This window comes from Pseudoalteromonas rubra, from assembly GCF_001482385.1.
Classification (GTDB): Bacteria; Pseudomonadota; Gammaproteobacteria; order Enterobacterales; family Alteromonadaceae; genus Pseudoalteromonas; species Pseudoalteromonas ardens.
Genome location: NZ_CP013611.1, coordinates 173,014 through 288,356 on the forward strand (window position 1 = coordinate 173,014; position 115,343 = coordinate 288,356).

General features: G+C 47.2%; 97 protein-coding genes (2 of these 97 only partly in view). 40 read left to right on the forward strand and 57 right to left on the reverse strand.

From position 1 onward, the window contains the following. The 3 genes from AT705_RS00790 to AT705_RS00800 all read left to right on the forward strand — a co-directional run. Positions 1–632, forward strand: partial view of a 4-hydroxyproline epimerase gene (locus AT705_RS00790; RefSeq protein ID WP_058795081.1) — the 3' portion only. It extends 370 nt beyond the left edge of the window; 632 of the gene's 1,002 nt are visible here — the last part of the coding sequence; its start codon lies beyond the left edge, outside the window; the stop codon is at positions 630–632. A 55-nt stretch (positions 633–687) separates the two neighbouring features. After that, entirely contained in the window at positions 688–2,181 is a 1,494-nt protein-coding gene (locus tag AT705_RS00795) for an aldehyde dehydrogenase (NADP(+)) (protein WP_058795082.1), read from the forward strand. A 186-nt stretch (positions 2,182–2,367) separates the two neighbouring features. Further along, positions 2,368–3,036, forward strand: coding sequence for a GntR family transcriptional regulator (locus tag AT705_RS00800; RefSeq protein ID WP_058795083.1), 669 nt, complete (start codon positions 2,368–2,370; stop codon positions 3,034–3,036). A 160-nt stretch (positions 3,037–3,196) separates the two neighbouring features. Here AT705_RS00800 and AT705_RS00805 read toward each other — a convergent pair whose 3' ends face one another. The 3 genes from AT705_RS00805 to AT705_RS00820 form a co-directional block, all read right to left on the reverse strand. Further along, positions 3,197–4,765: a tetratricopeptide repeat-containing sulfotransferase family protein gene (locus tag AT705_RS00805; protein WP_058795084.1), complete on the reverse strand. Its 1,569-nt coding sequence runs from the start codon at positions 4,763–4,765 to the stop codon at positions 3,197–3,199. Positions 4,766–4,836: 71 nt separating this feature from the next. Further along, the gene (locus AT705_RS00810; RefSeq protein WP_058795085.1) at positions 4,837–7,248 is read right to left on the reverse strand and encodes a TonB-dependent receptor; all 2,412 of its coding nucleotides are present in this window, start codon (positions 7,246–7,248) and stop codon (positions 4,837–4,839) included. A gap of 577 nt (positions 7,249–7,825) precedes the next feature. After that, positions 7,826–8,164 (reverse strand): hypothetical protein, encoded by a 339-nt coding sequence (locus tag AT705_RS00820; protein ID WP_058795087.1) that lies wholly within the window; start codon positions 8,162–8,164, stop codon positions 7,826–7,828. A gap of 278 nt (positions 8,165–8,442) precedes the next feature. Here AT705_RS00820 and AT705_RS00825 point away from each other — a divergent pair, with 278 nt between their 5' ends. The 4 genes from AT705_RS00825 (at position 8,443) to AT705_RS00840 (ending at position 11,674) form a co-directional block, all read left to right on the forward strand. Then, positions 8,443–8,982 carry a hypothetical protein gene (locus AT705_RS00825; protein WP_058795088.1) on the forward strand — a complete coding sequence of 180 codons (540 nt, stop codon included), beginning with the start codon at positions 8,443–8,445 and terminating at the stop codon, positions 8,980–8,982. 606 nt (positions 8,983–9,588) lie between these two features. Next, positions 9,589–10,080 carry a hypothetical protein gene (locus tag AT705_RS00830; protein WP_157576624.1) on the forward strand — a complete coding sequence of 164 codons (492 nt, stop codon included), beginning with the start codon at positions 9,589–9,591 and terminating at the stop codon, positions 10,078–10,080. A gap of 53 nt (positions 10,081–10,133) precedes the next feature. Continuing rightward, positions 10,134–10,661 (forward strand): hypothetical protein, encoded by a 528-nt coding sequence (locus AT705_RS00835; RefSeq protein ID WP_157576625.1) that lies wholly within the window; start codon positions 10,134–10,136, stop codon positions 10,659–10,661. 248 nt (positions 10,662–10,909) lie between these two features. Further along, complete coding sequence (locus AT705_RS00840; RefSeq protein WP_058795091.1) at positions 10,910–11,674, forward strand: class II glutamine amidotransferase; 765 nt, start codon at positions 10,910–10,912, stop codon at positions 11,672–11,674. Between the two features lie 76 nt (positions 11,675–11,750). On the opposite strand, the gene AT705_RS00845 is transcribed toward AT705_RS00840, so the two are convergent. The 3 genes from AT705_RS00845 to purM are packed head-to-tail and all read right to left on the reverse strand — an operon-like array spanning position 11,751 to position 14,177. Continuing rightward, positions 11,751–12,512, reverse strand: coding sequence for a DUF3108 domain-containing protein (locus tag AT705_RS00845; RefSeq protein WP_082669049.1), 762 nt, complete (start codon positions 12,510–12,512; stop codon positions 11,751–11,753). Continuing rightward, entirely contained in the window at positions 12,463–13,125 is a 663-nt protein-coding gene (purN, locus tag AT705_RS00850; RefSeq protein ID WP_058795092.1) for a phosphoribosylglycinamide formyltransferase, read from the reverse strand. Before purN ends, AT705_RS00845 begins: the two co-directional genes overlap by 50 nt. After that, a complete protein-coding gene (purM, locus tag AT705_RS00855; protein ID WP_010385511.1) occupies positions 13,125–14,177 on the reverse strand; it encodes a phosphoribosylformylglycinamidine cyclo-ligase in 1,053 nt (350 codons plus the stop codon). Before purM ends, purN begins: the two co-directional genes overlap by 1 nt. 127 nt (positions 14,178–14,304) lie before the next feature. On the opposite strand from purM, the gene AT705_RS00860 reads away from it, so the two are divergent. Both AT705_RS00860 and AT705_RS00865 read left to right on the forward strand, forming a co-directional pair. Beyond that, positions 14,305–16,005 carry a putative bifunctional diguanylate cyclase/phosphodiesterase gene (locus AT705_RS00860; protein WP_237113760.1) on the forward strand — a complete coding sequence of 567 codons (1,701 nt, stop codon included), beginning with the start codon at positions 14,305–14,307 and terminating at the stop codon, positions 16,003–16,005. 205 nt (positions 16,006–16,210) lie between these two features. Continuing rightward, positions 16,211–16,798, forward strand: a complete 588-nt coding sequence (locus AT705_RS00865) for an MlaC/ttg2D family ABC transporter substrate-binding protein (RefSeq protein WP_058795093.1) — start codon at positions 16,211–16,213, stop codon at positions 16,796–16,798. A gap of 39 nt (positions 16,799–16,837) precedes the next feature. Here AT705_RS00865 and AT705_RS00870 read toward each other — a convergent pair whose 3' ends face one another. Continuing rightward, positions 16,838–17,644 carry a DUF2989 domain-containing protein gene (locus tag AT705_RS00870; protein ID WP_058795094.1) on the reverse strand — a complete coding sequence of 269 codons (807 nt, stop codon included), beginning with the start codon at positions 17,642–17,644 and terminating at the stop codon, positions 16,838–16,840. A 333-nt stretch (positions 17,645–17,977) separates the two neighbouring features. Here AT705_RS00870 and AT705_RS00875 point away from each other — a divergent pair, with 333 nt between their 5' ends. The 6 genes from AT705_RS00875 (at position 17,978) to AT705_RS00900 (ending at position 26,048) form a co-directional block, all read left to right on the forward strand. Further along, complete coding sequence (locus tag AT705_RS00875; RefSeq protein ID WP_058795095.1) at positions 17,978–19,423, forward strand: glyceraldehyde-3-phosphate dehydrogenase; 1,446 nt, start codon at positions 17,978–17,980, stop codon at positions 19,421–19,423. A 212-nt stretch (positions 19,424–19,635) separates the two neighbouring features. Next, entirely contained in the window at positions 19,636–20,763 is a 1,128-nt protein-coding gene (locus AT705_RS00880) for a M14 family metallopeptidase (protein ID WP_058795096.1), read from the forward strand. Between the two features lie 66 nt (positions 20,764–20,829). Then, the gene (locus tag AT705_RS00885) at positions 20,830–22,560 is read left to right on the forward strand and encodes an alanine/glycine:cation symporter family protein (RefSeq protein WP_237113761.1); all 1,731 of its coding nucleotides are present in this window, start codon (positions 20,830–20,832) and stop codon (positions 22,558–22,560) included. A gap of 203 nt (positions 22,561–22,763) precedes the next feature. After that, positions 22,764–23,090, forward strand: a complete 327-nt coding sequence (locus AT705_RS00890; RefSeq protein ID WP_058795097.1) for a hypothetical protein — start codon at positions 22,764–22,766, stop codon at positions 23,088–23,090. A gap of 2 nt (positions 23,091–23,092) precedes the next feature. Then, positions 23,093–23,374, forward strand: a complete 282-nt coding sequence (locus tag AT705_RS00895; RefSeq protein WP_049862984.1) for a YeaC family protein — start codon at positions 23,093–23,095, stop codon at positions 23,372–23,374. Continuing rightward, complete coding sequence (locus AT705_RS00900; protein WP_058795098.1) at positions 23,364–26,048, forward strand: DUF349 domain-containing protein; 2,685 nt, start codon at positions 23,364–23,366, stop codon at positions 26,046–26,048. Before AT705_RS00895 ends, AT705_RS00900 begins: the two co-directional genes overlap by 11 nt. 45 nt (positions 26,049–26,093) lie before the next feature. Here AT705_RS00900 and AT705_RS00905 read toward each other — a convergent pair whose 3' ends face one another. Beyond that, positions 26,094–26,990: a TIGR01777 family oxidoreductase gene (locus tag AT705_RS00905; protein ID WP_058795099.1), complete on the reverse strand. Its 897-nt coding sequence runs from the start codon at positions 26,988–26,990 to the stop codon at positions 26,094–26,096. Positions 26,991–27,191: 201 nt separating this feature from the next. On the opposite strand from AT705_RS00905, the gene AT705_RS00910 reads away from it, so the two are divergent. Continuing rightward, positions 27,192–28,226, forward strand: a complete 1,035-nt coding sequence (locus AT705_RS00910; RefSeq protein WP_058795100.1) for an AI-2E family transporter — start codon at positions 27,192–27,194, stop codon at positions 28,224–28,226. 29 nt (positions 28,227–28,255) lie between these two features. Here AT705_RS00910 and AT705_RS00915 read toward each other — a convergent pair whose 3' ends face one another. The 5 genes from AT705_RS00915 to AT705_RS00935 form a co-directional block, all read right to left on the reverse strand. Next, positions 28,256–28,681 (reverse strand): hypothetical protein, encoded by a 426-nt coding sequence (locus tag AT705_RS00915; RefSeq protein WP_058795101.1) that lies wholly within the window; start codon positions 28,679–28,681, stop codon positions 28,256–28,258. Further along, positions 28,665–30,002 (reverse strand): ATP-binding protein, encoded by a 1,338-nt coding sequence (locus AT705_RS00920; RefSeq protein ID WP_058795102.1) that lies wholly within the window; start codon positions 30,000–30,002, stop codon positions 28,665–28,667. The genes AT705_RS00915 and AT705_RS00920 overlap by 17 nt, the downstream gene beginning before the upstream one ends. Beyond that, entirely contained in the window at positions 29,996–30,670 is a 675-nt protein-coding gene (locus AT705_RS00925) for a response regulator transcription factor (RefSeq protein ID WP_010385495.1), read from the reverse strand. The genes AT705_RS00920 and AT705_RS00925 overlap by 7 nt, the downstream gene beginning before the upstream one ends. 3 nt (positions 30,671–30,673) lie before the next feature. Next, entirely contained in the window at positions 30,674–30,925 is a 252-nt protein-coding gene (locus AT705_RS00930; RefSeq protein WP_058795103.1) for a PepSY domain-containing protein, read from the reverse strand. Between the two features lie 79 nt (positions 30,926–31,004). Next, entirely contained in the window at positions 31,005–31,304 is a 300-nt protein-coding gene (locus AT705_RS00935; RefSeq protein ID WP_058795104.1) for a YciI family protein, read from the reverse strand. A gap of 259 nt (positions 31,305–31,563) precedes the next feature. Here AT705_RS00935 and AT705_RS00940 point away from each other — a divergent pair, with 259 nt between their 5' ends. Continuing rightward, complete coding sequence (locus AT705_RS00940; RefSeq protein ID WP_058795105.1) at positions 31,564–32,988, forward strand: sodium-dependent transporter; 1,425 nt, start codon at positions 31,564–31,566, stop codon at positions 32,986–32,988. Positions 32,989–33,037: 49 nt separating this feature from the next. Here the strand turns inward: AT705_RS00940 and AT705_RS00945 are convergent, their stop codons facing one another. Further along, on the reverse strand, positions 33,038–33,679 hold the full coding sequence (locus tag AT705_RS00945; RefSeq protein WP_058795106.1) for a CPBP family intramembrane glutamic endopeptidase: 642 nt from the start codon (positions 33,677–33,679) through the stop codon (positions 33,038–33,040). 325 nt (positions 33,680–34,004) lie between these two features. Here AT705_RS00945 and AT705_RS00950 point away from each other — a divergent pair, with 325 nt between their 5' ends. Continuing rightward, a complete protein-coding gene (locus AT705_RS00950; protein WP_049862994.1) occupies positions 34,005–34,283 on the forward strand; it encodes an HU family DNA-binding protein in 279 nt (92 codons plus the stop codon). 8 nt (positions 34,284–34,291) lie between these two features. Here AT705_RS00950 and trpA read toward each other — a convergent pair whose 3' ends face one another. Genes trpA through AT705_RS00980 form a run of 6 tightly spaced genes read right to left on the reverse strand, consistent with a single transcriptional unit; the run spans position 34,292 to position 40,812 of the window. Further along, on the reverse strand, positions 34,292–35,098 hold the full coding sequence (gene trpA, locus AT705_RS00955; protein WP_058795107.1) for a tryptophan synthase subunit alpha: 807 nt from the start codon (positions 35,096–35,098) through the stop codon (positions 34,292–34,294). After that, a complete protein-coding gene (gene trpB, locus AT705_RS00960) occupies positions 35,095–36,276 on the reverse strand; it encodes a tryptophan synthase subunit beta (protein WP_010385487.1) in 1,182 nt (393 codons plus the stop codon). The genes trpA and trpB overlap by 4 nt, the downstream gene beginning before the upstream one ends. A 10-nt stretch (positions 36,277–36,286) precedes the next feature. Further along, a complete protein-coding gene (gene trpCF / locus AT705_RS00965; RefSeq protein ID WP_058795108.1) occupies positions 36,287–37,651 on the reverse strand; it encodes a bifunctional indole-3-glycerol-phosphate synthase TrpC/phosphoribosylanthranilate isomerase TrpF in 1,365 nt (454 codons plus the stop codon). Next, a complete protein-coding gene (gene trpD / locus AT705_RS00970) occupies positions 37,644–38,648 on the reverse strand; it encodes an anthranilate phosphoribosyltransferase (RefSeq protein WP_058795109.1) in 1,005 nt (334 codons plus the stop codon). Before trpD ends, trpCF begins: the two co-directional genes overlap by 8 nt. 2 nt (positions 38,649–38,650) lie before the next feature. After that, a complete protein-coding gene (locus AT705_RS00975; protein ID WP_058795110.1) occupies positions 38,651–39,241 on the reverse strand; it encodes an aminodeoxychorismate/anthranilate synthase component II in 591 nt (196 codons plus the stop codon). Then, a complete protein-coding gene (locus AT705_RS00980) occupies positions 39,238–40,812 on the reverse strand; it encodes an anthranilate synthase component 1 (protein ID WP_058795111.1) in 1,575 nt (524 codons plus the stop codon). The genes AT705_RS00975 and AT705_RS00980 overlap by 4 nt, the downstream gene beginning before the upstream one ends. 518 nt (positions 40,813–41,330) lie before the next feature. Between AT705_RS00980 and rnm the strand changes: the two genes are divergently transcribed. Genes rnm through rluB form a run of 5 tightly spaced genes read left to right on the forward strand, consistent with a single transcriptional unit; the run spans position 41,331 to position 45,114 of the window. Then, positions 41,331–42,176, forward strand: a complete 846-nt coding sequence (gene rnm / locus AT705_RS00985; RefSeq protein WP_058795112.1) for an RNase RNM — start codon at positions 41,331–41,333, stop codon at positions 42,174–42,176. A gap of 4 nt (positions 42,177–42,180) precedes the next feature. After that, on the forward strand, positions 42,181–42,801 hold the full coding sequence (locus AT705_RS00990; RefSeq protein WP_010385480.1) for an L-threonylcarbamoyladenylate synthase: 621 nt from the start codon (positions 42,181–42,183) through the stop codon (positions 42,799–42,801). Between the two features lie 2 nt (positions 42,802–42,803). Further along, entirely contained in the window at positions 42,804–43,619 is an 816-nt protein-coding gene (locus tag AT705_RS00995) for a segregation and condensation protein A (protein WP_058795113.1), read from the forward strand. Between the two features lie 50 nt (positions 43,620–43,669). Continuing rightward, complete coding sequence (scpB, locus tag AT705_RS01000; RefSeq protein ID WP_058795114.1) at positions 43,670–44,257, forward strand: SMC-Scp complex subunit ScpB; 588 nt, start codon at positions 43,670–43,672, stop codon at positions 44,255–44,257. Continuing rightward, positions 44,254–45,114 carry a 23S rRNA pseudouridine(2605) synthase RluB gene (gene rluB, locus AT705_RS01005; protein WP_010385476.1) on the forward strand — a complete coding sequence of 287 codons (861 nt, stop codon included), beginning with the start codon at positions 44,254–44,256 and terminating at the stop codon, positions 45,112–45,114. The genes scpB and rluB overlap by 4 nt, the downstream gene beginning before the upstream one ends. 41 nt (positions 45,115–45,155) lie before the next feature. On the opposite strand, the gene AT705_RS01010 is transcribed toward rluB, so the two are convergent. Beyond that, positions 45,156–45,899, reverse strand: a complete 744-nt coding sequence (locus tag AT705_RS01010) for a YciK family oxidoreductase (RefSeq protein ID WP_058795115.1) — start codon at positions 45,897–45,899, stop codon at positions 45,156–45,158. Between the two features lie 269 nt (positions 45,900–46,168). Here AT705_RS01010 and AT705_RS01015 point away from each other — a divergent pair, with 269 nt between their 5' ends. Next, positions 46,169–48,589, forward strand: coding sequence for a VolA/Pla-1 family phospholipase (locus AT705_RS01015; RefSeq protein ID WP_058795116.1), 2,421 nt, complete (start codon positions 46,169–46,171; stop codon positions 48,587–48,589). 72 nt (positions 48,590–48,661) lie between these two features. Next, positions 48,662–49,675 carry a protease SohB gene (sohB, locus tag AT705_RS01020; protein ID WP_058797876.1) on the forward strand — a complete coding sequence of 338 codons (1,014 nt, stop codon included), beginning with the start codon at positions 48,662–48,664 and terminating at the stop codon, positions 49,673–49,675. A 30-nt stretch (positions 49,676–49,705) separates the two neighbouring features. Here the strand turns inward: sohB and AT705_RS01025 are convergent, their stop codons facing one another. The 4 genes from AT705_RS01025 to AT705_RS01040 form a co-directional block, all read right to left on the reverse strand. Beyond that, positions 49,706–50,206, reverse strand: a complete 501-nt coding sequence (locus tag AT705_RS01025) for a SixA phosphatase family protein (RefSeq protein ID WP_058795117.1) — start codon at positions 50,204–50,206, stop codon at positions 49,706–49,708. 36 nt (positions 50,207–50,242) lie between these two features. Beyond that, a complete protein-coding gene (locus tag AT705_RS01030; RefSeq protein WP_058795118.1) occupies positions 50,243–51,160 on the reverse strand; it encodes an ABC transporter ATP-binding protein in 918 nt (305 codons plus the stop codon). After that, positions 51,157–51,966: an ABC transporter permease subunit gene (locus tag AT705_RS01035; protein WP_058795119.1), complete on the reverse strand. Its 810-nt coding sequence runs from the start codon at positions 51,964–51,966 to the stop codon at positions 51,157–51,159. The genes AT705_RS01030 and AT705_RS01035 overlap by 4 nt, the downstream gene beginning before the upstream one ends. Before the next feature lie 117 nt (positions 51,967–52,083). Continuing rightward, positions 52,084–53,895: a M2 family metallopeptidase gene (locus tag AT705_RS01040; RefSeq protein ID WP_049863018.1), complete on the reverse strand. Its 1,812-nt coding sequence runs from the start codon at positions 53,893–53,895 to the stop codon at positions 52,084–52,086. Positions 53,896–54,043: 148 nt separating this feature from the next. Between AT705_RS01040 and AT705_RS01045 the strand changes: the two genes are divergently transcribed. Continuing rightward, entirely contained in the window at positions 54,044–56,308 is a 2,265-nt protein-coding gene (locus AT705_RS01045; protein ID WP_058795120.1) for an acyl-CoA dehydrogenase, read from the forward strand. Positions 56,309–56,425: 117 nt separating this feature from the next. On the opposite strand, the gene AT705_RS01050 is transcribed toward AT705_RS01045, so the two are convergent. The 4 genes from AT705_RS01050 to AT705_RS01065 all read right to left on the reverse strand — a co-directional run bounded on the left by AT705_RS01050 (position 56,426) and on the right by AT705_RS01065 (position 63,892). Beyond that, positions 56,426–56,863, reverse strand: a complete 438-nt coding sequence (locus AT705_RS01050) for a hypothetical protein (RefSeq protein WP_049863006.1) — start codon at positions 56,861–56,863, stop codon at positions 56,426–56,428. 162 nt (positions 56,864–57,025) lie between these two features. After that, on the reverse strand, positions 57,026–59,371 hold the full coding sequence (locus AT705_RS01055) for a PKD domain-containing protein (protein ID WP_058795121.1): 2,346 nt from the start codon (positions 59,369–59,371) through the stop codon (positions 57,026–57,028). Positions 59,372–59,569: 198 nt separating this feature from the next. Further along, positions 59,570–62,713 (reverse strand): efflux RND transporter permease subunit, encoded by a 3,144-nt coding sequence (locus AT705_RS01060; RefSeq protein WP_058795122.1) that lies wholly within the window; start codon positions 62,711–62,713, stop codon positions 59,570–59,572. A gap of 3 nt (positions 62,714–62,716) precedes the next feature. Further along, on the reverse strand, positions 62,717–63,892 hold the full coding sequence (locus AT705_RS01065; protein WP_058795123.1) for an efflux RND transporter periplasmic adaptor subunit: 1,176 nt from the start codon (positions 63,890–63,892) through the stop codon (positions 62,717–62,719). Between the two features lie 221 nt (positions 63,893–64,113). On the opposite strand from AT705_RS01065, the gene AT705_RS24750 reads away from it, so the two are divergent. Next, positions 64,114–64,362 carry a YkgJ family cysteine cluster protein gene (locus tag AT705_RS24750; RefSeq protein WP_082669053.1) on the forward strand — a complete coding sequence of 83 codons (249 nt, stop codon included), beginning with the start codon at positions 64,114–64,116 and terminating at the stop codon, positions 64,360–64,362. 135 nt (positions 64,363–64,497) lie between these two features. Here AT705_RS24750 and map read toward each other — a convergent pair whose 3' ends face one another. Together map and AT705_RS01075 are read right to left on the reverse strand one after the other, a co-directional pair. Further along, a complete protein-coding gene (gene map, locus AT705_RS01070) occupies positions 64,498–65,304 on the reverse strand; it encodes a type I methionyl aminopeptidase (RefSeq protein WP_058795124.1) in 807 nt (268 codons plus the stop codon). Further along, on the reverse strand, positions 65,279–65,491 hold the full coding sequence (locus AT705_RS01075; RefSeq protein ID WP_049863010.1) for a ParD-like family protein: 213 nt from the start codon (positions 65,489–65,491) through the stop codon (positions 65,279–65,281). Before AT705_RS01075 ends, map begins: the two co-directional genes overlap by 26 nt. 252 nt (positions 65,492–65,743) lie before the next feature. Between AT705_RS01075 and AT705_RS01080 the strand changes: the two genes are divergently transcribed. Further along, positions 65,744–69,586, forward strand: coding sequence for a hypothetical protein (locus AT705_RS01080; RefSeq protein WP_058795125.1), 3,843 nt, complete (start codon positions 65,744–65,746; stop codon positions 69,584–69,586). 367 nt (positions 69,587–69,953) lie between these two features. On the opposite strand, the gene rsmF is transcribed toward AT705_RS01080, so the two are convergent. Continuing rightward, complete coding sequence (gene rsmF / locus AT705_RS01085) at positions 69,954–71,393, reverse strand: 16S rRNA (cytosine(1407)-C(5))-methyltransferase RsmF (protein ID WP_058795126.1); 1,440 nt, start codon at positions 71,391–71,393, stop codon at positions 69,954–69,956. A gap of 228 nt (positions 71,394–71,621) precedes the next feature. Here rsmF and AT705_RS01090 point away from each other — a divergent pair, with 228 nt between their 5' ends. After that, positions 71,622–72,635, forward strand: a complete 1,014-nt coding sequence (locus tag AT705_RS01090; protein ID WP_058795127.1) for an ArsJ-associated glyceraldehyde-3-phosphate dehydrogenase — start codon at positions 71,622–71,624, stop codon at positions 72,633–72,635. A 4-nt stretch (positions 72,636–72,639) separates the two neighbouring features. Next, complete coding sequence (arsJ, locus tag AT705_RS01095) at positions 72,640–73,839, forward strand: organoarsenical effux MFS transporter ArsJ (RefSeq protein ID WP_058795128.1); 1,200 nt, start codon at positions 72,640–72,642, stop codon at positions 73,837–73,839. Between the two features lie 72 nt (positions 73,840–73,911). Here arsJ and AT705_RS01100 read toward each other — a convergent pair whose 3' ends face one another. From AT705_RS01100 to ccoN, 12 genes are all read right to left on the reverse strand, one after another. Then, positions 73,912–75,891: a methyl-accepting chemotaxis protein gene (locus AT705_RS01100; RefSeq protein WP_058795129.1), complete on the reverse strand. Its 1,980-nt coding sequence runs from the start codon at positions 75,889–75,891 to the stop codon at positions 73,912–73,914. Positions 75,892–76,295: 404 nt separating this feature from the next. Beyond that, positions 76,296–77,213: a tRNA 2-thiocytidine(32) synthetase TtcA gene (gene ttcA, locus AT705_RS01105; protein WP_058795130.1), complete on the reverse strand. Its 918-nt coding sequence runs from the start codon at positions 77,211–77,213 to the stop codon at positions 76,296–76,298. 150 nt (positions 77,214–77,363) lie between these two features. Beyond that, entirely contained in the window at positions 77,364–78,287 is a 924-nt protein-coding gene (gene uspE, locus AT705_RS01110; protein ID WP_058795131.1) for a universal stress protein UspE, read from the reverse strand. Between the two features lie 100 nt (positions 78,288–78,387). Continuing rightward, entirely contained in the window at positions 78,388–79,116 is a 729-nt protein-coding gene (locus AT705_RS01115) for an FNR family transcription factor (RefSeq protein WP_010385451.1), read from the reverse strand. A gap of 227 nt (positions 79,117–79,343) precedes the next feature. Beyond that, positions 79,344–80,015, reverse strand: coding sequence for a sulfite exporter TauE/SafE family protein (locus tag AT705_RS01120; RefSeq protein ID WP_058795132.1), 672 nt, complete (start codon positions 80,013–80,015; stop codon positions 79,344–79,346). Further along, positions 79,993–80,175: a cbb3-type cytochrome oxidase assembly protein CcoS gene (gene ccoS / locus AT705_RS01125; protein ID WP_049865783.1), complete on the reverse strand. Its 183-nt coding sequence runs from the start codon at positions 80,173–80,175 to the stop codon at positions 79,993–79,995. The genes AT705_RS01120 and ccoS overlap by 23 nt, the downstream gene beginning before the upstream one ends. After that, positions 80,172–82,547 (reverse strand): heavy metal translocating P-type ATPase, encoded by a 2,376-nt coding sequence (locus tag AT705_RS01130; protein WP_058795133.1) that lies wholly within the window; start codon positions 82,545–82,547, stop codon positions 80,172–80,174. The genes ccoS and AT705_RS01130 overlap by 4 nt, the downstream gene beginning before the upstream one ends. Before the next feature lie 5 nt (positions 82,548–82,552). Then, a complete protein-coding gene (locus AT705_RS01135; protein WP_040645005.1) occupies positions 82,553–83,044 on the reverse strand; it encodes a FixH family protein in 492 nt (163 codons plus the stop codon). A 118-nt stretch (positions 83,045–83,162) separates the two neighbouring features. Next, positions 83,163–84,128, reverse strand: coding sequence for a cytochrome-c oxidase, cbb3-type subunit III (ccoP, locus tag AT705_RS01140; RefSeq protein WP_058795134.1), 966 nt, complete (start codon positions 84,126–84,128; stop codon positions 83,163–83,165). Continuing rightward, positions 84,125–84,310, reverse strand: coding sequence for a cbb3-type cytochrome oxidase subunit 3 (locus AT705_RS01145; protein ID WP_010385443.1), 186 nt, complete (start codon positions 84,308–84,310; stop codon positions 84,125–84,127). Before AT705_RS01145 ends, ccoP begins: the two co-directional genes overlap by 4 nt. Before the next feature lie 6 nt (positions 84,311–84,316). Then, positions 84,317–84,937, reverse strand: coding sequence for a cytochrome-c oxidase, cbb3-type subunit II (ccoO, locus tag AT705_RS01150; protein ID WP_058795135.1), 621 nt, complete (start codon positions 84,935–84,937; stop codon positions 84,317–84,319). Between the two features lie 12 nt (positions 84,938–84,949). Beyond that, positions 84,950–86,383: a cytochrome-c oxidase, cbb3-type subunit I gene (ccoN, locus tag AT705_RS01155; RefSeq protein WP_058795136.1), complete on the reverse strand. Its 1,434-nt coding sequence runs from the start codon at positions 86,381–86,383 to the stop codon at positions 84,950–84,952. Between the two features lie 97 nt (positions 86,384–86,480). On the opposite strand from ccoN, the gene AT705_RS01160 reads away from it, so the two are divergent. The 5 genes from AT705_RS01160 (at position 86,481) to AT705_RS01180 (ending at position 95,041) form a co-directional block, all read left to right on the forward strand. Beyond that, positions 86,481–87,191, forward strand: coding sequence for a hypothetical protein (locus tag AT705_RS01160; protein WP_058795137.1), 711 nt, complete (start codon positions 86,481–86,483; stop codon positions 87,189–87,191). 215 nt (positions 87,192–87,406) lie between these two features. After that, entirely contained in the window at positions 87,407–91,405 is a 3,999-nt protein-coding gene (locus AT705_RS01165) for a hypothetical protein (RefSeq protein WP_058795138.1), read from the forward strand. A 62-nt stretch (positions 91,406–91,467) separates the two neighbouring features. After that, positions 91,468–92,562: a hypothetical protein gene (locus AT705_RS01170; protein ID WP_058795139.1), complete on the forward strand. Its 1,095-nt coding sequence runs from the start codon at positions 91,468–91,470 to the stop codon at positions 92,560–92,562. 10 nt (positions 92,563–92,572) lie between these two features. Further along, positions 92,573–94,486, forward strand: coding sequence for a hypothetical protein (locus tag AT705_RS01175; protein WP_058795140.1), 1,914 nt, complete (start codon positions 92,573–92,575; stop codon positions 94,484–94,486). A gap of 117 nt (positions 94,487–94,603) precedes the next feature. Beyond that, on the forward strand, positions 94,604–95,041 hold the full coding sequence (locus AT705_RS01180; RefSeq protein ID WP_237113763.1) for a GreA/GreB family elongation factor: 438 nt from the start codon (positions 94,604–94,606) through the stop codon (positions 95,039–95,041). Here AT705_RS01180 and AT705_RS01185 read toward each other — a convergent pair whose 3' ends face one another. Next, positions 95,042–96,037, reverse strand: a complete 996-nt coding sequence (locus tag AT705_RS01185; RefSeq protein ID WP_058795141.1) for a GlxA family transcriptional regulator — start codon at positions 96,035–96,037, stop codon at positions 95,042–95,044. A 117-nt stretch (positions 96,038–96,154) separates the two neighbouring features. Between AT705_RS01185 and AT705_RS01190 the strand changes: the two genes are divergently transcribed. Next, positions 96,155–98,056 (forward strand): beta-ketoacyl synthase, encoded by a 1,902-nt coding sequence (locus AT705_RS01190; RefSeq protein WP_058795142.1) that lies wholly within the window; start codon positions 96,155–96,157, stop codon positions 98,054–98,056. Positions 98,057–98,107: 51 nt separating this feature from the next. Here AT705_RS01190 and fghA read toward each other — a convergent pair whose 3' ends face one another. Beyond that, the gene (fghA, locus tag AT705_RS01195; protein WP_058795143.1) at positions 98,108–98,950 is read right to left on the reverse strand and encodes an S-formylglutathione hydrolase; all 843 of its coding nucleotides are present in this window, start codon (positions 98,948–98,950) and stop codon (positions 98,108–98,110) included. Positions 98,951–98,961: 11 nt separating this feature from the next. After that, the gene (locus AT705_RS01200) at positions 98,962–100,083 is read right to left on the reverse strand and encodes an S-(hydroxymethyl)glutathione dehydrogenase/class III alcohol dehydrogenase (RefSeq protein WP_269465266.1); all 1,122 of its coding nucleotides are present in this window, start codon (positions 100,081–100,083) and stop codon (positions 98,962–98,964) included. Between the two features lie 97 nt (positions 100,084–100,180). Between AT705_RS01200 and AT705_RS01205 the strand changes: the two genes are divergently transcribed. Then, positions 100,181–101,047, forward strand: a complete 867-nt coding sequence (locus tag AT705_RS01205; protein ID WP_049865177.1) for a LysR family transcriptional regulator — start codon at positions 100,181–100,183, stop codon at positions 101,045–101,047. On the opposite strand, the gene AT705_RS01210 is transcribed toward AT705_RS01205, so the two are convergent. Continuing rightward, on the reverse strand, positions 101,044–102,711 hold the full coding sequence (locus tag AT705_RS01210) for a SulP family inorganic anion transporter (protein ID WP_058795145.1): 1,668 nt from the start codon (positions 102,709–102,711) through the stop codon (positions 101,044–101,046). The two genes, AT705_RS01205 and AT705_RS01210, sit on opposite strands and share 4 nt — an antisense overlap. Before the next feature lie 168 nt (positions 102,712–102,879). Between AT705_RS01210 and AT705_RS01215 the strand changes: the two genes are divergently transcribed. Genes AT705_RS01215 through AT705_RS01225 form a run of 3 tightly spaced genes read left to right on the forward strand, consistent with a single transcriptional unit; the run spans position 102,880 to position 106,013 of the window. After that, positions 102,880–104,091 carry a lipoprotein-releasing ABC transporter permease subunit gene (locus AT705_RS01215; RefSeq protein WP_058795146.1) on the forward strand — a complete coding sequence of 404 codons (1,212 nt, stop codon included), beginning with the start codon at positions 102,880–102,882 and terminating at the stop codon, positions 104,089–104,091. Then, entirely contained in the window at positions 104,084–104,782 is a 699-nt protein-coding gene (lolD, locus tag AT705_RS01220) for a lipoprotein-releasing ABC transporter ATP-binding protein LolD (protein WP_058795147.1), read from the forward strand. Before AT705_RS01215 ends, lolD begins: the two co-directional genes overlap by 8 nt. A gap of 4 nt (positions 104,783–104,786) precedes the next feature. Next, positions 104,787–106,013, forward strand: coding sequence for a lipoprotein-releasing ABC transporter permease subunit (locus AT705_RS01225; protein ID WP_058795148.1), 1,227 nt, complete (start codon positions 104,787–104,789; stop codon positions 106,011–106,013). A 28-nt stretch (positions 106,014–106,041) separates the two neighbouring features. Here AT705_RS01225 and AT705_RS01230 read toward each other — a convergent pair whose 3' ends face one another. From AT705_RS01230 to AT705_RS01270, 9 genes are all read right to left on the reverse strand, one after another. Next, entirely contained in the window at positions 106,042–107,661 is a 1,620-nt protein-coding gene (locus AT705_RS01230) for a bifunctional diguanylate cyclase/phosphodiesterase (protein ID WP_058797877.1), read from the reverse strand. A gap of 5 nt (positions 107,662–107,666) precedes the next feature. Further along, entirely contained in the window at positions 107,667–108,731 is a 1,065-nt protein-coding gene (locus AT705_RS01235) for a protein-glutamate methylesterase/protein-glutamine glutaminase (RefSeq protein WP_058795149.1), read from the reverse strand. Then, on the reverse strand, positions 108,728–109,531 hold the full coding sequence (locus tag AT705_RS01240; RefSeq protein ID WP_058795150.1) for a CheR family methyltransferase: 804 nt from the start codon (positions 109,529–109,531) through the stop codon (positions 108,728–108,730). The genes AT705_RS01235 and AT705_RS01240 overlap by 4 nt, the downstream gene beginning before the upstream one ends. 6 nt (positions 109,532–109,537) lie before the next feature. Next, positions 109,538–110,083 carry a chemotaxis protein CheW gene (locus tag AT705_RS01245; protein WP_058795151.1) on the reverse strand — a complete coding sequence of 182 codons (546 nt, stop codon included), beginning with the start codon at positions 110,081–110,083 and terminating at the stop codon, positions 109,538–109,540. A 1-nt stretch (position 110,084) separates the two neighbouring features. Then, on the reverse strand, positions 110,085–110,654 hold the full coding sequence (locus AT705_RS01250) for a chemotaxis protein CheW (RefSeq protein ID WP_058795152.1): 570 nt from the start codon (positions 110,652–110,654) through the stop codon (positions 110,085–110,087). 6 nt (positions 110,655–110,660) lie between these two features. Beyond that, positions 110,661–112,562: a methyl-accepting chemotaxis protein gene (locus AT705_RS01255; protein ID WP_237113764.1), complete on the reverse strand. Its 1,902-nt coding sequence runs from the start codon at positions 112,560–112,562 to the stop codon at positions 110,661–110,663. Between the two features lie 99 nt (positions 112,563–112,661). Continuing rightward, positions 112,662–114,752: a chemotaxis protein CheA gene (locus tag AT705_RS01260; RefSeq protein ID WP_058795153.1), complete on the reverse strand. Its 2,091-nt coding sequence runs from the start codon at positions 114,750–114,752 to the stop codon at positions 112,662–112,664. A gap of 2 nt (positions 114,753–114,754) precedes the next feature. Further along, positions 114,755–115,036, reverse strand: a complete 282-nt coding sequence (locus AT705_RS01265) for an STAS domain-containing protein (protein WP_058795154.1) — start codon at positions 115,034–115,036, stop codon at positions 114,755–114,757. Between the two features lie 5 nt (positions 115,037–115,041). Next, positions 115,042–115,343: the 3' portion of a response regulator gene (locus AT705_RS01270; protein ID WP_010385407.1), read on the reverse strand. It continues 67 nt past the right edge of the window; the window shows 302 of its 369 coding nt (coding positions 68–369); its start codon lies beyond the right edge, outside the window — the gene reads right to left on this strand; it ends in the stop codon at positions 115,042–115,044.

The window sequence follows — 115,343 nt, forward strand, 5'->3', positions numbered from 1 at the left end:
TTGATGCTTATTATTCAATGCGCGATGGCCGGGTGGAGTGGGTCAAGCTGTTTAATGTTCCCGCATTTTTGGCACATCGGAATGAGGTGATCTCAGTCCCCGATATTGGGGAACTGCTGGTCGATATTGCCTATGGGGGTAACTTTTACATTATTGTTGAACCCCAGGGGAATTTTAAAGGCACACAGGCGACGAGCGCAGCCGAGTTACTGGCAATGAGCCCTAAAGTACGTGATGCCGTAAATGCACAGATTGCTTGTGTACACCCTTTAGACCCGACTGTATGTGGCGCCTCTCACGTGCTCTGGACCGGCGACCCAAAACAACCCGATTCCAGCGCTGCCAATGCGGTATTTTATGGGGATAAAGCAATAGACCGCTCACCCTGTGGAACCGGTACCAGCGCGCGTATGGCGCAGCTGTTTGCGAAAGGCGAATTGCAAAGTGGTCAGGACTTTGTCCATGAAAGCTACATCGGCAGCCAATTTATTGGTCGAATCGAGGGCACGACAGAAATAGCGGGTCACAGTGCCATCTTACCCAGCATACAGGGTTGGGCCCGTATCACAGGCCATAACTGTATCACTGTGGATGACGACGATCCGTACGCATTTGGGTTTCAGGTGCTTTAACTAAGGTGAGGCGGCCAGGTTGCCTCATCATCTTATTTGTCTTAAGGAGACAGCCATGACTTTGACAGGACAGAGTTTTATTGCCGGGCAATGGCGCGGTAACACAGACAATGGGCAATTTTTTGCGTTTTGCCCGCAAACCAATGAGAGACATCATCAGCCATTTTTCAATGCAGATCCTGGCGACCTGAATGCCAGTATTTTGGCCGCACAACGTGCATTTAAGACGTACCGGCGCGTGTCTTATTCGCAGCGCGCGGTTTTTTTACGCAAAATTGGGGAACAAATCCTGGCGCTGGGTGATGGCCTGATTGAAACCACCATGCTGGAAACCGGCCTGCCAAGAGCGCGTCTGGAAGGTGAGCGAATGCGTACGGTAAATCAGTTGAATGCTTTCGCAGCTGTGCTGGAAGCGGATCTTGCGCCATTGGCACTGACGCGTCAGGATGCCGCTGATCCGGATCGTGCTCCAATGCCCAAGCCAGCAACCGAACTACGCTACCTGCCTGTTGGCGTGGTGGCCGTATTTGGTGCATCTAACTTCCCTTATGCTTTTTCAACCTTAGGTGGTGATACCGCAGCCGCACTGGCTGCAGGTTGCCCTGTTATTGTGAAAAGCCACACTGCACATCCAGGTACCAGTGAGTTGATGACACGGGCTATCGAGCAGGCGATCCGCGACTGTCAGATGCCAGATGGGGTGTTTTCGATGATCCAGGGCACGGATTATGCGTTGTCTCACCAGCTGGTAGGGGCTGCGGACGTGAAAGCGGTGGGTTTCACGGGCTCTTTGAATGTGGCAAAAGCTTTGCTTGAGACCATTCACCAGCGCGAAGAAGTGATCCCGTTGTACGGCGAACTGGGCAGTGTAAACCCGCAGATCATCTTGCCCGACTATGCTGACGAGCAGGGCAGTGTGCTTGCAAAGTCTCTGGCGCAATCACTGTTGATGGGCAACGGTCAGTTTTGCACCAGTCCGGGCCTTTGGTTGATACCCCACGGGCATACTGAGCTTGAGTCAAGCGCGATGAGCGCAATCAATGCAGCACCCTCAGATACTTTGCTTACACCGCGCATTCTTGACAGCTTTAACAAGGCCATGGTTGCGCTGAAGCACAATGCCCATGTTGAGTTACTGGCAAGTGGTGAGCAGAGCCAGGCGTTTCATGCCAATGCACATCTATTTGCTTGTGAGGCTGAGGATTTCATTCAGGATGCCAGTTTGCATGAAGAAGTCTTTGGCCCCAGTGCCCTGATTGTGCGTTATCGAGATGAAGCTCAATTGCTGCGCGTGGTGGAACAATTAGAAGGCCAGCTGACTGCCAGCGTTCACGCCACCAAAGCGGAAATGGCGGTTCAGGAAACATTGCTGGATGAGTTGAGCTACAAAGTGGGCCGCCTCATCTTCGGCCAGATGCCAACCGGTGTGGAAGTGTGTTGTTCGATGAATCATGGCGGACCCTATCCATCGTCGACAGATGTGCGTTCGACGTCGGTCGGGACACAGGCCATGACGCGATTCTTACGCCCGTTATGTGTACAGAGTTAGGCAACCTCAGAAGATAGAACTTCTGTAACCCCGTGGAGTGCGGTTGCACAGGCTTGTTCCTTAGCATGTGCAACCGCCTATTTGATCATGATATGATTTCATAGACAGTGAACCTTCTCTCTCACAGCGTGCAATTTATGGCAATGCACGTATAATGTATCCCAATGATAATAATTAACTAACCCTATGGCGATTGTACATAAAACTCGAACCCAACTGGTTGCGGAAGCGATCCGAGAAAAAATTCTGTGTGGCGAAATAAAAGCCGGTGAACCGCTGCGTCAGGCTGCGCTGGCTGATGAATTGAACGTTAGCCGTATCCCTGTCAGAGAAGCGTTACTGCAACTCGAAGCCGAAGGCCTGGTGAATTTTGAAGCTCACAAAGGGGCCACAGTCACCCGGTTGAGTGCCGAACAGATTGATGAGATCTTTGATTTACGCGCCATACTGGAAGCTGAGCTGTTGGGCCATTCGATTGATAATCTGACCAAACGCGACTTACTGGAAGCCGAAGCCATTTTGGCCGACCTTGAAGACGCGACCGATGCGGGTGATACCCAGCTTGCAACCGGTAAACTGAACGCCGAATTCCACAGTAAGTTGTACAGTCGTGCTGAGCGTCCTCAGACCCGAGAACTGGTCGACGTTTACAGTAAGAACTCAGAGCGTTACGTTCGTATGCATATATTGCTTGCCGGTGGCCTGAAAACGGCACCAGAAGAGCACCGCACTTTACTTAAGTTGTGTCACGAAAAAGACAAAGCCGGTGCCTGCGAATTTCTCAAAAAGCACATTATAGGCGCAAAAGACGACATTAAAGCTTTGCTCCTGCGCCTTGAGCAAGAAGCACAATAAGCCATATTTATTATAATGCGTTGTAACTAACGTGTTATTTCGCTACGCACACCGGACCCGTCTTTTTCATCCGGTGTGTAGTGTCTGAACTTGCTGTCAGTCTCCTGCCTGGCTCTCAATATACTTGGTCTCTGAACTTGCTTCGGCAATGACTGGCTACTTATGTCAATACACCGTGCTGTCGCAAATACTGCTGTGCAGCATCTGTATGTGGCGCAAAGCGTTTCCAACGCCCGATAGCACGACGGTTCAGCGGCTCGCGTACCTGTACTTTACTGGCCGTTGACACAGGCGCATCGTTAAGGTGGAAGTGCATACAGCTGTCCTGCCAGGATAGATCACAATAATCCAGCAGTTTTGCGATTTCCTGCTGCGGATCATCAACCAGAGATTCGTACTGCATCATATAAAACTGCTCACCGTGAAGCTGTTTCCAGTGCTGCATCAGATCATAAAAGCGGCTGTAAAAGCGTGCGGTATCCATCAGATCCAGTGAATAAGCGTAGTAGGGGTTGTTGATGGTAAACAACTGGCGGAAGTTACCAATGCAGGTATCCATCGGGTCACGCATCAGGCAGATGATTTTGGCATTGGGTAACGCCCGGCGGATCAGATCAACATAGAAAAAGTTAAATGGCAGCTTATCGACAAAGTGTGCATGACTGCCGGTAACCACCCGGGTTGCATTCAGATAGGTCAGCCCAAGTTGGTGTGGGTCGCACTGATAAGCCTGCTCGAGTGTGAGCGGGTCGAGTACGGTCTGGCTGGTGGTCTGAGCCAGGCGTTTTACGCTGATCCCAAAATCCTGTAGTTCCCCGGCCGACATCACATCGCTGTGACTGGATAAGATCCTTTCTACCAGCGTGGTGCCGGAGCGCGGCATCCCGAGCACAAAAATGGGCTCGCGGCTGCTGTGGCCAGCCTTTGGGTCGACTGTGCTGGTGGTACTGAGTGCCTGAATGCGCTCGAACAAGGCATCGTTACTTGGATGATCAAAGGGACGTGCACTGTGTAATGCTGCTTTACCCTGTTTGAGTGCATGGTACGCGGAATCAAACTCACCCAGATCCTGATATTCTTTTGCCAAAGCATGACCCAGATGAAGCTGAGACTCGGGTGTGTTTGCCCGCGTAAAGGCGCTTTGTAAGCGGGTCAGGTGGTTGTGCTCTGTGCTGGCTTTTTTTAGATCAGACAAAGCAAAGTGTGCTCTGTGATGATCTTTGTCTAATGCCAGCGCCTGTTCAAAGGCTTGCTCAGCATCATCAAATAGGCCAACGAATTTAGCACTGACCCCAAAGTTATAATAATATTGCGCGTTGCTCTGAGTGAGCTTGAGCGCCTGGCGGAAAAATGCCAGGGCGTCATCGTGCAGGCCAACATGGCTCAGTGCTACCCCAAACGTGTCTGCGTCAAGTGCACGAGTCAACGCAGCAGGACTTGCCTGCTCAGCGGTTTGTCTGGCCAGTGTTAGCTCACCCTGCAAGGCATAACACTTAGTCAGCTGAGCCCGGTATTCATCACTGCTATGCAGTCCCAGCGCCTTTTCGAGCAATTTGATTGCTTTTTTTAACTGCCCAACCTGAAGGTTGATCACACCGAGCAAAAAGTAGCCGTCGGCATAGTCTGGTGATGCATTGAGCAGTTTGACCAGGTATTGATGGGCGGTTTCTAGCTGGCCCTGATTGAGTGCGCTAATGGCGCTTCTGTGTAATTGCTGGATAGACGTCATTGTGGGGTGTCACTTCAAATTACATAAAGGCCCATCACAATGGATGGGCCTCAGCGGGAGAGTTCAATTTACTAAAGTTCGAACTGATAGTCGAACTTAATGCCGACCGTCAGTGGTTTGTTCAGGTAGTGACCATAGTTACGCTGGATCTCAGCGCCGTTGGCGGTTGTAATATCCCGCACATCGCGACGCACTGAGGTAAAGGCGTATTTGTTGAACAGGTTGTTGACATACAAAGTGGCGGACCACATATCGCCGGTCAGTTTGGCAGACAAGTTGCTGATCCCATAACCCGAGAGGGTTTCACCACTGTCGCGCAGACCCACCTTGGAAATGATATCGCTCTGGGCTGTCAGGCCATAATTGATATCCAGGGTTTTATCGCCCAGCACTTCAGTTTCGTAATTTATACCCAGGGAGAACTGATGCTCGGGAGAGCCGGGCAGTCTGTCACCATCTTTACCCCCATCAGTGCCATCTGCATTAAACAGGTAAGGGGCATCCGAGGTTAACTCAGCCTTAGTGTAGGCATAGGTTGCATATGTGCTGATAGAGTCACTGAGGATGGCACGTGTTGAGATCTCAACCCCTTTGGCGTTGGCTGTTCCGGCATTAGAGGTATACGGAAGCTGGCCAACCACAGTGGCACCGGCAATTTGCGCATCATCCCAGTCAACATTGAAAATGGCCGCGTTGAAATGCAGGCGGTTCTTTAACCAGGTGCTCTTCAGACCCAATTCATAGTTGGTGGTGGTGTCCGCGGTGTACAACATTTCGTCGGGCATACCACAACCGATCTGTTTGTCAGGCAGGGGATCCGGACACGGCGCCAGACCGTTAGAACCACCAATACGGAAACCTTCACTGGCCGTGATGTACGCCATGACTGAGTCAGTAAACTGATAATTGGCGTTGAACTTAAACAGGTTTCCATCGTCCTCCGCATTGTTTTGCTTAAAGTCCAGGGTAATGTCGCTTGGACCTGCGCCGCTGTAAAGCGTATTGGCCAGTGGGAAGTCAACGGCAGACTCGGCTTTTACTTCATACTCGTAAAATCGTGCTCCCAGGGTAATGGTTAGCTTGTCATTAACCTGATAACCCACTTCCCCGAATAGAGCCTGCTCTTTGATTTCACTACGGTCGACCGAAAAATACTCGAGGTTGTCCGGGCGGGTTTGCTCGCCACCAAAATTAGCTACGGCAAATTCACCAAAGCCCGGAGTGAACTCTTTACTGCTGGCATCACTTTCGAATTTGTTGTAGAACCCACCCACTATCCAGTTCCAGGCTGAGTCGCCCTGCGACACCAGGCGGATCTCCTGCGTGAAGGTGTCTTCTTCTTCCTCTTCACGGGTAAACGCCGAGAAGGACGGGAATTCTTCATAGCCATAATCGAGGCGGATCAGCAGATCGGTCTGGTCGCGCTGACCATCGGCTTCAAAGCTGGACCAGCCCGAGGCAGAAACCAGTTCTGCAAATCCCAGATCGGCTTTTAATTCCAGGCTCAGCAGATCATCTTCTTTGTCTCTGGGCTCTTCATAGCGATAGGCAGATTCATATTTGCCGATGCGATCATTGAGTCCGTTTGCCGGGTTGAGTGCCTGATAATGTACTATCGAACGGCCCTCACTTTCTTGTTTCTGGTAAAAGTAGTTCAGCGTGCCATCGAACCAGTCATTTGGCTTCCAGCGCACAGAAACGCGGCCTGTGGTGGTGGTTTCGCCATTGGCATCGGCCACGCGTTTTAGGTTGTTATCAACGTCACTTTGACTGCTCCAGTTTGGATCTGCCAAAGAAGCCCCGCCTTCGCGGACCACATAGTTGTAATCAATAAATCCGGGATCTTCATACTGGTTCAGGCTGGCACGCAGCGCCAGTTCATCTTCGATGATGGGGGTGTTGAAAATAAAGCCGCCTTCACCCCCAACCGAGTCACTCTCTGAGTTTTGAAATAAGTCGCCATACAGCTGCACTGTGGTGATGTCTAACTCTGGCGCTTTAAGCATATAGCGAATAGCGCCGCCTAAGGTACCCGCGCCGTACAGGGTACCTTGTGGGCCGATTAATACCTCTACGCGTTCTACGTCAGTCAGGCGCATATCCAGTGAAACGGGGATTTCATTCACGTAGGTTGCAACGGTGCCGCCATCCTGATCCGGGCCTGATGAGTTGGTGTTAAGGCCACGAACGATAATCGGTGAGCCAGAGCGACCACCCTGATCGGTCACTGTCAGACCTGGCACCCAACGTGCCACATCGGCCAGTTCACCAATGTTTTGATCTTTCATTATATCCGCATCGAGTGCGGTGATGTTTAAAGGGGCTTCCTGAACTGAGCCACTGCGGCGAGTGGCAGTGATCTGGATAACTTCCAGAGACTTTTCTTCGGCACCTGATTCATCGGCCTGCGCTGTTGCACTGAGCATAATTGAGCCTGGCAAAGCCGTCGCTATGGCCAGAGATATGAGTTTTGGTTTTAGCATTATTTTACATCCCGGATGTGTTCTGGTTGTTGTTTTTATGCAAACTAAGAAAGCATAAAGTGAATCTCGTAACAAGATTATCAAAAAAGGTACGAATATAATTATTTATTATATTTGCAAAAATATTCACTATCAACGGGTTTTTAGTCAGAATCGTGCATGAAATTGCAGTAAAAATTTTTTTTTGCGTGATTTTAGTTTCTTTGGGTTTTTTAGTTGGTTTTTGGGGTTCTATATGCAGTATTTTGAATTGAATATGCATTTTTAGTTATCATTGTACCGCCTTACAGCGTTAGAAAGGTGAAAGTTTATGCGTTAAATAGCCGGGGTTAGCCAATTCTAAAGGTGCTGAACTATCGGTTATGCTGCTGTTTTTCGGACTGATGGCGAATTTTGTTTGGATTGGGGGGATTGAATAAGTATGCGGTGTTGTCAGAGAGAGACGGTTTGGGGTTTATTTGTACAGTGAATAGGTGTGCAGAATTGTTCATTCCGTGACGGTTTTTTCAGCTGATGGCCGTGTGCCTTATTTGAGACACACGGTTCCGCTTAATTGCGGTTTTTGAGTGAGGGCGGATTACCTTTTGACATCGACAGCGTAGAGTTTGCAGTAGTGTGTGCCCGGAGAGCCATTCCACTTATTGGCACTGTCATCCAGCCCGACGATACTGACGACTCTTTTGCTATGAAATGCTCCCAGCAAGGCTGAAAGTGCGGCATCATGACCTTTTGATCCCGTTTCAATCCAGTAACCGTAACAGGTATTACCCCGGTTGCTTAGTTCAACAATGGTGTTTCCGCTGCCAAAATCAGGGTAGGTAACCATTCTGTCGATATAACCCGACGTGGTTTCACGCGCAGCAAGGCTCTGAGTTGATGCCAAAGCCAAAAGTGTAAGGATTAGTGCTTTTTTCATATTGTTAGTTCCTTTTATTGAGGTGTTTCTATTATATGGCTTATTCAAAAAGTAACACCCTGTTTTTTATGAAATATAAAAGAATGTTATGCGCTGAGTTTTACCTGTATATACCCTGTGAGGCGCATCAATGCGTGATTTTCCGGACACTGGTGGGTGTAAAAGTGTGTGCAGGGTGAATCTGACCGTTTTCGCTTTATGAATATTGCAGCCAATACTTTGCCATCGCCATATTTGGCGGCATACTGAGTCTGGTTGTTTCTACTTGTGAGCCCATTATGCGACTCTTATCTTTGTGTTTTTTCAGTGCCTGTTCTTTTGCTTCTGATAGTACCGACCTCTATCCCGGCGCACCTGCGGCGGCCAGCGATTATGCTTTTTTGATTGGCCACTGGCAGTGCCAATATGAGCAGCTTGACCTGCAAGGGAAAACGCTGTTCTCAGCTCCATGCCGCTGGCAAGCCGACTACGCCTTTGACAATAAAATGGTAGTGGACGACTTCAGCCTGCTGGATGCGCAGGGCAAGGTAACCTACGCCGGCAGAACACTCAGAACCTACTCATTGCAGGACAAGCGCTGGCATCAGGTATTTTTGCCCGTACAAATGAACGCAACGCTCAACCCGTTTACCGCACAGCGGGATAAGGACGGCGTGCACCTCAAGGTTGAACAGCGCCTGCCTGGCGGCGAGCTACAACCCGCACGCTTTCGCTTCAGCCAGATCAGCGACAAGGGCTTTGTCTGGGAAAGCAGCAAGCAACTTGATGGGAGCGACAACTGGTATGTTGATATGCGGATCAGGGCTGCGCGGACATGACCAAAAAAATTAATTAAACTATAGCAATGTATAAGCCTTTGGAATACGAGGCAGAGCTTGAAAATCGCCTTTTATCGCTAAAGTTTGATACTCATAAAATGGACTTCATTACTGCCAGCACAAGCCAAAACCAACACTAATTGAAATTGAATTTAGAACCTCAAAGTCAGGCACTTTTATACCTTATCAGCCTATACCTATTGACCCTAAAAAAATAAGAAAGTTATAGTGCGTGTTGACTCTCATATAGATCTTGAGACAAAAAACTGCAAATTGTTTCTTGAAAAAGAACTTGGTACTGAGGCTCCTGAAGTAACTAAAAGTATTGCTACGCTAAAAACATCTTTGTAACGAAGCCCAGTAAGTCTCTGGAGGCTTTTGTCTTTTTGAGCGCGGGGGTTGTCTGTCTCGTAGCATATTGAAATAAAGGAATAATAATGAAAAACACTCTACCTGAAATTGAAGGCACATATTTCATGATTGACGCTGATGGAAATAAAAGGAAAGTCTGAATAGAAAACATGGCCTCAACTGTAAGCCACCCTAGAAATCTCCATGTATTTGAAAGTAGAACTGATTTTTACGCTCTGTCTATTGAGAACGGTTATGATCAATATACATGGGAAAAGTTATAAGAAATGTTGGGATAAAGGAAAAATCAAAATGTTAGGGTTTAACTTTGCGGATCTTCCAAAACACATTTTAACATTGATCTCTGTCCTTCAGAAAGATAAGGAAATGGAGTATGCACTTAGGAATGATGAGTATCTTAGAAGGGTCGAGTGCGTTAGAGCTATTCAAAAGGCCATCTCAGAAACCAAGAAATATCAAGAGTTTTGTGCTCAAAACCCGGATCGCGAATTTGAATTCCAACTCTCTGAAATATGGAGTGAGGCGTGCGAAAAGTGCTTGAATGCGAAATTAGCCATTGGGCTTACCGTGAATGGCAAAGTTGAATTCTGGAGAGATAGGGATAAATTGCCGAGTGATTTTATTAAAGATAAGGGTCTTAGTTTAGAACACATGGAAGAGATGCTAAATGTACTATTACTCGATATTGAAAAAAGAATGAGCCAGCTAAATTCAAACGAGCGTTAGTGTAGCTGATAAAATTTTGAGACCACGTTGGAATATGAATAAATGGAACCATAATGAAGGAAAAACAGAGTATTCTTAGATCACTTTGCTCATTTGGAGATATGACAGAACTTTTCGCATTGCTTGATAAAAAAATTTCTGAAATAGAGAATGCAATTGCGCACACCAATGATCCAGATTCTGAAGGGTTGTTTGACCAAGCTGAATATTATATTGGGTTAGGGTTTGTTGCAGCTCAGAGGTTTATGGTTGAGGCCATCAGCTTTTCAAAGCTAGAAAAGGGAAGTGCATTTGTTATTGGGGCTCGGCATCACCCATCTGTGACAGATGTATCTGCAATTAATGCAGCTGCAAATTATTGGAAGCACGAAGTCGAATGGTGGCAAGAGTTAGATAAACTGAGCAAACGTAGCGAGCGCACTTTGGAGCAGATAAGTTTGGTCTCAGGCAGCGATCATTATCGCTTGTCTAATTTGCTCTATGCGCTTTCTGAAAGGCAAGGGGTAAGAGTTGCTTATTTACTACCAATCCTAAGAAAATGGTTCGATATCATTGAGACAAAATCTAGGGCGTTGGAATAGAACTTCGAATCACATGTAAAGCAAATACCCGATTGTCTGGAGACACTTCTTCTCGACAGTCGCTTTACAAGGCCAACATAAAACAAAACCCCGGATTACACATTGGTACCCTCCGCCACTTGGTGATAAAATTTAGCTCACAAGCAATGTGGTCACGGCTTATCTAAATTGTGACCAACACTGAGACCAGAAAGTAAGAAAGAGAATGTCTCAGTTTAATATTATGATATTTAAAGGCTTTTTATTCTATGTGTGAACTTTTGGGCATGTCTGCCAATGTACCCACGGATATTTGTTTTAGTTTTTCCGGGTTGCTGGAGCGTGGAGGGAATACCGGGCCGCATAAAGATGGCTGGGGGATCACTTTTTATGAGGGTAAAGGGTGTCGGACGTTTAAGGACCCAGAGCCAAGCTGTCAGTCGGAAATTGCCAAACTGGTAAAAGCCTATCCGATTAAAAGTGTGTCGGTGATCAGCCACATTCGCCAGGGCAACCGGGGCAGAACGTGTCTTGAGAATACCCATCCTTTTACCCGTGAGCTGTGGGGCAGGGAGATCACTTATGCACACAATGGTCAGCTGTCTAACTACAAAGACCTGACCACTGAGTTTTATAAGCCAGTGGGAAATACCGACAGTGAACTGGCATTTTGTTGGATTTTGGACAAGATCCGTGAAAAATACCCGAAAAGACCCAAAAACATGGCCTCTGTGTTCCGCTATGCAGCTAAGCTGGCAAAAACCCTGATGGACAAAGGGGTGTTTAACATGCTGCTGACGGATGGGGTGTTTGTGTTGGCGTATTGCTCTAATAATCTGCACTGGATCACGCGTCGTGCGCCGTTTGGAAAAGCGACGTTAATCGATGCGGATATGGTGGTGGACTTTCAAAAAGAAACGACCCCGAATGACGTGGTGACTGTGATTGCAACCCGGCCGCTGACGAATGATGAGCAGTGGAATAAGATGGAACCCGGTGAATCTGTGTTGTTTAAGCTGGGTGAGAAAATCTAGCGCTCATCCCGAAAAGCCAGTTCGCGAAATGAATGACATAAAAAAGCCCTGATGATCAGGGCTTTTTTATCTTATATTACTCAGCCGATTTTTCTGCATCAAAGCTCTTCAGCTGGATCATAAACTGCTCCACGCCATCTTTGCCTTTAAACATTTGCACTACAGAGTAGTGGTATGCCGGTGCCAGCCAGGCCATAGCCTGACGCTTATCGCTGTCGTACAGGCGCTTCACTTTAATGGTTTCGACATTGCCTATGGGCAGGGTGATGGTTTCGGTGCCAACCACTTCAAAGTCATAGCTACGCACATTGCCTTTTTTATCGACAATGGGGTAACTCATTTTGGTTTTACCGGCTTTGACATCGTTGCGCAGCGCTATCTGATAAGACAGAACATCATGACGCTGCTCATTCCAGTCGGCATTGATGGGGTATTTCTCATTGTCTTTAAACAGCTGTTTGTTGTCTCGGTCAAAGCGGATTTTGTAGTTTTTGTCTGGCCCGGTGCCTTCGCGCTTGAGTGTGTAAAGTAAAGGTTTGGGGTGCTTATCATGGTAAGTGAACAGTGAGTTTTCTGTGCGTTCGTCGGAGAAAATCATCCATTCGATGTTACTTTCGTAATTCAGGGAGTAAGTGTCGTTTGAGACTTTTGACAGCTCTCTGATGGCGTTGCCGTGCACTGAGCCTTTACGCAGTACATCATATTCTGCGCGGTAGGGAACCAGATCACTGGCCAATAAGGAAGAAGAGAAAACAGCGCTTAAACCAAATAGTAAAGCGCTGTATTTTTTATTCTTCTGGGTAGGGTGCGCCTTGAGCTGGAAGGGGTTGATTGTCAAAAACGGCATAGTCTGCTTCCATCGTTAGTCTGTGTTCGCTGAACCACTTGACCACCAAAGGATAGATTATATGTTCTTGTTCATGAACCCGCTGTGACAGCGTGTGCGCAGTATCATCAGCCAGGATTGGTACCTTGGCTTGTACGATGACCGGTCCACCATCTAGTTCTTCTGTCACAAAGTGAACACTGGCGCCATGAAACGTTTCTTTTGCATCAATCGCTCTTTGGTGGGTATTCAGCCCTTGGTACTTAGGCAACAAAGAAGGATGAATGTTCAACATTTTTCCTTTAAATTTTTGCACTAAGTCAGCAGTTAGAATACGCATAAATCCAGCTAATACAACTAAATCTGGATTATAAGAGTCAATTAATTGTGCTAAACGTTGGTCATAGGCTTCACGGCTGTCAAAGTCCTTATGACTTAATACTTGCGTGTCAATGTTCACTTGCTGGGCACGTTGCAGCCCGTAAGCATTTGCTTTATTACTGATGACGGCACAGATCTCGCCATTGATTTCGTTGCGCTGACAACTGTCCATAATGGCCTGTAAATTAGAACCACTACCTGAGATCAGCACAACAATCCGAATTGGAGATCGTTCGGGTGCCATTACTCGGCACCGCCCAGGATTTCAACTTGTTCTTCACCTGCGTTTGCAGCTTGAATTTCACCAATGTGCCAGGCATTTTCGCCCTGTGCTTTCAGGATTTCCAGGCTTTGTGCAAGTTTATCAGCAGGAACAACCAGGATCATGCCCACACCACAGTTGAAAGTACGGTACATTTCGTGGGTGCTGATGTTGCCGTTTTCCTGTAACCAGTTGAATACAGCAGGCCATTCCCAGCTGTCGCCTTTTACAACGGCTTTTGCTGATTCAGGTAATACGCGCGGGATGTTTTCCCAGAAACCACCACCTGTGATGTGAGACAGTGCATGCACATCGACTTCTTTAAGCAGTTCCAGAATAGGCTTAACGTAGATACGGGTTGGTTCAAGCAGGTGTTCGGCCAAAGGCTTACCTGCGAACTCTTCGCTGGTATCAGCACCAGAAACTTCCAGCACTTTACGGATCAGCGAGTAGCCGTTTGAGTGTGGGCCGCTTGAAGCCAGTGCGATCAGCTGATCACCTTCGGCGACTTTGGTGCCGTCAATGATCTTAGACTTTTCAACCACACCAGTACAGAAACCGGCCATGTCGTAGTCTTCGCCTTCGTACATGCCAGGCATTTCGGCCGTTTCACCACCGATCAGGGCGCAGCCAGCTTGCTCACAACCAGTGCCAATACCTGTCACTACATCAGCAGCAGTATCAACATCCAGTTTACCAGTCGCGTAATAGTCAAGGAAAAATAGGGGTTCAGCACCTTGAACTATTAAGTCGTTTACACACATGGCAACCAGATCGATGCCCACTGTATCATGTTTTTTCAAATCGATGGCCAGACGCAGCTTTGTGCCTACGCCATCTGTGCCAGCAACTAAGACAGGCTCTTTATATCCGGTTGGTAGTTCGCATAATGCGCCAAAGCCGCCAATACCGCCCATCACTTCAGGGCGACGCGTCTTTTTAACTACCCCTTTAATGCGCTCAACCAATGCATTGCCCGCATCGATATCAACGCCTGCGTCTTTATAGCTCAGAGACTGTTTTTGTTCGCTCACAGGTTTTCCTCAAAAATAACATAATGGATTTGCTTAGAAACGCGCGTATTTTACATCAAATGCACGAGTGCGGCTAGTCGATTTGGTTCGCATACACGCAGATATCGCGTGTCAGAAGTGGCTACAAATGCATCATCGGCGTTTGACTGTACCTGTTATCAATCGCGCAGGGTGGGGGATTCTTCACTATACTCTTTACATTTTAGTCTGTGTGCATGTGGTCTATGTGGAAAGCCTGAGCTTAAGTTTCATAATAGTTGGGTTCTTGCTGCTGGTGGTGGCACTGCTGCCGGCACTACAAATCTGCCAGATCACTCAAAATCGCGGCTGGCGCGTTTTGCTGGCATTGATTCTTTTCTTTGTATGTGGATATCTCGCCTTTGCTTATCATGTGTATCGCACAGCTGATGCTTCTCCCATGGTGTTCGGTTTGTCGGTGATCCTGATGCTGGGTGCGGTATTTGTGATTGTGGTCGTACGGTTAAGCCGCTCCAGTTTGTTACTGTTGCAGGAGATTGCACAAAGCGAGCGCCACCTTGCCCGGCATGATTCTTTAACTGAGCTGGAGAACCGCCAGCAGTGCACTAAGTTTGTGGAGCAGTGCATACAGCAAGGCAAAGCGTTTAGCCTCTTACTCCTGGACATCAATAACTTCAAGCAAGTGAATGATGCGCTGGGCCATTTTTTTGGTGACAAGCTGTTGGTTGCCTTTGCTAGCAAATTGCGTTCATTAGCCACACAGGGCAGCAAGGTATATCGAATGGGTGGCGACGAATTCGTTATTGTTACGGACGCGGCGAGCGAAACTAAGTTGTTTTCACTCAACAATGGACTGCTGAAGGCCTTTAATGATGGTCTGGTGATCGATGAGGTTCACGTGGATGTATTTTACAGTGCGGGTGCGCGTATCTTTGATGCCGAAGAAAAGTCCTCTGTCACAGAGTTGATGAAGCAAGCGGATATTGCTATGTATGCGGCTAAAAACAGTCGGCAAAGCCTGGTGATATTTGATCAGGCGCTGCACGACGGCGTGTCAGCAGAGTTCGAACTGTTTAATGCCTTAAAAGTGGCTTTAAGCGAGAGAAAACTCAAGGTGTTTTATCAGCCACTGGTGTGTGGACACAATAACGAAGTGCATGGGCTGGAAGCCTTATTGCGCTGGACTGACGGGCCAGGATCATACATTAGCCCGATGCGGTTTATCCCCATTGCTGAGAAAAACAATTATATTAAGCAGATCACCAGTTTCGTCATTGAGCAGGTATTTAAAGATCTGGATAACTTTTTGACCATAGAGCCGGGAGTCACGATACACATAAATCTGTCTTGCCAGGACTTTCATGGCCGTTACCTCATCAATCAGCTGGTTGAGCTGCAATCCAAATATCAAATCCAGCCAAGTTGTATTGTGTTCGAATTAACAGAGAGTATGGTGATGGTTGACGTTGAGCAGGCCAGGTATATGATAGGTGTGTTAATTGATATGGGGTTTGCGGTGAGCATAGATGATTTTGGCACCGGATTTTCGTCTTTTTCAATGCTCAGAGAGCTGCCTATTTCCCAGATCAAAATTGACCGTTCATTTGTGAGTGGTTGCCTGGATAGTGACAAAGATCAGGCTATAGTTGAAACAACCATTTACCTTGCGAATCGCCTGGGGTGCTCGGTGGTTGCTGAAGGGGTGGAGGACAGTAAAACAGCGGCCTATCTCAACTGTAAAGGATGTCACTACTTGCAAGGCTACTATATAAGTGAAGCACTGGAGAAAAATAGCGCAAAACAGTGGTTACACTCTCATCGTATGGTGAAAAAAGTACTTAAGCGTTAACCTTCCCGGTTACTCTTTGCAGCAAAGCCAAAAAAGGGTCCGCAGAGGTAAGCTGACTGGCTACTGAATCTGATATATTTTCATACATTTTCTCACACATTCAGACGCGTTTTAGCGTTACATTATCAATCTCGCACCATCCGACCCTCATTAATCTGGCGGGGCTGGACCAGGACGTCATTTTTTCAAGTATCGAGGAACGAACGTGAACAAATTAATTGCTGGACTTTTTCTGTTGCTGTTTTCATCACTGACTCTGGCATCAAAACCACCGTTAGAGTTAATCCATGAAGTAGGCGACTCCCTATTTTCTGACATTAAAGCCGTTAATCAGGATGGCAATGCCAGCCCTCTGGAAATGCGTCAGATCGTTAAGGCACATCTGATGTCACACATTGATATTCGCTTTGTGTCTTATAAGTTACTGGGTAAGCATATTAAAGGGTTGTCTAAACCACAGGCGCTGGCGTTTATTTCTGCTGTTGAGCATTATCTTGAAGTGAGCTACGCCAGTGCACTGATGCAATATAAAGGACAGCAAGTGACGTTCGAAGCCCTGCCTACAGACAGTAAAAGTAAATACGCCACGGTCAAAGCTGTGGTGAGACAGCCTTCAGGTCCGGACATCGACATCCACTTTAAATTTCGCAAAAGTAGCAAAGGTGAATGGCGGGTATACGACCTGGTCGCAGAAGGGATCTCCCTGTTAAGTGCTAAGCAAAAAGAAATTTCGGTGCGGATCTCTGAGGTGGGGTTAGCGCAGGTAACGGCGGAGCTTAATGCTAAAAGCTAATCAAAGTGGCCCGTAAAGGCCACTTTGTTAAGAAACAAATTAAAAGTTTCTTGGGGAGAGGAATTCTCCATTACTGATCTCTTCCCAGGTTTTTGCAGCCAGCGTATCCAGTGCGCCTAAGTCTTTCCCGCTGGCAGAGAGTTTATGTTCCACGGGCAGAATATCAATATTCTCAGAGCCAGATAGCTGCGCTACCCGGGCAAATGTATAAGCGTGCTTATATTTTTGTTGTTTGTAAAAAATACTGACCAGACTGGCGAATACTTCCGGGTCTGGGGTTTCGCCCGCTTTATTCAGTTCCAGCACGCGATAAAGAATGTCTATTGTCTTGTCGTCATCAATCTTGGCATAGAAGGTTGCCAGAAAGAGTTGTATCTCGCTGTTGCTCTTGACATGCTCCTGGTCCTGCATATTAAGCAGCTTGTTTAATGCCATGCGGTTGTTACGTCGGGACCAGTGATAGTAAAGTAACCCCGGATGCTCAGTATTAATAGTGTCCTGATAGATGCGCGTCATTTCTTTCAGGCTGGTGAGATGCCCTTCAACCCGTGATGTGGTTTTTTCTTTTAGTTTGATATGTTCAATTTGTGCTGCGAGCGAAACACACTCGTTATACTGTTCAAAATCTTTTAGCAGTGTGTATTTATTCTCGTCAGTTGGGGCTTTGTATTCGCGGTAACGTGAGAATATGACTGATGCGCGTTCTTCTTTGCAATGACTGTCTTTGTTAAGGTCTTCGCAAAACCCCGGTGTATCCGAGCAAATTTTGCTCAGTGTTATCGTGTCATCGCAGCCACTGAGCAGCGCTGTTGTAATACACAGGCTTGATATTAGCCACCACCTCATTGTTATCCGTACTCCAAGTCTTTGTTGTTGCTTACGTATAGTACCAATTTCGACAATTCTGGACACCCTTTATTTAGGTCAAGTGTAGCAAGGGATCACAAGCCCGGCAGATTAGCGCAGAATTTCTTGTGTTATGTGCGTTCTTAGCCTGAAAATCTGCGTTGAGATTAACTGTGCAGTTAATTTTACAGCAACAATTGTCAGTAAATGGTGGAGAATCCGAGCCAATTAAATTAAAATGTCACTGCCTTGGGGCCTGTTGACTCTCAAATTATGCAATACATCAGGCTCGGTTAGGCTATCCGTTCAAAAATTGTTTATTAGGCAGAAAAAATGACCTTATCTCACGAGCAAGAATATCAAAACAGCTGGCAAGAACGTCAAGACTACGCAGAAAGCATGCAACCGATCATCGGTCGTTTGTATCGTAATCTGGGTGTAGAAATTGCGGTTTATGGCCGTCCTCTTGTTAACACCAGCACTATCGATGTTATTAAAGCCCATAAAACAGTCGCACGTTTTGAAGACACTAAACTGCGTCTGCGCGAGAGCTTCCCATTCTTAGAAGCAATCAGCAAGATGGAACTGGCTCCAGGCCGTGTTGACTTAGGTAAACTAGCCTATGCATATATTTACAAGAACGCAGGCGAAGGCCGCTCAATCGAGGAATATCTCAATGCTGAGCTGTCTGCACTGCTAAATACAGGCAACCGTCCGGCCCCTCGCGACGTGGTACTGTATGGTTTTGGTCGTATTGGTCGTCTACTTGCTCGTCTATTGATTGAGCGCGGTGGCTCTCACGCTGACCTGCGTTTACGTGCAATTGTTGTGCGTGGTGGTCGCGATGGCGACCTTGAGAAGCGTGCTAGCTTGTTGCGTCGTGATTCAATTCATGGTCCTTTCAACGGTTCAATTACTGTTGATCACGAAAAAGGCGCTATCAAAGCAAACGGTAACTACATTCAGATCATCTATGCTAACTCTCCGGAAGAAGTGGATTACACCCAGTACGGCATTGAGAACGCGCTGGTTGTAGATAACACGGGCGTGTGGAAAGACGAAGATGGCTTAGGTAAACACCTACAATCTAAAGGTGCGTCTAAAGTACTTCTGACTGCCCCTGCGAAAGGCGACATCAAGAACGTTGTATACGGTGTTAACAATGCTGACATTCTGTCTGAAGACAAAATTGTTTCTGCAGCAAGCTGTACAACAAACGCCATTACACCAGTACTGAAAGCGTTGAATGACAAGTTCGGTATCAAGAACGGTCACGTTGAAACGGTTCACTCATACACCAATGATCAGAACCTGATCGACAACTACCACAAAGCTGAGCGTCGTGGTCGCAGTGCTGCACTGAACATGGTTATTACCTCTACCGGTGCTGCAAAAGCAGTTGCAAAAGCGTTGCCAGAGCTGGCGGGTAAACTAACGGGTAACGCAATCCGTGTTCCTACGCCAAATGTTTCTATGGCTATTCTGAACCTGAATCTGAAAGCAGAAACGACCGCAGAAGAGCTGAACGAGTTCCTGCGTGAGACTTCTCTGCATTCAGAATTGCGTGACCAAATTGATTACACAGCGTCAACTGAAATCGTATCAACTGACTTGGTTGGTAGCCGCTACGCTGGTGTGGTTGATTCACAAGCAACCATCGTTGACGGTGATCGTGTGGTACTTTACGTATGGTACGATAACGAGTTTGGCTATAGCTGTCAGGTTGTACGTGTAATGCGTGACATGGCTGAGGTAGAATTCCCAAGCCTGCCGCGTTAATTATCGGTTTATCTAAAAAAGCCAGCGATTGCTGGCTTTTTTTGTTTTTGTCTCGCACCAGGTGTGTTAGGCTTGCAGCTGATTTATTGCTACAAATCACTAACAAAAATCATCAAGGTTAAAATAAAGTTCCTTGACTTTGTACTGCGCTGTTGAGTGCTTTGTACATAACACCTGGCACAATGAGATGGTTTTTTTATTTAGGGTATATGATGAAGATCACCAGTAATTTTGACAGCGGAAATATCAAAGTGATTTCTGCTGAGGCTCCACTCGACATTCAGCTGGAAATTAACCATGATAACGAATCTGAATTCTTTCAATGGTTCCACTTTCGTCTCGAATCAACACCATTTGTAGAACATAAACTTCATATTAATAATCTGCAAAACTCAGCGTACCCAGAAGGGTGGGATGATTACCAGGCTGTTGCTTCCTATGACAGACAAACCTGGTTCCGGGTGCCGAGTACTTATCAGGATGGCCAGCTGGTTATCGACTTTGAACCTGAATGTCATCACACTTATTTTGCTTACTTTGCTCCGTATAGCTACGAACGCCATTTGGATCTGGTTTACTGGGCTCAAAGTCATGATGCGTGCCGGGTTGAAACTTTGGGTGAAACTCTGGACGGTCGTGACATTAGTTTATTGTGTGTCGGTGAGCCGGGCGATGAAAAGAAAAAAATCTGGATCACTGCGCGCCAGCACCCTGGTGAAACCATGGCGGAGTGGTTTGTAGAAGGTCTGTTACACAAACTACTGGACGACGAAGACCCGCATGCAGCAGCGCTGTTATCAAAAGCGGTGTTTTATATCGTACCGAACATGAACCCCGATGGCAGTGTGCGCGGTCATTTACGCACCAATGCGAAAGGCGTGAACCTGAACCGTGAATGGCAAACGCCTTCACTGGAAAACTCGCCTGAAGTGTATCATGTCCTGAATAAGATGCATGAAACAGGTCTGGATTTGTATCTTGATATCCATGGTGATGAAGCACTGCCATACAACTTCGTTGCAGGTAGTGAAGGGATCCCAAGCTATGATGCTCGTCTTGAGTCTTTGGAAGAACAGTTTAAGCAGGCCTTACTGACGATTACACCTGAGTTTCAGGATGAGTTTGGCTATCCTAAAGATGAGCCGGGTCAGGCTAATCTGACGGTTGCTTCTTGTGCGGTAGGTGAAGCCTTTAAAGCGCTTGCATACACCATTGAGATGCCATTTAAGGACAATGCCAATTTACCTGATCCGCATTATGGCTGGTCTGACCGCCGCTCATATCAATTTGGTCAGGATACCTTAGCCGCCATCGTGAACGTGGTGGACAATCTGAGATAAACATCATCGCAGGCAACCTCATTGGTTGCCTGTCGCATATAATAACAACGAGAAAGAGGAAGAGTCGTGGACGCGTTAGGAAGTTTTCTGGATAGTCTGGATGCCTTGTTGGGGGGCTCCTGGTGGTTCCCTTATGTATTACTTGGGGTGGGTCTGTTTTTTACACTGTACTTAAAATTCCCACAGATCCGATATTTCAAGCATGCGTGCAAAATTGTTACGGGTAAATACGACAAGAAAGGACAGGAGGGGGATACCACGCATTTTCAGGCATTGTCCACAGCCCTCTCAGGCACGGTAGGTACTGGCAATATAGGTGGTGTTGCACTGGCCATTTCAATTGGTGGTCCGGCTGCCTTATTCTGGATGTGGATGACGGCATTTTTCGGTATGACGACTAAGTTCGTTGAGGTAACTTTATCTCATAAATACCGTACTAAAGCAGAAGATGGCTCAATGGCAGGTGGTCCTATGTACTATATGGATCGCCGCCTCAATATGAAGTGGCTTGCTGTATTGTTTGCCATTGCAACGGTTATCAGCTCATTCGGCACGGGTAGTTTGCCGCAGATCAACAACATCGCGCAGGGTATGGAGGCAACTTTTAACATCCAGCCTATGGTCACCGGTGCGGTGCTGTCAATCCTACTTGCCCTGGTAATCCTGGGTGGTATTAAGCGTATTGCTGCAATTACATCTCGGGTTGTCCCTTTGATGGCTGCGGTGTACATCATCGGAGCGCTGGCGGTGATTCTTTATAATGCTGAAAACATCATCCCCTCTTTTTCTGCTGTGTTTGTTAATGCATTTAGTGGCTCGGCTGCGGTTGGTGGCTTCCTGGGGGCGTCTTTTGCCTATGCCTTTAACCGGGGCGTAAACCGTGGTTTATTCTCCAACGAAGCCGGTCAGGGTTCGGCACCGATTGCGCACGCCTCAGCCAAAGCAGATGAGCCGGTATCAGAGGGTATGGTGTCTATTCTGGAACCTTTCATTGATACCATAGTGATCTGTACGCTGACAGGCTTAGTGATCTTGTCATCCGGTGTGTGGACAGAAAAATTCGAAACCACTTTTGAGCGTTCGTCAATGACGATAGTTCAGGGTAACTATGTTGAGTCAAACGACAGTGACAGGGAAGAGTTGTACAAATACCTTAATGGTATTGATGGCCACAGTGTTGAGACCTACAACGGAAATATCCGGGTAGTCGAAGGGGTGGCAGTGAATAAAGACTTCACCGTGATTCATTCGCGCTCGATCGGTGAGGACATTCGTTTTGGTATCACTGATAAGCATCGCTACACAGGTACCGTCGAAGTAAGCAAAGGTATGCTTGTCGATACCAGTATCAGCATCAAAGGTAAATCTCTGGTGCACTCTGCTGAACTGACAACGAAAGCGTTCACCCGTGGTTTCTTTGGTGACAGCGGCCAGTATATTGTATCAATCGGCCTGTTACTGTTTGCGTTCTCTACAGCGATAGCCTGGTCATATTATGGTGACCGTGCCATGACGTATTTGTTTGGCTCACGTTCTGTGATGCCGTATCGGGTATTCTATGTTGCCGGCTTTTTCTGGGCATCATTTGCAGACACCACATTGATCTGGAAGCTCGCAGCTGTGGGGATAGTGGTCATGACACTGCCAAATTTATTCGGGATCATGTTACTGCGTAAAGAGATGAAAGAGTCTATTGACGAGTACTGGGATAAGTTTGATACAGAGCAGCGTAGCTCGGAAGGAAATGCTGAGGTACAAAAAGACAATTCTATGCATTTCCAAAAAGACAAACCTTAATAAACCAAGTAGAATAGGGCGCCATATGGCGCCTTATTTTTTGGTCTTACTCTTTAAGTAGCAGTCATACCTTTTTGCACTTATTTGTTGCTTGATTTGCCAGCTGGCCTTTTTCAATCAAGATTACATTAAGCACTTTGGTATCAATACTCTAAAGGTGGCCGGCGTGTAAATGCTAGTTTTTCGTTAGGAGTCACTCGAGTATGGCGATTGCCCAATGCCCCAGTTGTAACAAGCCCATATCTTCTATGCACAAAACCTGCCCACACTGTGAATTTAATCTTGCGAATATGGACGAGGAATCTTTGCACAGAGAAACGGTTCGCAGGCGAATTAAGAAACAGCAGACCATCATGAATTATTCATTTCTGGCACTGATCTTGTTTTTGGGCGGATTCTTATACTTATATTGGCAGCAGCCGGTAGAGGGAACATTAGAGATGCTGGCAGCTAAGAGTGCAATTGGTGTTGGCCTGGTTTGGTATCTGGTTAATCGGGTGATTTTAGTCGTACTGAAAAAGAAAAAGTGAACATGAATATAGACAGTTTAGTTAAAAATATTACACCGGAACTCTACGAGCGATTGCAGTATGGCGCTTCAACCGGACGCTGGCCGGATGGTACACCGCTGAGCGAGGCACAAAAAGAACAAACCGTTCAGCTGGTCATGTTATATCAGGCAAAAGTCGCGAAAAGCACCGAGCAGTTCACCATCAACGAAGAAGGTGAAATGGTGCAAAAATCAAAGCGTGAGTTGCAACAAGAATTTAAAGCAGAAAATGAAATAGCCAGGTTTAGTGAAAATGATCTTTAAAAACCTTTTTACCCCTAAATGGAAGCACCCGAAAACACAGGTGCGATTAGCCGCAATCGATAAGCTGGACATGAGCAAAGATGCCGAGGTATTGCAGACTTTGGCATTGGAAGATGACTCTAGCCAGATCAGAAAAAAAGTGCTGGATAAAATTAATGACTTGAGTTTGTGGTGGAAGGTATATAAGCAAGACCAGGAGTTGAAAGAACTGGCCGAGCAGCATATCTCGCAGGCAGTTTTATCTGGTTCACAGTCGCTGAGCCAGGCCATTCGGGATGAGTATATTGACCGATACGCACCGGCTAAAACACTGGAAAAAGTGGCTTTTAGTGATATTGCGAACGAGCAAAAAGCCAAATTATTAAAACGTCTTGCCAATGCCAAGCTGATTGAAAAGGCATTTAAACAAGGTAATGAGGCACTCCAGAACCAACTGTTGCCTTTGATCGCACAGTATCAGCTAGAAAAAACCGTGCTCAAAGCCGCCAATGGCGAGGCACGTACCGCGCTGGAGCAAACCCTGGAACAACAGCGACTGAGCCAGGTTATGCCTGCACAGATTGCTCAGGAAGCAAAATTGGTTTTGGCCAAGCTGAATGCCCTACGTGACAAACAAGATTACCAGGTGGTTGCAAGTCAGTCTGATGCATTGGTAGCGCAATGGCAGGCACTGGAAGTACAGTGGCTGAGTGAAGAAGCCCAACAGGTTAATCAGGAAAAGTTCATCACTATCTCTGAAAAACTGGGTAAGCACCGTGATGTGTTAAAGTTGGCCTTTGATCAAGCGCTGCAACAGGCTGAACAAGCTGCGAACAAAGCCAAAGCTATCGGTGAATTCGAGTCTGATTACCAGGCACTGGAGCAGGCCCTGTCAAGCGCTGTTGACGCTTTGAACCTGTCTGCACAGGAAGCTTTAGAGACCCAGTTATCGCAACTTCAGAGCCGCTTGGAGGCCTCACCTTATCAAACAGAGGCGTCACTTCAGACTTTATCTGGAAAGCTACGTGATAGTGCGACACAACTTAAGAACTTGCCTGAACTTGTCAGTGCGAAAGAGCAATTCGATGAAGCTCTGAAAGCGCTGGCTGAGATTGCTCCGAGTGAAGCGCTTGAGCAGTTGGATACTGTCATGGCACAGCAAAAACAAGCCTATCAGCATGCTCAGTCGCAGTTGCGGCAGTTACCAGGTGAGCTTAAAAAGCAGGCTTCCGAGCAACTTAAAGCTGTCAGTGGCCAATTTAATCAGGGTATGAAACCTTTGGTTGATGGCCAGGAAAAGCACCTCAAGGAAGCGCGTAAGAAGGCAAGAGATGTACAGCGGCTGTTGGATCAGGGCCGTTTTAATGTGGCATTCGGCGTATTTAATGGCTTTATTGAGAGCTATGAATTGCTCAGTGAAGGATATCAACAGCAGCTGGCAAAACAGCATACGACATTGAGTGAAGCGCTTAAGGAGCTTAAAGACTGGCAAAAATATGCATCTCAGCCGAAGCGCGCTGAGTTGTTGCAACAGCTTGATGACATGCTCACTGAGCAAGAGGTTGACCCCAAGACCCGTGCAGCGCAGGTAAAACTATTACGCGTACGCTGGAATGAACTGGGCCGTGTGGAAAGCGATGAAGAAAAAGCACAGGCAACTCAGTTTGATGAGAAAATCGAGCAGCTATTTGCCCCGTGTCGAGCATACTTTGCAGAGCAAGACGCACAGCGCAAAAAGATCATTGAGCAGCGCGAGGCGTTGGTTGGCCAAATGACTGAGCTGATGGAGCAGGCGCAAGCCGCTGAACCCGATTGGCGTCAGGTTGAAAGCATGTTTAACCGTATCAACAAGCAGTGGCGTGGTGCTGGTAGCCTGGATGCTTCTACATATCAGGCACTTAATACACGTTATCGCCAGGCCTATACTCAGGTTAATGAGCAATTAAAATCTCGCCACCAGGCCAATGCGCAGCTGAAGCAACAATTAGTGACAGAAGCACAGGCGCAGCTTGAGTTAGAAGATGTGATGCAAGCGTGTGATACATTGAAAAACTTACAAAAGCGCTGGCAGGAAATTGGCTTTGCTGGTACCAAGCAGGAGCACACATTGTGGCAGGAGTTCAGAAAGCATAATGATGCTGTGTTTGAAAAACGTCAGGTGCAACAAAATGCTGAACGTGAACAAGCACAGGCACAGGAAGCACAGCAGCGTCAGTTGCTGGCTGAATTGGACAGTCAAATGATCGATGCTAAAACACAATCAGAACTGTTGAGCGTTAAAGAGGCTGTTATTGAAACAGATGTGCTTAGTTCACTGAGAAAAACCAAACAACAGTTATTGGAGCAGGTAGAGGCCAAGTTAAATGAACTCTTCTCAGCCCAGAGCCGTGAAAAGTTTAATGACCTGGTAGAAGCTGTTCGTGCGGGACAGACGCCATCGGATAACTGGTTAAGGGGCAATGACTCAGGACTTGCTGCAGAGCAGTTATTGCTGCGTCTCGAAATCATGACCAATAATGAGTCCCCGGATTCTTGTGCAAAGGCACGAATGACAGAGCAGGTTGCTTTGTTAGAAGCCAAGCTGCAAGGTGGTGCTCAGTCGCTTGAGTATTATCTGACTTGTTATCTGTCACAGGTGGTCAGTGATAACGAGCAGGTTGAACAGGCGCGCTTAATCAAGGTGTTAACCGCCTAACCGAACCGATAAAAAGCGCCGCAAGGCGCTTTTTTTATACCTTCATCAATGAAACAATTGCTGAAGCGCCTCGTCCAGGTTAGGGTAACGAAAGCGGTAATTTGCTTTGAGTGCTCGCCGGGGTAACACACGCTGGCCGTAAATCAGCAATTCAGACATTTCACCAAACAACGCCTTGAGTACGAATTCTGGCATAGTAAACATGGCAGGGCGTCTTAAAGTGATAGCCAGACGCTCAGCAAACTCCTTGTTGGATACCGGGGCTGGTGCCGTCGCGTTGAATACACCGGCAAGTTCCTGATGTTTAATCAGAAATAAAATGAGTTGCACCATATCGTCAATATGGATCCAGGACATCACCTGCTCACCGCTGGCCATGGGTCCACCCATACCGAACTGAAAGGCTGGCAACATTTTCTTCAGTGCACCGCCGTGTCTGGATAACACCACACCGGTTCTGATTATACAGACCCGTGTGGCTTCATTCTGGGCTGAATTCGCCTTTGCTTCCCAGTCTTTACAGAGTTGATGACTAAACTCCGGGTAGGGGTCGTCAAAATCCTCGCCCACCTTAACTGTTGCAGGCTGTCTGCCGTAATAGCCAATGGCACTGCCTGAAATAAAGGTATGTGGTGGCGTGTCGCAATTGCGGATCCGTGCGCTGAGCGCTTCGGTCAGTAAAATGCGGCTGTCCATGATCCGGGCTTTTTGTTTTTCAGTCCAGCGTTTGTCAGCAATGGGTTCGCCTGCAAGATTGATAACCACATCCAGTTCATTAAAGTTGACCTGATCCAGATCGTCGACGAGCTCAATTTTACTGTCCAGCAAGCGCCGGGCTTTGGCAATATTGCGTGTCAATGCAATGATTTTGTGTTTGTTGAATAGGAATTTGCACAACTCTGACCCGATGAGCCCGGTGGCGCCTGTCATTAATACCTTCATGTATAATCCATTTAATAATTTAGTGTTTATACTCAGCGTATTGCATTGTCGATCAATTTTTTAGTTCTGCGTGCTTTGATGCAAATTTCCGTTACAATGAAGCCGCCGGGCAATAATTAATTTAATGCGCTAATGGCAGCTACCCGGTGCCATCCCCTCGTGTTGTAGTGGGGTTTTGCAAAGTTAATGTAAGGAAAAGTCGTGTCTTCATTGTCTGGGATCACTAAAAGCTTAGTCGTTATTGCGTCATTGTTCATTGTTTTGGCCGGAATTAAACTGGCGAACGACATCGTTGTCCCTTTTGTTTTAGCAGCCTTTATTGCCATTATATGTAACCCACTTCTGAAGTTTTTTGCGAACTATCGCATTCCAAAAGGACTGGCAATTGTCCTGATCATCATGATGGTCATGCTGATGGGGATGAGTCTGACAGGCCTGGTTGGCCAGTCGTTAAATGACTTTTCGAGCCAGTTACCTCAATACAGAGAAGCCCTGCGCAGCAAGTTTATCTGGTTTGTTGATATGGCAGCCCAATATAATATTTTAGTTGATAAACAACAGCTTATAGCGTTATTTGATCCAGGTAAGATGATTGATGTGGCAACCAACATGCTAGCCGGCTTTGGCGGTGTGATGGCCAACATCTTTCTGATCCTGCTAACAGTGGTCTTTATGCTTTTTGAAGCGCCGATGATCAGTACCAAGGTACACCTTGCACTGGATGACCCGGATATGAAAATGAAGCAGATTGACCGCTTTTTGGACTCGATAAACAGTTACCTGGCCATTAAGACGTTAGTGTCATTGGCAACGGGGGTGCTGGCGGCAGTGTTTCTTTGGGTGCTGGATGTTGATTATTTTGTGCTTTGGGGTGTGTTTGCCTTTTTGCTCAATTATATTCCCAATATAGGCTCGATTATTGCGGCGGTGCCACCGGTGTTACTGGCGCTGGTGACACACAGTCCTATGGTCAGCGCAATTGTGGCTGTGGGATACATTAGTATCAATACCATTATGGGAAATATTGTCGAGCCGCGTTTTATGGGCCGGGGGCTTGGCCTGAGCACTTTGGTGGTGTTCTTGTCTTTAATCTTCTGGGGCTGGTTGTTGGGCACTGTGGGTATGCTGCTGTCTGTGCCTTTGACTATGGTGGTTAAAATTGCCCTTGAAAACAGCGAAGATGGCCGTTGGTTGGCAACAATGTTAGGCGGTGAAGAACAGCACAATGCTAGATAATCATCGCTATCTGGCATTCAGTTGCAGGCTTACTGGATCGTAAAGTCGGCCTGCAATTCCTGCGTGTGTTGCTTGATAAACTCTATTTTACAGCGTTTGTATATCTTGGCTGCCATAGTGGCGTTAGGCATTTGCTTTAGGTAGCGCCAGCGACAGGCGTCTTCCATGTATCTTTCCTGATTGATAAAGCTGCGCTGGATAATAGGCAGTAGTTGAGAATTGCCGGTTTCTTTTTGCAGGTTTTCAGTATCCATCACCAATTTAGTTACCCAGGTTTTTCTTTCACGTTCCAGCAATTCAATATTTCCATCCAGGCACATCAAGTAGCGCTTGGCTTTTTCAGGGTGATCTGATTCGAGGTGCTCGCATTGCTGTAAAGTCAGCCTGGCTGCTTGTGCAGACAGGCTGAGCGTTAACAATGATATGAAACACAGTGTTTTATTGGGTCTGTTCATAACTAAATTCTATTGTAAACTGGGCACCGCCCAGCTGGCTGTAATTTATGTCTATGCTTCCGTGATAGGAAGAGACGAGGTCGGACACAATGGCCATGCCAACTCCGTGGCCATTTTCATAGGTATCCAGGCGCGCCCCACGTTGCAACAGGGTGCTTCTGTTCTGCTCAGGGATGCCTGGGCCATCGTCACTGATGATAAAACGCACGCCTTTGCTTTGATTATATTTCACGTCGATATCAACCTGCGACTGGCAGGCTTTACATGCATTGTCGATCAAATTACCCAAAATTTCCATCAGATCGGTTTTATCGCCCAGAAATGCCGCGTCTTCTGGGCACGCAGAACTAAAGTTGATCTGCTTATCGTGATAGACCTTGTTCATGGCATTGAGGATAGCACTGACTACAGGCTGCACCTGAGTTTGTTTTTTCCAGGTGTCAGATGCGCCCGATGCGGCACGTTTCAGCTGATGCTCAATCATGGCATTAATGCGATCAAGCTGCTCCTGAGCGTCGGCGTTTTCTGCCAGTGGACTGGATTTGAGCACCGCCAGAGGAGTTTTAAGTGCGTGAGCAAGATCGCTCAGTGAGGCTCGGTAGCGCTCTTTCTGCCTTCTTTGCGAGTCCAGTAGTAAATTTAGGTCGGCTTTGATGGTATTGAGTTCAACAGGGTAGAGGCCACTGATTTTGTCAATCTCGCCTGCTTCGACGGCTTTTATTTCTTTGTCCAGCCGTTGCAGGGGCCTGGCACTCCAGATAAACCCAAGCGCCATAAGTACAGCTATCATAATGCCCATTACCAACATCCAGTTGACCAGTGTATTACGAAACTGAGCCATTTGTGCGACCAGGGCTGAGTTTTTCTTCAGCAGTATAAAATTGGCCTGCTGCGAGTGACTGGCATTGCCCAGAATGACCGTCATGCCGAGTTGCCAGTAAAGCTCCTGATTGTACTCAACCCGCTCGAACTCTTTCGCGCCGGCTTTGCTTTGCGATATATCCGGCGTGACGGTCAGATCCATTGCCGACTCAGAGTGCCAGACCAGCGTGTTCTGTTGATAAATAAGCGCGTAGGTATCTGAGTTAAGTCGGTTCAATTCAGGCGCTAAAATGCTGTTGGGCATCTCCATGGTCACGAAATCGACCTCTGAGATAAGCGAGTAAAGATGGGCTTCAAGGGTTTTGTGTGTTGCTTCGACTAAGGTCGCGTGATAAGCACGGCTGATTGAGAAAAACAGTGCGGGCAGTGCAACAATAAGAACAAAGACAAGGATAAATCCTTGCCTTATTTTAAGGGAAATTTGAGCGCGATTTACCACTGGTTTTTAAACCTATAGCCTCGGCCTCTGAGCGTTTCAACGGGGTTAAGTGTGCCGTCTGGATCCAGTTTCTTTCTCAGTCTGAGTACAAACACTTCAATGACATTTGAGTCAAGATCAAAATCCTGATCGTAAATATGTTCGGTCAACTCGGATTTTGAAATTACCTTGAGTGGATTGACCATCAGGTATTCCAGTACTTTGTATTCGTAAGCGGTGAGTGTGAGCTCTCTGTCTTCTACCCACACCTGCTGAGAGCGCGTATGTATTTTTACCGGACCAATGCTGATCTCCGGGTTCGCTTGTCCTGCACTTCTTCGGATCAGGGCGTTACAGCGGGCAATCAACTCTTCTGTATGGAAGGGTTTGGTCAGATAGTCATCGGCACCAGCATCCAGCCCCTCGACTTTTTCCTGCCAGCGATCACGTGCAGTGAGGATCAAAATAGGTAATTTGATGCCTTTGGCGCGTGCCTGGCGAATGAGCTCTATGCCATCCAGTTTAGGTAAACCAAGGTCGACCACAGCCAAATCCAATGGGTACTCAGTTAAGTGAAAAAGACCATTTTCTCCGTCGTGGCACAGATCAACACTGTACTTCTCTTTTTCCAGCGCTGTACGCAGGTTTTCTGCCAGTTGTATATCATCTTCTATTACAAGAATTCGCATTGCTTAGTCCTTCTTCACTTCGCCCGTTACCTGATGAACCTTTAAATCTATGATCCGGCCATCATCGAGCAAAATTCTCACTACGTAATAGTCTCCTTGCTTGGAGATCTTGAGTGTTTTACCTGAGTACTGGTCGGTTGCAAGTTTAACAGCTTGCTTTTTGCTTATCGTATCTTGCTTTTCAGAAGCTTCAGTGGGCTGGGAACCCAGCAAACAGAAGGCTAACGTAACTGCAAGACATCTTGGCAACTGCATTTAAAAGCTCCACGGTTAGGGTTGCTTAACATCTTGTCGCACAGGCTATTGGAAAACGACTTAACCCATGCTGAACTTGTTAAGGCAGTACTTTCTTGTATGGCTTGACTATGCTGCTGGCATAAACACCCGCTGCGATATAGGGGTCTTCCGCAGCCCATGCTTCGGCCTGCGCCAGGGAATCGAATTCTGCGATAACTAAAGAACCGGTAAACCCAGCTTCGCCCGGATCTGGACTGTCGATAGCGGGCAGAGGGCCGGCGGCGAACAAGCGCTGTTGCTGATCAAGCTCATTCAGTCTGGCCAGGTGTGCCGGGCGTGCTGCTAAGCGCTTCTGCAAAGAGTTTTCAACATCAGTTGAGTAGATCATATAAAGCATAGGATGTAACAATTATTGTGTTATTTGCGCTTATCATAGACTGAACCGACCCTGTGTGTAAATGCCGGAACCACTGACGAATGAAGACAAATCGAGGAGTCATGTATGTCTAACATGTTATAAGTGCGTTGTATAAGCGTGTGAAGGTGTGAGGTTTACATCAATGCACACCGGATTAGACGTTTATACTTGAAATTCCGTGTGGATGGCTGGTAGAGTCCTTCGACTATTCTTACAAAATAATAATAAGGTTGTTCTTGTGAGCGCAAATCGTGAGCACTTTAGCTCGCGGCTGGGTTTTATCCTTGCCGCAGCAGGTTCCGCAGTCGGGATTGGTAACCTCGTTGGGTTTCCCGTATCTGCAACAAAAAATGGGGGCGGTGCGTTTCTGCTTACTTATGCCCTGTTTGTTATCTTTATTTGTCTGCCGGTGATGATGGCAGAAATGGCGATGGGGCGTAAGGCGCAAAAAGACCCTTATGGTTCCTATAAGTCGCTAACGCAGGGGGATAAAAAGTGGTCCCTGGCAGGGGCTATCGCCGTTTTAACCCCGTTTATGATTGCCGTGTTTTACATGGTCATCACAGTGTGGATCTTCGGCTATCTGGTGCAAACTGTGCTGGGGAACCTGGATATGCTGGCAAATCCGGGTCACTTCGATGCCTTTGTAAATGAATACACTATGTTTATCTACATGGTGTTTGTTGGCCTGTTCGTTAACCTTATTCTGGTTGGTGGCGTAAAAGAAGGCATTGAAAAAGCCGCTAAGTTTATGATGCCGGCGCTTTTTGTGTTACTACTTGGCCTGGTGGTCTATGTATTAACGCTGGACAATGCCATGGCAGGTGTGCGTTATTATCTGGTGCCAGATTTCTCTAAAATGAACGCCAGTGTGCTTAACGGTGCTTTATCACAATCGTTTTTCTCCCTGTCTCTGGGAATGGGTATCCTGATAACTTATGCCTCCTATATCTCCAGGAAAGATGACATTGTTGGCAGTTCTAAAATGGTGGCAATTACAGACTCTTTAGTCGCGTTTATCGCAGGTTTGATGGTGCTGCCAGCCATTTTCAGCTTCAACCCGGATACCGATCCGGCGAAGCTAAGTGATTCGTCAGTGTCCATGATTTTTGTCTATCTGCCAAAGTTGTTGCTGGCATTGCAATCTGACATCGGCTACTTTGGCGCTTCTGCGGTAGCGGCGTTGTTCTTCCTGCTGGTCTTTTTTGCTGCAATCACCTCACTGGTGTCGATCATCGAAGTACCAACTGCTGCGTTAATGGAAGAAAAGAACATCAGCCGTAAAAAGGCGTTGGGCCTGTTGGCATTGACAACGGGCGGACTGACTGTGCTGTGTACCATGTCTTTTGGTATGGTTGGTTGGCTGACTGATTTTGTTAACTATGGCGGTGCCAGTCAGAGCATGTTTGCGCTGATCTCGGATGTATTCTACGAAACCATTTTACCTTTTAACGGTTTACTGGTTTGCTTGTTTGTGATGTATCGCTGGAAAAAGCATAATTTGTCAGAAGAGCTGGCACAGGGGTCACCAAACTATAAAGGCAGCCTGATGGAAAAGTACGTGAACTTCTCATTATCTACTTTCATCCCAGTGATCCTGACCGTCATCTTCGTTAATACAGTAACGACGAAGTTTTTTGCATTTAGTTTGTTTGGCTTCTAGTCTTTCTTAGTATGCCACAGGGGCACCTCAGGAATGTGGTGCCCCGTAGCTAAAACGTCAGGCCTGAATCCAGATACTGACCCAGCCCCAGGGTAAAAACCCATAATCCCCAAAGACTATGTTCGAGTACACAGACGGCTAAAGAGCGACTGTGTGCGTAGGTATAGGCAAATAACAATCCGCCGGCAAAAGAAAGTGCAATGGCCACCCAGTTGTCATATACACAGTGAGCTAGCGCGAATACAGCAGCACTCAACACAACCCGAATTGTCTTCCTCGGTAAAATACGCTTGTAGCGATGAAAAAAGTAGCTGCGAAACACCAGCTCTTGCGGTACTACCGATAATATTGGATAGGCTATTAGCAGGATCAACCAGTCATTGGTGGATTTGAGCGGCATATCAAACCAGCTTTCCTGATTCACCAGGCCATAAAACATGGCGGAAAACAGGGCACCGATAAAGAAGGTTGAAAACAGCCGCCGCTTCACTGTAGAAAAGGTCCCCAGACTGGTCAGGCGAAATCGTTTGAAATGTGGATCGGTGAGTAACAAATATGTACACACAGCTGTGAGTATAATCAAAGCCGGAAACAACCAATTGGCGAGTTGATGGCGAAATGCATAGGCAATAACAGGTAGCAGGAAAAACACCAGGAATAGTTCGCACCAGCGATATTGGTTTGCGTTCAATGTGGCCTCTGGTATGTCTGTCAGCGTTAGCCTAACTATAGTCAAGGCATTTCAACTCGGGTATAGCAGAACAAGGAAAACTTTGTCTATACCAATTTGCTTAATGACGTGTTCTATTTTGATGCAGGAAAATGTTGTTGATAACCAGCTAAGAATTTTGCTATTTAGTTGTTTTAAATGAGAAGATTCTAATGCCGTTAAGGTGATATTTGCTCCTTCAAATTGAACAGGTATTGAGTAAAGTTGGTATTCATCCGCTCAGGATTGACTTTTATGACAGAACTCCTTAGCCTGCCGGGCTTTGTTGTATAAAGACGGATGCATGATGAATAAAAGTGAACTGGTTACAGCCATGGCGGCGCACAGTGAATTGACCAAGAAAGACACACAGGCTGCACTGGGTAGTCTTATAAAACTTATCACCAAACGTCTCTCTGAAGGAGATCAGGTTCAACTTAATGGTATGGGCACCTTTACGCTGAGCTATCATCCGGCCAAGCCGGGCAGAAACCCCAGAACAGGGGAAGAGATCATGATCGAAGGGCAGAATAAAGTGCTGTTTAAGCCAGCCAAAGCGCTCAAGGACGCTCTGGCTGACAAATAGTCTAGGTGTTAGCGCGCGGTAGCGGCTTTCATGTCGCGTACAAAAGCGTTCAGGGCCTGATACATCGCAGGCTTGTCATCCAGATGCTGCTCAATAATTTTGACCACAGCAGAACCTGAGATGGCACCTGCGGCACCTGAGTCAAGTGCTGCTTTGACCTGCTCCGGCGTGGAGATACCGAAGCCCAGCAAGGCTGGGGCGGCATGGTACTCGGTGAGCTTAGTGATGATCTCACCGGTTGGCATTTGCACCTGGCTTTCTGTACCGGTCACACCAGCGCGCGAGAGCAAATAAGTATAGCCTCTGCCGTAACTGGCACATTCGCGTAAGGTATCATCACTGGCATTAGGCGTTGCGATGAAGATCGGCTCAATGCCTGCCTCTACCGCTGCTCGGCGGAACATTTTTGACTCGTGCAGCGGCACATCTGCAACCAATACCGAATCGACGCCAGCCGCTTTGGCTTGCTGGTAAAATGCATCCAGACCACGAGCGAAAATCAGGTTTGAATATAGTAGCAACCCAATTGGGATATGAGGATATTGCTCGCGCACTGCACGGATCACGTCAAAGCAATCTTCTGTGTCAATGTTCTGTTCTAGAGCACGAATATTTGCGGCCTGGATAACCGGACCGTCTGCGATGGGATCGGAAAACGGGATCCCCAGCTCCAGTGCATCCGCACCACCTTCAATCAGGCTTTTGATGATTGCGAGGCTGGTTTCTTTGTCCGGGTCGCCAATGGTGACGAACGGGACAAACGCGCCTTGCTGCTTGTCGTTTAGCTGCTGGAACATCTCATTGTAACGGCTCATAGCTCACCTCGCGCTTCTAATACCTGGTGGACATGGGCTAAGTCTTTGTCACCACGACCACTTAAATTGATCACTATTACTGTGTCTTGTTCTTGTGCCTCAGCATATTTCAATGCGTAGGCTAACGCATGACTGGATTCCAGCGCCGGAATGATCCCTTCATGTTTTGCCAATGACTGGAAAGCGGCCAGCGCTTCATCATCGGTTACAGCGACATACTGGGCCCGGCCGGTCTCGTGCAGGTAGGCGTGTTGCGGTCCAACAGCTGGGTAATCCAGACCCGCAGAGACCGAGTATGACTCCTCTATCTGGCCGTCCTGATTTTGCATGATATAAGTATAAGCACCATGTAAAATGCCTTTAGTCCCCTTACACAATGCTGCGCCATGTTCTTCGGTATCCAGACCTTTACCTGCGGGCTCCACGCCAATTAGTTTGACGTCTTTTTCGTCAATAAAGTCTGCAAACATCCCAATCGCATTGGAGCCTCCACCCACACAGGCCATGACTACATCCGGCAGTTTACCTTCAGCTTCCAGTACCTGTTGTTTTGCTTCTTCACCGATCATTTTTTGGAACTCACGTACCAGAGTCGGGAAAGGATGAGGGCCCGCTGCGGTACCAAGCAGGTAGTGGGCGGTTTTGTAATTGGCTGACCAGTCGCGCATCGCTTCATTTACGGCGTCTTTAAGTGTGCCTGAGCCTGCTGTAACCGGGATAACTTCTGCACCCATCAGGCGCATACGGAACACGTTGGGTTGCTGACGTTCAACGTCTTTGGCACCCATGTAAACGCGGCATTTCAGACCCAGCAGGGCACAGGCCAGTGCTGTTGCAACACCATGTTGCCCGGCGCCGGTCTCTGCGATGACTTCTGATTTACCCATACGTTTAGTGAGCAGCGCCTGGCCAAGCACCTGGTTGGTTTTGTGTGCGCCACCGTGGAGCAGATCTTCTCGTTTCAGATACAGCTTTACTTTTGGGTTTTTAACCAGGTTTCTGGTGAGCGTCAGTGGCGTCGGGCGCCCTGCAAACTCATTGAGTAATTGATAAAATTCCTGCTGAAATGCCGGGTCTTGTTGTGCTTTATTAAATTCCTGCTCAAGCTGCTTGAGCGCAGGAACTAGTAATTCAGGGACAAACATGCCACCAAAATCACCGTAATATCCTGTATTCATTTTTTCCACCTCAGTATTTACGAATTGTGTTAAAAGCTGTATTGAGTTTGTCGGCACACTTTTTACCCGGGCTGATCTCGACACCAGAGTTCAGATCGAATCCTGCTGCGCCCAGGTATGAGGCCTGTGTCAGGTTGTCAGCGCTCAGTCCGCCTGCCAGCATAAAGCTGCCCGGAGTCTGGCTAAGCAACTGCCAGTCAAATGCTTGCCCTGTTCCACCAAGCTGACCCTTGACTTTGGTGTCGTATAAATGTTTGTCGACGCCCTGTAATGGAGCAGGCAGATGGTCGCTGATCCCTTGGGCTTTCCAGATCTGGCAGTTAACAGGTAACAGTTTGCGCAGCTCATCAATGTAGTCTTGCGTTTCATTGCCATGTAATTGCACTGCGCTGAGCTTGAGGATGCGTACGTTTTCAATCACTTGTGTAAGTGGTGCATCGACAAATACGCCCACATAGTTGAGGGGCGCGCTGTCTACGACGGCTTTTGCACAGTCAATGTCAACATAACGGGGTGATTTGGGATAAAAAATCAATCCTCCGTATACTGCACCGGCCTCATAAGCGGCAATGGCGTCCTGACTGCGAGTTAAGCCACAGACCTTGTTTTCACCCAAGATCAGTTTGCGACAAGCGGTCTCCAGGTCTTGTTCAGCCATTAAAGAGCTGCCGACCAGGAAGCCATCGCAAATGGGGGCAAGACGTTTAACGTCTGCATGGGTATAGATACCCGATTCCGAGATTACAGTTCTATCGTCCGGGATTAATTTGCGTAAACGTTCGCTGGTCGCCAGATCTGTACTTAAATCTCTGAGATTGCGGTTATTGATACCAATGAGCCTGGCGTTCAGCGCAAGTGCGCGATGGACTTCTTCTTCATTGCTGACTTCAGTCAGGACTGCCATGTTCAGGCTGTGTGCAAGCTCGGCCAAAGCTGTGTAACGCGCATCATCGAGTACTGATAGCATTAACAAAATGGCATCGCCACCACTTAAACGGGCCAGGTACACCTGGTATTCATCGATAAAGAAGTCTTTACAGATGAGGGGTTGCGAGACCTGGGTTCTGACATAGCTAAGATACTCAAAATTACCCTGAAAATACTTTTCGTCAGTGAGCACACTGATGCAGCTGGCGTAACGACCGTAAACTGCGGTAATTTCATCCAGGTCGAAGTGTTGGCGGATCAGACCTTTCGACGGTGAGGCTTTTTTACACTCCAGAATAAACTGAGTTCCCGGGCGGCTCAGCGCCGCGTAAAAATCCCGATCACTGGGCGTAATTTGATCAACAAAGCGCTCCAGCGGGCGATCTTGTTTTCTTTGCGCGACTTCGACTTCTTTGTCAGCAACAATTTTTTCTAACACATTAGCCATTGCTCACCTCTACAATTTCAGCAAGTTTCTGCGCGCAGCGTCCGGACGCCAGTATTTCTGAAACCTGGCTACTGGCTGATTTCAGGTCCGTTGCTTTGTCTGTCATGACCAGCAGCGCGGCGACGTTGGCGATGATGGCAGCGTTATGTGCTTCTTTGCCTTTGCCATCGAGAATGTCGCGGGTTGCCTGGGCATTAAATTCCGGAGTATCACCAAAAATGGCTTCAAGCGGATAGCGTTGCAGCCCAAAATCTTCAGGCGTTATTGTGTAGTCTGTCAGAACGCCCTGATTGAGCTCGGTTACCTGAGTTTCGCCATGCAGTGCAATTTCATCGCAACCTGAACCATGAACGACCATGGCACGCTGAGTACCGAGTTTTTGTAAAGTCTCAGCCATGGGACGACAAAGTTTAGGGTCATAGACGCCAAGTAATTGCACCTGGGGCCTAGCTGGATTCGCAAGTGGACCAAGGATATTGAACAAGGTGCGGGTTTTGAGTTTAGTGCGCACCGGCATCGCATGTTTGACGCCAGCATGATAGTGCGGCGCAAACAAAAAGGTAAAGTTAGTTTGTTGCAAGCAGCGTGCACCCTGTAGGGGGTCCATATTCAGGTTTATGCCAAGTGTTTTTAGCAGATCAGCAGAACCGGATTTGCTGGATACGCTGCGGTTGCCATGTTTCACCATCGGGATGCCACAAGCGGCCGCAACGATTGCTGCTGTAGTACTGACATTGATGGTGTTAGTGCCATCACCCCCTGTGCCACAACTGTCTGCGCAAAGCAGGCCGTGGGTGTCAAATGCAGTGGCGTGATCGCGCATCGCTTTTGCTGCTCCGGCGATTTCTTCGGCGGTTTCCCCTTTTATTTTCAGGGCGACCAAGGCGGCGGTTAGCTGTACTTCATCCAGCTGGCCCTGCATGACTGCACTGAACAACTCTGTAGCCTCGGCAAAGTCCAGTGATTTTTGTTCTAGTAATAAATTTAAACTGTCCATGTCTACTCCTCAGATGTGAGATAGGCGATGCTTTGCTGTAACAGTTGAGCGCCGCATGGGGTTAAAATTGATTCCGGGTGAAACTGATACCCGATCACCTTATCGTCCGGGTGATAAATCGCCATTGGGATTTCTTCATAGTTGGCAATGACTTCCAGGCATTCAGGTACCTGAGTTGCCATAAGAGAGTGATAGCGAGCTACAGGAAAAGACTTACCCAGTCCGTCAAAAACGGGATGAGGTTTGACACTAATATGGGAAGATTTACCGTGCACTGTCTCACCGGCATGGCCAATGGCGCCACCATAGCTTTGTGTCAGTGCCTGTTGGCCAAGGCAGATCCCAAGCATGGGATAGTGACCTTTGCACAGTTCAATCAGCTCAAGTAAACACCCTGCATCTTTAGGTGCACCTGGACCCGGAGACAAAACCAGGATCACCGGATCGGTTTCTTGCTGCATCTTGGCAAAAATGGTGCGGGCATCGAGGTGATTACGATACACCACGAGCTCGGCCCCAAGTAGCGACAGCTCATCGACCAGATTGTAAGAGAAGGAATCAAAGTTATCGAGAAAATATATCTTAGGGATCATGCCGGTGCTCCTGCATAGGTCGATTGAATGGCTTTGATCACGGCACTGGCTTTCGCCCGGGTCTCATCGGCCTCGGCTTGTGGGTCAGAGTCATGAACAACGCCGGCACCGGCCTGAACCAGGGCCTGGCCATTTTTGACAAATGCTGAGCGGATCACGATACAGGAGTCCATTGCGCCATCGCCGGTCAGATAGCCCACAGCACCGCCGTAGCTACCACGTCGTTGTTGTTCTGTGTGCCTGACCAGCTCAGCCGCTTTGACTTTAGGCGCGCCTACCAGGGTGCCCATATTCATGCTGGCCTGGTATGCATGCAGGGCATCCAGATCTGGTTTCAGCTGACCGACTACGCGTGAAACCAAATGCATTACCTGAGAGTACCTGTCAACTTTCAGCAGCTCTTTGGCGTGGCGGGTACCCGGTATGCTGATCCGTGCCACATCGTTGCGGGCCAGATCAACCAGCATCAGGTGCTCTGCGCGTTCTTTTTGATCGTCTCTGAGTTCCAGTTCGATGCGGCTGTCGAGATCCGGGTTGATACTTCCATCGGCGAACTTGCCTCGAGGCCGGGTTCCCGCAATCGGGTATACTTCGACCTGATTACTCTGCTCACAATATTTCAATGCCGATTCAGGAGAGGCACCAAATAAAACAAACTCCTCATCACGCATGTAGAACATGTAAGGACTTGGGTTTTGTTGTTTAAGCGCTTTATAGGCCGAGAGGGGATCGGCACAGGGTAAAGAGAAGGTGCGAGAGGGCACAACCTGAAAAATGTCGCCATCTACGATGTGCTGCTTCAGTTTTACCACCTGCTCTATATAAGCTTCGTCACTGATATCAACACTGACCTCACAATTACCTTTAAGCGGGCTTGGTGAGAATGACTCCAAAGCATCACACTGATGATTAAGGACTTCAAGCTGTCGGCCTATTTCAAAACAGTTAGCATGAACGTCGGGGCCGTTGAATACATTACCTATCAACTCAGTCGTCTGAGCCTGATGATCTATGATCAGCAGGGTCTCCGCCAGGTAAAATACGTAGTCTGGGCAGCTATTTGCACCGTCCTGAACGTCAGGGAGTTGCTCAAAATTAGCAACCATATCATACGCAAATACGCCGCCCAGAAACAGCGAGAATGGTGTGTCTGAGTTGCACTTGATACGGTTGATACAGGTTCTGAGCGCGCTAAACGCGTTATCGGCCTTCAGCTTGGCATACTCATCGAGATCGGTCGATGTATCCCGATAAGTAATGGTCAGCACAGAGTTATCGAGCGTTACGCCACAGTGTTCTACTTCCTGCGCCAGATATGGCAGAAGTTGCTCGCCGTTGTTGGACAGCGCTCGTACTATGACATTCTTGCCCTTGCATTCAAAGCGCAGTGCTGTATCGACCAGGATAATGCTTTTTACATTGTCTTTGGAGTCTATTTCTGCAGATTCCAGCAACAATGAATTGGGCTTATCCAGCGCTGCGAACAGAGACAAGGGGCTGGCGATATATTCGCGCCGTAACCGAATACTGGTTACTTCCCCGGGCTGTGTCGTTATATGACTAAAAATCACACCTCATTCCTCGTAATTTTTTTAAATTAATCTAAAAAAAACCCCCGAAAGCGATTTGCTTGCGGGGGTCTATGTATTAGGTACAAAGATGCCGTCCCGCTAACTCAGGCACCACCACCAAGATTTCACTAGTAAAATAGTTGTTATATTATTGATCACTGTACAATATCTTTTAGAAAATTTAGCTATAAAAAAACCCGCGTGTTTAGCGCGGGTTTCGAAAATCTTGCATGCACAACGACTCACCCGCTAATTACGAGTGCCACCACCAAATGTTGAAAGTTGTTTGCGTTTTCATTTGTTAAGTCGTCGTTATGTAAATTTAGTAACCACAGTAAACCGCACTATGGGACAAAGTGTCAAGGTCAAATTGGAAAAAAAGCGGCCAGCCCCCGAAAATGGTTATTTTGGCCTAGCTATTTGCTGCATTATCACTGTTTGGTTCGTCAGATAACCGCCCGTAGAAGTAAACAACATGGTATACTAAAATCTGCATTTTTTTAGAAGGTTATGAGAGTTTGATAAAATACGACTTACACAGTCACAGTACTTTTTCGGATGGTCGTTTGGCGGTCGGTGCCTTGCTTGAACGAGCAACCGAAAGAGGTGTGGACGTACTTGCCATTACAGATCACGACACCACCGCTGGTCTTGCTCCTGCTCGGGCGTACATCACAGATCAGCAGTTGCCGCTGTCGCTTATCTCGGGGGTTGAGATTTCAACCAAGTGGGAGAGCTTTGAAATACACATTGTGGGTCTGAATATAGATGAGTCGAACAATGCACTGAGCACCTTGCTTGCCAGTCAACAGCAAAAACGTCGTGAGCGCGCTAAAGAGATTGGCGCACGATTGGCGAAGAGGGGTTATGAGGGTATCTATGAGCAGGCACAAATACTGGCTGAGGACGCTGAAATAACCCGCGCACATTTTGCCAAAGCACTGGTAGACAGAGGGGTCGCTAAGAATATTCAGGGTGTGTTTAAAAAGTTTCTGGGGCGTAACAAAATCGGGTATGTGCCCAGCAGCTGGTGCAGCATGGGTGAGGCAATAGACGCGATCCATCAGGCTAGTGGTGTGAGCGTGCTGGCGCATCCGGGCCGTTATCAGATGTCGAATAAGTGGCTCAGAAAACTACTAAGTGAATATAGTGCAGCGGGCGGCAAGGCAATGGAGGTCGCACAGCCACAACAGGCACCTTCGGAGCGACAATTTCTGGGTCAGCTGAGTCGTGAGTTTGACTTACTGGCCAGCCAGGGATCTGACTTTCATTATCCAACGAACTGGTTGGATCTTGGAAAAAATCTATACTTACCAAAAGATTGCCAAGGTGTTTGGCAGTTCTGGGGCGCGACAGAGGAGTGACAGCGTGAGCCAATTTTTCCATATCCATCCTGATAATCCACAAGGTCGTCTGATCCGTCAGGCCGTTGACATCATTCAGCAAGGTGGCGTAATCGTATATCCAACCGATTCAGGATACGCCATTGGGTGTAGCTTGGGTAACAAACAGGCTAAGGAGCGTATTGAGCGTATTCGCGGTATTGAGAAACATCATAACTTTACGCTGATGTGCCGTGATTTATCTGAGCTTTCGACTTATGCGCGTGTAGACAACCAAATGTTCCGGATGATCAAAAACAATACGCCAGGCCCTTATACGTTTATTCTCAAAGGGACCAAAGAAGTCCCCAGGCGATTGCTTAATGAGAAGAAAAAAACCATCGGGATCCGGGTAACAGAACATCCGATTACGGCTGCTTTACTGACCGAATTAGGTGAGCCTCTGATGTCTTGCTCGTTAATTTTGCCGGATGAGCAATTTACCGAATCGGACCCGGACGACATTCGCCTGCGTCTGGAAAAGCACGTTGACCTAATCATTCACGGTGGGTATCTGGTAGAGCAGGCGACGACTGTGATTGATATGTCCGACGATGAAGTGGTGATCCTGCGCCGTGGTTGCGGCGACACGACCCAGTTCGAATAATCATGTCTGATCAGAACGCCCAGCAAAAATTACCACTGGCATTTTTACATGGTGAGGCCGTGTTAGAAAAACCGGAGGATCTGTACATTCCTCCGGATGCACTGGAAGTCATACTGGAGACCTTTGAGGGGCCGCTCGATCTGTTGTTGTATCTCATTAAACGCCACAAGCTGGATATCCTTGAGCTACCGATACTGAGTATCACACAGCAATACGTTCAGTATGTGGAGATGATGCAGGACATGCAGCTGGAGCTGGCCGGTGAATATTTGGTTATGGCGGCTTTACTGGCACAGATTAAATCGCGGTTATTGTTGCCGGTTCACGAAGAACTGGAGGATGAGGAAGATCCGCGTGCAGAGTTGGTCAGACGGCTTCAGGAGTATGAGCAATTTAAAAAAGCGGCTGAAAATCTTGACCAAATCCCCCGTGTCGATCGGGAGATTTTTGTTGCCCGCGCGCTGATGGAAGAATCAGAAGAACCACAAGCCCGACTACCAGACATCGAAATGGCTGAGCTGCTTTTGGCCCTGAGTGATGTGATGGCACGGGCAAAAACCTTTGAACATCATCAGATCAGTGCCGAAGTGTTATCTACTCGTGAGCGCATGGCCGCAATCCTTCAGTTTTTGTCTGAACATACCGAGCCGGTTGAGTTTACACGTTTATTTACTTTGTCAGAGGGGCGCAGTGGTGTAGTGGTCACATTTATCGCTATGCTTGAGTTATTGAAAGAGCAATTGATTAACTGCTTGCAGGTGACTCCCGCCGGTACGCCCGCCAGTGCAATTTATTTGTCATTAAAGCTACACGAGTGAGGCGGGCTCTGTCATAATACGCCGCTTTAGACTAGCCTTATCCTACTTGCATGAAACGTCGTATCAGTGATGAACAATTGGTTGAACTGGTTGAAGCAGCCATATTCGTTGCCGATAAGCCTTTGTCTCGCAAACAACTGAAAGAAACTGTTTTGCAGGATATTCATGTATCTGATGCCCGTCTCAGGCAGGCACTGGATACCTTAAGCGAGCATTATCAAACCCGCGGTGTCAAACTGGTTGAAGTCGGAACGGGCTATCGTTTTCAGGCCTGTGCCAGCCTAAGTCCGTGGCTCAGTAATCTGTGGCAGGAAAAAGCGCCAAAGTATTCTCGTGCAACGCTCGAAACATTGGCGCTGATCGCTTATCGACAACCTATAACCCGGGGTGAGATTGAGCAGGTGCGAGGTGTGACGGTCAGCTCGAATATCATCAAAAGCCTGTTAGAGCGGCAATGGATAAAGATAGTGGGTTATAAAGAGGTGCCGGGTAAACCCGCACTGTATGCAACAACGAAACAATTTTTAGACTACTTTTCGCTTAATGGATTGGATATGCTTCCTGAGCTGCCTTCCCAACAGGGCGAAAAGCTAGATCAGATGTTAGATGATCCTTCTGTGAGAGAACCATCAGAATGAGTGAGAAGTTACAAAAAGTTTTAGCACGCGCTGGCGTTGGCTCGCGACGTGAAATGGAAAAGTACATCGAAAGCAACCGTGTTAGTGTTGATGGCAAGGTGGCCCGACTGGGCGATCGTGTTGAGGAAAATGCGGTTATCCGGGTCGATGGGCATATCGTAAAAGTAGAACAGCAGGATGATAGGATCTGCCGTGTCTTGATGTACCACAAGCCAGAAGGTGAGTTGTGTACGCGCAAAGATCCGGAAGGGCGTCGTACTGTGTTTGACCGTCTCCCGCGTATTGAAGGCGATCGCTGGATTGCTATCGGCCGATTGGATGTTAATACGTCAGGTTTGTTATTGTTCACCAATGATGGCGAACTGGCCAATCGTTTGATGCATCCAAAATATGAAGTAGAACGAGAGTATTCGGTACGAGTATTTGGTGACGTGACTAATGAGCACCTGCGTAACCTGAAAAAAGGCGTAGAACTGGAAGATGGCCCGGCGAAATTCCTGAAGCTGGCGCCACGCGGTGGTGAAGGCCTGAACAAGTGGTTTAATGTCACTTTGACCGAAGGCCGTAATCGCGAAGTGCGTCGCTTATGGCAGTCTCAGGAACTTGAAGTCTCGCGCCTTATTCGTATTCGTTACGGTAAGTTAGAGTTGGGCAAACGCCTACCTCAGGGCGGCTGGGAAGAGCTGAAGCTGGAAGATGTGAATTATCTTCGTAAATCTGTCGGAATGCGCCCTGAAACGCAAACTAAGCTGTCGGTGATGCCTGAAAAGCGTAAAGACAAGCGTGCTAAGATAAACCGTATTCGCAAGGCGGTAAGCAAGCATAATCAGCGCCTCAAGCAAAGCAAACGTCGTTAACAGACATAAAAAAAGCCGCTTACGCGGCTTTTTTTATGTCTTTATTTTACCTGGGCGTCCAGCGACTGGCCATTTACTTCGGTCGAGTCATCGGACATCAGATAAAGATAAGTAGGCATCAATTCTTCAGGTGTCTTTAATTTATCTTTGTCTTCACCCGGGTAGGCTGTGGCGCGCATGCCAGTGCGCGTGGCCCCTGGGTTGATACAGTTTATGCGAATGTTGGTTTTGCCTACTTCTGCGGCCCAGGTTTGCATCATTCCTTCAGTAGCGAACTTAGAAATCGCATAGGCTCCCCAGAATTCACGACCCTGACGGCCGACTCCAGATGAAGTGAAGATAACAGAGGCACTGGGGGCTTTACGCATAACAGGGAACAGATATTTAGTGATCATTGCCTGTGCAGTAACGTTTACCTTCATGATGTTTTCGAAGGTGGACACACAAAAGTGTTCCAGCGGACCCAATGCACCTAATATAGAGGCATTGTTCAGTAGTCCATCAAGCTTGCCAAATTGTTGTTCGATAGTGGCGGCAAGATCACGGTAGTGTTGTTTTGTAGCACCTTTAAGGTCTAAAGGCACGATGGCAGGCTTTGGATAACCTGCGGCGACGATTTCGTCATAAACACACTCTAGTTTGCTGGTGGTTTTCCCCAGCAAAATAACTGTTGCACCATGTTTGGCATAGGTCAGTGCAGCAACCCGGCCAATGCCATCGCCTGCACCAGTGACCAAAATCACTTTGTTTTCTAAAGCATTCTCAGCTGCTTGATAAGTATGCATTTTGAACCTCTGAGCTAATTTTTCCGCATATTTTACCACATACCACAGCCAAGTTATCGAATTTATTGTAAATATGGCTGGCGAAACGCTACACTTTGCGTTAACTTAAACTGGTCTAATGTCTTATTAAAAGCAGATTTACCTTTAAGTACCTTTTTGCAAAGGTTTTAACTAAATATTCTCTGATTGGTCAATTTACCAGCTAATTTAAGCAGTTAGGTTGAATTCAGGGCTAAGAATAATAATAAGATTATGTCGGAGCCAAATAAATGAAAAAAATGCTACTCTCACTCGCGGTTTCTGCAGCCTTAGCAGGTTGTGGTGGCGGTGAAACCCTTGAAGATGTAAAACAAGAAAGCACAGCTGTAACACCCAGCGCCTCGATCAAATTCGACCCTTCAAACGGTGTGATCTCAGTGCCTAACGATCTGCTGTTTAACGGCACTAAAGATGGCACGCTGAATATTCCAGGTGAACTGAACGATGACGGCTCTGTTAAAGTCCAGCGTGCCAACTATGCCGATCCTTCACTGGCGTTAGGCGCACTGGATGGTTGGTCAACACAAATGCCATTTGCGATTGATTTAACGGTGCCAGCCGGTGTTGAAATTGATGCGGCGAGTGTTTCTACGCCCGGCGCTGTGAGAATTTTTGAAGTAGTCATGGGCGCCAGCCTGACTGACCAGGACTGTGCAACTGTGCCAGCCGGGATTGCCTGTAAAGGGGTCGCTGAGCTGACCTTTGGCCCTACGGGTGATTTCATCGCTCAGTTAGGTGCAGATGGGAAAAGCATTAATGTTATTCCTGTTAAGCCGCTAAAATCGGCAACGACTTACATCACAGTGTTAACAACAAGTCTGAAAGACACTTCGGGTAGTGTCGCGCCTTCTTCTTCTTACACATTGCTTAAGCAAGAAGCGCCTTTGGTCACACCTGCACAAAAAGGCTTGCAAGCGGTTGTGCGCAGCTATGAGAATGCGGTGGCATCTCTGGGCACTGTGACAAGTGAAGAAATCATTTATTCAGCTGCAATGACAACACACTCGACTTTTGAAGTCATGGGTGCCGTGAAACAGTTGCTGGCAGCGTCTTTGACAACTGAGCAAAGACCCGTTTTGAGCGTTGGCCAGCAGCCTGCTGATGGCTTGACGGTTGCCGATTTGCCGGGCCTCCCTTTATCTGACGAAATTCGTCCTTTGTTCCGCTCTGTAAGATACTTGCAAGGTAATATTGTTTTACCGCGTTACCTGGGTGAGCCGCAAACGAAAGACGACGCAGCGCTGGCAGATACCTACTGGCAGGCACAGTGTGATAACGCAGCAGCTGTTGCTGGCTATATTCAGGCAACAGGTGGCACGCCAGAGCTAAGAGAAGGTAACGATACGCTTTGTAATGCGTTATCTGAAGGCCGTTTGAGAGACTTAGGCCTGGATCAGCACAAGTTTGTCAGCAAATATAACCCAATTCCAAAAGCGCTGGGCGCGAATAATATTCCGGTCCAGATCACTATGCCTGCGGACGAAACAAACCGCCCAGAAACAGGCTGGCCGGTTATTATCATGCAGCATGGTATCACCAGTAAGAAAGAAGACATGCTGGGTCTGACGCTGGCATTGACTCAGGCTGGTTTTGCAACGGTTGCAATTGATCATCCATTGCATGGCGATCGCGGTATTGATGTAGACGGCGATGGTGAAGATGATTTCAATGCCTCAACCAAGAGTGTGTTGCACTACATGAACCTGCAATCACTGTTAGTGGCGCGTGATAACCTGCGCCAGTCAACAGCCGACCTGCTGGGTCTGCGTCTGGGTCTGAATTTCATCAATCAGGCGACGGCGGTTCCTTTGCTGTTCAATACACAGGATGTGAGCTTTATTGGTCACTCTTTGGGATCGGTTGTTGGGCCTAGCTTCATCGCGTTGGCTAATACACCGCTGGATGAGCAGGTTGATGCCTTGTTTAACGTGAAAGCGGGCGCCTTATCAAGCGGCGGTTCGGGCATTGCAAACTTCCTGGTGGAGTCTGCTTCGTTTGGTCCTGTAGTGAAAAGCGCTGTCTTGTCTGCGGCAACGGATTTGGCTGTATCAAAACAGTTTAATGCTTACCGGGCAGAAGGTGCTATCGCAGATTGCGGTCAGTTTGCGACTGATGCCGGCGCGTTTGCAAACTGTACATATTCAACCTTTACGGCACAGCTTGAGGCGAACGGTGATACCGTTTCTTTGGAGGCAATTGATGCAACCGTAACCCAATTTGCTTATGCAGCACAAAGCGTGCTGGGTAGTGCTGACCCGCTCAACTATGCTGGCGCGGTAAACGCGCTGGGTACACCTATTTACATGGGGGTCATTGTAGGTGGCGAGAATGGCAATAAAGAAGATCAGGTAATCCCACCTTCAACGCAAAGCAATCCGTTGTCTGGCAGCTTGCCAATGGCCGCTGTAATGGGGCTAACGCCTGTGAGCGAAACGCAAATGTCAACCGACGGCACAGCAGGTAGCTATGTTGTGCGTTTTAGCCAGGGGCATCATAGCTCGCTGTTGACCACCAGCTTTGACGAGCGTTCGGGTGGCACAGCAGAAGGTCATGCCGCAGCGACCATGGAAATCCAGCAGCAGTTGGCGACTTTCCTGGTTTCAAAAGGTCTGAAGTTACCAATCACCAATGATGCTGTTATTGCAAAATAATCGCATATGAGAGATTATGAAAAAGCCGCTGTTTTAGCGGCTTTTTTTTACTTAAATTTCAGGAGTAGAAAGTTGGTATTTTTATACGAATACGGATTATTTTTGGCTAAAGCGGTGACGCTGATCGCTGCGTTAGGTGCGATTATTGCGATGATAGTTGCAGCAAGTCATAAGCCGAGTTCACAGTCCGGTGAAATCGAGCTGACCAATCTGTCCAAACGACTGGACGAGGCTAAAGAGCAGTTTCTGGCACAAACCCTGGATAAGAAAGCGCTGAAATCCCATCTTAAGCAGCAGAAAAAAACGCAATCAGAACACTCAACCGAAACAAAAAAGCGTGTCTTTGTTGTTGAGTTTTGCGGCAGTATGGATGCTCATGAGGTCGAAAATCTCAGAGAGGAAGTGACGGCTATTTTGACCATTGCAGATGCAAAGCAGGATCAGGTCGTAGTTAACCTAGAGAGCGGTGGGGGAGTTGTACATGGTTATGGGCTGGCTGCTTCACAATTACAACGTTTCAAAGATGCGGGTCTGCCACTGACTGTGTGTGTGGATAAAATCGCAGCCAGTGGGGGTTATATGATGGCCTGTGTGGCAGATAAAATCATCGCTGCACCATTTGCCATTGTAGGCTCAATTGGCGTCATTGCCCAGATGCCTAACTTTAATAAGCTGCTAAAAAAGAACGACATTGATTACGAGCAAATAACCGCTGGTGAGTTTAAGCGAACGTTGACTCTGTTTGGTGAGAATACGGATAAAGGGCGAGAAAAGTTCCGTGAAGAAGTGGAGCATACCCATGGTTTGTTCAAGCGTTTTGTCAGCGATAACAGACCGAATATGGATATTGATAAAGTGGCGACTGGAGAGCATTGGCTGGCCACACACGCACATGAGTTTGATCTGGTAGACGAAATTCGCACCAGTGACGATCTGTTGTTAGACTTAAATCAGGCCCATCAGCTCTATCAGGTGCGATTTAAGCTGAAAAAATCGCTGGCTGAGAAACTGGGCGTAGGTGTCAGTCTTAGCCTTGAAAAAGGCGTGATGCGGTTGTTCTCTAAATGGCAAAAATCGAGTTATTAAGCACTTAGGGCAGTGTGGTTTGCACATTGCCTACTTATTTTGGTCTGTTTTTTCAGGCCTGAGTATATAATGTTGCAACGTGGCTATGCCTGGCGCTAGAGTGTGCCACTGTTCAGCTCTTATATTCAGCTCGACATAACCTGCTGTCACTATGTTATCAAACTGGTGTGTACTCAGATGATTTACCAGTATCGTCATGGCAGGGTTGTGGCCAATTATCGTCACATCATTGTACTGGTCCGGCAGCAGGTGCAGGCAGTCCATTAAGTCGACGGCATCAAAGGTATAGAGCGCCGGTATTTCCTCAATAGCCTGAGCCACCTGACATTGAGCGTGCAAGATATGCGCAGTATCCCGTGCCCGGCGAGCAGGGCTGGTGAATATATGAGTATCAGGCAGCAAGCCTAACCGGTTTGCCAGCGCCTGAGCCCTGCGCACTCCTTTGGGTTTGAGCGGCCGGTCAATGTCGTGCAGCAGAGGTTCCTGCCAGCTGGACTTGGCGTGTCGGATCAATCTAAGTGTTTTATTCATACATAACCCAACGAATAAGTATGTTCTCAGTGTAGACTAGGGTGTCGTGAACAGCTCATTTTCCAGGGTATTGCCATTAATTAACTGCTTGTAAGTCCAGCCCTGATTATGACAGAGCTCCAGTAATGCAATATCCAGCGCCGTATGGCTGGTATCATACTCGATAACAAATTCATCAGGCTGAGATTGTCTGACGTGTTTCACTCCGTTAAGGTGAGCTATCTGCTCCTGCATCTGATCGGTAACCTGCTGAAGTTGTAGTGTCAAAAAGGCGGTGCTGGACTTGTTTTGGGTATATCTTTGATGACTGGTTAGTTTACCTTGTTCAAGATACAACACAGTGTCACATAAGCGTTCCAGCTCACTCAGATCATGTGAACTGAGCATAAAGGTGATGTCTTTACTTAGACTGGCAATCAATGAACGGATGGCTTTTGCATTGATGGGATCTAACCCTGCTGTTGCCTCGTCGAGCAAGACAATTTTGGGCTCACCTATTAAAGCTTGTGCAATGCAGATCCGTTTTCTCATACCATGGGACAGCTCAGAGGCTTTGGCATTGAGCTGGTTACTTAGATCAACAAGTTCCAAAACGCGTTCTGTTTCACGTGTCGCGTCACGGCGACTTAACCCCTGTAACTGACCATAAAAGGTCAGTTGTTTGCCCACAGAAAAGCGGGGGTCCAGCTGTGCATCTTGTGGTAAGGCACTTAGGACACCGAACAGGACGTTGTCGCCTGGTGTATGTCCAAATACTTTGACGCTGCCTGCATCAGCTTGTAAAAAGCCACACAAGATACTGAATAACGTTGTTTTTCCTGCTCCATTGGGCCCTACCAATGCAACCGTATGGCCGTGGTCTAACGTAAAGCTGACCTTGTCCAGCGCACATTTGCTGGAAAATCGCTTGGTGACGTCGTTGACTTCGATGACAAATGGCGTTGGAGTACTCATAGATCTTTCCTTTTCATTAGCCAAAATGCAGCACTTAACAATACCGCAGTTTGCAGCAGGGGAAGTGCAATGGCGTGTAAACCGATACCGTGCCAGGGGGCAATGTCGCTGATATGCACACCGGGTAGCAAATAATACAGCCAGTGAACCGGTTCGAACAAAGAGCTCAGGTAACTAATCAGCATATTCCCGACGGTGAACAGTAAGCTGGCATAAATGATACTTAGCCTGGCTGAGCTGGCGAGCAGATTAAGTAAGCTCATCAGCGCGATGAAGGGAAGTGTGGTCAAAACCAGTAACGCAATAATAGAGGTAGTTTTACCCAGGCCTGCCATGGCCAGTGTGGCATCCCGGGTGAGCATGAGTACCCAAGCAGCAAAGGCTGAGGCCGTGATCAGGGTCAGTAAAATAAGCGCCTGGCCTGTAAATCGGCCGAGCAGGATCTCTCCACGGTTGGCACGTAATGTCAGGAATCTGAGCGTGCCCCGTTTTGCGTCCTCAACCGTTTGATCTGCGCTGACAAACAAGGTAAAAACTGGAAAACTAAATAACGCAATAATCCAGTAGACCGACAGTTCAGCCTCTGGCCAACGTGCAAGTGAATAGAGCCCCACTGAACCGGCTATTTGCACCGCGATATCAGAGAACTCTGGGCTGTTGAGAACAGAAACTGCGTGATAAATGGGGAAGCGTAAAATCATTAGCCACACCATAGTGAAGGCGGCCAGCGCCAGCCAGCCGCGTTTGGTCGCAAACAAGCGGGTCAGTTCAAACTGACTCAATAATATGATTCTTTTTAGTGGCATAGTGCACTCCTTTTGCGGATACCTTAACGCAAAAGCAAATAGATGGGAAAGGTGAGAATTGTTTCAGAGTGTGGCGAATAAAAAAGAGCCCGCAGGCTCTTTTTTAAATCGAAGGAATTACCAACCGCACTGGCGGTTTTTATTTTGCTCATCCAGATAAGTCTGAAGTGGTGCAAAGTAATCCAGGATAGCGGTTGCGTCCATTTGCTGACTGCCAGTGACGCTTTCCAGTGCTTCTTGCCATGGACGGCTGCTGCCCATTTCAAGCATGGCATTTAAGCGCTCGCCCGCTTCTTTCGAGTTGTAAACTGAACAACGATGAATGGCTTCTTTGTTACCAGCAATTTCACATAGTGCTTTGTGGAATTCAAATTGCAAAATGTGTGCAAGGAAGTAACGTGTGTAAGGTACATTGCCTGGTACGTGATATTTTGCACCTGGGTCAAAGTCGTTTTCGCTACGTGTAACAGGTGCCTGAAGACCTTGATACTTTTCACGTAATTCCCACCAGGCCTGATTGTATTCTGCCGGGCTGATTTCACCGGAGTACACTTTCCAGCGCCACTGGTCAACTAGCAGGCCAAATGGAATGAAAGCAATTTTGTCAAGCGCCATTTTCATCAACAGACCAATGTCTTTCGATTCATCTGGTACTTGCTCTAACAGACCGATTTCTTTGAGGTAACCAGGCGTGACTGACAGAGCAATGGTGTCACCGATAGCTTCATGGAAACCATCGTTGGCACTTTCCTGATAATACAACGGCAGTTTGTTGTAAGCACGTTGATAGAAGTTATGGCCTAACTCGTGGTGAATAACGGAGAATTCTTCACCAGTGCGCTGGATACACATCTTAATACGCAGATCGTCTTTGTTATCCAGGTTCCAGGCTGACGCATGACACTGTACGTCACGATCTTGCGGTTTGGTGAATAATGAACGAGTCCAGAAGGTCTCTGGCAGTGGTTCAAAGCCCATTGAAGTAAAGAACTTCTCAGCACCTTTTACCATCTTGATTTCATCGTAATTATGCTGCTCTAGCAGTTCAGTGACGTTATAACCCGGATCGGCATTTTCAGGTGCGACCAGATCATAGATGTTACCCCACTGTTGTGCCCACATGTTACCTAGCAGGTGTGCCGGGATTGGCTGATCTTGTGGTACTTTGTCTTCGCCGTACTTTTCGCCAAGCTTTGCGCGAACATGACAATGCAATGAGTCATAAAGCGGTTTTACCTGACCCCAGATACGATCAAGTTCTTTGGCGAAATCATCCGCGGGCATATCGTATTTGCTGCGCCACATTGCGCCTGTATCGCGATACCCCAGCTCCTGAGCACCTTCATTTGCCAAAGACACTAAGTCTTTATACAGAGGGCGCATTTGAGGAGAAACCTGACGCCAGCCTTGCCATACGTCCAATAGTTCATCGTAGTTTCGGCTGTTGGCCATTTTGGATGTCATTTCACCCAGACTCATGCAGTTGCCGTCTTTACAGTATTTACCTTTACCGTACATACCGTCCAGCTCTGCCGATAGCTTAGCCAGCTCAGCCGTTTTGGCCGCGTCTTTTGGCGCTGGTAATGTCAGGTTAAGTTTCAGCTTGTCGAGTTTACGACGATTGTCGTAACTTAGCTCAAGTTCGTCAAACTTAGCTGCTTCATTGGCCAATGCGACTAGTTTTTCAGTGTATTCCTGGCTTACGTCAGCGGCCAGTGATGCCGTGTCTTCTGTAATGAAGTTGGCATAGATCCAGGCTGAACGTGCACTGCGATAGCTCAGGTCCTGCAGGTCTTTTTCTGCTTTGGTTAAAAATGCTTCAGCGTCTTTTTCGGTCAGGGTTGACGTGCTTGTTGAGTTACATCCACTCAGAGAGAGTGCCCCGGCAACCACGAGGGCGCCCAGGCTGAGTTTGAATTGTAGTGCCATCATTGTTCCAATTATCGTTATTAGAGACGTGATAATACCAGTGTCGGTTGATTGCGACAAATCGCGTTGTATAAGCTGAGTAAAAATATTGTGATAAGTGGCATTTGTTCCATACTTAAAGCGCCATGAACCGGGAGGTGCCGAAACCATGTGGTTACTGATACTTGTCTTAATTGCTGTGTGTTTTATTTTCTACGTTAAGGAAGCCAGGCTCAAAGTCGTTTCTAGTCCGGCTTTAGCATATTTCAAACGTGCATTACCCCAATTATCGCAAACTGAGCGCGAAGCGATGGAGGCTGGCGATACCTGGTGGGACGCAAGTTTGTTCAGCGGGAAACCCAACTGGTCCCAGTGGCTGCAAGCGGGCAAGCCTGCGCTGAGTGACCATGAGCGAGACTTTATTGAACATGAATTGACTGAACTGATGGCGATGCTGGACGAAAGCCAGATCTGTGCTCAGGGCGACTTGCCACCAGAAGTGTGGCAATTTCTGAAAGAAAAGGGATTTTTCGCTTTTATTATTCCTGAAAAATTTGGCGGCAAAGCCTTTAGTGCGCAGGCTAACTCGGCCATTGTAACGCAAATTGCCACGCGTAGTTTGTCAGCGGCAGTGACTGTGATGGTACCAAATAGCCTGGGCCCGGCTGAACTATTACTGCATTTTGGCACTCCCGAGCAGCAACAAACCTGGTTGCCTAAATTGGCAGATGGTTCGGCGTTGCCTTGTTTTGCATTGACCTCCCTGGAAGCTGGTTCAGACGCAGGTGGTATTACCGATTTTGCAGTGGTGTGTAAGCAAGAGTTTGACGGGGAAATGACTTTGGGCCTGAAAGTTACCTGGCGTAAACGTTATATCACATTAGCACCCGTGGCATCCGTGCTGGGGCTGGCTTTCAAAGTGTATGATCCTGATCAGCTAATATCAGAAGTAACTGAATTAGGCATTACCTGTGCACTTATCCCTACCGATCACCCGGGTGTTGAGGTCGGAGCAAGACATGATCCTATGGGGCTGGCGTTTATGAACGGCACAACACAAGGGCTGGGGGTGTTTATCCCTATGCACTGGGTCATCGGGGAGATGGACGGGATAGGCAAGGGCTGGCGCATGCTGGTGTCCTGTCTGAGCGCCGGGCGGGGCATCTCATTACCAGCATTAAGTGCTGGAACTGCACAATTGAGTGCTAAGGCTTCGACTGCTTATTGTCGTGTCAGGCGACAATTTAAGCAATCATTGTGGCGATTTGAAGGGGTCCAGGTTGCGTTGGCTAGGGTCGCGGGGCTAAGTTACAGTATAGAAGCCACCCGACAGAATACCGCGATGGCCATAGACCTCAATAAAAGTCCTGCGGTGATCACGGCGATTGCCAAGTACCATCTGACCGAAATGGCCAGAGTTGCTATCAATGATGCAATGGATTTACATGGTGGCAAAGCAATTCAGCGCGGGCCACTTAACTATCTTGCACTGCACTATCAGGGGATGCCGATCAGCATTACTGTCGAGGGTGCGAATATCCTGACGCGAAACTTGATGATTTTTGGTCAGGGTGCAACCCGCTGTCACCCATATGTGCTCAAGGAAATGGCTGCCGCACAGGAGCAAGATGCGGATATGGCATTGCAGCAATTCGACAAGGTGCTAATGCAGCATTTGGCCCACAGTGGTAAAACCTTTCTTAAAGCGTCGTTTAATGGCCTGACTCGTGGTGTGTTTTCATTTGCACCCGTTGCCGGAGAGGTGGCACGCTACTACAAAACGCTCACCTGGTATAGCCAGATTTTGGCTGTCTTGAGTGACCTGGCAATGCTGGTGCTGGGAGGCAAGCTAAAGCTTCAGGAAATGCGCTCTGCCAGGCTTGGTGATATGTTGAGCCAGCTCTATTTGGCGTCGTGTGTGTTGAAGAAGTTTGAGGATGACGGTCGTCAGTGTAGTGATCTACCTTTACTACATTATGCGATGCAATTTCATCTGAGTGCATTTGAGCGGGCTTTTACCGGGTTTATCGATAATTTTGCACTTACCGGGCTGAAGACCATAGCAAAGCGTTGGTTTATGCCTTTCGGGAGCGCTGTGGGTGGTCCGTCGGATCGGCTGATTACGGCACTTTGCGAGAGCCTCTATTGTAATAAGCTCACGCTTGCAAGGGTAAGCAACCTTTGTGATACCTCAGGACACGCAGGGTTAGCCGCACTGGAACAGGCATTTCAGTTATTTCCCAAATGTGAGCAGTGTTTGCATAAGTTTGAACGTTGGCAAAAGGCCCATCAGGCTAAATTGCTGGTATTAAATACAGATGAGCAGCTTGCGATGGCCGTTGCTGAATGTGTCCTCGACGAGGAGGAGCGAGAGTTGCTCGTTGAATGGTTCCAGGCCAGCCGGAAGGCCCTGAGTGTTGATGAGAGTGTTTGATGTCATTCGATGTGTGATAGGGTGCATTGTTGCGCTTAATTGTTTGTGTGAGTTGGCTATTTGACTCACACAACTTACACGACGACTAATGAAAATTAGAGGGGGATGGGCATAAGCTTAGCGAGCAAATGGGTCGGCGTTAATTTTGTCAACATACCACTCGCCTTTGCGCCTTATAAGCTGGACGCTGCGCATATCATCTACTTGCTCTCCGTGTAACATACCGGTAAAAATTAAATTGATGCGGGCTTCGTTGCCGTATTGTTCCCGTAAACTTTGATTCGTCATATCCACTTCAATGGTCACTTGATCGTATTGCATGTTTACCAGATTCCTAGCGAATTGAGATGGTGTGCCATAAGAGCGCATGATCCTGCCCATCCGTGGCGTTGAGCGGCTTAGGGCCAGCTCCATGTCTTTTTTATTGTATAATGCGTCAAAGAACACCGTTGCTGCATATCCAGGAGTATTTTTGTCCCCACGCGCAGCGTCATCATCACCACATCCGGATAGCATCAATAGGATTACAGTTGAAAAAGTAAGTAGTAATTTCATCTTAGTAGCAATTCAGGTGAATATAACTTTAGTTTGTCTTCTAATCGAGGTTTTGTAAAGTGTCGGTCGATAAAATATAGGGTGAATAACGGGGAACTGCTCTGGGTTAGGGGAAAGTGATAAACAGTTGCAGCATGTTGCCGCAACTGTTTGAAAGTTAACTTACTCAATATCGCATTTTAGCGCTCCGCGGCCTGTTCGGTAGCAAATTTCTCCTATATACAGCAATAGATCTTGTGGTAATACGTCTTCGATTAGTTGAGTTTGCGTGTCACCGTCATAACACTTAATGTCTTTGTTGCTTACCAGACAGGTGAGAGAGCCGTTTGCCAGCACTTTATGTACGGTTGCATTCGCCGCAAGCAGATCAGTCAGTTCTGTGCCTCGATTACCCCAGCACTGCCAGCTGGCATCGCTGAGCTGTGCACATACATTGTTTGCGTCGACAGCGTTAAGTTTTGCTGCGAGTAATTGTGCTGGCACGTTTTTCACCGGGTTATCACCCTTGGCATTACAAACGACAGTGCCATAATTGCCAAGCAAGCAGGCATAGTCGCCTTTAGTTATCACCTGTTTGAGTTCGACAGGGGCGTCCAGAGCAAGTGTCTGACCTAGGGTTTCACGACAAGAATCAAATTCACCATCTTTTACTTTACAAGTGTAGTCATCACCTCGGAAAGTGTGGTTGCTTTCATATCTTAGTTCAACTTCACCATAATCGCTCTGGTCATGTTCATCTGTGGCGTGAAATTCAAGTGTTACCCTGCGTTCTAAGTCTCCGTTATACTTGATAGATGCGCTGGTATCAGACACTTGCTTAATGGTTACATTATCTTCCGTGCTCTTTGCCTGCCAGTGACTAGGTAAACCTTGCTTATCATTCAGGTGAAAAACTTGCCCAAAAACTTGTGCCTCGCTGCCCATAATATAAGTTTCTTCTACGCCAGCATAGGGAATGACGATGGCGTTATGAGCCGTACCAATAATCGTACTTTCACGCACAATATCGCCCGCTTTAGCAGTAACTTTTATTATAGTCAGGCCTTTACGGGTAATCGTTTTCTTATGCAGGTTCAGCGTTAAATTCTGACCCTCAAGAGACCACTCAAGATTATCGTAAGGGTCGTAGTCGCTGCTAGAGACCATGACTTCTTCAATATCAACATCGCCATTAAATACCAGATCTAACGTATCAGGGGTGTCCGGATAGATAGAAAATTCACCGGGGTCTTTGACTATCATCAGTGTTTTAGCCACTGTGCTGCTGACGTAGGTGAAATTAGCAAAGGTTGACTGTTCGGTCCCGTTTTTAAGTTTCACCTTGTACTCAATTTGCCGTGAAGTTTGCATGATGTCTTCGTCAGGAATGGTAATCACGAGTTTGTTGTTAGATTTTTCCATTAAGTCTTCGCTAAACTCTGGAATAATCCAAGAAGCACTTTCAACATCGTCGAAATTAGTTAAGTTGGAATTTACCGTGATTTTTTGTCCAGGCACTGCGACCGATCGGTCTACTGTGAGCTCTAGGCCCTGTAAGTCAGTGACGTTTTGTACCACAACGGTTGTCTCAGCCGTTTTTGTGATGTTGCCTTTCATTGTTACAGTGAGCTGGAGTGTAAAGGTTTGGCTTGTAATCACTTCCGGGGCTCTAAAAGTATAGCTAGCTTTCCCTTGAGTTTGCTGGGAAGGCTGAGGCGTGCCTTGCCATCGCCACTCATAGCTGATGATATCATCGGTACTGGCCGTTGTTGCCTGAATTGTCAGCGAATTTTTTTCATTTACAATGACCTGCTCAGGCAGACTGACACTGAGTGATGGCTCAGATTCTGGCGTCAGTGTGACTTTAATAGTTTTGGAGATGACTTCGTCACTGGTGGTAATTTCGAAGATAATATTAAATTCTTGAGTTTGTGTGACCTCTGGTAATTCAATGCTGAAAGTACTTTGTCCCGCGCGGGTGTCATGGTTCGACTGAGTATCTGTATTAGTCAATTCAAAACCGTCGCTTCGCCAGTTAATTTTTTCTATCCTGGAGGTCATGGCGAAGGTTGCGGTAATGGATGCCTTACCACCGCCTGCCAGCGTTAGGGCATCAGCCAGCTCAATATGTCCGGCAGTAGATTTGGGCATCAAAGTCACCTGCCAGGTTTTGTGTGTCTGGTTATTATGACTGTCTGTGACTGTGTAAGTTAAAGTGACTTGTGTTTGCTCGTCGACCTCCGGGAAAGTTACATGATGTAATCCGTTAGTTGTATCGACAAACTTAACACCAGCAAGGGAGCTTGCCCATACACCGGTTACTGAATCGTTTTCTGGATCTGTCACTGTGGTGGTCAGAGATAAGGTACCACCCGAGTTGACCAAGGTATTACCTTCCAGAATGACGCTGGGCGCCTGATTGACGGCTCGTTGTGTATTGTCTGTTGACGGCGATTTACTGTCGTTATTAGAAGAACCGCCACAGGCGGCTAGAACCCCAAAAGTGGAGAGCAGCAGGTAGTTTCGCATTATTCATTCCTTATGTTGCGTTTTCATTTCGACATGCAGAGTACAATAAAAAGGTGCAATTTTGGAAACGCTTATTTGTTCGATTGTGTATTTTAATTCATCAACAAATTTAAACGAATTGTGGTGAACAGAGGCTAAAATAAAAGCCCGACGCGGGATCGGGCTTAGTTGGTTGGGTAGAACTAAGATTATGAACTGTTAGCTTTGCTGCAATGTTTCATTACCAGCCTTTGGTTTTTTCATGCGCTTGATGATGCGTTTGAGATCTTCCAGCGCCACGTATTGACAAGGGATCAGGATCAGTGTGATCACGGTCGCGAACAATACACCAAATGCCAGCGAGACTGCCATAGGTATCACAATTTGTGCCTGCAGGCTGGTTTCCAGAAGAATAGGGACCAGACCAATAAAGGTAGTCAGAGAAGTCAATAAGATGGCTCTGAAGCGTTTGCAACCTGCCTCAACAACGGCTTCCTTGATGGTCATGCCTTGCTCTCGCGCCTTGTTGACAAAGTCGACCATGACCAGTGAGTCATTCACCACAACGCCTGCCACAGCAATAATGCCAAAGAAAGATAAGCTGCTCATAGTCATACCGAGCACCATGTGGCCAAAAACGGCACCTACAACACCAAAAGGGATGACAGACATAATCAGGATAGGTTGAGAGTATGAGCGCAGTGGGATCGCCAGCAGCGCAAATATAATCATCAAAGACAAGGCAAAGTCGCGAATTTGCTCAGCAACACTGTCCATTTCTTCCTGAATGCGGCCGGCAACACTGCTGCTCACACCAGGGTAGTTTTGTAACAGTGAAGGTAAGTATTCATCTCTGATCTCTTCCGCGATTTTGAATGGCTCAGCCTGATCTGTGTCAACCGATGCCCAGACATTGATAGTCCGTTTCGCATTTTCGCGACGGATGCGATTGACCCCCTCGACCAGGTTGATATCGGCAATTTCTCCCAATGGGACTTCTGCACCGCTGGGCGTGATGATCCGGACTGACTGAATGTCGCTGATGGTATTACGTTGCTCTTGTGGGTAGCGGATCATAACTTTGATCTCTTCACCACGGCGCAGGATCCGTTGTGCTTCAAGGCCGTAGTAACTAAAGTTGACCTGAGACGCTACGTCAGCGAGCGTGAGGCCCATGCTATAGGCCAGCGGCTTAAGTTCGAGCTGTACTTCTTCTGTGCTTGATTGCATGGAATCATTGACATCTCCCACACCGGCAATGGTACGCAGTTTCTCCTTAAGCTTGCCAGCGACTTCTTGTAGTGCTTTTTTGTCTTTGCCTTCGAGGCGGAAGCTAATATCACCATCATCCCGGCCACCATTCATAATGCTGTCCTGAATATTCAATGATTTTACACCTGGCAGAGGGGGCATGTTTTCTCGCCAAAGTGCACTCAGGGCAAAGGTGTCGATAGGGCGCTTATGAGGTTCAACTAAAATGGCCATGATTGATGCTGTGGTTCTGCCGCGCAGATTGACAGACAGGTCTTTAATCATGTTTTCACCATACTGCGCTTCAATCTGCTTCTCAACATCCAGAATAACCTGTTCCACTTTTTTGGCCGTTGCCAAAGTCGCAGACTCGGACGATGACAGGTTCATATCTATGGTGATACGAGGAAAGTCATGGGGGATTTTAGGGTTCGCTACAAACTTCACCAGGCCACCTGCGAACATACCGCCGCTGACAATGATGATTGACAGGAAAGCGACGATCACTGTGTAACGGTAATGGATACAGCGCTCGATAAAGGGGCGATAAAGATTCTCAATGAAATTCTTAAGTGCACCATCAATGATAGCTCTGGCGCGGTGCAATGGGTTTTTAGGGTTATCCGGGCGGTCTTTCATCGCTGCCAAATGCGCTGGCAGGATAAGCTTAGACTCAACCAAAGAAAACAGCAGACATAAGATAATCACGCCACCAATGGCTTTGGAGAATGCGGCGGCGGGCCCGGTTGCAAAGGTTTGTGGCAAAAATGCGGCGACCGTGGTTAATACCCCAAAGGTTGCGGGAATGGCGACACGCTTGACCCCTCGCACTACGTTATCCAGGCTATGGCCATGTTTTTCAATTTCAGCATGGGCTGATTCGCCAACGACAATCGCATCATCGACCACGATGCCCAGCACCAGAATGAAAGCAAATAAAGAGGCGAGGTTAATCGTAACATCCAGCATGCCCATTGGCATGAATAAGAACGCCCCTAAAAACGACACAGGTAACCCCATCATGACCCAAAAAGCCAGGCGAACGCGTAAAAACAGTGCCAGCATGAGCATAACCAGGATACCGCCCCACAACATGTTTTCTACCATCATGTTGAGGCGGCCCTCAAGGTAATAGGTGAGATCAATGAAGGGCTCAAGCTCGACTCCCTGAGGCAATTGTGTTGCTTTGTCAGCCAGGTAAGCTTTCATAACCTGAGCGACTTTGGTGATATCCTGATCTTTTGACGCTCTTACTTCAAATACCAGTGAGTTTCTGCCGTTGTAACGAGAGTACAATAGGCCTTCTTCAAAGCCATCTGTGACAGTCGCCACATCTCCTAGTTTGATTTGTGCGCCATCAGCAAGCGTTAACAGCGGCAGTTGCTCAAATTCATGTCCGCGATAGGCCTGATTTTCGACTCGCATTGATATGTAGCCGTTGTCTGAGCGGATCTGACCTGCCGACATATTGGCAGAGAAGTTTTTAACCGCCTCTGAAATGTCTCTGAATGTCAGACCATATTCACGTAGTCTATCTGGGCTAATCTCAATGCTGATCTCATAATTCAGGCCACCATTGAAGCCGACCAGGTTGACTCCGGGCAGGGCGAGCATCTCGTCGTGTATTTCATTTCCCAGTTGTTTCAGCTGGTGGAAGTTCATCTCGCCATTGAGAGATAAAAACATCACTTCTTGTTCAAACTTATCGCGACGAACTATTGGGCGCTCCATGCCGGCTGGAAAGGTTGATATAGAGTCGACCTGCATTTTTACTTCGTCCAGCACTTCCTGCGGGTCATACTTTTCTTCAACTTCAATCCAGGTTTGCGAGAAGCCTCGGTTAGAGTAGGTGATCAGGCGTTTGATCCCTTCAAGTCCTTCCATAGACTCTTCAACTTTAATAGTGATCCCTTCTTCAACTTCTTGTGGTGCAGCGCCTGGGTACACGGCCTGAACACTCAACCAGTTGTTCTCAAACTGGGGAAACATCTGCTTGCGTATGGTAAAAGCACTGAGCAAGCCGCCCACCAGGATAAAAATCATCAGCAGGTTTGCCGCAACTGGGTTGCGAGCAAACCAGGCTATTAGGCCTTTTTCACGTGTGCCTTGCATAGATTACTCCTCCTTCAAAGCCAGTTGTGTTTCTGCGGCAATCACTGGCGATGTATCAAGGCGCAATTGCATTCCTTCCGTTGGGTATTCCAGAGCAGAGGTAATGAGCTGTTGTCCGTCGCTCAGGCCTTCTGTGGCCACCGCATATCCGTCTACTTCGCGAATAATGGTGACGGGCTTAAAAGTGAGTTGTTGATTCTGGTCAAGTAACGCCACTTTGCCTTCGCGTATCAAGTGACGAGGGATCCGCACCGCATTACTGACCGATACACCTTCTATCTGTGCATTCAGGTATGTACCAAAGCGCAGTGGCTGGTTTGGGCTATCGTATGGCGCAGCGACCTGAGCAACCAGATAGGTCATGCGACTTTTGTTATCGACAACGCCTTCGCTGCGTACAATTGTGCCTTGCCAGGATACGGCTTGCCCCGCAACTTTTGCTGATAATTTCACTGTGGCGTCTATACCATTGTTTTGTAGGTATCTCAGTTCGTGGTCCGCAACGGGTAAGCGGATTTCTGCAACGGATATTGCGTTCAGAACACCCAAAGTACTGCCAGGGTTAACAACACTGCCAAGGCTCAATGTACGATTGGTAATAATGGCATCATAGGGCGCCTTGATGTAGGTGCGCTCGAGATTACGTTTTGCTCGTTTGACACTGGCCTGAGCTGCTTTGAAGCGTGCCAGCTTTTCTGCCAGCTGAGGCTTGCGCAGATACAGCTCTGAGGGAATAGTCGAGTGTGCATTGTCTTTGATTCGTTGCCATTCTGTTTTGGCTACATGCGCCTGGGCTTGTTCAATCTCCAGTGCAGAGTGCGCCTGAGCCAGGCTGGCTTCGGCTTCAATCAACGCCGCTTCATAGTCATTAGGATCAATGCGCGCCAAGGTTTCTCCCTGGTGAACGAATCCGCCTTTGACAAATTTGTCTGACAGTTCGATTAATTGACCACTTACCTGAGCGACCAGTTCAGTGCTGTACTTAGGGGTGACGAGCCCGTAAGAGTCGACCATCAGTTGCATTGGAGCCATATCAATTGGCTGCACTTCAACCAGCGGATGAATGACTTTTTCAGGTTTTTCTTCGGGCGGTTGCTTCATTGCAGATAATGCAAAAGCGGTGGCCAGGCCACCGAGTAGCACCGCAACGGGTAATAGGATCTGTTTTTTACTAGCCACGAGTTATTCCTTCCATCAATAACGGTTGAATCGATTTCTCTAACCTGGTTAAGGATACGCGAACAGATGTGTCTAGGTGTTTTAATCATTTCAAATAATGTAACAAGGCATTGCAATCATGTCTGATTGCTTACCTATTGGTTGTGTGCTTGATGTTTTCATCATTGGATTGGCGTATAATCGCTGGCTTTATTCGTTAAATTCAAATTATGAAGGGTCTGATGGAGTGTCGTTTGGGTTGTGGTGCATGTTGCATAGCACCAAGTATCAGTTCGCCAATTCCGGGTATGCCAGAGGGCAAACCCGCGGGAGAGCGGTGTGTACAACTGGATGATGATAATCTGTGTAAGTTGTTTGGCGATCCCCGTCGACCTAAAGTATGCGGAGACTTCGTGCCTTGTGAAGATGTATGCGGGACTGATAATGCGCATGCTATGTGGCTGATCACTGAGCTTGAGCAGTGCACTTAGAGCCATCATAAACAACAGAGAGTCAATTTGGGGAATAACCCAAACCGACCTTGAAATGTTTTAACATTGCTATTCAGCGCCCCCAACAACAAGTTGCCTCTTACAATCACTGAGATATGACCCCTCGAGAGTGGCTTAAGTGTGTGATGTTATCTTGGCTGGCAAGCCGTTTAATTTTTCTTCTTCTCGTAAGGTTAATACTTCAAATCCTGTTGGGGTTACCAAGAGCGTGTGTTCCGCTTGAGCTGATAAGGCGCGATCTCTTGTCACCACAGTCCAGCCATCTTTGAGCGTCTTAACCCTGTGGCTACCCTGATTTAGCATAGGTTCAATGGTGAAAGTCATGCCGGGTATGAGCTTTAGTCCGGTACCGGGGCGCCCAAAATGCAACACTTCAGGTGCTTCGTGCATTTCCGTGCCAATTCCATGCCCGCAATACTCCCTGACGACACTCAACCCTTTAAGTTGTGCAAATGTGCCAATCGCATGGCCGATATCGCCCAGTGTTGCCCCGGGCTTTACCTGAGTGATGCCACGCCATAGCGCTTTGACAGTATTGTCTACCAGCGCCTGAGCTGTGTCACTGGCATTTGGCATCACGTACATTTTACTGGAATCAGCAATGTAACCATGATGTTTAAGGGTGATATCGATATTCAGAATGTCTCTGTCATCAATGACGTGTTTGGCATTTGGCATGCCGTGACAGACGACTTCATTAACTGACGTGTTAATTGAGTAGGGGTATCCATACTGACCTTTACTTGCGGGAATAGCACCAAGCACATCTACAATATAATGCTCAACGAATTCATCCAGTTGTAGAGTTGTGACGCCCGGTTTTACTTGCTCGTCCAGGGCTTTAAATACTTGGGCTAACATGGCCCCAGACTCCCGCATAAGCGAGATAGCTGCATTATTTTTGATCGTGACCTGAGTCAATGGTGTCATTCCTTGTGTGATTAAGTTGTTGTCTGATTATTTGGGCAAAGGTCATATCTGGGTTCAGTTCCGCCAGTCGGCCCATTTTGATCCAAAACTCTGCCTGAGCATTGATAGAGCGCGACATAACATGACTGGCCTGTCGTAGCTCTTCGTGTACTTCGTCTGAAATTTTAACGATACCCATATATTCATACCATATATAAATTGTATATGTATCATATATTGATTTGACGTTAGACTGCAATGGTTTTTAGTTTTGTCTTTAAAATATTCACCGGGGAAACATGCTGTTTTACATACATTTAATCCCTTATATGGCAATAATAAGCGTGGTTGCATTGGTTTCTGGTTAATGTTGGGTTAATATTGCGCGATTTTTGAATCTCAGTACAAAAATTATCCTTAATTTATAAATTAACTGAATTGAGAGGAATGCGTGCAAGTAAAGCAATCTATTAAAAGGTCGGTTATTACGGCGCTACTCGGCTCGGCGCTGGTTACCGGGTGCGGCGGAAGCTCTTCATCTGAATCACCAGGCTCTGAGGGAGGCAGCCAGAATACAAATAATAATGCGCCGGTGCTTAGTGTAAGTGGTGAGCAGTCAATTCTGGAGCAACAGGCGTTCACGCTGAATGCTGCAGCAACAGATTCAGATGGCTCTGTGGTCAGTCTTGACTGGTTGTATGAGTCTGATCTGATCACAACAGTGAGCAAGCACCAAGATGGCAGTGCGACTTTTACCTCTGAAGATATAATGGCGGATCACCAGGTTGTTTTTACAGCTGTGGCGACCGATGATAAAGGCGCGACCACTAAACAAGCATATCCGGTAACGATAAAACGCCGGGTGGCCAGCGTTACGCTTAATGGCATAGTAACGGATGAGCCGATTGCCAATGCATCGGTCAGTATCGAAGTTGCAGGTCAGACTAAAGAAGTCGCCGCAGATGCTCAGGGAACCTATTCTGCGCAAGTTACCGTTGATGAAAGCGAAGCCGATGCGTTAGTGAGAATTGTTGCATTAGGGGGAGCAGATCAAACTGAGGTTAAGTTTGTCTCTCAGCTGAATTCAGTCAGCAAACTGTTGGTGCAGGCTGGTGAAGATAAGATACTGAGCAAAGATGAAAACTTTTCAGTTAATGTCACCAATGTCACTACCGCAGAATATGCGCTACTAACTCGTGGCGATAATACACTAAGCAGTGATGACGGATTGTCTGAAGCGTTGTTAAATGTAGATGCCGATGAAAAACTTCAACTGGCGGCGCTGATTAAGATTGTTGTTGATAATGATGAGTATACCTTGCCAGAGGGGGTTAACTCTACACTCGAACTGGTAGCGGATAAAGAGTCCGCAGCGCAGTTTGAGAAAGAGGTAGAAAGTAAAGATCCAACTTTGATAGATCAAACCCGCAAAGAGATCATCGAAGATGATGAACTGGTTTCTGGTAAAGCTGGGTCAATGGCCGGTGATTATATTATTCACTCGCCTGCCTACAGGGTGAATCCGGTATACCACCTTCAGCTAGACGAAGCTGGCACTGGGTCGGTTGCTGCTATGAATCAGGTGTCTGTTAAAGAGTGGACGCAGAATGAGGGGGTGGTGCAGGTGCTACTGACTGAGCCCCTTGTTTTAGAACGCTTCCAGCGTACTCGTTCCGACGAGTTCGGCGGCTGGGTCGTGGATGAGTCTGGCCAATACGTTCATGATGACGTTGAGCTGAAAACGACTCAGCTGACGTTGCACCTGCTGGCTGATAACGCTGTTTTTTATACTGTGGAACTAGACAGCCATGCTCAGGAGTTTGTCAATGGTGAGCTTAACCTGGGTGCGGAGTTAGACAACAGGCGCATTATCAACTTGCAGGGCAAAACCAAGACGCTGCAGGTAAACACAGAAGAGCTGACTGGCAAAACCTGGTATCTGGATTTGGACAATTTTAGTAATAAAGCTGTTTACCGTCCTAGTGTAGTCACGGAACTGGTGTTTAATCAGGATGGCAGCGTAACTCAGTTGTCAGAAGCCGATACCCAATATACCAGCTGGACTGTGCAGGATACGCTTTTAACCCTGAACTATAAACACGATGAAGTAGAGGCCTCAAAAGCGCTCTGGGTAACTAAGTCTTTATCTGCCGGATATCAGGTCGTGGTGCTGGATAACCAATCGGTCACTGATTTTAATGACGGTCAGGCAAATTCAGTCTGGGGTTGGCTGATCCCCGAACAAAATACACCGCAAGTCTCCTCAGACAGCATGGTAGGGCGCTGGACCGGGTTTATTGGATACAGCGATAATTTTCATGACATGGTTGTCCGTCCGGGTCTGGATGTATGGATCGGCCTGAACGACAACAGACATGACGGTCGTGTAGAAGATGGTATTTTTTACCGTGAACCATATAGGGTCAATGAAGGGCGTAAAGAGCCTGTTTGTGTTAACAGCGAAGGCCCATGTCAGGCACCTTATCAGTTTAAGTATGAGTTTATCGCTCAGGCAGGGAACAATTACTTTGTGAAGCGAAGTTTTATTAATAATCCGGGCAGTGCTTACGAAGATGATACTCAGCAATCTTTAATTCAGTATCAATATAGCCCTGAATATGATTACAGCGGGTTTTCTGAGTCTGCGATAAGTGGTTCAGTCACCTTTTACAGCGTATCTGACATGGGGCTGCCAACCGAGGTTTCAATTGAAGAGCGCGATGGCGCATTCATACTTAAAACGCTGCATGGCGAGTATGTTGTTAATTTTGTCGATGGCAAGTTGAGTTACGAGCTAAACGGCAAAACAATGTATGTTGAAATTGTTGAGAATCTGGAAATTGGTCTGACGGTATGCATCTATGATGCCGCACTGGGTTGTCAGGAAAACAATAAAGTGAACTGGTACTTTACGCCACAAGCCAGACCATCATATAGCTTCTACCTGACCGATCCAGAGCGTTTTAGTTCACGCCTGATTGGGTTTGAGTATATTCAGGGTGGCGATGTACAGTTGAGGTTGTCAAATGAAGACCTGGTAGCGGTTAACCTGAGCACCGTTGATGGTACTTTGGTAGCAACACCCAAAGACAGGGTTGTGAGCCATACTTATGTGACTGCGGACCAGGTTACAGTGGAGAGAGTGTATAACCGTGTTACCTTCGCCGAGCTGGGCGGTCGGGCAAATGTGGTGATTCATTACGATGAATACCATGACGAACAGCTGGTACGCGAGTACTTTTATGATTACACGCTGAAAAAAGTTCATACCAGTGACTCGGTGCCGATTGAGGAGTCTTCCGTTACCGGAGATTGGCTAATGAGCGAAGCTCGCGGTAAATCTGGCAAGTTTGATGCGGCGCGCTATCAGTTTGCGCCTGATGGTACGGGTGTCAAATCAATCTTGTCTGATTCAACCAACATGACGTTCAACTGGGCGCTGAATGAAGACGGTAACCTAATCATTGAAGGGGACGCTGGTTATCGCGAGCGCTTGACGCTGACTAAAACACTCAATGTTGGGTATCAGTACCTCTTGGAGACTAGTACAGATTTTACTGTGCGATTAGGAGAAACCGTGGGCTTCATGGTCAAACAGCAACAGGTTGAGATGAGTCAGGATGAATACATAGGTCGCTGGTTATACCGAGAGGGCCAGGATGTCGAAGGCTATTCACTGGGCATGGAAATTTATGAAGACATGACCGTCCGTTTTGGTACCTTCACAAGCTCCACACAGGGGCGTTATGTTGATGGGCAGTTTGTACGAACTGCATATCAGGATACTGAAACAGGCACATATTATCGGTACTGCCCACCGGAGCAAACCAACTGTGTTTTGCAAAGAGAAATGCGCTACACGCCATTAGCGCAAGATGGTGACGTTGTTTATCTCTTGCGAGACTATCTGACCAATAACGAAGGACAGATTCAGTATCACAGTGCAACTATCTTTGCTAAAGAAAAGCAGGCAGCTATGGCCATCAATGAGTTTACAGATTATCTCGCTGAATTCTGGCTAAGAGATGAAGCCAATCGGATCTGGCATTCAAGTGAGACGACTCTGCCTGGTGGTGAGCAGACATTTGAATTGCGGTTGGACTGGCAGGAGGCTATTCCATTTAAACTGCAAAATGGCAAGATAGCCATCACTATGCCTGACGGTATTGATTATCTGATTGAGATAGTACCGGGTAGTAACACAAAAGAGGGGATCACCTTTTGTCAGTATCCGACAGGAAGCGAGTGTACGGCAGATAAGCATATTAAAATGTTTTATGTTCATACCCACTAACGCACTTTAAAAGAGTAACAAAAAACGCCATTTAATGGCGTTTTTTGCTTTCTGGCTTACTGGTGTATGCATTGTTGTGTGGCTTTTGCCACTCGTACCAGACTAGAGCGATGACAGGGCAGTCATACAGCCCCATAAAAAACGCCCGACTCTGTGTGAGTCGGGCTCAGGGAAAGGCTCAAAATGGGAGCCATGCGCTAACTTAAAAACACCTTCTAATTACAAGGGAGAAGTAGAAAGTCATTTAAGTGTAGCTAAGGCTTCATAAAATTTACAAACATTTGAAATATTAATTATTACCTTAAAAACAATGTGTTAATAACATATAAGCGAATCGTCTTAAAACAATCAAAAACTTTTGTTCAGGTTATACCCAAGTTATTAACTGGCCGTTAAGCACTAAATCACGTGGCAGTTTGTTCTTGATTTTGGCCTTTTGCCACTTACCTAACCCAACTGGTGCGCCGCATAGGGTAAGTATCACCTCACCTTTTGCGGGTCCCGGGGAATTAAGACGGATATCTTGTCCCTGAAAGTATGCTTTCGCTTGCGCGGGATCTAACTCAAACACATTGTTTGTGGCAAGGTGACCCAGGCAGGTAGCAAACTCGTGCTCAAGTTTGACCCCATTTTTATGGGTTGTGGCGACTTTAATGCCAATTCGTGAGTATTTGATTTTTTCCTGCAGTGTTTCCATATGTTGAGGAAATAACCATAATTCTTTGTCCCGACTCATTAGTGTGCCAGGTAAAGACTTGATCCCAAACTGTTGCTTAATACTCGTTTCAAATGCTTGTCGGTCTTTTTTGGTGCCTGACGAAAAGGGAAATTGCCCTTTTTTTGTCTTTTGCTGTAGGTGCTCGACACTGCCTGTTTTTTTGAATTTGGCAATAAAAAAGCCTTCGCTATCGTAGATTTGTGGCCAGACATGTAAGTAGCCTTGTGCTGTAGCGGCTTTGTTAGCATCCGGAAACAGAGTATTAAGCGGCACTATTTCAACGTGCTCTGAGAAGGTTTCGAGCAGGTGCTCACAGATCTGCTGGTTTTCTACTGGCGTCAGGGTACAGGTTGAATACACTAAAGTGCCACCGGGTTTGAGGGCCATAAAGGCACTGTGGATCAGTGTTTTCTGCACCTCGGCAATGTCCAGGTTCGATGCCAGTGACCAGTTCTTGAGCGCATCCGGGTCTTTGCGCACAGTCCCTTCTCCGGAGCAGGGGGCATCCAGTAATATATGATCAAAACTTTCATACATGTAATCACCAAACACCTTACCGTCAAAGTGCGACAGTGCGCAGTTGGCTACGCCCATACGCTTCAGCGTTGCGGCCAGTGTCTTTAACCGCGAAGAGGAAAGTTCATTAGCAATCAGAATGCCCTGGTTGTCCATTAAAGCGGCTAGTTGTGACGTTTTTGATCCTGGCGCAGCGGCCATATCCAGAACATGCTCTCCCGGAACCAGGGAAGTGGCCAACGCCATGGGTGGCAGCATAGAGCTTGCTTCTTGAACATAGATACAGCCACTCAGGTGCAGGGCGGTATTACCGATAGGCAGGTTGGCTTCTTCTTCTGCTGAACGGGTTAACCAGTAGCCCTGCTCGCACCAGGGAATAGGCTCAATGTGCCAGTTTAGTTGCGCAGCCTGATGTTCAAATTCTTGCAGCGACATCTTTAATGTATTAACACGGACAGCTCGCCGCAGGCCGGTGCGACAGCTGGCAATAAAGTCATCCATCGTCAGGTGCGCCGGCAGGTAGCTGGCGACATCTGCAATAAAATCATCGGGAATATAAGTTTTGTTGTCCAAAGTCAGTATCTCTTGCACTTTTAGCGACTAGTTTACCACTAATTGACATCACACGGGGATAGACTGACCCCAAGAGGCTATATTCCTCGTAGCAAGGCAATGCTTTGCCTTTAACCTTGAACATATGGAAAAACATATATAATATATTTCGCATATTTGGCTTAGAGGGTGAAGGCTTGTCCTGAAACGCTTCTGAGTAACTCCGGTGTAATTAAAAAGGTAATTCACATGACAATCAAAGTAGGTATCAATGGATTTGGACGTATGGGCAGATTGACCATGCGGGCATTATGGCAATCAGCAGACATAGAAATTGTAAACATTAACGACCCGGGCGGTGATGCGCATACACTGGCGCACTTGATGAACTTTGACTCAGTGCATGGCAAGTGGCAATTCGAAGCGCAAGCCAGTGATGCTGGTACTATGGTGATTGCAGATAAACACATTACCGTGACGCAGCAAAAGCAGACCGAAAGTATTGACTGGTCTGGTTGTGATTTGGTCATTGAAGCCAGTGGTAAGATGAAAACCAAAGAGAAGCTGGCAGGTTACTTTGAGCAGGGCGTCAAACAGGTCGTGGTAACAGCACCGGTAAAAGAAGAGGGTGTACTGAATGTTGTGATGGGCGTAAACCAGCAACTGTTCGAGGCTGAGTCTCATCCCATCGTGACGGCTGCATCGTGCACTACTAACTGTCTTGCACCTGTTGTCAAAGTGTTGCAGGACAACATTGGTATTAAACATGGGTCAATGACCACAATTCACGACATCACTAATACTCAGACTATTATTGATGCGCCGCATAAAGATCTGCGCAGAGCACGCGCTTGTGGCACAAGTTTGATTCCTACTACGACTGGATCGGCAACCGCCATTACTCACATATTTCCGGAACTGAAAGGGAAGCTGAATGGTCACGCGGTACGTGTACCGTTGACGAATGCGTCAATCACCGACTGCGTATTCGAAGTAAATCGCGAAACAACCGTCGAAGAAATCAATAGCTGGATGGAGCAGGCTGCACAGGAAGAATTGGCGGGTATTCTGGGCTATGAAACTCGTCCTTTGGTATCCATCGACTATAAAACGGACCCACGCAGCGCCATCGTTGATGCTTTGTCTACTATGGTCGTGAATGGGACCCAGGTTAAGCTTTATGTTTGGTATGACAATGAATGGGGTTATGCAAATCGCACCGCTGATCTTGTGCGCTATGTGATTGCTCAACGTTGGGGATAAAAGCGTGTTGCAGCAGTTATCCGCGCCAATAAAGCAGTATCTGGTAATTACTGGAAATTACTGGTCGTTTACCCTGACCGACGGTGCACTGAGAATGCTGGTGGTGCTCTACTTCCATCAGCTGGGTTACAGTCCGCTCGCCATTGCTTCCTTATTTTTGCTTTATGAAGTATTTGGTGTAGTGACTAACCTGGTTGGTGGCTGGTTGGGTGCCAGGATGGGCCTGAACAAAACCATGAATGTCGGCTTGTTTTTGCAAATTGTCGCGTTGCTGATGCTGGCAGTGGACCCACAGTGGTTAAGTATTGCCTATGTTATGGTTGCACAGGCTTTATCAGGCATTGCCAAAGACCTCAATAAAATGAGTGCTAAAAGCGCCATTAAGTTGCTGGTGCCCAAAGAGCAGGATGGTGTCTTGTTTAAATGGGTTGCCATCCTGACTGGCTCGAAGAACGCACTCAAAGGGGTTGGTTTCTTTATGGGTGGTTTGCTTCTGACCCAGCTGGGGTTCCAGGGGGCACTGTGGTTTATGAGTGCGATGCTACTGATAACTTGGTTACTTAGTTTGGTACTGCTCAAGCAGGATCTGGGTAAGAAGAAGCATAAGCCGAAATTTTCTGAGATGTTTTCGACCAGCAAACAGGTCAACTGGCTATCGGGTGCCAGGTTGTTTTTATTTGCCTCCAGAGATGTTTGGTTTGTGGTGGCATTGCCGGTTTATCTGGCCAGTGTATTCGGCTGGGATCACTGGTGGGTTGGTGGATTTATGGCTTGCTGGGTCATAGCTTACGGGCTAGTTCAGGCTAATGCACCTAAATTGTTAGGCAAACGGCGCTCTAATACCCAGCAGGCATTTATCTGGGTGGCTACGCTATGCTTGCTGCCTGCGTTTATTGCATTGGCATTGTGGTATGAGTGGTATATTCAGATTTCCATTATTGCGGGCCTGTTGATATTTGGTGCGGTGTTCGCCGTTAATTCTTCTTTGCACAGTTTTTTGATAGTGCACTTTGCAGATGAAGACGGGGTATCGATGGATGTCGGATTTTACTATATGGCCAACGCTATGGGGCGTCTGGCCGGTACAATCTTATCAGGACTCGCGTACCAGTATGGTGGCCTGATTAGTTGTTTGTTGATTTCGAGTGTGTTGCTTGTGTTAGCGACAGTACTTACCTACGGATTGCAACGCCATACCAGATGAAGAACTCTCCAAAATAGCGTAAGCCAACTGACTCTAACCTGTTGGCTTACGCTGCAAGCAATGGAATGCTATTTATGGCAGCTTGAAGCTGGCCGTAATTTGTTTCAGCTTTCTTGACTGTTTGTCCAGGTCCAGACTTGCACTGGCAACCTGATCGGCCCCGGCTGCGTTATCCAGTGCTGCTTGTTTAATCGCATCAATATTGTAGCTAATCTCTTCAGTCGTCGAGGTCTGTTGCTGTGCTTCTTGTGCGATGCGTCTGGCACTTACTGAAATCTCCTGGATCTGTGTGACGCTTTTGTGCAGGCTTTGGGCACTCTCATTGGTGGCTGAGATAGAGGCCTGTGCGACTTCGGAAGATTGATGCATTTTATCAACAGCCTGTGTGGTTGCGCTTTGCAGCTCAAGGATCATAGTTTCAATATCGCCAGTAGATTGCTGAGTTTTGTGCGCCAGCTGGCGTACTTCGTCTGCAACGACAGCAAAGCCCCGGCCGTGTTCACCTGCGCGAGCGGCTTCGATGGCGGCGTTTAATGCAAGCAGGTTAGTTTGCTCGGTAATTGCCTGTATCACTTCGATGACCTTGCCTATGTTTTGGGCGCCAGATTCTACATTCTTAATTGCACGCTCAGAGTCATTGATCACTTGATCCAAAGTGCTCATTTTTGAAACGCATTGCGCCAAAGTTTGGCTGGCGGTGTCAGTACTTTCTTCTGCTCTGACACTGAGTACAGCAACCTGATTAGCGCTGCTGGCAACGCTTTCAATGGATTGAGCGGTTGCACTGATAGCGAGCGCGACTTGCTCTATGTTTGCATGTTGCTCTTGCAGGCTGGTATTTGCTTGTTCGCTGGCTGCACTGGTCTGGCTGGCTGTGACAGCAAGTTGAGAGGTCGTCTCACTGATAGTTCCAATCACGTCCGTAAGATAACTGGTCATTTGTCGCATCGCGCCATACACACCGGTAACATTGGTATCCTGGCTGAAATCCTGGCGCAAATCACCTGAGGCGATACGTTCACTGATATCGCGCATCATACTGGGTTCGCCGCCAAGTGGACGTAAAACAGAATTGGCTATTAACCAGGTGGCAATGCTAATTGCAATAATTGCAATTCCGCCAATTATTGCAATAAACCAATATAATTGGTAAATCGGTGCAAAAGCCTCAGCTTTATCAATTTCGCTCAACAATACCCAGTTCAGATTTTCAAACTGAAAGGGCATATAGGCAGACAAGACCGGGTTGCCGTTATAATCAATGATTAGTTTAGTTTCAGAGAACCCCTGCAAACCGCGTCTGACCGCGTAGGTATCGACTCCGTTATGGGCAACTGAACCTGCAAAGCTTGCCGTCACACTGTGTGCAACGGGATCCAGGTAAGAGTCTGAACGCATTCTTAAATCTGAGCCGACCAGGTAAGACTCACCCGTTTTACCCATACCATCGCGTTGTTGCATGATGTCGTTGATGGTATCAATAGCGATTTGCAAAGCAATAACAGAGTGTGTTCGTCCGTTAATTTGGATTGGGACGCCTATAAAGGCAGCTGGTTCATTGTTACTGGGGGCATACCGTTGGTAGTCAGTAATAGAAAACTGCATACGATTGAGTGCATTGCGAAACAACTGTGCCAGCCCGGAGTCGCGATAGGGCCCGGTTCTTAGGTTGGTCTTATAATCGCTCTCCTGTGCGACGGTGTAACCAATAAAGCCGTCAGTGTCTATGATGAACAAGTCATAAAACCCTTTCTGTTCAATAAAGTGTTTAAACAAAGCATGGTTTTTATGCGCTAATTGAGCTGTAGTTGCATGTACTTCAGTACTGGCGATTTGTTGCCATTGTGCGGCAATCAGACTTAAATCTGCCTTGCGTGCCTGAAAGTAATCGTCAATTTGGCGATGTTTAATATGTTTGATTGAGGTCAGCTGATTATAAGCCTGACGTTCCAACGCATCGGATGCGGTCATCAAGGATGTGATTGCCATAAATGCGGCGGGCAGTAAGCCAACCAGTAAGAATGAAATCAACAAACGTAGTTTGGTGGACATGGAGTACCTGACTTTAGGTTATTTTGCTAATTGCAATTAAAAGTGATTATCTTCACACATTGTAAACAAAAATCCCTTTAGTGGGAACTCTTATGGGCAGAAAGTTAAAAAAAAGAAACTAAATTCTTATTTTTGTATCGGTATTTTGCTGTTTACATCGTTCTATGGAATTGTCTGGCAGGGATCTGCGTTGTCGGTACCGGATGCCGGCGCATCCGGAACACTTTATACCAATTTCGCTTAATACCTGTTTAATTTTAAGGCGTAAATATAACGCTAATGGCGTAAAAAATTTCTCATTTAGAACCTTATACCTTAGACATAGGTTCACAAATTTTAGCCTTGTTATCGACCCTACTTTCTCGCCTTAAAATAGAACACTTAACTAAGCAAATTGGTATGATTTAGCTAAGCTCAATAGCCTGGATCTGAACGATTTGATCGTCCTCATCCTGTGCTGTGCTTTGTGGCGCGTCAGGGAATTGTGGTTTATCGAGTGCAATGTCCCCGCCATCAATGATGTCGTCTTTTTGTAAACCCTGAAAATCAAACAGAGCATGATCGGCAAGGTGGGAAGGAACAACATTTTGCATGGCAGTAAAAATACTTTCAACTCTGCCTGGGTGAGAGTTATTCCACTCGTTGAGCATCGCTTTGACATGCTTACGCTGCAGGTTTTCTTGTGAGCCACATAGATTACAGGGGATGATGGGGAAAGCCTGGCTTTGCGCATACTGCGCGATATCAGCTTCTTTACAGTAGGCCAGAGGACGTATCACCATATGCTGACCATCATCACTCATCAGCTTAGGAGGCATGCCTTTTAACTTGCCGCCGTAAAACATGTTGAGGAACATGGTTTCAATCATATCGTCTCTGTGATGACCCAGCGCTATTTTAGTCGCACCCATTTCTTTTGCCGTGCGGTACAAGATACCACGGCGCAGGCGTGAACACAGCGAGCAGGTGGTTTTACCCTCTGGGATCTTATCCTTTACGATTGAATAGGTGTCTTCCTCAACAATCTTATACTCAATGCCAAGGGTATCGAGATATTCGGGTAAGATATGTTCAGGGAACCCGGGTTGCTTCTGATCCAGGTTAATGGCGAATACATCGAACTTGATAGGGGCAACACGCTGAAGGTGCTGTAGTACGTCCAGTAAGGTGTAGCTATCTTTACCGCCAGACAGACAAACCATGACGCGGTCACCCTCTTCGATCATATTAAAATCGCCAACAGCCTGACCGGCCAGCCTTCGTAAGCGTTTTTGCAACTTGTTAAGGCTATATGCTTGCTTTGCTTCTTGTGAGTGAGACACTCGCCCCCCTATGTAAAAATGACGGCAAAAATAAATAAGGGCGCATTATACCGCCAGACCAGTAAACTGCAATATTAGCGGTGTGAATACATGCAGGCTCAGAGGGAGAGGGGATCGGCACTTGACTCTGTGCCGATCTGAGCGCGTGGTTTATTGTGCGAGTGGGCTTGTGTAACCATCCGGTTTCAGCGCCAGTACATCACAGTCCAGGCTGTCAATCACGTGTTCTGCGGTATTACCTACGAGTGCAGCGCTAAGACCCGTTCGTCCGACGGTACCGATCACAACCAGCTCTGTATTTTTCTCTTTCGCAATATGGGGGATTACATCTTCAGGAAGTCCTTCCTTTATCACACATTGTGAATCGCTCAACCCAAAGCGTTGTGCCAGAGCCCAGGTTTCCTCTTCGTGATGTTTCTTGACTGCCTCATTGTATTGAGATGGATTGAATTCAGGTATCTCTATGGCAATATTCACTGGTGTTGCCGGGTAGGTGTTGACCAGGCTTAAAGAGGCGTTGGCAAGTTGACACAGAAATTGTGCATCTTTAATTATACGATGGTTTAGCGCCTGGTGTTGCTCGTCATCACTCACCGCATTGACTGCTGCAAGTATCTCCCCTTTTTCTGGCCAGGCATGATCTTTGACTAACAATACCGGAGCCGGGCACTTTCTGATCAGGTGCCAGTCTGTCGGTGTAAAGATCACAGACTTAAGCGTGTCATGTTGATGGGTGGCTTTGATGACGAGGTCAAACTCGTGCTCGAGTACCGTTTTGATTATGGCTTCATAAGGTCGGTTATGCCACACGACTTTGGTCTCTATATCAATATTTTGATAGCCACTGGTGAGTTCTGAGAGCCAGGCCTCGCGGTCTTTAATTACAGCTTCTCTCATCGCCTCACGCTCTTCTCGTGATAACATCGTCGTCATCTCATAAGAGAAGTCATAAATTGATAAAAAAGCGGTGATTTTGGCACCTGTTTTTTGCGCCAGACTGATAGAACGATCCAGGCTGTTCTGTTGTTGTTTGGTCGGATCTATGACGGTGAGAATGCGTTTGATTTGTTCCATAATGGGCTCCTTAATCTTGCAAGGACGATTTCATCTCTGTATATAGTGTAATCGAAATCGCCCTGGGATAAAGAAAAAGTGAGCCGTTAATTGCCTCAGATCAAAGCGCAATTGCTGCGGCTTTAGCCAGTTCATCAATATCCAGAATCGTGATGAATTTACCTTCTACTTTAATGATCTCTGCCTTCTGGAAGCGACTTAACAGACGACTGATGGTCTCAACGGTCAATCCGAGATAATTGCCTATTTCTCCTCGCGTCATTGTGAAACGGAATTCTTTGCGAGAGAAGCCGCGCTCACCAAAACGATTAGACAGGTTGTAGATGAAAGTTGCCAGACGCTCTTCAGCGGTCTTTTTGTTGAGCAACAACAGCATTTCCTGATCATAGTTGATCTCACTGCTCATCAGGCGCATGATCTGTTGTCTGAGTTTTGGCAGCTTGCCTGCCAGCTCATCTAAAGTGTCAAAGGGGATTTCACAAACCATGGAGGTTTCCAGAGCTTGTGCAAAGCTCTGATGCTGCATCTTATTGATGGCATCAAAACCCACTAAGTCACCAGCCAGGTGAAACCCTGTGATTTGCTCGTCACCTTGTTCTGAAATAGTGTAGGATTTAAACGATCCGGAACGTACAGCAAAAATTGAGTTGAGTTCGCTACCGGATTCGAACAAAAAGTCCCCTTTGTGAAGGGGTTTTTTACGCTCGATGATTTCATCCAGCTTGTCCATTTCGCTACCATTTAGAGAAAAGGGCAGGCACAGTTGGCTGATACTGCAGTTATTGCAGCTGATAGTACATTGACTTTTTGAACGATTACTTAAATCCATAACAAATCCGTTATCTATGACGCACGTTAATGATATTCTATTAGATGTGGTCATATTTTAATACTTGAACTTTGCGATATCTGGTACCCAGATATACCATCTATTAGTTGAGTTTTAGGCATTAAACATCAAAGAACCAAACCGCGTATTGATCATTTTTGGTCAAAAAACTCCCATTTCTCGACCAAAATAAATGACTCTCATCTAATAGTATTACTGACTCTAGATTAATGTACTAGTTTATCCGTTGCAATGATTAGTAGATAAAAGCCATACCAAATAAAAATATTGCCTAACGCAATCCGTGTTGCTTGGTGATTTAAAAACGTACTGAGCATTTGAGCGGATTGACCCACCGCCAGCATGGCTGGAAAAGTACCGAGTGCAAAGGCTGCCATTATGAGGGCGCCACTTAAGCTGCTGCTCGCTTGCAAACTCCAGGTTAGGGCGGAATAGACTAACCCACAGGGGAGCCAGCCCCATAGTGCACCATATGCCAATGCTTTGGATTTTCTGTCGATAGGGAGCAAATACTTGTTAAGCTGAACAAGACGTTGCCAAAGCAACCATTTGCCAGCTTTTTCTAGCCAGTTAAGCGTGGCTGCCAGGCGCATGACATATACACCAACCAGCAGCATAAAGACGCCGCTAAGCACATTCAGCGTATTTGCAAATAATGTGCTTTGTTTGGCAAATGCGGCGCCTAGCCCGGCTACCAGTGCACCGGCCACCATATAGCTGCCTAGCCTGCCCAGGTTGTATAAGAGTGTGGTCACAAAAGCGGACTGTTTGGTCTGGGCGAGTTGCAGGCTTGATGCAATACCACCACACATGACTAAACAGTGACCGCTACCGACCAAACCCATGACAAAGGCACTAAATAGACTTATCTCGGTCATTGCTTTTGTTGTGTTGCTCTTTGTCGTCTTCGAACAGGATGCTGTGTCCTTGCTTATTTAGATCAGAAAACTGTTCGCTTTTGACGGCCCAAAAAAATACCCCAATTGCGATGATGACAAATAAAATCGCGATGGGAATAAGGATGTAAATAATACTCATAGCTTCAATAACCTTAGGGAGTTAGTGATCACCAGAATTGAGCTCGCAGACATACCAATGACAGCCACCCAAGGAGGCACTAATCCCATCGCAGCGAGCGGTAAGATTGAACCATTATAACAAAGTGACAAAGCGAGGTTCTGTTTTATCACTGTTTTGGTTTTTTTAGCAACCAGGTGTAGCGTTTGCAGTGACTTCAGGTCGCTGTTAAGCAGGACTACATCGGCGGTATTTTTTGAAATATCTGCACCTGTCTCCATTGCGATGGATAGGTGTGCGCTGTTAAAGACCGGGCTATCGTTTACACCATCGCCAACCATGCCAACGATATGTTGCTGTGCAGACCAGGATTCAACCTGTTGCTGCTTATCTTGCGGAGAGCAGGCATTTTTGTAGGTATCTAATCCCAGCTCCAAAGCCAGATCTTTGACCGCATTTGAGCTGTCGCCGCTCAGCAAATGGCAGCTCAGGCCCTGACCCTGGGCATAATGGATTATCTCGGGCGCGCTATGTCGAACTTTGTCTGCCAGATAGAAGTCAGCGACTGGTTGGTCATCGACAAACAGCGTTGCCTGAGCAAAAGAGCTGTGATTGCCAAACCAGGCTGATTTACCGATAGCAACAGGTTGTTGATTAAATAGGGCTTTTACACCGCTCCCCGTGACGACTTCAACATCACTTAGCTGCCTTGGAGACACTAGCTGTTCGGTAAATGCTTTCGCGATTGGATGCTCGGAATAACGCTCCAGAGCAACGGCCAGTTCCATTACATCGGACTCCTGCCAGCTTTTGTCAAGTATGCTGATGGATTCGATAGAGAAACGCCCTTCGGTGAGGGTACCTGTTTTGTCAAACGCCATTCTGGTCAGTTTAGGCACAGTTTCAAGTACATGGCTTTCTTTGATTAGGATCCCCTTACGGGTGAGCGTTGCGACGGAACATGTGAGTGCAGTCGGAATTGCCAAGCTGAGAGCACATGGGCAAGTTGCAACTAGCACGGAAATGGTAACCCAAAATGCATGGGGTGGGTCTATCTGGTACCAGGCAACCGCAGTGATAGAGGCGAAAATCAATAAACAGGCGACAAACCACTGCGCCACTTTATCTGTGACTTCGACGATTTTGGGGCGCTTTGTCAGAGCATTATGCTGTAGCTTTATGATTTGATTGAGTAGTGTATTTTGACCTACTTTGTTGATTTCAATAGTGATCACGCCATCATGGTTGATGGTGCCGGCATAGACCTGATGAGTTTGGTATTTTTTAACGGGTAAGTGTTCACCCGTCATCATAGATTCGTCTACGGTTGTAGAGCCTGAGATTAATACGCCATCGGCCGGGATGGTTTCACCGGGTTTGATCATAATCTGATCGCTCAGTTGCAAGCTTTTCGCAGCAACGATTTTTTGCTCGCCATCGGGCAATAATTTACGTGCGGTCAGTGGTAACAGTTTTTGCAAGTTAGCAGTAAATTCGCTGGCCTTCAGCCTGGCCCGAAATTCCAGGTATTTACCGAGTAAAAGCAAAAAGGTAAACATACAAATGGATTCAAAATAGACTTCGCCCACAGACATTACCGTGGCATAGCAGCTCGCAGCGTATGCACCAAAGATAGCCAGGGAGACGGGGAGATCCATATTGAGCTGTTTGGCTTTGAGCCCTTTAATGGCATTGGTCAGAAATGGCATGGCTGAGTAGAGGATCACCGGAGAGGCCAAAAATAAACTGATCCACCGGAAATACTGCTCGAAATTGTCTTCCATCCCGGAAAACATGCCAAAGTACATGGCAAACGCAAACATCATGACTTGCATGGTCATGAGGCCCGCAACACCTAGTCGGCGTAAATAGGCTTTGGCGACAGTTTGCTTTTGTGCGGCTTCGTCGTCGGCCTGAAAAGGGTAGGCCTTATAACCAATTTGATGTAGTGACTTAATAATATCACTCAATTTACACTGCTGCGGTTGCCACAAGATCATGGCTCTGTGTGTTGATGTGTTGACGTCAACCCGTGCAACGCCTTTCAGTCCAAGTAATTGTTTCTCAATGAGCCAAGCGCAGGCCGCGCAGCTAATACCTTCGACACTGAGTAATACTTCCTGCAGCTCGCCTTGCTGACTGACAAAGTCTTGCTGTATTTCGGCATTGTCATAACTCAATAGTTCTTTTAGCTGTTCCGGAACCAGTTCTTCGACTTTACCTGCACTGTCGGTTCGAAATTTATAATAGTCGCTCATGCCCTGAGCTAGAATGGTTTCGGCGACCGCCTGACAGCCAGTGCAGCAGACAGGCTGAGGCTGGCCTTCAAATTGTACGTGAGCAGAAAACCCCGGCGGTACGGGCTCCAGACAATGAAAACAACTGGTTGTCATAGTGTCTACTTATATTCTGGAGAAATGGCAACTTTCTGTGCAGTGGGCAACTGAAGCTTTTCTTTTAGCTTCCAGCTTTGGTCCATGGGCTCTAGAAAAACAGTGAATGCGCCATAATGTGGCTCATCCAGAATGGCAGTGAATTCACCTGCGGCATTGGCCAGCAGGGTGACTTCAAAGTCGTATTTCTTAACAGTGCGGTGATAAAAAGATGCTTTCAGTGCATTGACTTTACTGTGGTCACCTTTGGTGAAAGTAAAGCTGATTCTGTCTTCAGTGACATCAAGATCACCATGTAAATACAAGGCTTTAGCTTTATCGAACTTGCTGAGTTCAAGGTTAATGGCTTTGCCTTTTTTGTAGTAGTCGTCGACCACCATGTCTGGGCCATTACCGACGGCAAAAATCACTAAGAAAACGCAGGCAATAATGGTAACCAGCGGAAAAAACATTAAAAACCAAGGCCAAAAATTCTTATACCAGGGAGTAGGGTTCATAACGACTCAACAGCTTAATTTCAGTGGCAATATTCTATCTTATTTGGGATTAAATACCTAAAAAAAAGCCTCCGATTGGAGGCTTTTTTGATCTTAAATAAACTTATAATCTATTCGATTATTTCTCCTGAGAGAGGCTGTACACGTAGGCTGTAAGCAGGTGTACTTTGTCTTCACCCAGAATGTCTTTCCAAGCTGGCATTACACCGGCACGACCATGACGTAGTGTTTCTTCAACAGCACGTTGAGAACCACCGTACAACCAGATGTTGTCAGTCAGGTCAGGCGCACCAAATGGCAGATTGTGAGCAACTGAACCCTTACCGTCCATGCCGTGACAAGCTGCACACATTGCGAACTTCGCTTTACCAGCATCAGCATCTTTTTGGTTTACTTTACGGCCAGACAAGCCCAGTACGTATGCAGTCATTTCTTTAATGCCCTGGTCACCCAGTGCATCCTGCCAACCTGGCATCGCAGCAACACGACCTTGCAGTAGTGTTTCTTTGATCTTGTCAGGTGTACCGCCGTACAACCAGTCATTGTCTGCCAAGTTAGGGAAGCCCATTGCACCACGTGCATCTGAGCCATGACATTGCGCACAGTTTTGTGCGAACAAACGCTGACCAATTTCAAGTGCTTTTTGATCTTTTGCCAGTGTTTCGATGTCTTGCTCAGCAAATGCCTTGAAGATAGGACCAAAACGCTCGTCAGCAGCTTCAAACTCTTTATCAAGTTGAACCCAGTGACCGTTTGCTTTGGCATCTTCAATTGCTTTTTTAGACTCCTCGAGAGACGTTACGCCCTGGTTAGAGCTTGTCCAGTTCAAAAAGCCTGCAAAGTTACCCAAACCAGGGTAAGCAGCAAGATAATAAACAGACCAGATAAATGTTGCGAAGAACATGTAAGTCCACCACTTTGGCAGTGGGTTGTTTAGTTCTTCGATTCCGTCAAACTCGTGACCACAGCTTTCGCCTTCTTCAACACCTGCATAGTTTTTCAGGTTCCAAAGTAGCAAGCCAAAGATCAGAGCCAGACACGCCAAGGTCAATACGATGACCCAAATACTCCAAAAGCTAGTCATTTTTCAGACTCCTTTTCCTCGTTTGAGATTGTGCTGTTGTGCTTTTTTTCATCTTCAAAAATGGCATTGGCCGCGTCATCAAAACGACGTTTGCTACGCTTGCTGTATGCCCACACAACAATCACTATGAACAGTACTAAAATTATCAGAGTCAAAATGCCTCTGTATGTGCCGTAATCCATAACAAATTACTTCAAATGTGTGCCAAGTTGCTGAAGGTAAGCAATCAGGGCTTCCATTTCGGTTTTGCCCTTTACTGCGGCTTCAGCACCTTGAATGTCCTCGTCGGTGTATGGCACACCAAAGTTACGGAACACTTCAAGTTTCTTAGCGGTTAATTGACCGTCCAATACATTCTCATTGAGCCAAGGGTAGCCAGGCATATTTGACTCAGGTACCACAGAGCGAGGATCCATCAGGTGTGCAAAGTGCCAGTCATCGGAGTAACGCTGACCTACACGAGCCAGATCTGGACCTGTACGCTTAGAGCCCCACTGGAAAGGGTGATCCCAAACAGATTCACCAGCTACAGAATAGTGACCATAGCGCTCAACTTCGTCTCGGAAAGGACGGATCATCTGTGAGTGACAGTTGTAACAACCTTCACGTACATAGATATCACGACCTTCCATTTCCAGCGCTGTTAGAGGGCGCAGGCCATCAACAGGCTGAGTGGTGTCTTTTTGGAACATCAGTGGAGTGATCTCAACGAGGGCACCAAAGCTGATGGCAAAAACCGTCAGGATAGCCATCAGACCAACGTTCTTTTCGACGATTTCATGTTTGTTTGAAGAGTTATTATTGCTCATACTCGACACCCCTTAAGCCATTTGCGTGTTAGCTTCGGTGGTCAAAGAGCCACTCTTAGCTGCTACAGTACGGTACACGTTGTAAGCCATTACCAGCATACCAATCACGATGAACACACCGCCCAGGAATCGCATAATGTAGAAAGGCTTAGACGCTTCAAGAGACTGTACGAAGCTGTACATCAAAGTACCGTCAGAGTTAACTGCACGCCACATCAGACCTTGCATAACACCAGAGATCCACATTGCTACGATGTACAGAACAACACCAACTGTGTGTAGCCAGAAGTGGGTGTTAACCAGTTTAACGCTGTACATGTTAGCATGACCAAATAGTGCAGGGATCAGGTGGTAGATAGCACCAATAGAGATCATTGCAACCCAACCTAGTGCACCAGAGTGTACGTGGCCGACTGTCCAGTCAGTGTAGTGTGATAGAGCGTTTACTGACTTGATTGCCATCATTGGACCTTCGAAGGTAGACATACCGTAGAAAGACAGAGAAACAACCAGGAAACGCAGTACAGGGTCGGTGCGCAGTTTATGCCAGGCACCAGACAGGGTCATGATACCGTTGATCATACCACCCCAAGAAGGAACAAATAGGATCACAGACATTACCATGCCCAGAGATTGAGTCCAGTCCGGTAGTGCAGTGTAGTGTAAGTGGTGAGGACCTGCCCAAATATACAGAGAAACCAGTGCCCAGAAGTGAACTACTGATAAACGATAAGAGTAAACAGGGCGACCAGCTTGTTTAGGCACGAAGTAATACATCATACCCAGGAAACCAGCAGTCAGAAGGAAACCTACCGCATTGTGACCGTACCACCACTGAACCATAGCATCTACTGCACCCGCATAAATAGAATATGACTTGGTTAGAGACACTGGTACAGCCATGCTGTTTACGATGTGTAGTACTGCAACGGTAATAATGAAGCCCGCGTAGAACCAGTTCGCTACATAAATGTGTGACACTTTACGCTTGATCAGTGTGCCGAAGAAAACAACAGCATACGTAACCCAGACTACAGCGATTGCAATATCGATTGGCCACTCAAGTTCAGCATATTCTTTAGAAGATGTGATACCCAGTGGCAGCGTGATAGCTGCTGCAAGAATGATTGCTTGCCAGCCCCAGAAAGTGAAAGCGGCTAGCTTGTCGGAGAATAAGCGCGTCTGACACGTACGCTGTACAACATAGTAAGATGTTGCAAATAGTGCACTAGTACCAAATGCGAAGATTACTGCGTTCGTGTGTAACGGACGAAGTCGAGAGTAAGTTAACCATGGAATGTCGAAGTTTAACGCAGGCCACGCAAGTTGCGCCGCGATAAAGACACCTACACCCATGCCAACGATGCCCCAAATCACTGTCATTATAGCGAATTGGCGTACAACCTTATAATTGTACTCAGTTTGTGATGCTACTGTTTGGCTCATTTTCTGGATTCCGCTGCAATTAATGCGATTAGAAATGATTAACCTGTAATACAGGCCCTGTTTTTTTATTTCAACAAACCCGTTTGAGTTACATCCCGTGGAACAAAACTCTCACCAGCTTGAGAAACCCTTATTTTTGCAAGGAAATAATAATTTTTTTGCAAACGAAAAGATACTACAAACACCTAAAATAATGACATCAATCAAACTTTGTACGAGTCATTTGCTCAATGAGTACGCGAATTGCGCAATATCAAAACAAATTGCAAAACTTAACGCCAAAGGCTGGCCGAAAAGAGCAATTCCACATAAACTGAATGTCTTTTCAAGATGTCACACACTACGCATTATGCAGAAAATTTGCACACTACCTGGTGTTTTTTTAGTCACTTTCCTGACGGCCTGTTCAGACCCAAGTACCATTATACATGAAAGTTCAGAAAATAGTGAAAGTTCGCAAACTTCCTTGAATTGTATTGCCTCTTCTCCCTGTCAAAGCCACGAAATAACGCTCTGGAATTCAGCCGAAACACTTCGACCAGAAACCCCGTTTGGCTTGTTTCTGGACACACAAAACCCGGCACTTAAAGTTCGTGCTGCCTGGCTGGAGGGAAAGAGCATGTATATGGGAAAAATCCCCGTCTTTTTTACTTTAGAGCGAGACTCACACTGGTCTGCTGAGGTCATGGTCGGTGCATGTAGTGACTCGGTCATGGAGTGGCAGCTGACGATAGAATTGATCGGGCAGAAGGCGGTGAAAGTAAGTGACAAAACTGTCACATTTAGCCTGTACACTACGCTAAATTGATGTATCGCAGTTTAATACTCTTACTTAACGTTTTATGTTCGTTTACAAAACTTCTCGATTTTGCATGACTTTGTTAAGCGTTTTCACTATATTTAACCAAACCGCACATGGCGATAACAGAATACCCATTTGGCCAGAGTCTCGTTTGACAGAACACTCACACAGGCAAATAACTATATTAAGAACAAAACGCAAGCTATTTAAGGAGACATCTAGTGGCAAAGCGCATAAGTAAATTCACTCCATTGGCATCCACCATTGCTTTAAGTTTGGGGCTATCCGGCTGCAGTCTTTTTGATGATGATGACAATAATGTCCCGGTGACGACCCCCCAGGAAGTTGAAAGCACGGTAACAGCAAACTTTTCGGTTGCTATATCAGGCAAGGCTGTAAAAGGTACGCTCAGTGGTGCCCAAGTGAGTGTTAAGGCACTTGATGCTCAGGGAAATATGGTTGACCTTGCATATCGTACTCAGGCGGGCGAAGAATCGGCAACAGAGAAAGCGCTTAACACAGAAGATGCAAAGCAGAAAGCTGAAGCAAAGTTAGTTGCTTCTAACCCTGCCGACGTCAAAACAGACGCTCGTGGTTTCTTCCAATTGTTTGTTGATGAAAACTTCACTGGTCCGGTTTACATTACGGTTAAAACGACCAAAGATGGAGACGCGTTGGTAAAATGTGATGCGTTCGTTGGATGTGGTGAAGGCGTTGCCATTGATAATGGTGATGGGATCGTAAAAGACAACGGCAAAATTGACTTTGGCGAGTGGTACAAAGATGACATTGAATTGTCGGTTGTGAAAATCATTGCTCCCAACACAGCTGCGCGATCTGCGTCGGCTAAAAATCAACCTAGCTTTGCCGATGGCGACAATAACCAGTACACAGCTAACGCGACTATTTTTACTTCAACAGCGGTAAAGTTGCTGCTGGACGCAGCCGCAGAGCAGGGCATTGATGCAGCAAAAGTCGGTGAAGCCAGTACTCGAGTACTCAAAGCCTTGGTAGGTAACACTCAACTTGTTGCTTCTCTGACTGGAGACTTGTCTTTGGGCGGTGCAGTTGACTTCACCGATGTTGGTCAGGGCGAGTCTATTGACGAGGGTGTACTTGCCCTTATCCAGGTTGCTTCTACTCTTCAAGCGATTGCCGGTAAAGAGGGTAAAAGTACTGATGAAGTGCTCGATACCCTCTCAGAGGATGTTGGAAGTGGAGACTTAACGCAAAGTGATACTTTCAGCAAGGTGAAAGATGAAACCTCGAAAGCTGCTAAGATTTTGGTTGCTATGGTGAGTAATGATTTATCTGCGCTAGAACAAGCTTTGATTGATGCTGGGGTTCCTGCAGATGACGCAGCTTCAGTCGCTGAAAAAGTCAATGAAGCAAAGGACAAGGCTGTTGAAAATGGCGCAACCACAGATGATGACTTAACTAAAGATGTCGAGCAGGTTAAAGAACAGCTTGAGGATTTAGGTAACGAAGACGTTGTCATACCGGACGAAAATGACGAAAATGATGTTGCAAACGCAACGTTATTAACAGCCATCAATGCGAGCTCTTCACAGCTTGATTCAGCGGATACTGATCTGTCTCAGCTCAATACAACCTTAGCGGACGTTCAGGAACTGTCTGAAACGTTGGACACAAAAGAGCAAGCAACGGCTTACTTTGCAGCTGCCAGTCAGCTTAGCGCAAGCTTCGATGCTCAAAAAGACGTAATCGCTGCCATTTTTAGCGCTGAGTCCACAAATATCGACGCTCATATCGCAGCCGCTCAGGCACTTGTAGATATAGACACTAAATATCAAGCTACGCTGGATCTGGCGACAGAGTTGAAAGGTAAGTTAGAAAGTCTTGTTCAATTCAACGATAGTATTGCGACACAAGTGGCAGAGCAGATTAGTAATGCAACAAAGGCAGTGGAAGACTTTGACGTAAAACTTGAGGCTTCAGCACAAGCAGCAACGTCTGCACTTGAGTCTGCTACGACGGCAAAAGATGCGTTCACTGAGCTTGAGACAGCACTCAAAACGGAAATTTCAGCAGCGAATAATCTGGTTGAACAAATCGTTGATCTTGACTCTGCGATTGCGGCACTTGATGCTGTGACGTCAGCCCAGGGTTCATTAAGTAACGTTGCCGGCCTATCACAAGACTTTACAACCAAGGCAACAGTGGCTGTTACGACTGCTACAGACTATAAAGCGGAAGCAGACGCGCAGGGCGAACAGGTTGAACAGGCAACTGAAGCACTGCAAAACGCGCAACAAATTAAAGCAGAAGCTGACACCGCAGCATCTAGTGTTACCGCTTATACCAGCGAATTAAGCACTGCTGAGGAAACGGCGCAGGAGCGCAAGCTTGCCTATGAGCAACAACTTGAAGACGATAGGGAGCTAAACGAGGCGCTTGTCGGCCAGATAAGTGAACAGCTGCAGCTCTTAAGCGTGCCTCAGGGCGAGATAACGGGTTTTGAGACTGAGTTGGTGCAGGTAAAAGAAAAAGGCACGAATACCAATACAGTAGACCTTGCGACAGAGTATTATCTGGCTGCCTTAAGCCTTCAGACGGCAGTGTCTGTTGATAAGCAAAATGGCTGGAACACGACCTTGTCAGGTGTTTCTGATAAAGCTCAGGAAATTGTCAGTTCAGCGACCGCGTTGGCGAACAGAAATAGTGAGTATACGTCTACGAAAGACAATGCAGATGCGTTGTTAGCATCAACTGAGCAAACACAAGCTAAAGTGTCTGCTTTGGTATCTGGCATTGATGCTGAAGTCAGCAATGCAGAAGCGAAACTAACCCTAGAGCAACAAATTGCAGCGGCATTGAAGCTCGCTCAGGATACAATCACTGAAACGCAAACTGCCGAGACTGAGGTTGCTACCAAGCAAGCCGAGTTCGAAGCCGCTTATAATGAGGCTCAGGCTGCGTTTAACAATATAGAAAACTTGGGGACAGCCCAACAGGCACTGGATGCAGCGGTCGCAGCGGTCGCTGCAGGCGACGCATACAAGCAAGCTGTTGCGAATTATGTTGAGCTATCCAATGCTGCTGTTATTGCAGCGCAGAACTATAAAAACTTAGTGGATAGTCGTGAAGCTGCATCATCAGTGACGATTCAGACAGATAGCGAGGATCCCACTGAGCTACTGACATTGGCCACTGAACTACAAGTGAAAGCGGTTGCTGCAAATACTGAGTTTGAACAAGATTCACGTCCTGCGGAAGCTGCTGAACTACAGACGCTCTCTGAAGAAAAGAGAGATGGGTATGTCGCTGATAATGACAACACCGAAATTGGTAAGCAAGGCACAGACAAACTGGTAAACATCAGCTTTGTTACCAAAGAAGGGGCTGATGCGGTCTTTAATGCTGGCGAAATTATATACGATGTTGTGAAGGATGTCTGGGATTCAGGCTTAGATAGCGGCGTACACTCGGGTGTGGCGCCAAACTTCCCACAATGGAGCTACAGCTATGATACTGAGAGCTATAAACTGAATTTGGAAAATACTCAGGGCGAAGAGCAGATCGATGCAACAGGGCAGGTAAACTCAGGTGCTCAGAGTAAGATCTTGTTTACTTGGTCAGGCTTGCTGAAAGCAGACTCTGGTCAGAAAATTGAGATTCAAAGTGCCGATTTGGCTGAGTGTGAACGTTGGGCGCTTGACGTTATTGCAATGCCAAATGCCTCTTGTACCATTCTTTACGTTGATGGCAGTATTCAGAAAGTTGAAGATGCGCGTGATTTTGATATTTCTCGTGGCAAGACCTTTAACGTTGTAGAGTTTGTTGATGGTCAATATGGCTTTAGTGGACACTTCTCATCCGAGGCGACGGCAGTCGATGCTCAGGGTAATCCTCTACCGCTGTTCACTGACGGTGCCATTGAACTTGCAGACGTGACTTTGTCAGGTGATAGTGAAGGGACCGAGTTTACTGCGCATTTTGATCTGCGCAATGAAAGTGACAACAATGAACTAGGCTTGGCCAATATTATATTGGACAACTTTAACGGATATGTATTTAAGGTCAGTTTGATCGATGAGGCTGGTCCGTTACTGGGAGATGTGTCAATCAACAATGATACGACCCAACCAATCAAGGTTGGTGACGTAGAAGAGGTAACCAATGGCTTCCGCATCGACTATATCAACGGAGAGTCAATCGAATATACAGATATCGATTTTTTAGGCCAGTCAAATAATTAAAACAGGCCTGGATTAAGGGGGAAAGGTAAACCTTTCCCTTTTTTTTGTTAAAAGTGAAGTTTATGAAATTAAAAAAAACCTCTCCATTGCTTATTTTTCTTGGTGTTTCCTCAGTTAATCAGGCTTATGCAAGTTCCAGTGACATTGAGCTCATTCACCAGTTTCACAGCGAAATTTATACTGAGGCCCAGCCCGTTAAAGCATTTGTCGAAGATTTTGATAAACCTTTGACCCATGGCGACAGTGCTTTTACCTATAATGTGTTTGAACTGGGTATGAAATACAAAGGCATTGGGTTTGGCGCTCAGAGCCGATTCGATTATTTACTTGCTTTTGATCCCGATACGGCACGTTATACACACACAGAAAAAAATGATCTACCATTTGAACGTCGTAATTATCGCTATTATCTGAGAGGTAAGCAGGCGACAACCAACGGGGTTTTTCTAAGTTACGATTTTACGTTGCTGGATGAGCGCTTAGTCATTACACCAAAGTTTACGTATTTTCAAAGTACGCACTTTCAGGATGCGGTAGTCGACGGCACCATTTTTGCGGATGAAATTGAAGGGAAATTACAGACTGAGTACTACTTTTCCAAAGATATCCTATTTAAGTCATTTACACCGACAGAAAATCCGGAAGGGGAAGGCTATAGTTTTGATCTTGCGCTTAGCTGGCAGATCACACCTGATTTAGATATTTGGGCCGCAGCCAAAGACCTGATGTATGAGACTAAGTATGAGGGAGTTGGGTTTGTCAATGGATTTACTACCGATATTCCTTTTACAGAGAGAGAAGATGGGATAGATACAACACCGTCTGTCAGATTGCGTACCTCCGCCTATGACCAAGAAATCGAATACACCTTTGAGCAGAATGCCAGATACTATCTGGGCGTGAACTACCGTATTAACAATCAGTTTTCTACCACACTAAAAGCACGCAAGTTTATTGATGATACCTTCGTTCAGGCAACCGTATCCTATCATTTTGGAGAAAGCTGGGAGCTATTTGGTGGGTATGAAACACATAGCGAGGCTTTTGAGTTGGGAATTAAAACTCGCCATGCAGGCATATCGGTGAAAATGGACAACCCTGATATTGAAGATGCGCATTATGTAAATTTGAACTGGTTTCTTAACTTGGCATTTTAGGGGGTAAAAGGTGCAAAAAATCAATAAAATCTTACCTTTGTTGTTGGCTGGTACTTTAACCGCATGTGGTGGAAGTAGTGACCCGGCCCCGACTGTGAACGATGCTGAGCCTGGGCTTGGCCATGATGTTACTCAAGTTCCTTCAGCGTCTGCGGCTTTTTATGTGCCCAAATTTGCTGATACCTCAGGGACATTGACAGTCACTCAGGTCAGTTCAAGGGAAACACAGCAGTTTACCGTTAACGATCTAAATCAAATGACCATCGCCCTGGACGCAGGCAGGGTGTATCAATTTGAGTTTAGCCCAAGCTCCGAACAAGTATTCTGTCCCAGAAAGCTGGGATGTGGCCGAGCTCTGCGTGACGATCCAAATGACCTTAATGGCAACGATGAAATTGATTTCGGCGAACCTGTCTCTGCGAATGTGTCATATTCTCTGGCAGCGAAACTCATTGCCGGCCAAAATCAGCTGTATTTCTCTTCTTACGCAACATTGCTGAGCGAATCGCAGTCAGACAGTACAGTATTGTCTTTGACGAATACACCGGTTTATCACCTGAGTCACAGTCGTATCAATCAGTCATTGCAAGCAGAGTATGCTGCCAGAGCATTTACATATGCGGATATCATGAGGCAGCTAAATATAGAGGTGCGTCAGGATGACCAGATATCCCCCCTGGCTGATGCCTTTGAGCTCGCTTATAAGCACAGCGACAATACGCTTTGGCAAAGCTATATTGACGAAGTCAATCAGTACTTCATAGAAACACTGTTGGACGAGAAGGACAGCATACTGTTTGCCAATGTTGTCGAACAGGTGCTACTGAATGCCAATGAAGCATTGCAATTGCAAGATATGGTAACGCTGGCAGACTCTGAGACAGTGTTTAACAATGACTTGCTTGATCACTTCAGGGATTCTCTGGGCGTAGTCCGCCTTCAGGAGGAAAAATACAGTGATGAACTGGATATCAAACTGCGCGAGATAGAGAATCTTGCTACTGATGAAGCTGTACAAGAGTCGTTTTTGGCTCTTTCAGAGGCGATCTACAATGTTGTTGATGCTGTGTCTCCAGCCCGCAACTCTGAACCTGGTAATTATCAGGTTAATGATCTCGATATAGTATATACAATAGATCCGTCGTTCAACTGGCGAGTAACTGGGTTCAATAGAGGGTTTGAAGTCAGTATTGACGTCACTATGCCCGAGTGGCGTAAAAGCCCAACTTTGGGCGACCGCATCGCTGGGAGTGGTGTTGCATCTGTGCGTAAAGGTGACGTGTCTTTAGAAGCTGACTTGGACGATATCTTTTTATTGTTCGATGGCTCTATTGATGATGAAAACCTGAAAACGGCCACAGGCACTTCGCGTTTTGCAGGGAAGATCACCTTACAAACATCAGCCTCGACTACTAAAGCGGATATGAGATTACGTTTAAATCGGGTAATGTCTCCTCGCAATTCGGTTGAAAGTATCCTTGCCAATCTGCGTGTACGTGGTGACTTTGAAACTGCCAATCAGATAACACCTGTGACTTTGTATGCTGCTGAACGATCTCCCTTTGAGTTCGATACCAGCCTGGATTTAGCATTCGGGTTACATGTCGACTTTGATCTCAAAGGCGGTCCTGATTTTCAATTACAGCTGGCTGTTGATGATCCCAGCAATGTCACAAATTTGAACTCTGCTGAGATCAGCTACCTTCTCGGTGGCAGGGTTATGCAACTTGATGTGCGCCGCTCTGGAGACAACAATAACATTGTTGCGCAAGGAAAAGATGGATACTGGCTGGATATAAAACAAAAGGGTCGTAATTTCACAGGGGGTTATTATTACGGTGACCAGCAAATCGGTGACGTGAAAACGGTACGAGGGATCCCTGGTGTTTTATTCCCGGATGGGAGTTTTGAATCCCTGTTCTGATGGTGCCTGTTACTGTTAGAATAATGCTTTTATTTGAAAGGGCCTTCGGGCCCTTTTTGAGGTTTTAAGAGGGTAAGTTTGAATAAAAGCCATGTTATTGAACATTTAAGGTTTGCGTTGGAATGCAAGCTGCAGGAGGCACAAGAGGCCGCGGATAGTGCCCGTGCCGATGCTATCCATGAACAAAGCGCTGCGGAAACTCAGTATGATTCATTAAGTATTGAGTCTGGCTACCTTGCCGAAGGACAGAGCGAGCGGGTCGATCAGGCGCATAAAGCCATTCAGGCATTTGAGCAGACGTATACCTTAAGTCGTCCCGATGTTGTTCAGGTGGGGGCACTGGTTGAGTTGGTTGACGAGCAGGGTCAGCATCATTGGTTTTATGTCGGCCCCTGCGAAGGCGGATTAAAAGTGATTTTGGGCACCACAGAGGTGAGAGTGATCACGCTTGCGTCTCCTATCGGCCTGGCCCTCCGGGGGCGTGACCTGGGTGAAGAGATTGAATTTAATTTCAATGGCACAACGCAATGGCTGGAGCTACTTGAGTTACAGTGATTATGAAAAGAGCTTTTTTCTGACCACTTGCCGATACTGGCTGGGGGTCTGATTCATCGTACTTTTGAAGACCCTGGTAAGTTGCCCTTGAGAGCTAAACCCACAAGCCATTGCCATTTCCTGAATGCTCAGGTTAGTGGAGGCCAATAGCTCAGTAACCTGACGTACCCGAGCCGTTTGCAAATAATTCGCGGCAGTTTGTCCGGTTGCAGCTTTGAAACGGCGGTTGAACGTTCGGTAACTCATACCAAATTGCGCGGCAACGTCGGGGAATGTTATTTCATTCGCGCTGTTGTTGCGTAACCAAAATTGGATTGAGGCTATTTGCTCATCGCTATGTCGGTCCACTGCACCTTCAAGGTATCTTTGTTCTTCATAGGGTTTTCGCACTTCATGAGAAAAGTTTTGTTGCACATGATTAGCTGCTTCCTGACCATAAAACTGGCCTATAAAGTGGACAATTACATCTGCCAGCGCGTTTAAGCTTGCGACGGTATATAGTCGCTCTGATTGGGTGATGAAGTAATCCGGACGCAGGGCAACTAAGGGGTAATTACGCTTAAACTGTTCAGCATAATGCCAGTGAGTTGTTGCTGAATGTCCGTCAAGGATCCCTGACTCAGCCAAAAAGCAAACGCCAGTTCCAACGCCAATCAGTGTGGCTCCTGAGCGCCGTGCCTGGGCTAAGTTCGAAACCAAAGAGGTATTTTTTCTCAGCACCGGGCGAGGGTTGCGCCAGATACTGGGAATAATAATGTAGTCGAAATCACTCAATGCACTGAAGCTGGTGTGTGCTGAAAAGGGCACGCCCATTGATGAGTGAACAGCTTCTCCTGTCTCACTTAGCCAGGCAATTTCCAGCGGTACAAACTCATTGCCCAGATGGCGCCTTGCAAACGCTTCACCGGCGCGCAGCATTTCTATGGGTAATGTTATGCTGGTTATGAGCATTTGCTCATAAAGTGTGAAGGCAATACGGTGATTGTAAGTATCCATCTCATCCGACCTCTTTGTGGTGGCGTAATTTGCATGTTATATGGCGAAAAAAGTAAAGTATCATATTTTCCTTCGTTCTAAAATCGGTTCATTAGTTTTATTTGATAAGAGTTTGATATGACAGCATTACCAATTATCGTAGGTATGGGCGGTGTAAATGCCGCTGGCAGAACCTCGTTCCATCAGGGCTTTCGTCGCATTGTATTAGACAGCCTGGATGATGCTGCAAGGCAGGAAACTTTCCTGGGTTTAGCGACTTTGATGAACCTGGTGTCTTTACAGGGATCGGAGTTGGTAACAGCTGAAGGCGACATCGTTCAGCGTGACGAAATTGAAGCACGCTTTGGTCAGCAGATTGTTGATGGCACATTAATCCGCAAAATCGAAAAAAACCACTTTGATGTAGATGCAACGCATTGGCAGCAAAAGCTGACAATGCAGGCCAGCGATAGCCATGGTTTAACCTTTACGTGCCGCAAACGTGATTTACCAACGCCTGTACCGTCTAGCTGGCAGATTGAAATGCTGGATGAAAAAACGGCTCAGGTACTTATTCCAGAGCAACTAGCTGTAAAAGTGGATAGTTACAGAGACAATCCGATTAAAGCGGCTGGGCAACTGCCAACCGGATTTGACCCCTCGGCCATGTATAACAGCCGTTATCAACCACGAGGTTTGCAAGCCACCATTTTTGCCGCGACCGATGCTATCCGTTCCACTGGCCTGGACTGGCAGAAAGTGATGAACAGTGTTGAGCCGGATCAGATTGGCACTTATTCGGCTTCGATAGCAGGTCAGGTAAATGATGAAGGACTTGGTGGGCTTATTCGGAGTCGCATGAAAGGGGAGCGGGTGAGCACCAAGCAGCTGGCATTGGGTCTGAACTCTATGTCAACTGACTTCATTAATGCTTATGTGACGGGCAGTGTGGGTACTACATTCTCGACGACAGGTGCTTGTGCGACGTTTTTGTATAATCTTCGTGCAGCAGTTAATGACATTCAGGCAGGCAGAACCCGTATTGCCGTGGTTGCCAGTGTTGAGTGTGCGTTAACCCCGGAGATCATAGAAGGCTTTGGCAATATGGGCGCGCTGGCTAACGAAGAAGGCCTGCGTAAGCTTGATAACACCGACCAGGTCGATTACCGCCGTACCAGCCGCCCATTTGGAGAAAACTGTGGCTTTACTATTGGAGAAGGCGCACAGGTAACTATCCTGATGGATGATAAGTTAGCGCTTGAGCTAGGCGCCGATATCATGGGGTCCGTTGCAGATGTTTATGTTAATGCTGATGGGGTGAAGAAATCGATTACAGCGCCTGGTCCGGGTAACTATATTACTATGGCAAAGTCAGTGGCATTGGCTGAGCAGATCGCGGGTACTGAAGCGCTTCAACAGCGTAGTTTTATTCTGGCACATGGTTCCAGCACACCGCAAAACCGCGTGACTGAATCTTTGATTTACCATCGCATTGCAGAGACATTTGCTATCGAAGGCTGGAAAGTCACTGCGCCTAAAGCATTTGTCGGCCATACCATTGGCCCGGCATCTGGTGACCAGCTAGCAATGGCACTGGGTGTCTTCAGTCATCAAATCATGCCAGGTGTGACGACCATCGATGCGGTGGCAGAAGACGTTCATGATCAGCATCTGGATATCCGTACCCACCATTATAACTGTGGAGAAATGGATATTGCTTTTATTAACTCCAAAGGGTTTGGTGGTAATAATGCAACTGCAACGGTACTGTCGCCAGCCATCACTCTGAAAATGTTATCAAAGCGCTACAGTGATGCCGCGCTTTCAGAGCATGGCGCCAAACTCGCAGAGACGAAGCAGCAGCAAGTGAGTTACCAGAAGGCTGCTGATCTGGGTCAGTATGAGCTTATCTACCGATTTGGTGATGGTATGATTGATGAATCCGAATTGCAGCTGAGTAAAGAAGCCCTGGAGATCCCTGGCTTTGATAAAGCAGTCAAGCTGAACGTCAATAACCAGTATGGTGATTTGACGGATTAAAATACTATGTTAAGCAAACAAAAGGCGCGTTAGCGCCTTTTTTTGTGCTGGTTACTTCAGATATTGCGCATGGAAGTCGAGGTGCGAATCGATGAAGGTCGAAATAAAGAAGTAACTGTGGTCATATCCCGGTTGCATGGTTAGTGTAAACGGGTGATCTGCTGCCAGAGCCGCTTGCTCCAGAGCTTCTGGCTTCAGTTGCTCTGCGAGGAACTGATCGGCATCGCCCTGATCAACCAGGATAGGTGCTTTCTTATCCCCCTTATTTTGCCTGAGCAGGTGACAGGCGTCGTAAGCTTGCCATGCTGTGCTGTCTGCGCCCAGGTAGCCTGTGAATGCTTTTTTGCCCCAAGGACAATCCACTGGATTAGAGATTGGACTAAATGCCGAGATACTCTGATAGCGGGTTGGGTTTTTCAGTCCGATGATCAGTGCGCCGTGGCCACCCATGGAGTGTCCCGCTATGGCACGCTTATCAGAAACCGGAAGGTGCGCTTCGATAAGCGTTGGCAGCTCGTCACTGACATAGCTATACATCTGGTAGTACTTATCATAGGGGGCTTGTGTCGCATTGACGTAAAAGCCTGCGCCCAATCCAAAATCATAGCTATTTTCCGGATCATCCGGGATCTCTTCACCACGCGGTGATGTATCCGGTGCAACGATTGCTATCCCCAGTTCGCCGGCACGTTTAAACGCGCCAGCTTTTTGCATAAAATTCTCGTCGTTACAGGTCAGCCCTGACAGCCAGTAAAGCACAGGTACAGATTGGCCTTTAAGTGCTTGCTCAGGTAAAAAAGCGGCAAAGGTCATTTTACATTGAGTATGCTGGCTATCGTGCTGATAACGTCGGTGCCAGCCTCCGGCGACTTTGTTTTCGCTCAATAATTCCATAATGTGCTCTTTTATAAATGGATCACCGAACGAATACTCTTACCCTGATGCATTAGTTCAAATGCTTCGTTAATGTCATCCAGTGACATCGTGTGGGTAATAAAGTCATCCAGTTTAAATTCACCTGCCAGGTATCGCTCGACGATTTCTGGCAGCTCTGAACGGCCTTTAACACCGCCGAATGCCGTACCCCGCCATACCCGGCCGGTTACCAATTGGAAAGGACGGGTAGAGATTTCCTGACCTGCACCCGCAACCCCGACGATCACGGATTCGCCCCAGCCTTTGTGACAACATTCCAGTGCACTACGCATAACGTTCACGTTACCAATACACTCAAATGAGAAATCAACCCCTCCGTCAGTCATCTCGACGATAACTTCCTGAATAGGTTTGTCATAATCATTTGGATTGATAAGATCCGTTGCACCGAGTTTTTCTGCCAGCGCATATTTGTCTGTATTGATATCAACGCCGATGATCCGACTTGCACCAGCCATCACAGCACCAATCACGGCTGACAGGCCAATACCGCCCAGGCCAAAGATGGCGACGGTATCGCCAGGTTGAACTTTGGCTGTATTCATCACTGCACCCATCCCTGTTGTTACCCCACATCCTAACAGGCAGATCTCTTCCAGTGGCGCAGTTTTATTGACCTTAGCCAGAGAAATCTCTGGAAGAACAGTATATTCTGAGAAGGTTGACGTGCCCATATAGTGATAAATAGGCTCGCCATCTTTGTAAAAACGGGTGGTCCCGTCAGGCATGACCCCTTTGCCCTGAGTCGCACGGATTTTTTGACATAAATTTGTTTTACCGGAAGTACAGAACTTACATTCGCCACATTCCGGTGTATATAGTGGAATAACGTGATCACCTATTGCGACACTGGTTACACCTTCACCTACGGCTTCAACAATACCGCCGCCTTCGTGACCTAAAATCGCTGGAAAAACGCCTTCCGGATCTTCTCCTGATAGGGTGAACGCGTCTGTATGACAGACACCTGTGGCAACGATTTTAACCAATACTTCGCCTGCTTTAGGCATCATCACATCCACTTCTTCAATGCTCAGTGGTTGTCCTGGTCCCCAGGCAATCGCTGCCCTTGATTTAATAAACTCAGCCATCATTACTCCAGTTTTGTAGTGTGAAAACAAAAGTATAACTTGCTGTGAGAGTTTGATAATCTTAAAAATTAAGAAAGACTTTTACGTATTTGTAATAATGGATAGATGGTCAGGTTTAGATGAATTTGTCGCGGTTGCGACCAGTGGGTCCTTCACAGCGGCAGCACAGCAGTTAGACACCTCAGTAGCACAGGTCAGCCGTCGGGTTAAAACCCTGGAATCTGAACTCGGCTATCAGTTACTGACTCGAACAACCCGAAACTTGTCACTGACACCCGAAGGTCAGGTGTTTCTCGGTCATGCCAGGTTGCTCCAGCATGCCTATGATGACGCAACGACGGCACTGAGACAAAGAGACAGTGAGCCCACGGGTAAGATCAGGCTGACAGCTCCTGTGATGTACGGCGAGCAATACATTATGCCGTTGGTACATCAGTTTATGTGTCATTTTCCTTCGGTCACGGTCGATATGGAGCTCACCAATGCACAGTTAGATCTGGTGGAGCAGGGCGTCGACCTTGCAATTCGGATCGGTCAACTCAAAGACTCCTCACTACATGCAAAGCGCCTGTCGCAAAGGCGCACTTTGGTGTGTGTTTCACCACAATACTTAAGTCAGCAGGGCCCTATTACAGCAATCAGAGATCTGGAGAAACAGAACTGTCTGTTGGGTAACGCACATTACTGGCGCTTTATGGATCACGGCGTGGAGCGACACGTTAAGGTAACAGGTACATTGAGATGTAACAGTGGTTGGGCGTTACTGGATGCGGCGAAGCAGGGATTAGGCGTTGTTCAGCTACCACACTATTATGTGCAAGATGCCATTGAACGTGGTGAACTAGTAACAGTGCTGGATGCATTTGCACCAATGGAGGAGGGGATCTGGGCGGTGTATCCGCCCAGAAAGTATTTGTCTACGGCTATCCGTGCACTAATAGACTTTTTGGCCGACGCGCTCTAAGCATCGATAGTATCGCTCTGCATCGCTTCCAGCGCTCTGGTCAATGCCTGCTCGCGACTCTTGCAGAAGGCATGATCACCCAGTTTGCTACGAATATCGAACTTCTGAAGTTGCTCACTCGTGTCTTTATTTGGTGAGTAAATAAAGACCTGACAATTAGCATCCAGTGCATCACTAATGGCGTTTTCAATTGCGAGGCTGACGGTCACGTCCAGCATGGCCACATCACTTAAATCAAGTACCATGGTTTTATACTCACCGATATGGCGATGCTGGCGGGTGATTGCTTTAGATACACTAAAGATCATTGGGCCTGACAGATAAAAGAACAAGAGCTTGCCTTTGGCCTGCTCTAATAACGCACGCTCGTGTGTAGAAAGTGGTACGTCTTCATCAGCATCGCCGTCACTGATGGCTTTTACATGTTGTTCCTGAACCCGGCTGAGGCGTTCAATCACCATAATATTGGAGATAAAGACGCCAAGGCCAACTGCAACCATCAAATCGACGAACACTGTCAGCAACATAACACCATACATGATGGCCATCTGACTAATGCTGAGCTTATGTGCACGCTGAATGAAGCTCCAGTCCAGAATGTTAATCCCGACATATACTGCGATGCCGGCGAGCACAGCCATCGGGATCGGTTCAGTCAGACTGCCAGCCACAAATACAACGGCCATTAGGATCAGGGCGCGGAAAATCCCTGCTAACGGGGAGCGTGCACCTACCTGTATGTTGACAACTGTGCCCATGGTGGCACCGGCACCCGGTAGTGCGCCGAAGAAGCCTGCAATCATGTTTGCAATACCCTGACCACGTAGTTCTTTATCAGAATCGTGCTCTGTACGCGTCAGACTGTCACCGATAACGGCTGTCAGCAAGGTATCAATGCACCCTAAGGTACCCAGCACCAGGGCATCGATAACCATTTCGGTAAAGAGTTCCGGGGTAAAAGTTGGCCAGACAATTTCAGGCAAGCCACTGGGGATCTCACCAATTCGGCGAATGCTGTCAGTATCAAACAGCAAGATTGAAATTAAGGTAACAATGACTAGTGCAACCAGTTGAGCAGGCACATACTGGCGATACTTCTTAGGCATGTAAAACAGCACACCTAAGGTGAGGATCCCTAAAAAGAGCTCAGAGAAATGTAAATTGAGAAATAGCTCAGGAAAAGCGGATAACGTACCTGGCACACCGCCTGGGGGGGCTTGATGCCCGAGCAAGGGAGCCAGTTGCAGTATGATTAATATGACACCAATTCCGGACATAAACCCGGAGACCACGCTGTATGGCATCAGGGTTACATATTTACCAAGCTTGAGCGTGCCCAGTAATATCTGGAATGCACCCGCCATCATCACCACTGTGAAGGCCATTGCTGGCCCCGCTTCGGGGTATTTTGATATCATGGTGGTCAGAACTGCTGTCATAATGACCGTCATCGGGCCAGTTGGTTCTGAGATCAGAGAAGTAGAACCGCCAAATAAGGCAGCGAAGAGGCCAACGAGAATTGCGCCCCACATACCGGCTTCAGCTCCGGCTCCGGATGCCACGCCAAAGGCGAGGGCGAGTGGTAGGGAAATGATCGCAGTGGTCACACCACCGAACAAATCTCCCTTGAAATTCATATGTTTAAATCTTGATAACGAAAACATTGAAGGTCCATACCGCGAGATTTGCCGCATTCTACACTAAAACCCGGTGTAATTTAGAGCCGCTATTAAAAAAATTTTACACTTTTTTTTGGGGTCAAGGGTATGACCCGGCTTTCTTGATTGTGCTAGTATCGTGCACTGAACTTATACGCAGAAAAATAAACTATTATGTTTCAGCCTGTTAGCCTTTATATAGGGCTCAGATACAGCCGTGCCACCAAGGGCAATGGGTTTGTATCTTTTATTTCGTTTTTTTCCATTGCCGGGATAGCGCTTGGGTTAATGGCGCTCATTACAGTCAGCTCTGTGATGAATGGGTTTGAGCAGAGTCTGAAAAATGCCATGCTCGATTTAATTCCTCATGTGCAGCTACATAAATCATCAGATGAACAATCGCACGACGCCGGGGCGCTGTTGATTAAACTGAGTGCACTGCCAGGCGTTAAGCGGGTAACCCCTTATGTAACCAGCGATGTGATCCTGCAAACAAATAAAGATTTGGTTGGTGTGCGTCTACAGGGCGCCTTTTCTGGTTACCCATCAGCACTTGAGCCCCATATTGAAGCCGGTAGCCTGGCGCAGTTTCGTGAGCAGAAATATCAGCTGGCGCTGAGTCGTTATCTGGCCAATCAGCTGGATGTACGATTAGGACAAAAAGTTCGGGTTATCATGCCCGATATTAGCAGTTACACGCCCATGGGTCGGGTCCCTAAACAGCGTTTATTTACCGTTGCCCTGATTTACAACACCCATAGTGAGGCCGATGTGAATCTGGCGTTCGCCGATGGTAAAAGCTTGCAACGTTTACTTCAGCGCAAACCGACGGACTTTGATGTAAGCATTACGTTGAAAGATGCCTTTGCCGTGAACGAGTTCAAAACAGTTCATGCGCCGCTATTGTCGGGGCTGGAGTACTCAGACTGGCATGTCCAGCAAGGGGCATTATTTGCTGCTGTAGCCATGGAAAAACGCATTATGTCCTTATTGCTGGGACTGATTGTGATTGTGGCTGTATTCAATATCGTGTCGGCCCTGTCGATGATGGTCAGTGAAAAGCAAGGTGAAGTCGCTATTTTGCAAACTTTGGGACTGGCACCTGATGCCATAGCGCGGGTGTTTATGGTGCAGGGGTTGTACAACGGTGTTGTGGGTACGCTGATCGGCATTGTGTTTGGTTATCTGCTGGCTAGTCATATTAACGAAGTGCTGGCAGTCAGTGGGCTGTCTTTGCTGGGTGGTGCAGAGTTACCGGTTAGATTCGACTGGTTGAGTTTGAGTTTGATTGTTGCGACCAGTCTGGTTTTGAGTTTTCTTGCAACATTGTATCCGGCGTTTAAAGCCGCAAAAGTGCTTCCTGCTGAGGTGTTAAGGTATGAGTGATTTAGTAATTAAATGTCAGGGTCTGAGTAAGACGTATGATGAAGCGGGCCAGCAGGTTGAAGTGTTAAAAGGGGTTGATCTGGCGCTTGAACAGGGCGACATGTTAGCCATCGTCGGCAGCTCCGGCTCAGGAAAGAGTACCTTATTGCACATATTGGGTACTTTGGATACTGCCAGCAGTGGCTCAGTTAAAATTAAAGGTACTGATGTCGCTGAATTATCGCGCCGAAAACAAGCGGATTTTCGCAACCAAAACCTGGGATTTATATATCAGTTTCATCACCTGCTGATGGATTTTACCGCGTTGGAGAATGTGGCTATGCCTTTGCTGATTGCAGGTCAATCGCCTAAAGCTGCGCAGGCGCAGGCGCAGGAGATGTTGGGCAAAGTCGGCCTGGCCCATCGCGGTGGCCATCGACCGTCGGAGCTATCCGGCGGGGAGCGCCAACGGGTAGCCATTGCCAGAGCGCTGGTCACGCGCCCTGCATTGGTATTGGCAGATGAACCCACCGGTAATCTGGATAAGCAAAATGCTTTGAAAATTTATGCCTTGCTAAAAGAGTTAAACCGGGATTTAAAAACCAGCTTTGTGGTGGTAACACATGACCTCGAACTGGCGGCAAAGCTGGGCCGTGCCGTTGCTCTGGACGACGGTGTGCTGATTGAGCATGCCTTACATAGTGAAGCCTAAGCCAATGTTGAGTGTGTTTATCAGTAACCGATTACGCGCTTCCAAGCATCAGGCTGGTATGATCGGGTTTTTGAGTAAATCGTCAACGCTCGGTGTCATGCTGGGGGTGGCGGTACTTATTGTCGCACTTTCAGTGATCAATGGGTTTGAACAGCAGCTGAAAACCCGATTGCTGTCTGTGGTGCCTCATGTCGCTTACCAGGCGCCGTACGACCCAATTTCGAATTGGCCTGATAAAGTACGATTGCTGGAAGCTCAGCAAGGTATCGTGGCTGCAGCCCCTGAGATATCTGTCACTGCCATGGTACAGTTTCGTGGTGAGCTAAAAGCTGCGGAAGTGAAGGGGATAGATTTTCTCTCTCATCATAAAGTGTCAGATGTGGGTCAGTTTATTACTGACATTTTACTGAGCGAAATGACCGACAATGACATCATCTTAGGTCGACATATTGCAACAGAGTTGGGCTTAAAGCGCGGGGATAAAGTCACGCTGTTAGTGGCAAATTCACAAGCCGCCTCTCCTTTGGCTGCTCCAAAGCGACTTAACTTTGTGTTAGCCGATGTGATCAATATGGGAGGACCCATTGATCGGTCGCTAGCTTTGGTCTCTGTGAAGAGGTTGCAGCAGGCAATGGGGCTTTCGGATGATGAAGTGACGGGGCTTCGCGCAAAAGTTGAAGATGTATTCTCCGCTCATCAGGTCGCAATGGCTGCAGGCCGGGCCTTACCTGATCTGGTTTACGTTAACAGCTGGTTTCGCACCCAAGGGAGTCTCTATCAGGATATTCAGATGGTCAGGACCATAGTGTACCTGGTGGTGTTTTTGATCATCGCTGTTGCCAGTTTTAATATTGTGTCGTCTATGGTGATGGAAGTGAAAGAAAAGCAAGCGGATATTGCGATTTTAAAAACCATGGGTACCAGAGATAGCACTATCTTCGCGACTTTTGCTATCCAGGGTGTCAGCTATGCACTAATAGGGGCCCTGGTTGGTCTGTTTGTGGGCATTCTGCTGGCGCTGAATATCTCAGACCTATTCCGTGCCTGGATTGAGCTTGATGGGGATAACCCGTTGCAGGGCGTTTATTTTATTGAGTTTTTGCCCAGTCAGTTAGATTGGATAGACGTGGTTTCTGTGTTGTCTATTACGCTTATTATTTCGGTATTATCTTGCCTTTACCCGGCCTGGCAGGCTGTAAAAATAGACCCAGCTAGAGTCCTGGGAGGCTAGTGCAGGTAACGCATATCGAGTGTATGCGTTACTCTTCAAAGTGCAGGTAGCTGGATTTATCGGCTACAACATATTCGACGAAGTCAGCGATATTCAGCGGCTTGCTATAATAATATCCCTGTATATATTCAACCCCTTTGGCTTTGGCATAGATCATCTGGTCTAATTGTTCTATACCTTCTGCGACCAGTGGTTTATCGAGATTTTTTGCCAGCGATACAATGGAATTGAAAAGCGATTGCATTTTTCCGTCACTGACGACATTGGTGACAAAGGCACGATCAATTTTAATTTCATCGAAATGCAGTTTACACAAATAGCTCAGGCTGGAGTAGCCGGTTCCAAAATCATCAATTGATATCATCAGCCCTTCGCTTTGTAGTTTTTGCAGTATCTCATTAATATAATTAAAGTTATCAATCAGTGCTGATTCAGTGAGTTCCAGCTTAATTTTGACGGGGTTCAGCGACAGCCTCTCCAGCGCTTGCAGTAAACGGGTAGTAAAGTTAACGTCGAGAATTTCAACAACGCTGATGTTAATGGCAAAACGAAACTGGCGGGCCTCAATATGCTCCTGCGCGAGTAAACTTTTTAACTTATTAATCTGGCTCAGCGTAAACAATGTTAGCTTGTTGATCTCGCCCGTACTTTCAATGATTGGAATAAATTCGGTAGGCGGTATAGGCTGTCCATCAAGCTCCCAGCGCATAAGGCACTCAGCCCCAATCAGGCGTTCGGTTTTGGTGTCATGAATTGGCTGGAATACCACTTCAAAGCTGTCTGCGAGGTTATCCTGATAAAGGGCGCTGCGCAGGCCGGTTTCAATTTTGTTTTGTCGTTCAATTTGCCGGGCCAGCGTTTCTTTGAATTCGACCAGACGGTTGTGGTCTGATAGCGCATCAAAGGTTGCCATTTCGGCTTTGTTCAGACTTAACTCATGGTCGTCACTGGGTTGCTCTTTATAGTAGCCCAATGATACATTGCTGTAGAAACTGTTGCCGTTAAAATTAAAGGGTTCGTTCAGTTGCCTGTATAAGCTTTCGATATTCAGTGGAACCGTATTCGGAATGAACACGCAGTAACAGTCGGAAGAGTGTTTAGAGAAGATACCTTTGTCAAATTCCCCTTGAAACCGTGCTAGTATCTCCATAAACACCAGGTTGGCAACACCAATATTCCAGACTTCGGAAATACGTTGAAAATTGCAGATCCGGACACAGCAAATGGTACCCTGATGTGGTTGCTCTTTAATTTTGTTAATGAAGGCATCCCGATACAACAGCCCTGTGTGGGGATCACGGATTGCGAGCTGTTTATTCAGGCGTCTGACGGAGATAAGCTCTTCAATGGGTTCGAGCCTGAGGTAATACTGGTCATCCTGCCTGAAGTTGTAGAGCCTGACCCAGGTAACGCTACTGTTATCTATACTGACGCCCAGTTCAATTTGGTCAAAGATAGGATCGAACAAGATTTCACTGAGATTGAGTTCTATAAAGACTTCATCAATAAAAACCAGTTTTTGCGATAGTATGTCTCCGGGCTTCAGGCCTAGCATGCGCTCGGCAGCATCAGAGATGGAGATGATCTGCCCTTGCCTGTCATAGCTAAGATAAGCAATGTGCAGTAGTTGACTTAGTTGGTTTTTCATACAGATCACTCAAGCGCTTTTTGGATCTGGTAAGGGAGGTTGCTCAGCGCATAGATTTTATCGACGGCCCCCCTCGCGATGGCTTCTTTTGGCATACCAAATACCACACAACTGGACTCACTTTCTGCAAAAGTCATAGCTCCTTTTTGCTTCATCTCCAGTAAACCACTTGCGCCGTCATTGCCCATGCCGGTGAGAATAATACCAAGGGCATGATTGCCTACCGACTGGGCTACGGAGCGAAACAACACATCTACCGAAGGTTTGTGGCGACTGACAAGTGGTCCATCACGTATCTCTAAATAGTAGTCCGTGCCTTGACGTTTTACCAACATATGCTGACCACCTGGTGCGACATAAACATGGCCGCGGCGGATGCGGGTGGCCGTTTGTCCTTCTTCTACGCTATGACCTGTGATGTCATTGAGGCGTTGGGCAAACGCAGCCGTAAATTTACTTGGCATATGCTGTACGATGACAATCGGCGGTGAATGGGCTGGGAGCTGTTGTAAAAGTCGGGCGATTGCCTCTGTACCGCCTGTCGAAGCGCCAATGGCAATCACTTTTCCGGCACTGTCAGGTGGCTGTGTTGTTTTGTGGGCAGGTAGCACTTCTTCTGTCGTATGTAGCTCACGAAAGGTGTCTTCTTCCAGGTATTTGAGTTGACGGACTTTGGCCTTATTAGCGCCTTTGATAGCGTCAATGATTTGCGACACCGAGTCACTGTGTAGAAAGTCTCCCAGCCCATGAGTGGGTTTGGCAATCACATCCACAGCACCACAAGCAAGCGCCTCCATGGCTGTGGTGGTTTTTTCCTGCGCAAGTGCCGAACAGATGATCACCGGTGTAGGGCGTTCTTGCATAATCTTCTTCAGGAAGGTGATGCCATTCATTTTTGGCATTTCCACGTCCAACAAAATGACATCCGGCCAATTCAAGTTCATTTTTCGCTCGGCGATGATGGGGTCGGGGGCGGTGCCACTGACCATTAAGGTACGTTCATGGGCTATGATCTCACTCATGACTTGGCGCATCAGGGCGGAATCATCGATGATGAAGACGCTGGTCATAAGGTCACCTTCTTGTATATGCAGGGACTCAGGGTTTGCAGACAAGCAGGTTTGTCTCGCATGGCTTCCGAATGTCCCAAAAAGAGTAAACCGCCATGGTTTAAACGTTTGATGATGTTATTCAGGATGGCTTGTTGTTTGGATTTGTCAAAGTAGATAAGTACATTACGCAGAAAAATCACATCAAACGAAAAATCAACCGTGGTCAGGTGTAACAGGTTGTCTTCCTGAAAGCTGCATTGTTTTTTAAGCGTGGAGATCAGCGTGAAGTTGTCAGCGTTTTTGCCCGTTCCCTTCATCCAATAACGGATCCGGTAGCGTTTGGGAATTTTGCCTACAGTTGAAATGGCATAACGTGCATCTCTGGCCATAAGCACCGACATTTCAGAAATATCTGTGCCGATAACATGCCATGGTCGGTTATAGAATAAGTCGTCCAGTATCATGGCCTGTGAGTACGCATCTTCTCCGCTTGAGCAAGCGGCACTCCAGGCCCGAATGGGAGCGTGTCGAGGGCGGTTGTGCTGATAATAGTGATAAAGAAACTCAAACTGGGCTTGCTCCCTGAAAAAATAGGTTTCATGCGTGGTGAGTTTATCAATAAAAACTTGCAGCTCATCATGTCCCTCGGGTGTCATCAACAAGCGATAATACTTGCTAAAAGAGGGACAGCGCTTAGCACGCAGGCGACTGGCAAGGCGGCTTGCCACAATATCAGCTTTGTTTTTGCCCAGGCTGATCCCGGTATGCTGCTCAAACAGGCGGTTGAGTTGCTGAAACTCCAGAGTTGAAATTGCCATTACTGCCTATCGCTGACAAAACCGGGTGAAAAATTCAGCCTGAGAGGATTTCAGTTGTGCATTTATCTCACTGATATTGAGCACACTGTTCATGTCTAGCAAAATGGTGAGCTGGTTATTAATTTTCGCCATTTTCCAGACAAAGTGACGGGGGATATTGGCACCGAAAGAGGGGGAGTCCTCCAGCTGAGTGCAATTGATATACTGAATAGACATCACGCTACTGACCAGCATACCGAGGCTCATGACTTCGTCCAGACTGGGATCATAAAAGTCATATAGCACGATACAACTGTATTTGTTGTAAGGCTGAGGATTTTTCAGCATCAGGCGGTGTTGCATATCCAGAACCGGGATAACACTACCTCGGACGTTGATAACCCCCCGGATCACCTGATCACACATAGGGACCATCGTCGTGTCGGTCAGCTCAATGACTTCTTTCACCGATTCTATTGGAATGCCAAAGGTATCATATCCGATGGACACGAGCAGTGAATGGAGCTCTCCGTTGGTTTTATTGCTATCTGTCAGAGTGGACGCTGAATACATATCACCTTTCCTCGTATGATTGCGCGGGGTCGGAGTCGAGTGTCAGTTCTAGTGCCAGTTGCTTATTGTGTTGCTGTATGTCGTCAAACAACTGCACATCATCCAGCGTCAGTATTTTGGTAATGTCCAGTATGGTCATCAGACTGTCTGTTAATTTAGCCAGACCATAAACAAAGCGGCTATGAAACTGACCGGCGATACTGGGCACCTGGTCAATCTCATTCGCTGGTATATCCAGTACTTTAGTTACCATATCGACTTTCAGGCCGACAGTAATATTTTGTGCTTTATAGTTGCACTCAGCGACAATAATGCAGGTACGATTGGTGTTTGGCTGTGCGGGTTTGTTCAGTCGAACGGATAAGTCAAAAACAGGAATGACCAGGCCCCTGAGGTTGATAGCACCGATAATGAAATCAGGAGCCATAGGGATCTTATCCACTTCGACATATTCCATGATCTCTCTGACGATGGAAATACTGATTGAGTAAGATGCGCCATTGAGCTCAAAAGCCAGATACTTGTCAAGATCGTAGGCCGTTGTGGCTGGGTTATGGACTAGTTCACTTATCGCACATTACTCATCAAACGGGGCGTAACCATCTTCGCGGCTATGGCTACTGTCGTGAATGACATGAGACTGACGTCCTTTGTTGCCGCGACCATTGTTGCTTAATTTAAAGTATCCTACGGTCGAGCGAATGTCTCCGGTTTGATCCTGAACCATTTTGGCCGTTGATGCGAGTTCCTCAGAGGCGGACGCATTTTGTTGGGCAATTTCATCAAGCTGAGCAACGGTACGATTAATCTCAGCCACACTGGTACTTTGCTCTGTCGATGCCGCGGTGATCTCCTGCACTAAATCAGCGGTTTTGCCAATGTTGGGCACCATTCTGTCGAGCATGGCTCCAGCATGTTGCGCGATCTTAACGCTGTTGTCGGCAAGTGTACTGATGTCTTGTGCGGCAACCTGAGACCGTTCTGCGAGTTTACGCACTTCATCCGCCACCACAGCAAAGCCTTTACCATGTTCACCGGCTCTGGCCGCTTCAATGGCGGCATTCAAAGCCAGGAGATTGGTTTTATATGCGATGTCTTCGATGATGCCGATTTTTTCCGCTATCTGAGTCATGGCCTGAACGGTGTCTTTTACAGCCTGGCCACCATCGTTTGCCTCACTGCTGGATTGCTTGGCAATGTCATTGGTCATTTTGGAGTTTTCGGTATTCATTGAAATGGACGAACTCATTTGTTCCAGCGACGCGGAAGTTTCTTCCACACTGGCTGCCAGTTGATTGGAGGTTGAGCTGAGCATGCGGGAAGTGGTGCTCACTTCATTGGTACTGTGGGCAATGGACTCAACAGATTCCTGAATATCCAGCAAAATATTTTGCAGCCGCTCGATAAATCCGTTGAAGCTCTGTGCGGTTTTACCGATTTCATCATTACCAAAATCTGGTATACGTCGGGTCAGGTCGCCTTCCCCCGAACGCAAATCTTCAGCTGCTTCTGCCAGCGCATTGATAGGCAGCACTATGCCCCGGATCAAGAAAGCGGCGGTGGCGATAGCGAGGACAATCGCGACGATAAGTAAGCCCCAGACAAGCTTAATACTGTCTCGAGCGGCAGACATAAGATCGTTGAGCGAAGTGGTGCTCTCAGCTATCGCTTCATTGGAGATTTTTTCCAGTATTTCTTCTATTTTGCTGAAAATATCGTGCTCCAGTCGGTCAACATCTTTGGAGGCCTGAATTTTTTGTTTGGGGTCATACATGGCGAAAATTTCTTTACCCCCGTTGTAGAGACCTAGGTACATGCGCTCAATGTCACCAATGGCTTTAATTTCCAGAGGTTTTCTTTCCAGAGGCTTGAACTCCGAAAGAAAATTGGAAAAGGTACGGGCGTCTTTTTCAAAGGCAGCGGTTGCACCGACTCGACCACGCATATATGCGTTAAGTGACCCCATCATGTCGCCTTGTTCGTCAATCAGCTCTAGATAGTAGCGTACGCCGGGTAAATCATCGTTGACCACTTCGGCGAAGTCGCCACTGCTGCCGGCATCAGCCACTTCGGCCTCTTTTTGCGAGTCGAGTAAACTTTCGAGCGGTTCCGCGAACTCTCGATTGATGTACTCATATTTTTCGACCGCTTTTTCCTCCTGAAGGGGGTCAAATCGGTCAAAAATAAGCTCTTGATTCTCGCTGGCATAACGACGCACTAAATCTTCCAGCTGCCGTATGTAGCTGGTGTCAACAGAATTGAGCCGCTTAAGATCTTCGAGGTAGTTAGTGAACTCACTGTAGTTTGACAAAAAGTCCGCTTTTTCGTCCGCCTCGCCGGCAATGTATTCCAGCACGTTGCTGTTCATGTCACCCAGTTCGTCGAGCATATTCAGCGCATAAATGGCCTCAGGTATGTCGTACTGTCCGACATTGGTGGCAAATCCTTCAATCCGGCCGTTTTTCATTTGTACTGACACGGCAATCACCAGCAACAGCAGCCCCAGGTAAACATGGCCAGAATGATCTTGTTTTTAATGGTCAGATTCTTAAACATCTCTACGCTCCGTTTTATCTAACTAATGTTTGAGCTCTAATTGCTCGTACATCGTAATTGCGGTGCGGATCAGGGCAGATACATCTAGAATAATGGCTACTTTGCCACTGCCGAGTATGGTTGCTCCGCTGATACATTTGAGGCCTTCGAACAGCCTCCCCAGGGGTTTTACAACGGTCTGAAACTCTCCTTGCAATGAGTCGACGACCAGACCGGCTCTGAGCGTGCCAAACTGGACGATAACCAGTGATTCCTTCGTATGTTCAATTTGCTGCTCTATCCCAAACAGGGCGCGCAGGCGAATAAAAGGCAGGACCTCAGTTCTGAGGTTAATGTAGTTCTTATCCTGAATGTCGGACTCAGAGACGACCTCATGCAATTCCAGGCATTCAACCACCGTGTCGAGGGGGATCACATAATCCTCGTCACCAACGGTAAACATAAACCCGTCAATAATGGATAGAGTCAGTGGCAGGCGAATAATAATTTTGGAGCCCAGCCCTTTTCTGCTGTCGACTTCCACGCTGCCCCGCAAGCTTTCAACATTGCGTTTGACCACGTCCATGCCCACGCCACGGCCCGAGATACTGGTTACGGCGGCGGCCGTGGAAAAGCCAGGTTCAAAGATGAGCAGATTGATTTCTTTGTCCTGCAAAGAGTGTTCTGCGCTTATCAGGCCATTTTCGATAGCGCGAGCCAGGATCTTACTCTGATCTAACCCCTTACCATCATCCTGGATCTCTATCACAATTGAGCCAGAGTCATGATAGGCCTTGAGCGTGAGTTGACCACAGGCAGGCTTGCCTGCGGCGACACGTTCATCAGGTATTTCAATACCATGGTCTATGGCGTTGCGGATGATATGCATAAGCGGATCGCTGACTTTCTCAACAAAAGTTTTGTCCAGCTCAGTATCCGCGCCAATAATATTGAGCTCCACCTCTTTACCCAGTTCGTCAGCCACATCCCGGACAACGCGTTTGAATTTATTAAAGGTTTCGCCAATTTGCACCATTCTGAGTTTAAGTGAGCTGTCACGAATGTTTTCGACTAATCGCTCTAGTAGTGCCATGGCTTCTATCAGGGTTTCGTTGCCGGTTTCGTGGGCCAGCAGATTCGTTCTGGCTCCGGTAATGACCATTTCTCCGACTTGATCGATCAACCTGTCGAGCTTCATTGCCTCGACCCGCAAGGTTTTGCCGCTGTGCAGTTTGTTTTTCTTCTTATCTTTAATGGGGGCTGTTATCGGGCCATCATCTGGCGCTGGTACGGATGGCTCATTCGGTAAAAGTGACTGAGTGAGCTGTGACAGGGTTGACTGGAACTGAGATGGTTCCGGAAAGTACCGTGCGCATGCCTGGATTGCATCGTAACTGCACTGTTCTGGCGGCAAAATCTCTATAACCGCATCGTTTTTAATAAACTCGAAGACCTCTTCTATCGCCTCTTTGTTTTGACTTGTACGGAACAGCATCAGAAACGCCAGGTAGCTGGACTCAGGGTCATAGGGGGTTTGGGCATTCAGAGGAACAACATTCGTGGCTACTTCAAGCTCGGTCACTTCATTATTAAGAAAATGAATAAAAGGGAAGGGATCCAGGCCATTACGTAATACATTTTCGTTAGGAACAAAGCAGACAAACCAGAAACCATTTTGCGGTAGTTTAGGGCTTTCAGAGGTGACAATGTTATCCTGTGGTGAAGCGGCATCGTCGATAAACTCACTGAATTGACCGCTCAGAGCTGCAAGTTGGGTCAGTTGCTGTGCACGGGGTTCACTGTCAGACGCGGCGAGCAGGATAAGTTCTTCGCACAGGTCTCCCGTCTCTAGGTAAAGAGAGAGCAGGGCTTTACTCATTTCCCGGTTTCCGTTTCGAACATCGTCAAGCACGGTTTCTGCAATGTGAGTCAGGCTCACGACGTAGTCAAAACCAAATAGGCCTGCACTGCCTTTAATGGTGTGGATGGCGCGGAAGATGGCGTTGATGGTTTCTTCCTGATCGGCGCCAGCGTCACTGGCTTCCATATCCAGCAAACAGTTTTCCATGTCGGCCAGCAACTCTTTGGACTCACTGACAAAAGTGGTAATGGCCGCGCTTAAATCAACAGACATAGCTAAGGTTCGCTTTCATTTGGAACGTCCAGGGACACATTCAACAGGGTTAGCCTGGCTGTTAGCAGATCTGACAGGGTGAGGGCTTTAATCTGTACCCCAGTCGTCCGACAGTGATTCACCAGCCATACAGTCAACTGGATCCCTGCGCTATCGAGCTCTTCGACCTGACTTAAGTCGAGCTCTACTGACTGTTTGCTCTCTAAAAAAGCATTGAGCTCAGTGTGCACGTCTTGTACTTCGTAGATGGTCAATTCTGCCGGGAATTTAAAGCACTCTGACATCACGGTCACATCATCAATAATTTGGATACGGCTTGAAGCATTTGTGCTGGCTTAAATGGCTTTACCATCCAGGCCTTTGCGCCTGCTTTTTTGCCTTCTTCCATCATGCTCTGTTGATTTTCAGTAGTCAGCATAATGACGGGTGTAAACTTGTATTGTGGCAGCTGTTTGACATTTTTAACGAACTCAATGCCATTCATATTGGGCATATTGACGTCACTGATGATTAGGTGAACTTTGCTACCGGTGAGTTTACTGAGTGCATCTTTGCCATCGCAGGCTTCAATAACCTGATAGCCAGCCCCTG

Excerpts from the sequence above, each read along its gene's own strand:
- AT705_RS01055 (WP_058795121.1), bottom strand. The coding sequence starts at position 59,371 with ATGCGAAACTACCTGCTGCTCTCCACTTTTGGGGTTCTAGCCGCCTGT.
- AT705_RS01015 (WP_058795116.1), top strand. The coding sequence starts at position 46,169 with ATGAAAAAAATGCTACTCTCACTCGCGGTTTCTGCAGCCTTAGCAGGT.
- AT705_RS01100 (WP_058795129.1), bottom strand. The coding sequence starts at position 75,891 with ATGTCCACCAAACTACGTTTGTTGATTTCATTCTTACTGGTTGGCTTA.
- AT705_RS01075 (WP_049863010.1), bottom strand. The coding sequence starts at position 65,491 with ATGGGTATCGTTAAAATTTCAGACGAAGTACACGAAGAGCTACGACAG.
- AT705_RS01240 (WP_058795150.1), bottom strand. The coding sequence starts at position 109,531 with ATGGCAATTTCAACTCTGGAGTTTCAGCAACTCAACCGCCTGTTTGAG.
- AT705_RS00935 (WP_058795104.1), bottom strand. The coding sequence starts at position 31,304 with ATGCTTTATATGATCTACTCAACTGATGTTGAAAACTCTTTGCAGAAG.
- AT705_RS01185 (WP_058795141.1), bottom strand. The coding sequence starts at position 96,037 with ATGGATACTTACAATCACCGTATTGCCTTCACACTTTATGAGCAAATG.
- AT705_RS00805 (WP_058795084.1), bottom strand. The coding sequence starts at position 4,765 with ATGACGTCTATCCAGCAATTACACAGAAGCGCCATTAGCGCACTCAAT.
- AT705_RS01190 (WP_058795142.1), top strand. The coding sequence starts at position 96,155 with ATGACAGCATTACCAATTATCGTAGGTATGGGCGGTGTAAATGCCGCT.
- AT705_RS01090 (WP_058795127.1), top strand. The coding sequence starts at position 71,622 with ATGACAATCAAAGTAGGTATCAATGGATTTGGACGTATGGGCAGATTG.
- ccoS (WP_049865783.1), bottom strand. The coding sequence starts at position 80,175 with ATGAGTATTATTTACATCCTTATTCCCATCGCGATTTTATTTGTCATC.
- AT705_RS01170 (WP_058795139.1), top strand. The coding sequence starts at position 91,468 with ATGAAATTAAAAAAAACCTCTCCATTGCTTATTTTTCTTGGTGTTTCC.
- ccoO (WP_058795135.1), bottom strand. The coding sequence starts at position 84,937 with ATGAGCAATAATAACTCTTCAAACAAACATGAAATCGTCGAAAAGAAC.
- purN (WP_058795092.1), bottom strand. The coding sequence starts at position 13,125 with ATGGCACCCGAACGATCTCCAATTCGGATTGTTGTGCTGATCTCAGGT.
- trpD (WP_058795109.1), bottom strand. The coding sequence starts at position 38,648 with ATGGACAGTTTAAATTTATTACTAGAACAAAAATCACTGGACTTTGCC.
- AT705_RS00930 (WP_058795103.1), bottom strand. The coding sequence starts at position 30,925 with ATGCAGTTGCCAAGATGTCTTGCAGTTACGTTAGCCTTCTGTTTGCTG.
- AT705_RS00995 (WP_058795113.1), top strand. The coding sequence starts at position 42,804 with ATGTCTGATCAGAACGCCCAGCAAAAATTACCACTGGCATTTTTACAT.
- AT705_RS01030 (WP_058795118.1), bottom strand. The coding sequence starts at position 51,160 with ATGAGTACTCCAACGCCATTTGTCATCGAAGTCAACGACGTCACCAAG.
- AT705_RS01130 (WP_058795133.1), bottom strand. The coding sequence starts at position 82,547 with ATGACAACCAGTTGTTTTCATTGTCTGGAGCCCGTACCGCCGGGGTTT.
- AT705_RS00860 (WP_237113760.1), top strand. The coding sequence starts at position 14,305 with ATGCATCATCGGCGTTTGACTGTACCTGTTATCAATCGCGCAGGGTGG.
- AT705_RS01010 (WP_058795115.1), bottom strand. The coding sequence starts at position 45,899 with ATGCATACTTATCAAGCAGCTGAGAATGCTTTAGAAAACAAAGTGATT.
- trpA (WP_058795107.1), bottom strand. The coding sequence starts at position 35,098 with ATGAGCCGTTACAATGAGATGTTCCAGCAGCTAAACGACAAGCAGCAA.
- AT705_RS01260 (WP_058795153.1), bottom strand. The coding sequence starts at position 114,752 with ATGTCTGTTGATTTAAGCGCGGCCATTACCACTTTTGTCAGTGAGTCC.
- AT705_RS01060 (WP_058795122.1), bottom strand. The coding sequence starts at position 62,713 with ATGCAAGGCACACGTGAAAAAGGCCTAATAGCCTGGTTTGCTCGCAAC.
- AT705_RS01235 (WP_058795149.1), bottom strand. The coding sequence starts at position 108,731 with ATGACCAGCGTCTTCATCATCGATGATTCCGCCCTGATGCGCCAAGTC.
- AT705_RS01200 (WP_269465266.1), bottom strand. The coding sequence starts at position 100,083 with ATGGCTGAGTTTATTAAATCAAGGGCAGCGATTGCCTGGGGACCAGGA.
- trpCF (WP_058795108.1), bottom strand. The coding sequence starts at position 37,651 with ATGGCTAATGTGTTAGAAAAAATTGTTGCTGACAAAGAAGTCGAAGTC.
- AT705_RS01115 (WP_010385451.1), bottom strand. The coding sequence starts at position 79,116 with ATGGATTTAAGTAATCGTTCAAAAAGTCAATGTACTATCAGCTGCAAT.
- AT705_RS01265 (WP_058795154.1), bottom strand. The coding sequence starts at position 115,036 with ATGTCAGAGTGCTTTAAATTCCCGGCAGAATTGACCATCTACGAAGTA.
- AT705_RS01245 (WP_058795151.1), bottom strand. The coding sequence starts at position 110,083 with ATGTATTCAGCGTCCACTCTGACAGATAGCAATAAAACCAACGGAGAG.
- AT705_RS00830 (WP_157576624.1), top strand. The coding sequence starts at position 9,589 with ATGATCAATATACATGGGAAAAGTTATAAGAAATGTTGGGATAAAGGA.
- fghA (WP_058795143.1), bottom strand. The coding sequence starts at position 98,950 with ATGGAATTATTGAGCGAAAACAAAGTCGCCGGAGGCTGGCACCGACGT.
- AT705_RS00795 (WP_058795082.1), top strand. The coding sequence starts at position 688 with ATGACTTTGACAGGACAGAGTTTTATTGCCGGGCAATGGCGCGGTAAC.
- AT705_RS01120 (WP_058795132.1), bottom strand. The coding sequence starts at position 80,015 with ATGACCGAGATAAGTCTATTTAGTGCCTTTGTCATGGGTTTGGTCGGT.
- AT705_RS00950 (WP_049862994.1), top strand. The coding sequence starts at position 34,005 with ATGAATAAAAGTGAACTGGTTACAGCCATGGCGGCGCACAGTGAATTG.
- ccoN (WP_058795136.1), bottom strand. The coding sequence starts at position 86,383 with ATGAGCCAAACAGTAGCATCACAAACTGAGTACAATTATAAGGTTGTA.
- AT705_RS01040 (WP_049863018.1), bottom strand. The coding sequence starts at position 53,895 with ATGGCACTACAATTCAAACTCAGCCTGGGCGCCCTCGTGGTTGCCGGG.
- AT705_RS00915 (WP_058795101.1), bottom strand. The coding sequence starts at position 28,681 with ATGAACAGACCCAATAAAACACTGTGTTTCATATCATTGTTAACGCTC.
- AT705_RS01215 (WP_058795146.1), top strand. The coding sequence starts at position 102,880 with ATGTTTCAGCCTGTTAGCCTTTATATAGGGCTCAGATACAGCCGTGCC.
- AT705_RS24750 (WP_082669053.1), top strand. The coding sequence starts at position 64,114 with ATGGAGTGTCGTTTGGGTTGTGGTGCATGTTGCATAGCACCAAGTATC.
- AT705_RS00825 (WP_058795088.1), top strand. The coding sequence starts at position 8,443 with ATGCGACTCTTATCTTTGTGTTTTTTCAGTGCCTGTTCTTTTGCTTCT.
- AT705_RS00975 (WP_058795110.1), bottom strand. The coding sequence starts at position 39,241 with ATGATCCCTAAGATATATTTTCTCGATAACTTTGATTCCTTCTCTTAC.
- AT705_RS01045 (WP_058795120.1), top strand. The coding sequence starts at position 54,044 with ATGTGGTTACTGATACTTGTCTTAATTGCTGTGTGTTTTATTTTCTAC.
- uspE (WP_058795131.1), bottom strand. The coding sequence starts at position 78,287 with ATGGAACAAATCAAACGCATTCTCACCGTCATAGATCCGACCAAACAA.
- AT705_RS00835 (WP_157576625.1), top strand. The coding sequence starts at position 10,134 with ATGAAGGAAAAACAGAGTATTCTTAGATCACTTTGCTCATTTGGAGAT.
- AT705_RS00800 (WP_058795083.1), top strand. The coding sequence starts at position 2,368 with ATGGCGATTGTACATAAAACTCGAACCCAACTGGTTGCGGAAGCGATC.
- AT705_RS00820 (WP_058795087.1), bottom strand. The coding sequence starts at position 8,164 with ATGAAAAAAGCACTAATCCTTACACTTTTGGCTTTGGCATCAACTCAG.
- AT705_RS01225 (WP_058795148.1), top strand. The coding sequence starts at position 104,787 with ATGTTGAGTGTGTTTATCAGTAACCGATTACGCGCTTCCAAGCATCAG.
- AT705_RS01145 (WP_010385443.1), bottom strand. The coding sequence starts at position 84,310 with ATGGATTACGGCACATACAGAGGCATTTTGACTCTGATAATTTTAGTA.
- AT705_RS00925 (WP_010385495.1), bottom strand. The coding sequence starts at position 30,670 with ATGCGAATTCTTGTAATAGAAGATGATATACAACTGGCAGAAAACCTG.
- AT705_RS00870 (WP_058795094.1), bottom strand. The coding sequence starts at position 17,644 with ATGAGGTGGTGGCTAATATCAAGCCTGTGTATTACAACAGCGCTGCTC.
- trpB (WP_010385487.1), bottom strand. The coding sequence starts at position 36,276 with ATGAATACAGGATATTACGGTGATTTTGGTGGCATGTTTGTCCCTGAA.
- ccoP (WP_058795134.1), bottom strand. The coding sequence starts at position 84,128 with ATGACTAGCTTTTGGAGTATTTGGGTCATCGTATTGACCTTGGCGTGT.
- scpB (WP_058795114.1), top strand. The coding sequence starts at position 43,670 with ATGAAACGTCGTATCAGTGATGAACAATTGGTTGAACTGGTTGAAGCA.
- AT705_RS00880 (WP_058795096.1), top strand. The coding sequence starts at position 19,636 with ATGAAGATCACCAGTAATTTTGACAGCGGAAATATCAAAGTGATTTCT.
- AT705_RS01230 (WP_058797877.1), bottom strand. The coding sequence starts at position 107,661 with ATGAAAAACCAACTAAGTCAACTACTGCACATTGCTTATCTTAGCTAT.
- lolD (WP_058795147.1), top strand. The coding sequence starts at position 104,084 with ATGAGTGATTTAGTAATTAAATGTCAGGGTCTGAGTAAGACGTATGAT.
- AT705_RS01135 (WP_040645005.1), bottom strand. The coding sequence starts at position 83,044 with ATGAACCCTACTCCCTGGTATAAGAATTTTTGGCCTTGGTTTTTAATG.
- AT705_RS01210 (WP_058795145.1), bottom strand. The coding sequence starts at position 102,711 with ATGTTTTCGTTATCAAGATTTAAACATATGAATTTCAAGGGAGATTTG.
- AT705_RS00895 (WP_049862984.1), top strand. The coding sequence starts at position 23,093 with ATGAATATAGACAGTTTAGTTAAAAATATTACACCGGAACTCTACGAG.
- AT705_RS00840 (WP_058795091.1), top strand. The coding sequence starts at position 10,910 with ATGTGTGAACTTTTGGGCATGTCTGCCAATGTACCCACGGATATTTGT.
- AT705_RS01205 (WP_049865177.1), top strand. The coding sequence starts at position 100,181 with ATGGATAGATGGTCAGGTTTAGATGAATTTGTCGCGGTTGCGACCAGT.
- AT705_RS01025 (WP_058795117.1), bottom strand. The coding sequence starts at position 50,206 with ATGAATAAAACACTTAGATTGATCCGACACGCCAAGTCCAGCTGGCAG.
- AT705_RS01050 (WP_049863006.1), bottom strand. The coding sequence starts at position 56,863 with ATGAAATTACTACTTACTTTTTCAACTGTAATCCTATTGATGCTATCC.
- AT705_RS00875 (WP_058795095.1), top strand. The coding sequence starts at position 17,978 with ATGACCTTATCTCACGAGCAAGAATATCAAAACAGCTGGCAAGAACGT.
- AT705_RS00905 (WP_058795099.1), bottom strand. The coding sequence starts at position 26,990 with ATGAAGGTATTAATGACAGGCGCCACCGGGCTCATCGGGTCAGAGTTG.
- rluB (WP_010385476.1), top strand. The coding sequence starts at position 44,254 with ATGAGTGAGAAGTTACAAAAAGTTTTAGCACGCGCTGGCGTTGGCTCG.
- AT705_RS00810 (WP_058795085.1), bottom strand. The coding sequence starts at position 7,248 with ATGCTAAAACCAAAACTCATATCTCTGGCCATAGCGACGGCTTTGCCA.
- AT705_RS01035 (WP_058795119.1), bottom strand. The coding sequence starts at position 51,966 with ATGCCACTAAAAAGAATCATATTATTGAGTCAGTTTGAACTGACCCGC.
- AT705_RS00890 (WP_058795097.1), top strand. The coding sequence starts at position 22,764 with ATGGCGATTGCCCAATGCCCCAGTTGTAACAAGCCCATATCTTCTATG.
- AT705_RS00900 (WP_058795098.1), top strand. The coding sequence starts at position 23,364 with ATGATCTTTAAAAACCTTTTTACCCCTAAATGGAAGCACCCGAAAACA.